Source organism: Kordiimonas aestuarii, from assembly GCF_025574465.1.
GTDB lineage: Bacteria > Pseudomonadota > Alphaproteobacteria > Sphingomonadales > Kordiimonadaceae > Kordiimonas > Kordiimonas aestuarii.
The window spans coordinates 1-115,343 of record NZ_JAOBPP010000014.1 but is presented as its reverse complement, the minus strand read 5'-3'; the positions used below and the strand labels follow the sequence as shown (position 1 = coordinate 115,343).

Here is a 115,343-nt window from a genome sequence, read left to right as displayed (position 1 = left end):
ACCTATGAACGGTGTCATCAGTGGCCTGAACCTGCTCATGAGTTCAAAAAGCGAGGAAGAGAAAAACGAGTTGATGGGTGCCTCCCTGTCGTCTGCCCATGCCCTTCTCAATATCATCAATGATATATTGGATTTTTCAAAGCTCGAGGCCGGCAAGTTGTCTGTGCATCCGGCGCCGTTTCTGCTGGCACGCATGCTGCGTGACATTCACATCCTTATGAGACCCGTCGCCGCCGAAAAGCGCAACACGCTGGCGCTTGAGCTGGCTGATGACTGTGATGCCTGCATTCTGGCCGATGAAGTGCGCCTGAGGCAGGTGATCAACAACCTTGTCAGCAACGCCCTCAAGTTTACCGAGGGGGGGACGATCACGGTATCGGTACAGCTTAAAAAAAACGAGCTAGAGCAACAGCTTGAAGTGCGCGTGACAGATACCGGCTCAGGTATTTCAGAGGAGGATCTGGAACGGTTGTTCCGCCGGTTCAGCCAGTTGAAGAACGCGATGGAACGGCGTGCTGGCGGCACGGGCCTTGGCCTCGCGATCAGCCAGCAACTGGTGCAGTTGATGGGTGGGCAAATCGGGGTTGAAAGCGCGCTTGGAGAAGGCAGCACCTTCTGGTTCCGTATTCCTGTCGAAATTCAGGATACATACGAGGTTCGAAATCCGGATCATGAGTTGCTGGAGGACCATGGCCGCAGCGTTAAGATACTGTTGGCTGAAGATGTGGTCATCAACCAGATGCTGATCACCAAGATGCTCAAAACACTGGGTCATGACGTCACCCTGGCGGAGGATGGCGAAAAGGCGCTGGCGCTGCTGGGCGGCGAAAAAGCGTTCGACCTTATCCTGATGGATAACCAGATGCCCAACCTGACCGGGATGGAAGCCACCAAGGCTATTCGTGAGCGGGGCGACGAGACCGCGAAAATCCCGATCATTGCGCTTACGGCAGATGCCATGATGGAACAGCGCGATGCCTTTTTCAGCGCAGGTGTCAACGGCTTCGTCAGCAAGCCAATCGAGATTGACAAACTGCGCTTTGAAATAGCCCGCGTGCTGCAGGAAACCAACTAGGCGCACACACAGGCCGCAGCGGTGCATTTATGAATAGAGGTGGTCCATTTTTGGGGCCTTTTAAACGCTGTTATCCCCCCGAGATATGAAGCCCAAGACTTCAATCAAAAGCGGAGGACTAATATGGCGATCACCTGTTATTTTGGTAGCGGTAGCCCGTTTTCGTGGCGTGTGATGCTGGCGATGGAGGTCAAGGGCCTTGAATACAAGGCCGTTGAGCTTCATTTCTCGAAAGGCGAAACCAAAACGCCCGAGCACATGGCCCGCAATCCGCGGGCAAAGGTGCCGGTGCTGGTGGACGGCGACCTTACGATTTACGAATCCACTGCCATCCTTGCTTATCTTGAACGCGCCTATCCCGACGTGCCGGTCTTTGGCCACGACAACCGCGAGGCTGCACAGATATGGCAGCGTATGGCAGAGGTTGAAAACTATCTCGGACAGGCGCTGACATCCGGTGTTGGTCCCATCTTCCGGGGTGAGATCAAGGGCCATGAAGCGGAAATCCAGAAGCACCTGTCCCGGCTGGAGAGCGAGATCGACCTTGTGGAAGGCTGGCTTGCGGAAAGTGATTTTGTCGCTGGCGACCGCATCAGTGCGGCAGACATGACACTGTACCCGCTTCTGGCGCTTATCGAACGCGTCAGCCCCCGGCTCAAGGAAGGTTTTGAAGTGGGCTTTTTTCCCTTGCGCAAACAATATCCCCATATCGCGGGCTTCATGAAGCGTATCGAGGCGCTGGACGGATACGACCGCACCTACCCGCCACACTGGCGCGAAGCCGCATAATAAAAAGCCCCGCGCGACACCCGGTGTAAGGCCGGTGTCGCGCGGTTCTCTCCCCGCGGAGCTAAGGCGGGGGGCTAGTGCACTGAAACGCCTTTCGGGACACTAGCTGAAGCCATGATTCCCCAGCCGCCAAAGGCCTCGCTGACCGCGATAACCACTTCGTTTTCGCCTGCCTCCAGCGGCAGGAAGACGCTGTCGAAAAGGCCAATAGTGCCAAGATAGCGATAATCACGGCTGGCATAGGTATTGTCGCCGTGCGCAATTGCCCTGCCGTTGAGGAAAACTGTCGCCCGGTCGCTGTAGCCATATGCCAGCTCAAGCGTTTGTGCCTTGTCGGCGGTTATCGCCATGCGGACAAGCTGGGTGTTCATCTCGCGCGTGCGGGAAGCAAGGCCGGCGAGGTCCGCGGCCCCGGTTTCCCCCACTTCAAGCCACTGCCATTCTTGTCCTTCGAGGAGGTCAGGATTTAACGCGGCCGTGCCTTCAACACCGGCGGATGACACCACACGGTTGCCAACGGCAAAACGTGTGATGAGGTTTTTCGGCAGGTTGGGCAAGGGCGCTGCACTGCCCACGAGCTTGACACCGTCATCAGGTGTCACATTGACGTTTGAATAATAATAGTCGGCCACCGCGCCGCGCAACCTGATGCCGCCCTCGCTTGTGCCGTGAAACAGGTTGTCCACATGCAGTACAGGGTCGTCGCTGTCGATATAGACATCCATTCGGTTGTCTTTCACCACCAGCTTCACATGGGTCCATGTGTCGAAACGATAGTCGGTGGGGGCGCTGTATCGGGGGCCATGCAAGAGCTGCCAGGCGTTGAGGCCATTGAAAACAGGGGTGTACTGGTTGGCATCCGGCATGCCGGACAAGTGCGAGCGCAGGTAAAACTCTTCCGCGTTCTGGCCCTCGCGTTCCCGGAAAAAGAGGCCTGCGAAACCGCGTGCTGCTGGCATGGCGATATCAAACTCGATAATGCCATTTTTGAAGCTCTGACCCATCAGCACGGCGTTGCCGCCGTTCAGTTTGATGGCGGTGCGGCCCATGTGTTGTTCGAAGCTCGCGCCTTGTTCGCTCAGGGTCCAGTTGTCGGGCGTCATGGCGATGGGTGCAGCCTGAACTGTCGTGGTCGCCACCAGAGACGCAGCGCAAACCCATAGCCACCGCAGTATGGTATTGCGCAGTATGGTATTTCTCATTCTGTTTTTCATTTTCATTTCCTCGCGTTTCGTTCTCAGGGCCGGCTCCATGTGCCAAGGCTAGGCACCGATCGGCGTTTAATGCACCTTAAGAAAAGCTTAAATCTGCGTATTGCCTGTGTAATGTGATGCTTTGCGCTGGTCGCACGCTGTGCTGGCTTGCTAGACTGCGCTGGTTAGTTAAATCGGCTTAACGGGTTAAGGATCATGGAAGACAGCACAGTCCAGTCCCGGAAAAATACCGACGCGCTGGTCAGCGTTGGCGGCTGGTGCTTTGAGGCGGCGGCGAACACCTTGACCTCGGCGGCAGGTGAGGTTGTGCGCCTTGAAGACAAGGTCGCCGCGCTGTTGGCCCTTTTATGCGACCGGCGGGGACAGGTTGTCTCGCGCGCGGATATTGTAAAAGTCGTTTGGGATGGCCGTGCCGTCAGCGAACAGACTGTGCCGGTGGCTATCAGTAAGCTGCGAAAGGCACTGTCGGAAGACGGTGCCGACACACCGCTGATCGAGACGGTGCCAAAACGCGGGTACCGCCTCCGGGATGAAGAAGCCGCAGTGGCTGCACCTGCGGAAGTCAGGCGACGGGGGCTGTGGCGGGTGCTTGGGGTGGCCGCCGTTATCTTGCTGGTGGTGGGTGGTTTCTGGCCGCGCGGTGACGGCGGCGTGGTGCCACCGGCAGCCGCGGAAAAGCCGTCGATTATCCTGACCCTCAAAGACATCCGCGCACCGGCTGGCACAGAAGAAGATCTGACGCGCGCGGTGGCACTGAGTGAACTGGCATCCTACTATTTGTCCCGTGTGCCCGAGGTGTTGGTGATCCGCCACTGGTGGAACTTTGATGCGCCGGATCCAACCGGTGGCATATACACGCGTTACGGCACCGACACGCCCGTTTACCTGATTACGGGGACCCTGATTGACGAAGGTGGGGTGTCCGTTGTTCTTCTCGCGCTCAGTGTGCCGATGACCGAAGAGGTGATCTGGTCCGGTATGTTTCGTGCGGAGGCCGGCGCGGAGCGTTATTTCGCCTTGCTGGGTGACATGGTTGAGCGCGTGGGTGCGCGGCCTCACGCGGTGGCGGATGCCGCCCGGCTGCCAGCAGATTTTGATTTCTGGCAAGGGCGTTACCTGTCGCATTTATCAAACCCCGGAGCGGCAAAGGGCGCGGCCCTGCATCTGCGCGCGGCCCTGGCAAAAAAACCGGACGACACCATGGCAGCCAACAGCCTTGCAGCCCTTGCCGCACGCTGGCCAGGTGTCGCGGATGATGCCCCCGTGACGGTCCAGCCCTTTGGGGCGGATCATATGGCTGCGGTGGATGCGGCTGTCGTTCTGATGTACCGGGGCGGTGACGCCGCGGGCGCCATCCCCTTTCTGGACGAGGCATTGGCCCTCGCACCCGGGGATCATTATGCGCTGTCGCTGCTTGCAGAAGCGCGGGTGCGTACCGGGGATATCGCAGGTGCGCTTGAGGCCTATGAAAAAGCTATCCGCCTCGCACCCTTCGCGCGGGCCTATGAGGCGCGCGTTGCGGCCATCCAATCGGGTGAGACTAATTGACGACGGCCTGAAGTTTGCCTGCAATCCATGCATAACGCGGCATAAGACGGGTGAAGGCGTCCAGACATTCGTCGGCGGGTTTTTTTATGGTTTTTCAAAGTCCTTTTTGTGGGCCGTGAACCATGCACGAGTGTTGGCGACGGCCAGCGTCCGTAGAAAACCTATGCCGACTGCAGGAAACAGCTCGCCGCTCAGACCCAGACCCCATCCTTTTCCTTGGGTGGCAGGCTGCGGGCGTTCCTCAGCGCCATGGCAATCCAGCCCTCAAGCGTGTCGTCGTCCTCAAGGTGGGGCAGGTCAACTTCCACAAGGCCGCCCATGCGGCGCCCGGTGCCGGTGAAGGGCCTGGCGCCGGGGCGGACAAGGGCGGCTTCTTCCTGCGCCTTGCCGACGCGCGCCATCATACCGGTTTTGCTGACACAGCACACCATGTTACCGTGGAGGTAAAAGCTGTTGCCGCCAAACATGCGTTTTTCGCTGAAGCCTTCGCGTGCGGCGATCAGGCGTACACGCACCAACAAGTCATCCGTTGCCATGTCCCGTTATTCCTTATGATATCGCTCAGCACAGTGGCGCAGCAATACCATGGCTTTCGTGTCATTTTCTGTCAGCATCATTGCGCAATTTCCAATTTTCACGCTAGTAATGCACGAGAAGGCGCCTATGTCATGCCCGTACCCCGGGTTTTCACCACTATCCCCGAAACCTTCGATTTAAGCAGGAGCGCGCGATGAAACCTTTCATGCCCCCCAAACGCACCCTGATGGGCCCCGGCCCCTCTGACGTCCACCAACGCATTCTGGATGCCATGGCGCGGCCAACACTGGGCCACCTGGACCCCGCGTTCCAGACCATGATGGAAGAAATCAAGGGAGGGCTGCGTGACCTGTTCGGGACAGAAAACGCGCTGACCTTCCCGGTGTCTGCCCCCGGTTCCGCCGGTATGGAAACCTGTTTTGTCAACCTGATCGAAGAAGGCGACACGGTCGTCGTTATCAAAAACGGCGTGTTCGGTGAACGCATGCGCGAAAATGTCGTGCGCGCGGGTGGCACACCGGTGATGATTGAATGTGAATGGGGTACAGCGCCCGACCTCGCCGAGGTTGACAGTGTGCTGGCTGCCCATCCCGAAGCGGGCACGCTGGCCTTTGTGCACGCGGAAACATCCACGGGTGTGCGGGCGGATGCCGAAGCCTTGTGCAAGATCGCAAAAAAACACGAATGCCTGACCATCATGGACGCGGTCACCAGCGTTGGTGGCATTCCGGTGGAGATCGACCGCTGGGGTGTTGACGCAGTATATACCGGCAGCCAGAAGTGCCTGTCGTGCACACCGGGCCTGTCGCCGGTTTCCTTCTCCGACGCCGCGCTTGAGCGGGTGCGCTCCCGCACCACGCCCGTGGCAAGCTGGTTCCTCGACCTGTCGCTGGTGATGGCGTATTGGGACGGCACCGGTGGACGGTCCTATCACCACACCGCACCGGTGAACCCGCTATATGGCCTGCATGAAGCGCTGGTGATGATCTTTGAGGAAGGGCTTGAGGCAAGCCACGCGCGCCACGCCAAAATGCACAAGGCGCTCGCCGCAGGCCTTGAAAGCATGGGCGTTGAATTTATTGTCGATGCCGACCACCGCCTGCCACAGCTCAATGCAGTGAAAGTGCCGGAAGGCGTTGACGAAGCCAGTGTGCGCAAGCACTTGCTTGAAGCATACGACCTTGAAATTGGCGCGGGGCTTGGCCCGCTTGCAGGCAAGATATGGCGCATCGGCCTGATGGGTACATCGGCGCGGCAGGAAAATGTTGAGCTGTGCCTGACCGCTCTTGCGGATGCCTTCAATCGCAACCAGCACAAGGTGGATGGCGACAAGGCACTTAAAGCCGCGCGGGACGTGCTGGCAGCCTGACCAGGCGAACAGCCAGGAAAAGAAAAGGCGGGATTTACCCCGCCTTTTTTTACAGTTGCCGCGTGACCGTCAGAACCGGTTGTTGATCCAGTCTGCGATCAGTGCCAGCGCTTTTGGCGCGAAGGTCTCCTCAATCACCATATATTCATCAAGCCCGCCGGTTTTGGCGGTCTGGAACATATGGTTGAGGCCATCAAGTTCCATCACCGTTGCGTCTTTGTGGCCATTGAACGCGCGGCGCATGCCGGTGAGGTTCTCCGCCGCATCAACCTGCTGGTCGAGGGTACCGTTCAGCGCCAGCACAGGCATCTCAAGTGCTTGCAGGTACGGCACCGGATCGTGGTTGAGGAAATATCTGAACCAGTTGCTTGTCAGTTGCCGGATGGCTGGTTCCTTGCGCTCGGGCGGCATGCCCATGGCGGTCATCACCTCTGGTGTCATCAGGGTATCAAGGCGCGTCCGGGCTTCTTCGGTCGAGGCTGCGCTTGCTACGGCGTCCAATACGCTTTCGGTCTGTTCTTCCACATGTTTGATGTCAGCCGCACTTGCGCCGTTTGACGTGCTGATTGTGCGGCGCTGGGTTACCAGAAGGTCCCGTGTTTTCACGGCGGGCCCGGCAAGGAAGACGATATAGGCAAGGTCAGGGTTTACTTCGGCCGCGACAGGCGCCACGAGGCCACCCTCGCTGTGCCCGATAAAGCCAATGGCGTCGGGCCTGATATCGCTGTGCGCTTTCAGGAAAGCAAAGGCGGCGTTGGCATCGGTGGCAAAGTCAGCGGAGGTGGACGCCCCATAGTCGCCAGTCGATTTACCAAAACCCCTGTCGTCATAACGCAAGACAGCAATGCCGTGGCGGGTCAGGTAATCCGCCAGCACGGCGAACGGCTTGTGGCCCAGCAGCGTTTCGTCCCGGTCCTGCGGGCCGGAGCCCGAGATCAGGATGGCGGCGGGGAACGGGCCTTGGCCTTCCGGCACGGTCAGGGTGCCGGCAAGAGTTACGTCGGTGGCGTGCGGGTTGGCAAAGCTGACATCTTCGTTTTTGTACGGAAACGGTGCCTGTGGCATTTGCGGGCGTTTTACTTCTGCTGCCTTATCTGCCGCGCGGGTGAAGCTGGTTTCAAGGGCTTCCTGCCCTTGTCGTTGCCACGACCCGGCAACAGGCTGGTCCGCGTCCTTGAACGCGCCGTCAAACGTGCCCGCGACAGCAGGCACGCCAAAGTGCAGGTGCCCGCCCTCTAGGCTCATGTCGACTACCGGCAGGCCGTAAGCCATCATGGCAGGCACGGCGAAGGTGGCGCTGGTGCCGCGCTCTGTGGTCTCTACCGTCAGTTCAAAGCCGATGGTCTGGCCGTTCCTGACAATCTCCGCCGTCCATTTGCCGTCCAGCCCTTCGATGGTTGGCTTTGCTGCCAGTTCACCGCGCCTGAAGGTTAGCGGCAAGGCCATGCCCTGGTTGAAGTCACCCTTCCAGGCCTCTCCGTCCCAGGTGCCCTTGTAGGTGGCGCCAATCGGGTGGGAGGTGAACTCAAGGACACTGCCAGTCGCGCCACCAGTCCCGCCACCAGTCACACCGATGCTGGTTACCGGGATTTTCTGCCCCGGCGCCTGATCGGGGCTTTCAAGCACCGCGCTCAATGCGCCTTCATCGTTTTGCTGGATGGTAAGGACAAGTGACAGCTTGCCTTGCGGGGTTTCAAGCGTGCCGATCCAGTCCCCGGTTACATCCGCGGGCGGTTCGTTGCTGGCGGCAGGCAAGGCGGGGGCGATCGCGGCGGCCAAAGCCGCCAGCGCGATGATCATACGTTTTAGCATTTGTTTTCTCCTGCTGTCGGGCTTTATGCGCGGATTATTCTGCGCGGCCCGCGCCGGTGACCTTGCGCCACAGGCAGCGCAACTCGTTCTGCGGTTTGCCTTGTGTGAGCAGGCTCGTGCTGGCAAGCACCAGCATCAGCAGGAAGATTTCCTCCGCCCTGTCGCTGCCGCGCATGATGATGGCGCTGCCGATCATGGCGGCGGCCCAGAGGATGGCGTGGATGATGGTTTTTTTGCTGTCGGTTTTCATGGTGTTTCCTTCATGTTTGTATCGTTGTCGCTGTTGTTGTCGTGACTCGGGTCAGTCTTCCCTGAGGCTGAAGATTTCCTCAACCGGCACCGCAAACTGCTTGGCAAGCTTGAGGGCGATCACGGTGGAGGGCACAAAACGGCCAACCTCGATTGTACTGATGGTTTTGCGGCTGACGCCGATAGCGTCGGCCAGATCACCCTGGCTCATGCGGTGTTCCGCCCGGAATACGCGGATGCGGTTTTCAAGCGCTTCACTCATCGCCCGCATCCTTGTCTTCCTGCTCCCAATCGTCCTCTTCCTCGTCATCGGCTGCCGTCAGCTTGAAAAAAGCGATGGAAAACGCGCTGAGGCTGATAAAGAGCGTCAGGTCGATGAAGAAGAGGGTTGGCAGGTCAGGCGCCAGCGCCTTGACGAGAAATTCAACCGCGATCAGGGCGATGAAGGTGGCTGAAAATGCGTGGTGTGCCGCCTCTTTGAACATCTGCGCCATGTAGCTGTCGGCGTCAGCGCCTTTGCAAACACCGCGTTTGCGGGCCAGCATGAATTTGGCGAAGGACGGGAAAACCAGCAGGATCACCAGGGCGGAAAGCGCAAAGCGCGCACCGTCGGCATAATCGGCATAGTCCCCCGGCAGGACAGCCTCAAGCGCGCCGGTGCCATACATGACAGCCACAACAGCAACACCCAGCCCGATACGACGCAGGAAGCTGTCGATCATCTGTGCAGGTGATATATTTTTGTCCTTGCTCACTATGGGTTCCTTTTGTGGTATTTTCGGTACCATATTGATACCTTGAGGTATCATTTAGGGTGTTTTGGGTAGCGAGTCAAGAGGTAATCGAAAAATGGCCGATTGTAGGATCGGGCATGATTTGCACAGGCTTGCACATTCAATGCGGGCGACAAGGAGCCCATATCGACTATTGCGAATGCCCGAGGCAGCGCAGCGAGATAGAAAGCACGATAGAAAAGCAAAGCGGTTTTGCCCTTTTGAGGACAAAGAGCCCGGTTAAAACCGCAGACAGCATTTGAAGACATTGCCAAAGCGACAAGAGGGAGCGCCGCTCATGAAGCCAATTCAGCTGTATTCTTTAGCAACACCAAACGGCCAGAAGGTCAGCATCGCGCTTGAGGAAATGGGCCTGCTCTATGAGGCACACCGGATCGAGATTGGCGAAGGTGACCAGTTCAAGCCGGACTTTGTCGCCATCAACCCCAATTCCAAAATCCCCGCAATTGTGGACCCGAACGGCCCCATCGGAGGCGAGGGCGCGGGCGACACCGAGCCACTGAACATCATGGAATCAGGTGCGATCCTGCTGCATCTGGCGGAACGGTCCGGCAAGTTTTTGCCCACGGACCCCCGTCTGCGGTCCGAGACGATCCAGTGGTTGTTTTTTCAGATGGCGGGTGTGGGGCCAATGTTTGGCCAGCTTGGCCACTTCTTCAAGTTTGCCAAGGCAAGCTGTGATCACCCCTACCCGGTGGAGCGTTACACCAAGGAAGCCAAACGCCTGCTGGGTGTGCTGGAAGCACACCTTGAGGGCCGGGACTATCTGGTGGGTGACTATACCATTGCAGACATGGCCACGGTGCCGTGGGTGAACTGTCTTGAAGAATTTTATGAAGCCACCGCCCAGGTCGGGCTGGATGATTTCCCGAATGTGCAGGCGTGGCGCGCACGTTTTAACGCGCGGCCCGCGGTCCAGAAGGGCCGCAAGGTCTGCGGCTGGGATGATGATGAAGAATAGTCGTTCGGCACCACAAGCTCCAGTTTAAGCGAACCCCCGGCAGGGGCATATGCTCCTGTCCTCGCTTGAAGCCCATGATGGCGTGCCTGTTTCCCTACCTCGCGTTTGGGGGCGTCATCAAACTTTGGAGAGCCCATCCCGTGACCCTACGGGGTGGGCTTTTTTTCGCCCGTGCCCGGTGACATGGCCTTGAGCGCGGCAAGGTGTTTGGTGCCAAGAAGGATAAGGGCTACGTTCAGCAGCAGCACAATCATCAGCGCGGGGAAGCCGCCAAGGTTGGACATCATGCGCACCCCGTCGATGCCTGAAAAGGCGGTCATGACCCACGCGCTGGCGGCAATCAGGATGCCCAGCACCAGTTTGATCCACACGCTGGAGGGGGCGTCATCCACACCTTCGGCGTTGCCGTGGTCGCCGGTCTTGAGGCAGACACCGGCAATGGCTTCGGTATTGCTGTCCGCCGCGGTGATATAGGAGACGAGCGACAACAGGACAAAGGCGGCCATCAAAAGGGTGCTGATGGGATAATGGCTTAGCACTTCATAAATCGCCGCTTCGGGGCCGGTGGCGTCCATCGCTGTCATCACCGGGTCACCGGGCAGGCCGTCGATAAACAGGGACGCCCCGCCAAAGACAGTCATCCAAACAATGGCGAACAGCGACGGCACCACCATATTCACCATGATAAAGGCGCGCACGGTATAGCCCTTGGCGATGCGGCCAAGGAACAGCGCGGTGATGGGCGCCCAGGCCAGCCAGTTGGCCCAGTAAAATACCGTCCAGGCCTGAGACCACACTTCGTCATGCCCGGCCCCAAGCCCAAGGGAGCGGGGCAGGAATGTGGACACATATTGCACCAGGCCATCCCAGCCAAGGCCCAGCATGAAGCGGGTGGGGCCGGCGACAAACACAAAGGCGCACAGCAAAAAGAAGAATTTGGTGTTGATGTCAGACAGCAGGCGAATGCCGCGCTGCAGCCCGGTGGCGGATGAAACCATGAAGGCGCAGACAATGGTGATCATGATCGTGCCCTGCAGCAGGGGGCCGGGTTCCAACCCGCTGAGCCGGGCCACCCCGCCCGAGACCGACATGGTGCCCACGCCGAGCGTTGCGGCAATGCCGGCGATGAGCGCAAAAAGCGCGACAGCATCAATGATCTGGCTGCCAAAACCCTGCACCCATTTACCAAGCACCAGCGACAGAGGCCCCGACAGCGAATAGGGCCGGTCAAGGTTATAATACACCAGTGCGAAAGTAAGGCCGGGCACGGTATAAATGGCATAGGGCGTGAACGACCAGTGCATATAAAGCGTCGACATGGCGAATTCGACCGCGTCCCGCGTGTCGGGCTGAAGCCCGGCGATGGCCGGTGGTGCGTGTTTGTGGAAAATCGGCTCAGCGGTTGCCCAGAACAGGATGCCAATGGCGATGGTGGTACACAACGTGACGGAAAACCAGCTCCATTTCGTCAGCAGCGGTTTGGCCCCTACGCCGCCGATGGTCACCCGCCCAAGCGGGGAGAAAAAGGCCCACACGCATGTCACCACAAAGGCAAAGCTGCCCCAACTGAATAACGCGGAGAAGTTGGCCAGTATCCAGCTGTTGAGCGCGGTGGCGCCGCCCAGAAGCGCCTCAAGGTTTGTGAGGCTTGCAACAACAGTGGACACCAGAATGATCATCGGGGCCCAGAAGACCACCGGTCTTATATCGCGAAACAAGAAACTCCCCCTTATTGCCAACCCGGCGCATGTTGATCCTACAGGCATCATAGCCGGATACAGGAGCGCTGCAATGGTGCGCACCTGCACCACCCGGTTGCAAACATTGACACAGTCATTCCGTTGCGCGTTCGTTATCATTACTGACAGAATTTGTCAGGGCGATCAGATACCGTGAAGCCCGGTCATAAAATGGACAGGAAACGGGACGCATAATGAGCTTTGCTGACAATGGCTGGCCTTATGTTATACTTCTTATGCGTGTCTTGAGTGGGCCTGAACGACAAGAAATTGTGCTGGGAAAACGATGCCGCTAGACACTGCACCATCTGATATTGCCGACTATTTCTCGCGCGTGCGTGCGCACAGCGAGGCACTTTGTGAACCGCTTGAGGTGGAGGACTATGGCCTGCAGTCCATGCCGGACACCAGCCCTGCCAAATGGCACCTGGCGCACACCACATGGTTCTACGAACAACTGGTGCTGTGGCCGTTTGCCAAAGGTTATAAGGTTTATCACCCCGAGTTCGCGGCGATCTTCAATTCTTATTATGAAAGTCTGGGCACGCTTTTCACCCGGGCTGAACGTGGTGTGCTGTCGCGCCCCACGGTCGCGGAGGTCTACAACTACCGCGCCTATGTGGATGGCGCCATGGCCGCCCTTCTGGCTGACGCGATGCACCCGGACCGCGCCGAGATTATCAGCCGCACCATCCTTGGCCTCAATCATGAGCAACAGCATCAGGAGCTGCTGCTGACCGATATCAAACACGCTTTCTATAAAAACCCGCTCAAGCCGGCTTACAAGGTGGCTGAGCCAGCCGCGCCCACCGGGACACCGGGCAAAGAAGGCTGGCTGGCCTTTACGGCAGGGGTGCAGCAGATTGGCTTTGAAGGGCCGGGCTTCGCCTATGATAACGAAACCCCGCGCCACAAGGTATATATGGATGCCTATGCGCTGGCAGACCGTTTGGTGACAAACGGCGAGTATCTGGAGTTTATCGAAGCGGGTGGTTACCGCGACCCGGACCTCTGGCTTTCGGACGCCTGGGCCTTACTGGGGCAGGAAGGCTGGCACGCCCCGCTTTATTGGCAAAAGACGGAGGACGGTTGGACGGCCATGACCTTATGCGGCATGCAGCCGTTGGATACAGCGGCACCTGTGTGCCATGTCAGCTTTTATGAGGCGGCGGCATATGCGCGCTGGCGCGGCAGGCGCCTGCCCACGGAAGCGGAATGGGAACACGCGGTCGCAACGGAGCTTGGGCGCGGCAATCTTTATAGCCCAGACAGCCTTGCGCCGCAGCCTGCCGCGGGGGGCAGCCGCCAGTTCTTCGGTGACGTGTGGGAATGGACGGCAAGCCCCTATACGGAATATCCCGGTTATCACCGGCAATCCGGCCCGTTTGGGGAATATAACGGCAAGTTCATGAGCAGCCAGATGGTGCTGCGTGGCGGCTCCTGCCTCACACCCGCAGACCATATCCGCCCCACCTACCGTAACTTTTTTTACCCCCACATCCGCTGGCAATACAGCGGCATACGCCTAGCAGAGGATAGAAAATGAGCCAGTTGAACCCGGCCTTCAAGTTTCAGGACAACCACCCGCCCGCCAGCGATTTCGAGCTGGAAGTGCTGGAAGGTTTGGCCAAAAGCCCCAAGGTTTTGCCGCCCAAGTTTTTCTATGATGAGGTTGGCTCCGGCCTGTTTGATGCCATTTGCCGCACGCCGGAATATTACCCGACGCGGACAGAATCAGCCATTATCCGCGACAATGTGGATGCCATTGCCCGCTGTCTGGGGCGCGGCTGCCTGCTGGTGGAACCCGGCAGCGGCAACAGCGCCAAGGTGCGTGACCTTCTGGCTGCGCTTGAGCCGCATTCCTATATGCCGATGGATATCTCCAAGGCATTTCTGCAAAAGGAAGCGCGCAAGCTGGCGGATGAATTCCCGTGGCTTGATGTTTATGCCGTGTGTTCCGACTTCACGGTGTCGATGGATATCCCCATCTACCCCGAGGGCGTGCACCGGGTGGCGTTTTTCCCCGGCTCCAGCATCGGGAATTTTGAACCGGGGGATGCTGCCGCTTTCATGCGCAATATCCGCGGCATGGTCGGCGACGATGGTGGGCTGCTGATCGGCGTGGACATGAAAAAAGACGTGGGTATCCTTAACGCGGCCTATAATGATGCCGCCGGTATCACGGCCGCCTTCAACCTCAACCTGCTGACGCGCATCAACAAGAAACTGGGCGCCGACTTTGACCTCTCTGCCTTTGCGCATCATGCCTTCTATAACGAAGGCCCTGGCCGTATCGAAATGCACCTGCGTAGCCTCGCGGACCAGACGGTGACTGTGGCGGGGCGGGCCATCCCGTTCCGCGATGGTGAGACAATCCACACCGAAAACTCCTATAAATACGCACGGGATGAATTCGCGGCGCTTGCGGGCGACGCCGGGTTCCGGCTGGATACCTGTTGGCAGGACGCGGGCGGCCTGTTCTCGCTGTTCTATTTTGCAGCCCGGTAGGGCACTTGCGGTTGACCGCAGGCCCTGCAAGGCTGTGTGCCCATAAGGCGCGGAGGGAATGATGGTAAAATATGTGGCGCTGATGCGCGGTATCAATGTGGGTGGGCACCGCAAGATCAAGATGGCGGACCTGAAGGTCGTGGTCCGGGATGCGGGTTTTGAGGCTGTGCAAACCTATGTGCAATCCGGCAATGTGGTGTTTGGCGGTGCGGAAAAGCCTGTAAAAGAGGTTGCCGCCACGCTTGAGGCGGCATGCAAAAAAGTTTTCGGTTTTCCGATCGAAATTATCGTTCGTGACAAGGATACCTTCCGCGCTGAAGCTGAGGCATGCCCTTATGCGAGCGACACGCTTGAGCCAACAGACGGCCGGGAACCCAGGTTCCTGCACGTCGCCTTCCTAAGCGCCACGCCGGACGCCACAAGGGTGCTGGCGGTGATTGACAGCTATGGTGGGCCGGAAGACACCACGCTCAAGGGTGATGCGCTTTATATCTATTACCGGGAAGGCTCAGGCCGGTCGGACTTTTCCAAATTGCTGACGGAAAAGAAGCTTGGCGTCAGCCCCACTTCGCGCAACTGGAACACAGTGCTGAAACTGCTGGATATGCTGGACGCCTAGCACGGCAACCTAAAGGCTTGGCCATGCGCGCCAGGTGCCGATGGTGTGCACTATCCCAAAACCGAGGCAGATGAGGCTGCTCCAGATCCAGAAGGCATTCATGATGTCTGGCCGGAAAAGCGCGATCGGCACAAGCGCCAGCCCGCGCAGCAGATAGGCGGCGCTGATGGTGGCAAGGCCATAGGGCAGGAGCGGCAGGCGGGGGATAAGCCCCACGCCCGAGAAGGCATATAGCCCCCAGATAAAAAGAACCGCGGCAATGCCCAAGGTGATCAGGGTGGGGTACAGCGCCCCGCGTCCGGCCATGGTGGCCATGCCTTCCCCCGCACCAAAAAAGCGGTACCAGGCGGGCCCGCTACAGATGATGGCAATATGCGTGAGGGAAGCGACGATGCTGAGGACCCCGCCGATGAGCAACAGAATGTTCGTGTTGTTACCCATCATGCGGCTCCTGGCCGATTAGCTCGTTTGCTTGGCGGCCTTGGCTTCGCGCCAAAGCTGCGCCATGGCGACCCACAGGTTTTTGCGCGTGGCGGCAAGATAGAGGCGGTTGTCAGGCAGGTCCGTCTTTAGGCGTTCATGCGCTTTTTCAAGGTTGTGATACGGCATGCCGGGGAACAGGTGGTGGGTGGCATGGAACCTGAGGCCCACAGGCGCCCACAAGGGCGTGATGTAACGGTTGCCCGGTACGTCCACACTGTCGAGGAATTCTTCCTGCTGGCTCATGCGTTCACGGCCACCATTGCGGTAGGCATGTGCCGCCAGCGTGCGCAGCGCATTGAGGAGGAATATGGCGACCGTCACCACGTACCAGATGCCAAGGAAGGCAAGGGGCAGAAGGTCGAAATACACCAGCGCCAGCGCGGCATAGACATAGGCAGCAGTAAAGACGTCTTCCAGCATCCAGTCACGGCCCTGTCCCGGTTTGGGAGCGGGGCGGAGGTAGCGGTAATCGATCACAAGCGAACTCAGGCGTTGCCACACAAACTCGCGAAACGCTTTGCTGACCAGCATGATGGGGACCAGCACAAGCGAGCGTAGAGCCAGCAGACCCGGCACAAATACCGCCTGAGCTACAAACGCAATGATTTTCCAAGGCTCGTCCACCGCGAATGGCAAATACTCGCCGTCTTCCTCGGTGCCGTATATTTTGGGCTTGTGATGATCGATATGCACGTCAGCATAGGAATAGGCTGGCACCTGCATCGGAAAGCCACAGGTGACATTCCAGTAGCGGCGAAACCATGTGAAGGTACCCCGGCGCAGGTGCGCGAGTTCATGAATGAAGATCACCGCGCGGTATAGCGCAAGGGTGGCCACAATAACCGCAATAATCTGGACGATGGAGCCAAGGGGGCTGAGCGTGGCAACGGCAATGGAACCCCAGCCCAGCACATTGGCAATGGTGAAATCGGTCCAGTACAGGCGCACGTTCGGCTGCCACAGGTCGCGTACAAGCTTGCGTGCCTCACGAAGGGGGAAATCCGCCGCCTCGGGGTGCGCACCGCTTTTGGTCGCTGCCTTGGGGGCGTCGCTGGCGCCCATTATGTCTTTTTCCATTACAGTCTGCATTACCGTATGCCTTGTTACGCCGGGCTTGCCCTGCGGTTCGTTCGTTATCCTGCCGGTTTTTCGCGCGCCTGTCTGCCACAAATCGGCGACGCGCGCTAGGGCCATAAGGCCGCAGGCGGTGCATGGCTGCCTTGATTTTGGTTAAGCATGCCTTGGTTTTGGCACCGTTTGATGCCATCTCCGTACGGCAGAAATGTGGTGGCTGGCGGCAAAATTACAAGTTTTTGAACGGCTTGTGTTCTTTAAATGCGGGGCCTAACCGTCTAGGTTTGAGTGCATGGAAGGAGACCGTATCGGTGGCGATGGACTATCAGGCAGTGCTGGATTATATCCGCGAGGCGGTGGAGCCGAAGTTCGGCAAAGGCAAGGTGGCGGACTATATCCCCGCGCTTGCCGGTGTGCCGGGTGGCAAGTTCGGCATGGCCGTGCAATTGGCTGACGGCCGCAATTTCAAGACCGGAGACGCGGACGAGGCCTTTTCCATCCAGTCGATCTCCAAGCTTTTTGTGCTGCAGATGGTGATGTCCCACTTTGGTGACATGGTCTGGACCCGTGTGGGCAAGGAGCCGTCTGGCGACCGGTTCAATTCCATGATCAAGCTTGAAATGGAACACGGTGTGCCGCGCAACCCGTTCATCAACCCCGGTGCACTGGCGACGCTGGACCTTTTGATGAGCCTGAAGGGCGACACCAAACAGCGCATCCGCAACTATCTGCGTTATCTGGCATTGAACGACAGCGTGGAGGTCGACCCGGTGGTCGCGAAATCGGAATACGAACATGCCAATCTCAACCGGGCGATGGCGCATTTAATGAAGGGTTACAACAACATACACATGGATGTTGATGATCTTCTGGATACTTATTGTTACCAATGTGCGATGGCGATGAGCTGCGTGGACCTCGCGCGGGCGGGGCTGCCGCTGGCGATGGGCGGTTATTCCGCGCTGCATGATGCGTCGATCATTTCCACCAGCCAGGCCAAGCGTATCAATGCCGTTATGCTGACCTGCGGCACCTATGACAGCGTGGGCAGTTTTGCCTACCGCGTTGGAATCCCGGCCAAAAGTGGCGTGGGCGGCGGCATTCTGGCGGTGGTGCCGGGCAAGATGGCAGTCTGTGTCTGGGCACCGGAGCTTGACACTTTCGGCAACTCCTATGTCGGTACGGCGGCGCTGGAGATGTTCACATCGCTGACACATACCAGCATTTTCTGAGCGGAAACTGAGCCGGATCTGTGCCGAAACCGTGCGAAACCTGCGTGGAATGTGGGCGGAATGTGCGCGATATCTGTGCGGGAAATGAGCGAAATATGCGCCAAAATGCACGGCTTTTGCGATAAGCCGACGCGCGGCAGGTGTCCCATAGTGTTATAGTATTGCATGATGATGGCTGTGGCTCGGTTCGGGCCGGTATCAAGGGGAGGGGATCATGGCATTTGATATGAACCGCAGGGACCTGTTTCGGTACACTGCGGCGCTTGGTGGGCTCGTGGTCGTGGGCCCCGCCTTGAAGATGGCGCGCGCGGCAGAGGTGGACAAAGAGGGCAGCCTCACCCCCATGGTGCAGGTGGCGCCAGATGGCGAAATTCGGATATATTGCCCAAGCCCGGAAATGGGCCAGGGCGTGCTGACCGCCATCCCCATGATGTTTGCCGAGGAGATGGATGCCGACTTCACCCGGGTGAGCGCGGTGACCATGCCGCTGTGGCTGAAAAAGACCGACGACGGCACCATGACATGGCGCGTGGTGCCGCAGTTCTCAGGCGGGTCCACCAGTATCCCGCGCAGTTGGGTTGGCACGCGGGAACTTGGCGCCATGACCCGCGCCCTGTTTCTTGAGGCCGCTGCCGGGCGCTGGCGTGTGAGCGCGGATGGGCTGACCGCCAAGGCATCCGTTGTCACCAACCCGGATACCGGCGAGACGCTGACCTATGGTGAGCTGGCGGGGGACGCAGCACGCGTGATGCTGCCCGAGGGCTTCAAACCCAGGCTCAAGCCGCGGGCGGACTGGTCGGTGATTGGCACGGCACAGAAACACCTGGGCAATGACGAGATTGTCACCGGCCGCGCGGTATATGGCATTGATGCCGACTATCCCGGCGCAAAAACCGTGGTTATCGCGCGGTCGCCCTATCTGGACGGCATGGTGACGTCGGTGGATGACAGCGCGGCCCGCAAGGTGCCCGGCGTGGTGGACGTGGTGGTGATGCCGCGCCCGGATACCGGCAAGTTTTACACCTATCTGGCCGCCGGGGTGGCGGTGATAGCAGACACGTTCTGGGCCGCGAAAAAGGGCCGTGACGCGCTGCGGATAGAATGGGATAAAGGCCCCCACACGACTGAGAGCACCGAAAGCTTTGACGCGCAGTGTGAGGCCCTGCTTGATGGCGGTCAGGGGCAGGTGGTGCGCGAGGACGGCGATGTGGCGGCCGCCAAGGCCAACGCCCGCGTTATCACACGCCGCTACCGCCAGCCTTTTGTTTCCCACTGCCAGCTTGAGGTGCAGAACTGCGTGGCGCATGTGACGCCAGAGGCGGTGACGATCATCGGCCCGCTGCAGAACCCATCTGGCGCGTCGCGCATAGCGAACACAATCAGTGGCGTGGACCGGGAGGCCATCAGCGTCGACGTGACCCGGCTGGGCGGCGGGTTTGGTCGTCGCCTGTCCAACGACCATGTGGCGGAAGCGGTGTATGTGTCCAAGGCGTCCGGCCTGCCGGTCAAGGTGATCTGGACCCGGGAAGACGACCTGAGCCATGATTTTTACCGCCCTGCCGGCCATCATGAACTGACAGCCGGGTTTGATGACCACGGCAATATGGTCAGTTGGCAGCATAGTGTGGCCAGTGCGTCAAAATATTATCGCCGGGACGACACGCCGCCTGAGGAAATGTGGACAGCGGAAATTTACCCGGATGACTTCCCGGCGGGCATTGTGCCCAACGTGCGGCATGAATATTTCTCTGCCACGTCAGGCATGCCGCGCGGCAGCTGGCGCGCCCCCGCCCATGTGGCCAATGCATTTGCGGTGCAGTCCTTCCTTGATGAAGCTGCGGCGGAGCTGGGGCAAGATCCCCTGGCGATGCGGCTGAAGCTCTTGGGCGACGCGCGGGAGCTGCCGTATGCCAACCACGGCGGGCCGGTGTTTGACACGGGCCGCATGGCGGGCGTGCTGAAGCGCGCGGCCAAAATGGCAAACTGGGGCAAGGCCATGCCCGCCGGTCATGCACAGGGCATTGCCGGGCACTTCACCTTTGGTGGGTACTGCGCGCAGGTGGCGGAAGTTGAAAAGCTTTCGGGCGGCGGTTTCAAGGTGCACCGGGTGTATTGCGCGGTGGACGTGGGCACAGTCATCAACCCTGAAGGTGTGATCAAGCAGGCGGAAGGCGGCATCAATGACGGCATCTCAACCGCCTTCTGGCAGGAAGTGCGTGTGACGGGCGGCGAAGTACAGACACAGAATTTCGACACCTACCCGATGCTGCGCATGGCAGACGCGCCTGCAGAGGTGCTGGTGGAGATTATCGACAGTGAAAAGGACCCCTCCGGCATGGGTGAAATGGCAATCCCGGTGATTGCCCCGGCCATACTGTCCGCGCTGGCGCGGGCCGGTGGGCCTCGCATCCGGCATTTGCCGGTTTATTCGGAAATAAACAGCCTGACAGCCTGAATGAAAGAAAACATTTACCAAATTTGTGCATAGTCGAGTCCCGGGGGTTTGAAAAGGCGGGGAAACTATGTTTTCTAATTTATGGCACCCTACGCTGCTGCTGTTTCTGGGGACGGCTAGTCTGCCCGTCCTTCTTTATCGCAGGCGCAAGACCTTTGCCTTCATTGATAGTGGTTACCGCGCCATTTTCTGGGGTGCTGCCACGGTCGCCTTTGCGGCCTTTATCGATTATGCTGAAGAACTGCCCTGGGGGCAGGCGTCGCTGGCTTTCCTCATGGGTCGCCCCCGGCTTGAGGGCGAATGGCTGCCGTTCATCTATTTTCCGGGTATTGTGCTGGCGGGGGCCGGGATTGTTCAGTGGTTGCCCGCGGTTCACACGGTGGCGCTTGAAGTCAGGCGCCGTGAGGCTGCCGAAGACGAACTGAAGGGGCTTGTCGCCGAGATGCGGAACCTTGCGGTCCGGGCGGAAGAAGCCAGCCGGTCAAAGGCTGAATTTCTGGCGACCATGGGGCACGAACTGAGGACTCCGCTGAACGCCGTGATCGGCTTTACCGAGATGCTGCAGCAGGACCCAAAGTGCACACCGGAGAAATATCAGGAATATCTGGATATTGTGGCCAACAGCGGCAGGCACCTGCTGAGTGTCATCAACGATATTCTTGATATGTCGCGGCTGGAAGCCGGTAAAATGCTGGCGGAACCGACCCTGTTTGACCTTGACGAAGTGGTGGATGAATGTATCGCCTTTCATCGCCGCACCATTGACAACAAGGAAATCAATATACGGCTGGCGTGCGAGGTGGGGGAGGTTTGCTCAGACAGGCGCATGACCAAGCAGGTGGTGCTGAATATCCTCTCGAACGCGATCAAATTCACGCCGCGGTGTGGCGAAGTTGGTATTTCCGCGTCCTTGAGGGGCGGCGGTTTTGCCCTGATGATCAGCGACAGTGGTGTCGGCATGACCGAAAAAGAACTGGCGCAGGCGATGAAGCCGTTTGTGCAGGTGGATACCCGCATGGCCCGGCTTTATGACGGCACAGGGCTTGGCTTACCAATTGTGGAGAAATTCTGCGCCCTGCTGGGCGGGCGGATGGAGATTGACTCCGTGAAATGGCAGGGCACCAAAGTCACCATTGAACTGCCGCGCCTGACAGGAAAGGAAAAAACCGCCCTGGCGGAGGCGGTTTGATCTTGTTTCCTGTTTTGTCTGCCGGGTCTGCCGGGCCTCTCGGGTTGGTCTAGCGCTCGACAATATCCTTTTTCATCGGTGCAAGCAGCGCCAGAAGCCGGTTCTGGGTGTGGAAGGGGATGTCCTCCTCATCCATGGCCTGTTGCAACTGTTCGACAAGCGCGTTGAACTCCCGTTCGGTAATGCCCAGTTTGATGTGGGACTTTTTCATGTTCACGCCCTTGTATGCGCACGGGCCGCCTGAAAGCTCGCAGAACTGGTCGACCAGCAGTTTTGTCAGCCGGTCTTTCTTGGTTTGCTTGAACTGGTGCGCGGTGCGCGGGTCGGTAAACGTCAGGTCCACAAGGCGCGCGGTGAAACGTTCGATCTTCTCAAGGCCGCCGAGGTCTTCATACAGGCTGTCGGCGAACGCCGGGGTCGTCAGTGTTGCCGTGGCCATCAAGGTCGCGGTGGTCATCAGCGTCAGGATCTTCAGCGATGTCAGCATAAGGGTTTTGAGGAATGTCATGGTTTAGAACCCCACTTGAAGGGAAAGATAAAGCCCTTGCTGGCGACCCTGCAGAGCGATGTCGCCAAGGTCGACAGCGGCGGCGGTCAACGTGACATGCTTGCCGGGCAGCCAGGCAACATAAGCCGCCATGGCGTCATCTTCTTCAGCGAAGGCCAGATTGTCGGGCTTGGTGCGATAGTCGAAGCCAAGGGCAAAAGCGCGCGACAGCAGATACACCGCCGAACCTTCAAACTGCACACTGTGATTGCCGCCATTGGGCCCGCCGAAACCAAGCAGGCCAAACTGGTTGGCGCGCGTCAGCCGCGCGGTGCCGGAAAGCACAAGGCTTTTGTCCAGAAGGATCTTGCTGGCGGCGAGGTAATAGTCAAAGTCGTCATCGTCGTCGGCACCCACGGCGCGCACGATGGCCCCTTCGCTGGCGTGCTTGTACTGCATGCCAACCGAAACCTGCGGCATCCAGCTGTCCTGCGCGTAGACCGCATCACCAAACAAGCGCACCTTGGCGCCCACAATGTCCTGGTTGAAGTTGAAACCCTGACCAAGGCCAAGGCGGGCGCCAGCGTCGCCGGTGTCAAACCATTGTTTGGTGAAGGAAAGTTCCACCCGGTCAAACAGGCCAACGGTCACGCCGGTTGCGTTGAGGGTGAAATCATCCAGTGTGACATAGGTGTGGTGGGCGCTGGCGCCAACTTGCCGGTTGGTGCCATAGCCCGAGATCATCGCCCATGTTGAAAGGCCGGCACCGCCCGCGCCCTCAACCTGCACAACGCCAGGCGTAGCAAGGATTTTGCCGCTGCCGAAAAGGTCTTCGTTCGCCTGGGCTGACGGTGTTGAGATACCAAAAAAAAGCAGCGCACTTATCAGCGCGCTGTGGGGAATTTGCGTCATGGAGGGGCCCCTTCAGTCCATTTGCATGTTGCGCGAAAAGCTTAAACAAGGGATAGTTAATATATTGTATACGTTGCGGATTTTGATCTGGGCCGGTTGGGTTTTCGTATGAGGGAACCGTCCGGTTTTGATTGGGGAAGTATATATATGTCGCTTATTGAGAACCTGTTTTCGAACGACTTCATGCCGCATGGGTACTGTTATATGTGGGCGCCTGAAGTCCTTTGGACCCATGTGCTTTCCGATGCGCTGATCGCCATCTCTTATTTCAGTATTCCATTGAGTTTGGTGGCGTTCATCAAGAAGCGCAACGACATCAAGTTTTCCAACGTCTTTTACCTGTTTTCGGCGTTCATCTTCCTGTGTGGCGTTACCCATATCTTCAACATTATCACCGTATGGCACGGGACATATGGCCTGTCGGGCATCGCCAAGCTGGCGACCGCGATCGTGTCGTTTTTTACAGCTGTTGCTGTATGGCGGCTTATCCCCGTGGCTGTTGCCATCCCGTCCCAGCGCCAGTTGGAACGCATTGTTGAAGAACGAACCCGCGAACTTGAGCAAAAAAGCAGCCGGCTTGAGCTGGTGCTTGGTAAAATATCCCCCGCCGTAATCGGGGTGGATGGCTTTGGGCGTATCAAGCTGGCCAACTCTGCCGCGACGGAGCTTTTTGGTTACTCCAGTGAGGAGCTTTTGGAAAAGCCGGTCGAGATACTGGTGCCGGAAGCCTCGCGCGAGCGACACCCAAGCCACCGTGCCATGTTTTATGCCGACATGAAATCACGCCCGATGGGGCAGGGGCGGGAGTTATATGGCCAGCGCAAGGACGGGCAGCTTTTCCCGGTCGAAATCGGGCTGACCACGGTTGACGACGACCCGGACCTTGTGGTGATTGCCACGGTGGTTGACGTGTCTGAGCGGATGCGCGTGGCAAGCGAACATCGCCGCATGATCGCAACCATCGAAGCGGTGGACGACGCCATCTTCAGCCTTGACATGATGGGCACCATCCAGAACTGGACACCGGGGGCTGAAAGCATGTTCGGGCATGGGGTGGAAAAGGCGGTGGGCTGGCCGGCCTCGCTGATTTTAGGCGAGGAAGAAGGCAAGAACGGGCTTTCGGATGTTCTGGAGAAAGTTGAAAGCGGGCGTTCGGTGCGGAATTTTGAAACACGCTATGCCCATGCCGACGGGCACGAAATTGATGTGTCCATGGCCTTCTCACCGATCAAGAATACCCGCGGTATCGTGACCGGGGCGGCTGTGGTGGCCCAGGACATTACCGCCGCCAAAAAACTGACGCAGGAGCAGCAGCAACTGAACGAGAAGCTTGCGCGGTCAAACGAGGCCCTGGACCAGTTTGTCTATATCGCGGCCCACGATCTCAAGGAACCGCTGCGCGGCATCCATAACCTCGCGTCGATCCTGATGGAGGATTGCCTTGATGTGCTGGATGAGGAGTATCAGGAAGACCTGAAGAACGTGGCAAGCCTGACGGTGAGGATGGAAAGCCTGATCGAGGACCTGCGGGAATATTCCCGGATCGAGCGGCGGCTTGAAAAGGCCGAGATGTCAACGCCCCGACAGGCCATTGATAATGTCCAGGCCGATTTGAAGACATTCCTTGGCGAACGGGGCGGCAAGGTGGTGGTGAGTGATAACCTGCCGTCGGTGCGCCTGTCGTCTGCCTGCCTGACGACCATCTTCAGTAATCTCATTACCAACGGGATCAAATATAACGAATCGGCAGATAAAATTGTGGAGATCACTGGAGAAACCCACGCCGATTTTGTAGAATTCCGGGTAAAGGACAATGGTATCGGGATCGAGCCTGAGTACAAGGAACGGGTGTTTGACATGTTCCGCCGTCTTCACGGTGCTGGCGATTATGGTGGCGGCACGGGGGCCGGTCTTGCTATTGTAAAACGGGTGATCGAACATCATGATGGATCGATCGTCTTCGAAAGTGTCAAGGGTGGCGGCACGGTGTTTCTCATTACACTGCCGACCCCACGGGAGGATTAAAGTGACAGAGCAGAATGACGGGCTGATCTTGCTTGTTGAGGATAGTCCGGCAGATGTCCGGGTTACCAGACGCGCGTTCAGGAAAGCGGGGGTTGATAACCCGGTGGAACACTGCGCCGATGGCCGGCGGGCAATCAACTATCTGCTTCTGAGCAAGCGGCCCGACGGCGCGACGCGGCCTTCTCTGGTGCTTCTGGACCTGAACCTGCCGGGAGTTGACGGGCGCGAGGTGTTGCGCACCATCAAGCATAGCGAAGCGTTTCGCACGATCCCGGTGGTGATCCTCAGCACATCCGACGATGAGCGGGACGTGCAGGACTGTTATGAGCTTGGTGCCAACAGCTACCTGAAAAAGCCGCATGACCTTGATGGCTTTGTCGCCGCGATGCAGTCCCTGTCGGAATTCTGGTTCAAGACAGCGGAACTGCCAGCATAACCGGCGGATTTTTATGCCGCGCCGGTGTTTTCCTCCTGGGTAAGGTTTTTGGGTAGCGAGAATTTGAACTCGCTGCCACCTTCCTCGCGGCTCTCGCACCAGATATCGCCGTGATGCAGGTCCATGATTTTGGTGCAAATCGCGAGGCCAAGCCCCGACCCTTCCACGTTTTCATTGAACAGCCGGTGCAGCGGGACAAAAATGTCCTCGCGGAACTTCTCCGGCACGCCAACGCCATTGTCGGCCACGGTGATGACCCAGTGGTCGTCATTTTCTTCGGCTGAAATTTCGATGCATGGCAGCGCGGCGCTACGGTATTTGAGGGCATTGCCGATCAGGTTCTGGAACAGTTGCACCAGCTCGGTTGGATATATTTCAAGCGTGGGCAGGGGGCCGACGGTGATTTTGGCGCCCGCCTCCCGGATGGCTTTGTCCAGCACATTGATGGCCGTGTCGACCGTGTCGTTCAGGTCGATATGCTCCGCGTTGTCAGCCGACGTGCCGGTGCGGGCATAATGTAGGAGATCCGTGACCAGTTGCTTCATATAAAGGGCGGAGGTCATGGCGTTTTCAATATAGGTCGGCAGGCGGTCCAGTTGTTTCTTCTCCAGCCCCTGCTGTGCAAGCGTCAGGAAGCCGATAACCCCCGAAAGCGGGTTTGCCAGGTCATGCGCCGCGCTTGAGGCGAAATTTTCCATCACCACACGCTGGTGTTCCAGGGTGCGTTTCGCCCGCGAGTGCTCAATCGCCCGGTCAAGCGCGGAGCTCAGGCGGCGTCCGTCTATCTGCTTTTTGGAGAGATACTCGAAGGCACCAAGCTTGATTGCCTGGGCCGCGATTTTTTCATTGCCTTCGCCGGTGATCATGACAATGCCGGTTGTGCCGTTGCCGGGTGTGTTGTTCATGCCCTCCATCAGGGAAAGGCCATCGGAATCCGGCAGGCTATAGTCCAGCAACACGCAGTCGTAATGCTTGCGCATAAGCATCTTCCGCGCACTTGCGACGGTGTCAGCGGTATCGACATGATAGGGGCTGCCACAACGCTTGAGCTCTCGCGTAATGAAACGACGATCCGCCCGGCTGTCATCGACCAGTAGGACATCCCTTAACCGTGTTGGCATAACATCTACCTCGGCTTTTGGTTGAGTGCTGCCAGTTCCGAGTTGGTTGGCGTGCACAAGTAATTAATAACTAAAAATCGTACGAAAATCCAGTTTATTTGACTGGGTATTAATATACTAAGTATTTAAATATAAAAATTTACATATATTTATTTAATTGTATGAATTCTTTGCGGGTTTTGGTTAAAAAAATGTTAATGGCAATATGTGTTTTGCTCAAGCTGTAGTTGTGGTTCGTCTTTTTTCTGGGTAGGTTGAGCATAATGCTGGCGATATGCAAAAGGGGCTGGCCGGGGCGGCATATGTATTGGGCTGGGCAACAATTGTCGCACCGCCTTGAAGCCCGGCATTGTCGGTCTACTTCTAGGCTTGAACAAGGCTAACAACAGTTGGATGGGTAAAATGCGTCTTGACTATACTGATGAGGACAAGGCCTTCCGTGAGGAAGTGCGGTCATTTCTGGCGGAAAAGCTGCCGTCTCATATTTCCAAAGCCGTAAAGGCGGGCCGCATGCCTGCGCGCGAGGATTATATCACCTGGCAGCGCATCCTTAATGAGAAGGGCTGGGCGGTACACAGCTGGCCAAAGGAACACGGCGGCTCCGGCTTTACGCCGTTCCAGAAGCATATCTTTGAAGAAGAATGCGTCAAAGCGGGCGCGCCCGAGTTGCCGCCCTTTGGCCTGAACATGCTGGGGCCCGTGCTGATCGCCTTTGGGTCAGAAGAACAGAAGGCGCATTACCTGCCGCGTATCCTCAATTGTGACGATTGGTGGTGTCAGGGCTATTCAGAGCCAGGCGCGGGCTCGGACCTTGCCAGCCTCAAGACCAAAGCGGTGCGCGACGGGGACCATTATATCGTCAACGGCCAGAAAACATGGACCACTATGGGCCAGTATGCCGACTGGATCTTCTGCCTTGTGCGCACTTCAAGCGCGGGCAAACCACAGGAAGGCATCAGCTTTCTGCTGATTGATATGGATACCCCCGGCGTTGAAATGCGCCCGATTATCACGATCGAGGGTGGCCATGAGGTCAATGAGGTCTTCTTCCAGGACGTCAAGGTGCCGGTGGAAAATCTGGTGGGTGAAGAGAACAAGGGCTGGACCTACGCCAAATATCTGCTGCAGCACGAACGGGTGGGCATCGCCGGGGTCGCGGCGGCCAAGGAAGGCCTCAAGAAGCTGAAGCGTATCGCGGCCGAGACCGACGCGGGTGACGGCAGCACGCTGATCGAAGACCCGGCGTTTGCCACGCGTATCGCCAATGTGGAACTGGACCTGATGGCCATGGAGCTGACAAACCTGCGGGTGCTGGCGCAGGCACAGGCGGGCGGTGCGCCGGGGGCGGAAAGCTCCATGCTCAAGATCAAGGGGTCGGTTATCCGTCAGGAAATCAGCGACCTGCTGCGCCGTGCGGTGGGGCCGTACGCCCTGCCGTTCATGCCAGAGCTTGAGTTGCCCGGCGCCAACGAGGAACCGATCGGCCCGGATGGTGCCAACGCCTTCGCCGGTCATTATTTCAACCGCCGGAAATATTCCATCTATGGCGGCTCGAACGAGATTCAGCGCAATATCATCTCCAAGATGATCCTCGGACTTTAAGGGAAGGGCGAAGAACATGGATTTTAACCTGAGCGAAGATCACAGCCTTCTCAAGGACATGGTTGCGCGCTTTGTGCGCCAGAAATACGACTTTGAAACCCGCGACAAGATCATCAAGTCCGACACCGGCTATTCGCCCGAGATATGGGGCGAGCTGGCGGAGCTGGGCCTTGTGGCGGCGGTATTGCCGGAACGTGTCGGCGGCCTTGGCGGCACCGGCATCGACATCATGGTGGTGATGGAAGAGCTTGGCCGTGGCATCGTGGTGGAGCCATTCCTCGCGACCGCCGTGCTGGGCGCTGGCCTTTTGGCGGAAGAGAGTGCCACAGGCCGGGGCCCCGCACTGCTGGATGATGTTGTGGCGGGCGGGCATTTGCTGGCGCTGGCGCACTATGAACCCGGCGCACGCTATAATGCCGATGTGGTGAACGCCGCGCTGACGGCAGACGGCGATGGCTATAGCCTTGCGGGCGCCAAGTCCGTTGTTATCAGCGGCGCGCAGGCCGACACGGTTATTGTCTCCGCCAAGGGGCCAAATGGCCTGGCGCTTGCGCTGGTGCCGAAAGGCGCGGGCGGCATGTCGGTAAGGGCCTTCAAGACCCATGACGGCTTCGCGGCGGCAGAACTGTCGTTTGACGGTGTCGCTGTTGCGAAGGACGATATCCTGCTGGAAGGCAAGGCGGCGGAGGATGCGCTGGGCCGGGCTATTGCCCGTGGTACCTTTGCGCTGTGTGCCGAAAGTCTTGGCGCGATGGAAAGCGCGCGGGATGCCACGCTTGAATACCTGCGCACCCGCACACAGTTTGGTGTGCCGATCGGCAAGTTCCAGGCGCTGCAACACCGCATGGTGGATATGTGCCTTGAGATAGAGCAGGCCCGGTCCATCGTATTGCTGGCGGCAAGCAAGCTTGAAAGCGACGAGCGGGAGAAACACCTGTCCGCCGCCAAGGCGCTGACAGGCCGCATTGGCCGCATGGTGGCCGAAGAGGCGGTGCAGATGCATGGTGGTATCGGGGTGACGTGGGAGCTGACGCTTGCGCATGTGGCCAAGCGACTGGTGATGATCGACCATTATTTTGGCGATACCGACCATCACCTCAAGCGCTTCCAGAAGCTGTCAAACGCCGCATAACGCATAACGCGGTATCAGAATCCAAAAGCCCGGCGGTTTCCCGTCGGGCTTTTCTCGTTTGTCGTGACCGGCCTTTATTGTGCCTTGCGGTCGTGCTTCGGGTATTATCCGCGCCGGTTATGGTCCAGGCGGTAGTTAAGCGGAATGGTCAGTGCAATGCTCTCCTTGCCCTCTGGCAGCGGTGGGAAGCTGATGCGCCGCATCAGGTCAATTGCCTCATCATCCAGAATATCGCTGCCGGAAGATTGCATGACCTGTTGCGCGGTTATTGTACCGTCGCCGGCAACATTGACACGCACCTTGACGGTGCCTTCAATGCCTTCGTCGATCAGTTGTGTCGGATAGCCCTGATTGCGCGCGAGGGTGCGCTGTACGGCACGCTGCCAGTCTTTCCAGTTATCGGTCGCGGCATCCACCTCAACGGCAGCGTCCATCGCTGTCATGGTTTCGTCCATCTGGAAGCGCAGCGGGATCTTGAAGATGTAGGTGTCCTTGCCGTCAGGCAGGGTGGGCAGCGGGTTGATACGCCCGAGAAGGCTCAAGACCTCTGCATCCAGTATTTCGTGGCCGGATGAACGGTTGATGGCAAAGCCGATGATCGAACCGGTTTTCGCAACAGTCACCTGCACCTTGACGGTGCCTTCCAGCTTCTGGTCTACCGCCTGGCGCGGGTAACGCTGTTTCGCGGCAAACTGGTCATAGACCTTTTCACCCCAGCTTTGGAAATCATCATCGGCGGCAAGCGTCGGTACGCTGGCCAGCACGGTCATCGCAGTCATGGCAATAAATGCTTTGGTGCGGCCAAGGATCATTCGCCCTCTCCTTCATGTAACAAAGCATAATCGGAACAAAGATGAACTAGATAGCTCGGGGCCCTTCCCCAACCGAGACCCTATAGAACAATCGTTTAAAACACATTAATACGACAGCGTGAAAGCGGGTAGCAAAAAAACATGCGCTTTCTGGATATTGCAACTTTGGCTATCCCCTTGTAGCGTGCTACCTGCACACAAGAATCTTGTGACGGGGAACAAGCGCGAAGATGAAGAATAACACTTTTTTTTCCGGCAAAAGAGCGCTGGTGGTTGACGATCAGGAACTGATCCGCAACATGCTGAACAAGCTTCTGACCCAGCTTGGTTTTGCTGAGGTGACGGAAGCGACGGATGGCTCAAACGCCTTGCGTGTGCTGGACCGAAGCGGTTTCGACATCATCATCTGCGACATCAATATGGAACCGATGGGCGGGATCGATTTTGTCGCGATGCTCCGCAAGGGTGCCAATATCCGTTTTGATGCCAAACGTGCCCGCACGCCTGTGCTTTTCCTCACTGGCAGCACCGATAAAGATCACATCCTCAGCGCCAAGGGGCTTGGTGTGAAAGACTATTTGCTCAAGCCGATCAACGCTGTGGCGCTGAAAGCCCGGCTGACAAAAATCCTCACGTCATAGCGGCTGGTCAAGCGAAGGCTTGCCGGAAGCCGGCAAGCCCCGAGGTTTGTGGTCACGCTTCACTGTATCAGGCAGCTTTGGCGCTTTTGTCTGACAGCAGCTTTTTTGCCTTGCCCAGTAGGCTGCCGGGTGCGCTTTCGCGAATCTCGATCCGGCGGGGTTTCTGGTCTTCCGGCACCTCGCGCAGCAGATCAATGGTCAGAAGCCCGTTCGAAAGATTGGCGCCGCTGACGCTGACATGGTCCGCCAGTTGGAACACGCGGCGGAAATCCCGCGTGGCAATGCCGCGATGCAGAAAGCTGGCTTCATTGTCACGGGTATTTTTTGAGCCGCTGACAACAAGTTCGCGGTCCTGTTGCTCAACCGTCAGTTCGTCTTCCGAAAAACCCGCAATGCTCAACGTGAGGCGGTACCTGTCGTCATCCGCCTGCATGATGTCATAGGGCGGGTAGCCGCTGTCGTGGTCTGCCGCTTTCATCGCGGTATCCAGCAGGCCGGCCATCCGGTCAAACCCGATGGTGGATCGGAAAAGGGGGGAAAAATCGTATCTGGTCATAGCTTACATCCTCCTTTGAGCAATGTTCACTTCAACGTTACTATGATATCGGCCCTTTCAGGCGCCGATATCGCATATTTAGGGAGCGATTTTCCTGCTTCAAGAGGGGTGCGGTTAAAAATTTAATCTTTTAAAAGCAGTGTGTTAGATTTATTTTCCTGTAAAAATCCAACTAATGCCTGCCCGGCGACCGATAGCGGCATGTCCTTGCGCCAGCAGGCGTTCAGGCTGAAGTGATAGCCCTTGTTTTCCGTGATCGGCAGCGCTTTGATATGGTCACCCGCAGGTTTCGCCGCCTCCATCAGAAGACCGACGGCGGTGCCGTCTTCTATGGCGGCGGTGAGGGGCCCCATGGCGTCGCTCTCCAGCACGATATTGGCGCTTTTGCTGTGGCGGCGGGCTTCCTTCAGCAGCCGGGCATGCAGCGTATAGCTGCGCGGCAGGGTGGCGACCGGAAGGTCGAGAAGGTCGCTCCAGCTGATGGTGTCACGCGCGGCGGCCGGGTGGTCCGCGCGCAGGCATACGGCAACCTGATTGCTAAACACCGGCACCTGTTCAAAGCCTGCGTCCAGTTCGTGCATGGCAAAGCCGATCTCCACCTCGCCCAGTTTCAGGGCGCTTTCAACCGCGGGTCCACCCATCTGCAACAGGGAGATTTTCACCCCTGGATGCTGGCCCAGGAAGCGGCTGATGGGACGGGCGAGCACATGGTTCGCGATCATGCCGGTGGCGGCCAGCGGCAGGTCCGCCACTTCGAGGGACGCCAGCGCGCGCATTTCACTTTTTGCCTTCTCGGCCTGTGCGAGAAGGGCGCGGGCATGGGCATAAAGCCGGTAGCCCTCGCGCGTGGGTTCAAGCGTGCGCCCGGTCCGGCTGAACAGGCTGACCCCCAGCGCTGCTTCAAGCTGTTTGACGGCGACGGTCAGTGCCGGCTGGCTGACATGCAGGCCGTCTGCGGCGCGGCGCATGCCGCCTTCATCAATAATCGCCGCAAAATAGCGCAGTTGTTTCAGGTCCATTCTGCCATTCCAAATGATAAATTTTATTCATCATACATATAAAAATACGATATTTGAATAATCAATCGTGCTGAGCAATCTTCTGCGCATGAAGGGGCCTCAAGGCCAGCGAAACAGAAGGATAAGCGAGATGAAGTTTAAACACCTGATCGGCATGGCGGGGGTCTTCACCCTGACTGGTCTGGCGGCGGTCACGTCCATCGGCAGTGCGGCGGACCATACCTGGGCAGTGGACACCAGTTGGCAGGCGAAAGCGCCGGGGCTTGAAATGCCGGAAGGCTGGTTCCTCGTCGAGGTGCCGGGTGTGTTGCAAAGCACGGGCAATGGCGGCAAGCCGGGCGCCATTTATGTGCTGAACCGGGGGGAGCATGCGCTGCTCAAATTCAAGCCGACCGGCAAGTTTGACCGCGAGATTGGCCACGGCCTGTTCAAAAGCCCGCACGGCCTGCGCGAGGACGCCGACGGCAATATCTGGACAACGGACGTGGGCAACCATCTGGTGCTGCAGTTCACGCCGGGCGGGGAATTGCTGCGCGTCTATGGCCGAAGGGACTACGCCAGCCCCGGCTGGTTCGACCGCGACTATAATTACACCTTTTTCGATAAGCCGAGCGACGTGGCGTTTGACGCGGGCGGCAATCTCTATGTGGCCGACGGCGGCAACTTTCGCATCGTGAAATTCGACCCTGACGGCAATATGATCAAGTCATTCGGCGAGAAAGGCGAGGGCGAGGGCCAGTTCAACTTCCCGCACTCTGTCGTCGTCAAGGGTGACACGCTCTATGTCGGGGACCGCGAAAATCAGCGTATCCAGCTTTTTGACCTTGATGGGAAGTTCAGGGAAGTCTGGTCAGGGGTCGGTTACCCCTACGGGCTTGAGGCGCTGCCGGATGGCGGCTTCCTGATGACGGACGCACGGGCGGAAAAACTGGTCCGGCTGGATGAGAACGGCAAGGTCTTGTCAAAAACCGGCGCGCCCGGCAAGGCACTTGGGCAATATGTTTCGTTGCACGGCGTTGCGGCCCGCCCGGATGGCGGGGTGCTGGTCAGCGATATCTTCAACTGGCGCGTCACCGCGCTTGCGCCCGCCGGGAAGCGCTAGGCATGACGGACACCCGCTTGCGCGCGGGGGGGAACAATAACTTTCGCGGGGTGGCCTACATGGCCACCTACGCTCTTTTCCAGTCCCTGATCTGGGTGGTGGTGCGTGTGCTTTCTGACCGCTACACGCCGGAACTTCTGGTATTTTACCGCAACGCCTTTGGTCTGCTGGTCATTCTGCCGCTTCTCGCCACACGGGGGCGGTCGCTTTTTCACACGGCGCGTCCGTGGCTACACGGTGTGCGGGGGCTGGTGGCTTGTGTGGGGGTCTACAGTCTTTTTTACGCGCTGGCGAATGCGCCGCTGGCCACGGTGGTGGCCATCACCTATCTGGCGCCGCTTTTCTCCAGCGTTATCGCAGTTGCCTTTATGGGGGAGCGAGCCAACGCCTTGCGACTGGCGGCGCTTGTCATAGGGTTTGCGGGCATGGTGATGGTTGCACAGCCGTCCTTGGCGGAGGGTGCTTTTTTTGGCGTGACGGCGGCGCTTTTGGGCGCGGTGATGACAGCGGCGGCCTTTGTTGCCGTCAAGGTGCTCTCGCGCACGGAGGACATGGCAACCATGGTGGCGTCACAATTTGTGCTGTTGGTGCCGGTCAGCCTCTGGCTCGCGCTGGACCACTGGGTCTGGCCAAGCCCGGCCGATTTTGCCCTCATGGCTTTCATGGGGCTTGGCTTCACCATTGCACAAAGCGCCATGGCGCGCGCATTCGCCAGTGCCGACGCGACCGTGGTGCTGCCGGTGGATTTCCTGCGGCTTCTGGTGGCAACAGTGGCGGGTGTGGTGCTGTTTGGCGAGGTGCCGGACATCCTTGTGTGGCTGGGTGGCGCGCTGATTTTGGCCGCGGCTGTGATGGCCGGTTTCCGGCTGCGCAGCGGCGTGCCGGTCAACAATCTGTGATGAAACGCCGCACCCCCTTAAAACCGCCACAGTCCATGCTTATCTCTTGATCATGCCGGGGTACCCATTCCTCCCCCTGAACACCCCGGTCATAGCCCGTGCGTCACCCCCTTGGCGCACGGGCTCTTCCTTTCAAGTGAGCCGCACACGGGCTTTCAAGTGAAATGTGTGGCTAGAACTGGCCGCTGACAACAAAACGCACGCCGGTGTCGCGGGTGCGCTCCGACAGTTCGGTGCCAATGCTGGCGCCGCCGCGGGTCGGGTCATACAGTTCTCGCAGCCGGTCAAAGTCGCCGCCAAACACATCATAAAGGATCAGGCTTGTTTTCACGCCGAAAAATTCGGTCGTTTCAATGAAGGCGCCATAGCGGTTGTTGCCGCGAAAATCTTCATGTTCATTGATATAATAGCCGTGCCAATGATAGGCGGAATTATATTCAAGGCCCCAGGCCCAGTTGGTGTCCGGGATGTCATGGCGGAAGTCGATATAAACCTCGGACGGTGTGAAGTCATGCAGGTACCGGGTCTGCCCGGTGAGCGGGTCTTCAAACGCTGAATCCTTCAAGTAAACGTCAATCTCCAGCAGGCCGCCTTCAAGCGCAAAATCAAGCGGCAGGTTGGCGTTGGCATTCATGCCCCAGCGCTTTGCACTGCCGGCGTTTGCCAGCCCCTGGCCACCGGACGGCAGGATGGTCTGTTCCAGCACGTCGTCCTTCCATTCGTAAAAAACGGTGGTGGAGATCGCGCCGCGCTCGCCAAAGGTATAGTCAAGCTTGGCTTGAAGGCGGTCTGTGCGGTCCGGTTTCAGGTTGGGGTTGCCGACAAACTGCCGGTCGTCCACTGCGTCCGCCGATGCCGCGAAGTCGGAAAAGTCAAGCTGCCCGACAGAACGTTCGGCCTTCACACTGACCTGCACATGATCGCTCACTGTATAATTGAGGCCCGCGGAAGGCTTGAGGAAAGTGAACGTCTGTTCCGTGCCGCCCCGGGTGGAGATGCGGGACACCTCAGCCTTGGCGCCCACGTCGGCGGTCAGCTTGGTGCTGGCCTGCCATACAAGGTTGCCAAAGGTTTCCGCGCGCAGTTCTGCCACGCGTACGGTGCTGGCGGGCATGTCCTCGGTGGTCATGCCGCTGCCGTCCACAATCAGGATCGCGAGCGTGCTGTCGAGACGGTTATAAGCCCCTTCCACGCCAAATTCGGGCCTGAGGGTGCCTTGGGTCAAGCCATAGGTCGTGCGCAGGATGGTCTCGGTGGATTTTTCCTTGCTGGTGATGTCACCTACTTCGGTCGCGTTGCGGAGCGGGGCTTCGCTGAGAAAATTGTCGGTGTTGGTCTCATCCTCGAAGGTGCCGAGCGCGATCAGACGCCATTTCCAGCCGGACGCATAGGTGCGTGACCAGTCAGCCCCCAGTTCGCCGCCATATTCTTCTTCGTCATGGTCGTTGAAGAAACGGTCCTGGGCCCGGGTGTCCAGCCCGCTGGTACCGTACCCCAAGCGGCTGGTGTCGCCGTGCCAGGCAAAATATTTCATCCGGCCGTTGAGTTGCAGGCGCCCACCAAAGGCGTCGCGGCCCGCGTCAAAGGACAGCGCGCCAAAGCGTTCTTCTTCCTGCCGGTCTTCGGTCATCTTGTTCAGAAGCGTGCCATCGGCATCCACGCGGCTGATCACCGCGTCCCGGTCGGTGGACTTGATGAAGGTATCCAGCTGGAATGAGGCGTCCCAGCCCATCAGCTTGGTGGCGAAGGTGGCGTCCAGCATGGGCAGGATCTTGTTGTTGCCCACCCGGCGGGTTTCCACGGTCCAGGTGCCGCTGCTTTTGTTCTTGTAGCGGATAACATTCGCAACCACCGTTTGCCCGGCGGCTTCGCCCGCGGCCATGGCACCGCGCTGCAGTTCAATGCGCATGACCTGCGCCGCGGGAATACGCCTCAGCGCTTCGGTCAGCCCGCCGGACTTCGACGTAGGGCGCGCGCTGTCTATCAGTACATTGCCCGCCGTGCCGCCAAAGCCCCGCGCCTCGGATCCCGTACTGTAGACAAAGCCGGGCAGGCGCTGGATCATGTCATAGGCGTTCTGGGGGGCATAGGGTTCGAAGAAGTCAGCGGTATAGCTTTCCTGTGCGGTCCCGACATCTGGCAGGGTGTCAATCACCGGTGCCGGCTCGGTGACTGCGCCGTCGTCGCCGTTTGCGCTGTTTGCGCTGTCCGCAATTGCCCCATTGCCGATCAGTGCAAGTGCACTGACAGCTGTCAGCAGGCCTTTCATTCCCATAAATCACCCCTTGGTACGCCCCGCCCGCCGGTACGGGCATTATTCACTGCATGGTTGGCGCAATCCGGCTTCACCTTCCCTGTAGGCTTTAAAGCCGGGACAACCATTTATCTACTACATGTGTAGTAAGGGTCTAAACCAAGGTCAACCCGTTTTTTGCGGTGAAGTGATGCTTCAGTGCGACGAACGGATATTTGGTGCCGCACGGGGCCGCTTTTGTAACATGCGGTTTTGAAAAAGACGGTTCTTTGCTAGAAAGAAACAAGCGGACAATATCTGTCTGGAGGTTTGGTGAAAAGTTGGCGATTTTTAACTCTGCTGGTGCTGCTGGGTATGATGGCAGTGCCGCCCCTTGCACAGCGTGCCGCTGCGGCAAGTGTTGAGGCGGCACGTGCTGCGTTCATGCAGCTTGATGTCGTGGCCGCGCGCGCCGCGATGGAGCAGATCGTGGCCGACGGTGGGACACGTTTGCCAGACCGGGCCGCTGCCGCCACCTTCCTTGCTGATATTGCCCTTCACATTGATAAAGACCCCGCCGCCGCACAGGGTTGGATTGAGAAGGCGGCCACCTATGGGGCCGCAAAGGCAGATGTCGGCACCCTTCAGGCGCGTCGGCTTATCCTCTCTGGCGAGCCAAGGAAGGCTGTGCCACTGGCATTGGCCGCGACCGAAAACGCGGTCGATGAAAAGACAAAACATCGGACCACGCTTCTGTATGCCGAAAGCATGATCAAGGCCTATGATGCGCCCACGGCCCGGTTGGCACGCCGGGCGCTGGCCATCAATGCCCAACTGCTGCGAGAGCATCTTGAAGAGAACCCCCGGTCACAGGAAACCGCAACCATGCTGCTGGATTTTTCGGTCCGGCTTGGGGACGGGGATATCATCCTTTACGCCATCAGGTCACTTGTCCCCGGCGTTGAAGACGGCACGGGCGACGTGCCGGCGGCCTATGCTGCGCTGGCGGCGGATATTTCAGGCTGGCTTGGCTCAACGATTGAAACAGACCGCAGGCGTCGCATTGTGCTGGCGTTGGCGCGGCTGCGCCTGGCCCGCGCCGGGGCCTATATCGCGCGCGTCCATCCTGGCCGTGGCAAAAAAGCCTTCCTTGCAGAACCTGATGTTAGCCGTGTGCTGGCCTATGCCGATTTCCTTGATGGGCTTGAAGATGTGCTGACGGCCGCTTACCGGGCCCGCGCCCGTGGGGTGGTTGCACCTTCCATTGCGGTGGGCTTTGATAGACTTGGCGCTGCCTTTGTTGCCACTGTTCCCGCCGCGGCAAAATCCGGCACTTATGACAGGGCCACCTTCGCGGACTATCTCAGACGTGAATTTGGCACCCGCCTTCACTGGACCAAAGACAACCGGGATCTTCTTCTCGGGCATGTGGTGGGACGCGAGGAAAACGAGGTCAGCGCTTACGGCATCACGGCGGCGGTGGAAACCGAGCATGTCAGTTTCATGGTGGCGAAAGGCTATGAGGCATTTGTGCTGGGCGACGCCATTGGCGCGTCTCAGGGCTGGGCGGATGGTGACACGGTGATTAAAACAGCGGGCACCAGTGAGGGCAGCTATACCGGCGAAGCACTTTGGCAGCGCTGCGGCGCCCCGGTGGATGAAGTGAAGCGGGCCTATGAACTGCGTGACATGTCGCAGGGTGACGTGGCGCTGGCCGAGGCCAACCCGATAACCTTTCTGCCCGCGCTGCGCGCCCGCCTGGAATGGCAGGCGTGCCGGGGGCTTATGCATATGCTCAGGCAATCCGGCCTTGAAGGCGACCAGCTTGAACGCAGTTTTATTGGCGAAGCGGACTATGCCATCACACAAGGCAATATTGAGGGGTATCAGACCCGCCGCGCGGTTGATCAGGCACGGCTTGGTGACGCCTGGAACCAGCGTCCGGCGGCAGAGCATGAGTTCCATGCGTTGCTTGCGCAGGTGATCACGTCACCGCGCCCGCGCTTTGCGCTGGCGGAAAGTATCGTAGTGCCGGGGCTGGGGGGCGAAACAGCCGCCGGGCAGGCGCGGGGGCGCCTGCTGAAAGGATTGACCGACTGGATGCGCGCGCACGCGGCTCAGGTGGTTGCCCTTGATACCGCCCGCCCGCTTCTGGTGCAGCTGGATCATCTGAGTGACCGGCAGATCCACGCCGCGTGCCGGGAGATGGACCCGCTTGCAAAAGCAGAAACCGCACAATAGCACGGTTTCAGGCCGGTCGAATTTGACAGCAAGAAACAGGGTGCCGGGCCTGGAAAGTCAAGCTATGGTAAGCGCTTATCGCGCCGGTAGCGGGCGCCCGGAATTTGATCAGGAAGACCATATGACCACCACCCCCGCATCCCCCGCCCAGATGGGTGTCAAACAATGGCTTATGCTTGCCGTGCTGTCGGTCGTGTGGGGGGCGTCCTTCTTCTCGATCGAGATTGCGGTGACCGAATTGCCGCCCATGACGATCGTCACCGTGCGCGTGGGGCTGGCCGCCCTTGTGCTTTTGACCTACATGAAAATGACGGGCATCAGCCTGCCTTTCACCGGCAGGGCCGACTGGCGTGTTGTGTTGCTGGCGCTTGTGTTGATGGGGTTCTTCAACAATATCGTGCCGTCCGTGCTGATTGTCTGGGGGCAGACGCATATCACCTCGAGCCTTGCATCGATCCTCAATGCCACCATGCCGCTTTTCACTGTGTTTATGGCGCATTTTTTCACCAGTGATGAAAAGCTGACGTCGGGGCGGCTTGTGGGGGTGCTGGTCGGTTTCACGGGCGTGGTGTTCATCGTTGGCCCCTATGCGCTTGAAGGCCTGTTGAGCGGTGTTGCAGGGCAGGCGGCCGTGCTTGGGGCCGCGTTTTCCTATGCCATCGCTGTGGTGATTGGCCGACGGTTTGTCCGCCTTGGCCTCAAGCCGGTACAAATGGCGTTTGGGCAGGCCGCCGCCGCCACGCTGATGATTGGGCCCGCCGCATTGATGATTGACCAGCCGTATCTGATGCCAGCGCCGTCATGGCAGGTTGTGGCCGCGTTGATATCATTGGCAACCATCTCAACCGCCTTTGCCTATCTGCTTTATTTTCGCCTGATCGCGGAGGCGGGTGCCACCAATGCGTCGCTTGTCACCCTGATGATACCAGTGGTGGCGTCGACGCTTGGGGTTGGTTTTCTGGGTGAGGTGTTTGAACCCACACATGGTGTTGGCCTTGCGCTCATCGGTGTTGGCTTGCTGCTGATTGACGGGCGGCTGACAAAGCGCCGCAAAGTGCGCGCGGCTGCGGTGCCGCCGCAGGGGAGGTGAAGCAAAGATGCACCCGGCCGAGTTTAAAACACTGACAGAAAGCGTTGGGCTGGACCTCAAGGATGTTTCGATGATGAGCCTTGTGCCGGAAGCCACGCTCAAAAGCTGGCTTCTGGGGCCGGAAGCCATCCCGGACGGGGTGGCCGGGCTGATGCGCGACATTGACCGGGAGGTGGAGAGGCGCCTGCACCGGGCGGCTGAAAAAGTGGCGGAACGTGAGACGGTGACCCTGGTCCGTTTCAAAAATCCCCTCGATTTCAAGAAGGCGGGCCCAGACATGGCACCGATCCCTGTCATGCTGGCGTATAAATGCCATGGCGCGTTGATTACGCGGCTCTATGGTTTGCTGAAAAGAGAAGGGAAAGCTGTGGCTGTCCGCTTCTGGCAACCGCCCGTATGACAGCGTCAGCTGTGCTCAATCCGGCGTTATATAGTCTTCGGGGATCAACTCCTGGTCACGCAGGAAGGTGGCGAGCCGGCCATTTTTTTTCAACGCCGTCAGCCGTTCTGTTACCCGGCTGAGGAAAAGCTCATTCTCAGGCGTATTGTGGCACACCACCCCGATGCCTGAGCCTGCGATCACAAGGTCCGGATCATAGGGCGCGGTTTCAACGCCAAGGCTGTCGAAGACAAATTTCACATCGGGCATGGCGGCGGTTATCAGGTCTACCCTGCCGGAGAGCAGCATCTCGGCCTTGTCCACCTCATCGGCGACAGCAATAAAAAGGGCCGTGGTGCCCTTTAGAGCATATGGAATGCGTGAGCCCATCGCATAGGCCACACGCTTGCCGTTGATGTCTTCAAAACGCGTAGGGGCGGGGCTGCCGTGCGGGGCAAAAATATGGATCTTGTTTGTCAGGATACTGGGGCTGCCGATAAAACTGCTGTTTGCCTGGATATCGCCGGTTGCGGTGAGATACTCGGTGGAGCTGGGGTAAAGGCAGGATTCCAGTTGCTCAAAAAAATGCCGTTTGGCCCGGCGATAGGGCAGGATCTCATAGTTGACCGCGCCAATCTCGGGCGCGAATATCAGTTGCGCCAGGTCATTGTAAAAGCCGGTGCCGTCTGACTTGAGCGTCAGCCCCCAGTCGGTCGCAAAAACATGGTATGGTGCTTTGGGGCCATCATTCGTTGGCTGGGGTTCTGCACCCGCTGCTTGCGCCAGCAACAGGGTTGTTGCGGTCACAAGGGCGGTTAATAGGTGGTGCGCCATAGGCGTCTCCGGCTGCTGCTTACCCTGATTATACACATTTTTAGCCGCAGCCACACCCGGAGTTCTGACGCGCCGGATGGAGAATAGTTTCATAATTAACTTTTTATTTCTCATGCGTGAAATAAAATTACCTATACAGGAATATTTCTTGTTGACAGTTGCGTGCCCCTCCCGTAATTGGTTGGTCATAACGCGGCCCATAGTGGGCCAACGCAGGATTATAGACCGATGTATACCCTTTGGAACATTACAGCAGCAGTGAAAGGCGCGAAGTTTATTTGCGTCCGTCAGATGCTTGCTATTCCAGAGGGAGGGAAACTCTAGCGCCCAGACAAGGCCAACAGAGATTAAAGGTTGAGAGAACCCCTCCGAAGCAACGCTCCGGAGGGGTTTTTCGTTTGGCGACCCGGTTGAAAGCCAAAGAGGGGCTGTAAGCCAAAAGACAAGAGTTCAGGTAACCCGAGTGCGACATGTTTTGAGTAACTGAAAATAGCGAGGACCAGTTGACCCCCAGAGCGGTTCCCCCGGGGGCAGGGAAGGCGAAAAGCCTCAACCCGGGGGAACAACAGGCCGGGGACCATAAAACCGAAAAAATTGTGCGCCATAATGGGCGCAACCCGGCCCGGGGTGATGGGCATGTGAAACCAGTAAGCAGGACGAGACGATGTCAGCAATAGTGAATTTACGGCCGGGAGAGACCGGCGAAGAGAGGTTCAGTAATTTCCGAGAGGCCTTGCCGCTGAAGGTGGCCCGCGCGCGGCGGGGCTTTGGCGGCTTTATCACGCTCGACCTCGGGCAACCCCGCGCGGCGGATGCGGTCACCGGTGAACCGCAGTGGGAATGGCACCTGTGGGTCTACAGCTGTGACTGGGACCTCTATCTTGATGACGCACGCCTGTTGTGGCGGCGCGAAAGCGACAATGCCCGTGCGAACCATATTCTGGACAAGCTGGAGGGCGAGACCCTCACGCATGTCGAACACGCAACAGTGGACGATTGTTTCCAACTGACCTTCACAGGCGGTTTCAAGCTGAACATCGACCCGGATTTTTACGGCTTCGACGGGGAGGCCGATCTCTTCATGCTGTTCAAGCATGGCGAGCGGGACGTGCTGTCCTATTCACCCAAACGGCGATTTTACAAAGCCGCATAAGGAGCGAGGAAAATGCAAAAGTTTCATGACGTTATGTTGCCACGCGACGAAATCCAGTTCGGCCTGAAGAAGGGCGCGACGGGTGCGATCATCGGCGTGAACAAGCTACGCAAGCGTGTCTATACCGTGGAGTTTCCGCAGGTTGGCGCAGGCGCGAGCACGTTGCTTGACCTTGATGCGGACATTTTTGACATGACCGGCGACACCGTTGTGGTGGCCGGTTGGCGGCAGGCGCAGGGCGCGCTGTCCCGCTAATGGTTGCTGCCATCTGATGCGGGGTTCGCTGACATCGACCCGCCTCGGTGACGTCCGACCAACGGTTTTGCCCTACCCTAAGCACCGTCTCTCCCCTTATACGGTGCGCCCCTCTGCCCCACGGTTTACCGTGGGGCTTTTTTTTTGCGCCAATTCAGGTATGATCCCGCGCCTGCGTGGAGAGAGCACATGACTGACCGTTTGTTTCAATGGCTGGACTGGAGCTGCGACGCTTTTCTGAAGCTTGTCGTTGCAACGCTTTTTGTTGCGTGCGGTATATATCTTGCCGTTACTGGCGGTACGCTTGGCCTGTGTCTTTTCCTTATGCTTGGCAGCTTTCTCAAATGGGCGTTTGCCGACTCGGGCGCTTCATCCCCCCTGGATGAAGAAGAAGTCTGACCCTTAAATAATGTTTATCTGTTCTACTGGCAGCGGCGCATCTGTATTGCGCTTCTTTGCATCTGTTTTTGCCTATATTTACTAAAGCTCGTTTTTGTTGTATTATTACAATCTATGCATAAACGCTGGGGGGCGAGTTATGGCTAATGATACCGACAGGAAGGTGCTTAGGCTCAGGGCGCCAACCATTTTATGGGCGCTTCTGGTCAGCCTGCTGTTTTCTGCGGCTTTTTACCTTCAGGGGCATTGAATGGGCGATTATGCGCGGGGGGACAAGCGCCGTAGCGCGGCTTAACCCCCTGCATGACAGCCGGGCGTCTTGTTGCCCGAAAACCACGCCTTTTTTGCTAATGATATTCTCTTTGCGAATTATAATAAGAACGACTTGCAATTACGCGGTCTCGCTCCTACGGTCCGCGCCGTCGCCTCTTGGGGCGAATGGGATAGGCGCAAAACCCACGGAGCAAAATAAATGAAACTAGGGTATCTTTCCTCGTTCGCCGTTTTGGCGACGGTGGTGTCATGCGGCGCGTCCGCTGACGAGAATTTTCTTGGTCATGTCAAAGGTGCGGAAGTGCTACCGAAAGGTGCAAGCGACCTTTACATGAAAGTCAACTGGCGGTCTGACAAGGGTCAGGGCAACTATGACGCTGTTGATATCTTTGCCGAGTATGAATATGGCGTGTCCGACCGTTTCCAGTTTGGCGTTGGGGTCAAGGGACGGTCTGTTGATACAGAGGGCCTGCTGATCGACGGTTATCTGCCGAAAGAGGGCAATTTTGGCCCCAAACTGGCGGGTCTTGAAGTTACCGGTAAATACATGTTCCTGAGTCCCGCACTGGATGACTTTGGCCTCGCGAGCTATGTAACGCTTGACTATGACTGGATGGACCCGCACTCAGGCCAGGATAAAAACACCCTCAGCCTGGAGCTTGAGCTGATCGGCCAGAAATATTTCCTCGAAGGCCAGTTGATCTGGATGGGCAACCTGTCTGTTGAAGGCACCTATTCTGACCGCGGTGCGCTTGAAGGCCTGCCGGCTGACTTTGAATGGCCGACGGACCCCGAGATGGAACTTGAAATCACCGCTGGTACCGGCGTCTCATACCGCTTCGCCCCCAACTGGTTCATCGGCGCCGAAATCGAATATCAGACAGAGTTCGAAACCGAGGTTGGTCAGGAGCGCTACAGTTGGTTTGCGGGCCCCAGCCTGCACTATGGTGGTCAGTCCATGTGGGCGACACTGACCTGGTTGCCGCAGATCTCCGGTGGCGGGGAAATGTATGAAGGCCAACTTGACACAGGCCTCCATCTCATTGAGAAGACAAAAAACGAAGTGATCTTCAAGATCGGCTTCAACTTCTAAAACAGGGAAGGTGACGCGATGAACAGGAACCTCGGGCTGCTTTTTGCCATGCCGCTATTGGGCATTACCCAGTCGGTTTACGCAAAAGACTATCTGAGCGTGGCCGAAGCACAGGCCGTTTTGTTCCCGACCGCTGACACCTTCCTTGAAAACGTGCTCACGCTGACGAAAGACCAGAAGAAAGCCATCAAAAGGCTTTCAGGTGTTCGTCAGCGCTGGGACGAACAGAAGGTGTGGCGTGCGGAGGCCGGAGGCCAGTTCCTTGGCTGGTTCATGGTTGACGAGGTGGTGGGCAAGCACGAGTTCATTACCTATGCCGCCGCTATATCGCCAGAGGGTCATGTGCTGGGGGTCGAGGTCATGAGCTACCGTGAAACCCACGGCTATCAGGTGATGGAAGCAGGCTGGCGCGCGCACTTTGTCGGAAAAGGCGTGGGTGATGCGTTCAAGTTGAACGACGATGTGCCCAATATTTCGGGCGCGACGTTGTCTTGCCGCAACATGACAGACGGTGTTCACCGGTTGCTGGCCCTTGCGGAAGTGATGCTGAAACCTTGACCTTGCACGCCAGACAAAAACCTCTTCTCGGGACATTTGTTGACATCGCGGCTGCGGGTGAACGGCTGACGGCGCTGCGCGCTATCGGGTTGGCGTTTGATGCAATTGAGACGGTGCACAATGCGCTGAGTTTCCAGTCCACGACCAGCGAACTGACGCGGCTTAACCGGGCGGGCGGCCAGTGGTGCGAGATGTCGGCAGTCGCGCGCCGGATTATCAGGCTCGCGCGCGGCATGACACACGCGTCCGGTGGGCTTTTTAACGCCACGCTTGGCGGTGAGCTGGTACGCCGCGGCCTATTGCCTGACCACGGCTTTGGCGACGTGTGCAATGCGGGCGCTGCGGTGGATATTGGAATTTCCGGCAGCTGTGTCCGGCTTTCCCCCGGTACGGTTTTAAGCCTGGATGGCATTGCCAAGGGTTTTGCCGTCGACAGCGCGGTGGCCGCGCTCATGCGGGCCGGTGTGCCGGCAGGCGTGATCAACGCAGGGGGTGATATGCGGGCCTTCGGGCATGTTGTAGTCCCGGTTGCCCGGCGGGAGCTGGACGGCAGCGTCACGCCGCTTGGTGGCCTGCAACGAGGGGCTTTGGCTTCTTCTGCCCGGTTACCTTCGCCGGATAGCCGGTATCCGGGGCACATTCTGGGCGCAGGTCCTTTTGCCTCCGGGGTTTGGACAGTTCAGGCAGCACAGTGCTGGCGTGCGGACGCGCTGACCAAGGTGGCAAGCCTTGCACCTGCACAGGATGCCTGCGCACTTGTTGAAAAGCTGGGCGGTAAGCTGGTGATGGCGCCGCAGCGAGAGGGGGAGGCCGCCGCGTGAGGGGCTACCCCAAATCATTCAAGCCCATGCTGTATGGTGTAGCGGTCATGGTGTTCACAAGCGGGCTGCTGTTGACACCCACCATGCTGGATATGCGGCTGGAGTGGGATGTTCCTTGGCGTCTGCCATTTGAGGCCCGCACCGGCGTGGTGATGGCCCATTTTGCTGCCGCCATGTGGCTTCTCATGATCTTTGGCGCGGCCTGGACCGTGCATATGCGTCTTGGCTGGCGCACCAAACGCAACCTCGTCTCCGGCCTAACCCTTGTTGCGGCGATGCTGGTCATGGCGCTGACAAGCGTGGGCATCTATTATTTTGGTGACGAGGACATGAGTTTGCTGGCCAGTGTCATCCATACTGTGCTTGGCCTTCTGGCGCCTGTTGTCCTGCTTTATCATATCTCTTTTGGTAAAATGCGGGCGGAGCGAGAGGCCATGCGTGCCCGCTTCGCCGTGCGCCGGAAACTGTAATTCACCAACTCAGCGCTGGACGCGCCCCCGGATCATTGTATCCTGCGCGAGCAGACACGCTTTTGGGGAGAAACCAGTGCTTTCGGTCGATACCATCATCGCATTCACCATTGCCGCAACCGTGCTGGCGTTCGCGCCGGGGCCTGACAATATCTTTGTGCTGACGCAAAGCGCGCTCAGGGGGCCAAAGGCCGGTGTGGCGGTCACCTTCGGGCTGGCGACGGGGCTTGTGGTGCACACCGCCGCCGTGGTGCTGGGGCTTGCGGCGTTGATTGCGGTCTCCGAGGTGGCGTTTACGGTGCTGAAGGTGGTGGGCGCAGCCTACCTTGTGTATCTGGCCGTTGGCGCATTTCGCGCCAGACCGGGCGCCATTGAAGCAACTGACGCCCGGGTGGGTGGCCTGTGGCAATATTACCGCCGTGGTATCATCATGAATGTTACGAACCCGAAAGTATCCATATTTTTCCTTGCTTTCCTGCCACAGTTTGTTGACGCCAGTGCGGGAAACACCACGGCGCAGATGCTGTCGCTGGCGCTGATTTTTTTCGTTGTCACCCTTGTGGTTTTCTCCGCCGTCGCGTTAATGGCGGGCCAAATTGGCAACCGGATCATGGGCTCACCAAGGGCCCAGGTCTTGATGAACCGCATTGCAGGCACCATATTTTTAGGGTTGGCGGTAAAACTGGCGATCTCGGAGCGCTAGGCATCCCGCCCAAAATATTGCAGCCGGAAGGCTGATAAAGATGGGGGTTTTTATGACAGCGATATATATCATTCTTGGCCTTCTTGTGCTGTTCGTGCTGTATGGCATTGGCATATACAACAAGCTGGTTGGCCTGCGCGTTCGCAAGAACGAAGCCTGGTCCGATATCAGCGTGCAGATGAAGCGCCGCTACGACCTCGTGCCCAATCTTGTGGAAACCGTGAAAGGCTATGCGTCGCACGAGAAGGAGACACTGTCCCGTGTGATTGAGGCGCGCGCCGCGGCCGTGGCGTCGACCGGCAGCCCCGGAGAACAGGCCGTCAGCGAAAATATGTTCAGCCAAGCGCTTGGCCGCCTGATGGCGGTCAGCGAAGCTTACCCGGACCTCAAGGCCGACAGCAATTTCAACAATCTCTCGCGTGAGCTTTCAGCACTTGAAGACCATATTCAGAAATCCCGCCGTTTCTACAACGGCAATGTGCGGGAACTGAACACAGCCGTGCAGGAGTTCCCCTCAAACGTCGTCGCGAACATGTTTGGCTTCACCCGTGCCGAGTTCTTTGAGCTTGATGAAGCAGAGGAAGCGGCAGTCAAGACCGCACCCAAGGTGCAGTTTTAAGGCCTGCTCGTGAACGGCGCGCAACCTGACGATACAGCAAACCGCTATTACCCGCCGAAGGGCATGACGCCGGCGCTGGCGCATGTGCTGGCCAGCGGGGATTATAACGCCCGCAGTTTTGGTGCTGCCCTTACCGCACTTGTTGCCAGGGACGTGGTAAGCCTCAGGCATGAAGGCGAGGGGTATACCTTGCGCAGAGGCGCCCAAAAACCGGCGGATCAAACACTTTCGAAGGGGGAAGCCGCGCTTGTGCGTTCCCTTTTTGTGGCGGGCGATGAAGTGCCGGTAACCCGGCATGGCTATCTCCGTCTTTCTGCTGCCATGAAGGCGCATTATCGTGGCCTCAAGCGTGAGAACAGGCTGTACCTGAACGGGCCCTTCCGGCTGGGTATCGTGGCGGTGGCGACGGGCTTTGGCATGATGGCCTATGCGGTTGCCCATGCCCGTACCCCTGTGCTGGGGTCGGGGCTGGCCGAGACGGGCGTCCCGGCCTGGAGCCTGATTGCGTGGCTGGTTGCTATCGCCGCGCTTCTTGACCTGTGGCGCCACCGGCGGGGGCGTAAGCCTGCCGCCACGCATGACCGGCTCGCGCGGTACCGTGAGTATTTGCGGGTTGCGATGGCGGACCGACTGGACCCGAAGTTCGGCCCCTCGGGGCACATGGGGGTGTTGACGGAAGAACACGCCTATATCGTGGCTTTCGGGCTTGAGAACACAGGGCTGGACGCCTTTGTTCACGCGCTGGAAAGTGTGTCCGGTCACGCGCCGGAGGGGACCAGTATTTATAGCGCGTTCCGGCGCGGGCGCGGCGGCAAAAAACGCGGCTGGCAATTCAAGGATGACTTTTGGGGAACACGGGGATGACCTATATGAAAAAATTGATGGCGATCATGACGCTGGCACTTTTGGCCCTGATGGCGGGGCATGCGGCATCGGCGGAAGAGACGATCCGCAATTTTGACAGCAGCATCCTTGTGCGACCTGACGGTGTTCTAGCGGTCCGGGAAGAGATCACGGTGGTTGCGGAAGGGCGGCAGATCAAACGCGGCATCTTCCGTGATTTCCCCACCACTTACAAAGACCCGCGTGGCAATACCGTCAGTTTTGGTTTCAGGGTGCTTGATGTCACGCTGGATGACCGCCCGGTGCCCTACATGGTATCGGACCACCAGAACGGCAAACGCGTGCGCATCGGTGACCCGGACCGCACAGTCAGCCGGGGCGAGCACAGCTACGCCATCACCTATGAGACCACCCATCAACTGACCTTCCTTGACGCAACGGATGAGCTTTATTTCAATGTTACCGGCAATGGCTGGGCTTTCCCCATAGAGGATGCCCGCGCTACCATCACCCTGCCGGAAGGCGCCATGATCGGCCGGGCGGAGGCCTACACCGGCGGCTATGGCTCAAAGGCGCAGGACGCCGATGTTATCCGTCGGGGTGCGGGTGAAATTGAAGTAAACCTGACAAAAACCCTTGGTGCGCAGTCCGGCATGACCGTGCTGCTGGAGTGGCAGGCCGGTGTTGTCACGCGGCCGACAGCGGCGGAAAAAGCCGAGCGGCTGATCAGCGACAACGGCTGGATGGCGATTGGCAGCCTCGCAGTACTGGTGACGTTCCTTTATGGCTACAAGGCTTGGCAGGCTGTAGGCAAGGACCCTGAAGGTGGCCCCGTGGTGGCGCAATATGGCCCACCCAGAGGCGCGGACGGGAAACCCATGTCGCCCGCGCTGTGCCGTTTTGTGCAGCGCATGAAGGCCGATGAAACGGTATTCACGGCAGCAGTGGTGTCCATGGCGGCGAAGGGCTATCTGACCATTGAGGATGACGGTGATGGAACTGTTACCTTTCGCCGCACAGGGCAGGATGTCGTACTGGCCCCGGGGGAGCAGGCGATCGCCGACAGCCTGTTTGGTGACGATGATGCTTTCACTGTTGGTGGTGCCTATAACAAATCTTTCGCACTGGGGCTTAAGCGCTTCTTCGCTAAAATAGAACGCGGCGAGGTTCATTATTTCCAGCGCAACAGCGCGATGGCAGTTTCAATTTTCGGGATAGGCTTCGCGGGCGTGGTTGCGATGGTGGCAAGCACCGGCAGCATCCTGCTGGGCGCGGTTGGGCTTGCCCTGACGGCGCTGGTCGGCTGGTGGGGTACCAAAACAATCTCGCGCGGGGACGGTGCTGAGCGGGCGGGTGTGGTCATTGCCAGTGGCTTCCTTCTTGGGCTTGCTGCCATTGCGGCGGGACTGGCGATGGGTATTAACGCCTATTTCGCGCCTTTCATGCTGGTGCCTATTATCCTGTCTGCCTTCGCGGCGATATTTTTTGCCGTGATCATGCCCGCGCGCACGCCGTTCGGGCAATCGGTGCATGATGAGATTGAAGGGTTGAAATTATACCTGAGCGTCGCGGAAAAAGACCGGCTGAATTTCCATAACCCACCCGAACGCACACCCGAGCATTTTGAAGCAATGCTGCCCTTTGCCATCGCGCTCGGGGTTGAGAACAAGTGGGGTGACCAGTTTGATGATGTGCTCAAGGCCGCAGCCGCCAAACGGGGGCAGGAAGAATATCAGCCCGGCTGGTATATCGGGCGCAGGCGTCACGGCTTTTTTGGGGCGGGTTATGCTTATGGCGCCATCGGCGGGGCCATCTCCAGCACGATCAATACCTCCATTTCGGCGGCGGCAACGCCGCCATCCTCCAGCGGGTCATCGGGCTTTTCCGGCGGTGGTGGTTTCTCCGGCGGCGGCGGCGGTGGCGGCGGTGGTGGCGGCTGGTAAGCCCGACTACTCGGGCGTTGGGGTATAGACCGCGCCATCAAGGCCATGATTTTCCATGAAGGTGGCCAGCGCGCCTGAACTGATAAGGCGATCGACACGCTTGTTCAGCTTGTCGATAAACAGGCGCGTCAAGGCAGTGTCATGGCATGTGATACGCACGGCGGTGTCGTTCAGCATATAGCCCGTGTCGTGGGGCGGCAGGGGCACGCCCAGTTTATCAAAGACAAATTTGGCGTCTGGCATGGCGGCGGACATCAGGTCCACGCGGCCCGTCACCAGCATCTGTGCCTTGGCTACTTCATCCGCCACAGCGATATAATCGGCCTTGGCGTCGCGCAGAAAATAGGGCACCCGGGACCCCATGGCATAGGCGATGGACTTATCGTCCACGTCCCCGAGGCTTTTGGGCGGCGCTGTCCCGGTTTTGGAAAACAGGAAAACCTTTACCCGCAAGAAGGCGTGCGAGTCGATCAGACCCGTGCCGTCGGCAACTTCACCGCCGTCGAGCAGAAGCTGGATATTGCTTGGGTAAAGGCAGGAAGTCTGCCCGCGATGAAACAGGGATTTTGCCCGCCGGTAGGGCAGGATTGTATAGGCCACATCGCCTTCCCTGCCGTCCAGTACAAACTGCGCGAGCTCGTTATAAAACCCGGTGCCGTCCCCCTTGAGCGTGAGGCCCCAGTCTGTCGCGTAAAGCGGAAACGGGGTGGGCGTGGCGGGTTCGCCAGCGCTGGTGCCGCGCGTGCAAAGGGCCAGGCCCACAAGCAATGTCAGAATGTGGTAGATACTCATAAAGCCCAGTTTTATCTCAATGCGTTAATGACCCCACAATAGGGGTAAATAGTTAACGGAAAGCCCTATATTTTCAGGGTTTGAGGCCGTAGCGCATGAACATGGGCCAGCGTATCGTGCGCGTCCGCGCGCCGCCCCATACTTCCTGCAGCTTGGCCGCGAAGGCATCCAGCGGGTTGAAGCCCAGCACCTTTTGCGCGCGACCAACAGCAGACCATGTGTTCAGGTAACCGCGCAGTTGCTCAAAGCTCCATTCGACGCTCATGGTGTAGGCGTCCACCGTGATTTCAGGGTAGGGGAAGTCAAAATCCGCATAGGCGTTATCCATATGCGCGCGTTCGGGCGGCCAGTATTTGCCGATGCCGCGGTCATAAAAATCATCGATCGCGGCATCAATCTCCGGGCTGATGCGGGTCAGGCCATAGCCGACAAGCGCCAATGCACCGCCGGGCTTCAGGGCCTTGTCAGCCACCTTGTAAAACGTGTCGCGGTCAAACCAATGGGCGGCCTGCACCACCGTGATGAGGTCGGCGCACTCAGGCTTAAGGTCCAGCGTTTCGGCGGTGGCGACGCGGTAGTCGATATTGGGCCGCGCTTCTGACTCGGCAATCTGGCTTGCGCTGCCGTCGGCGGCGATCACATGGTCGAAACGCCTGGCCAGTAAGCGGGAGAACTGACCGTTGCCGCAACCCACATCAACCGCAAGGTCGCGCCCTTTGACCGGGGCGGCCAGAATATCCACAAGATTGATGTCATAGCTGGGGCGGTTTTCGCGGTAGGCGGCGCTGTCGCGCGAGAAATGATCCTTGAAGGTCATAGAGCTTCCTCGTCTTCCTGTTGGGGTCATAGCATAGGCGCTAAACCGCCTGCCGCCAACCACCACCGACAGCCGCTTGCCCCCTTACATGGTGTGCATCAAACCTTTTTGTTATGGTGGTGTATCACAAATCCGTTTTATGCCTTGGCACAGTGGCCATTTCCGTCGCACAGTGTCGCGCGGATTTATCCAACATGACCAAAGGGGCGCGGACCAAAGGGGGCTTAGGTTCGTGCAGCAGACAGCAAGACTGTGAGGGAGCTATCTTAATGATAAACGTAAAAAATATATGCACAGGCGTCGCCTTGATTGCGCTGACGGCCACTGTGCCTGTGGCCGCGCAGGACGAGGAAGCCGACGCTTCTGCACCTGCGACCATGGCAGCATCCAGCCATTTTCAATCCTCCGATGTGTTCGAATTGGAATACGCCGCAAGCCCGGCGGTGTCGCCAGATGGTAAATGGGTGGTTTATACGCGCCGCTCCAACGATATCATGACAGACAGCACGCGCTCCAACCTCTGGGTCGTCTCGGCGGATGGCAGTGACCACCGGCCGCTTCTGTCTGGCACGCATGCCTATTATGCGCCCGCATGGTCGCCGGACGGCAAGCGCCTTGCCTATCTATCGAACGAGGAAGGCAAGACCCAGCTTTTTGTACGCTGGATGGACACCGGGCAAACCGCGCTGGTGACGAATCTGGAGTACGGGCCCTCAAGCATCACATGGTCCCCGGATGGGGAGACCATCGCCTTTACCATGAGCATCCCGGAGAAAGACAAGCCGCTCAAGGTGAAGATGCCGCACAAACCGAAGGGTGCCAAATGGTCGCCGTCTGTAAAATATATTACCAAGGCGCGCTATCAGGCGGATGGGCGCGGTATTCTTGAACCGTCCTACACCCATATTTTTGTAGTGCCGGCGCTCGGGGGCACCGCGCGGCAGATATCAGACGGCAACTATAACCACCGTGGACCCCTTTCCTTCACGCCGGACAGCAAGGAGATTATTGTCTCCGCCAACCGCAGTGACAACTGGGAATATGAGGGCCGCGAGGCGGACCTGTACGCCTTTACGCTGGATGGCGGCATGCGGCAGATTACCAGCGCGCCGGGTGCAGAGTTCCGCCCCACTGTATCGCCCGACGGCAAGCTGGTGGCCTACCTGAAGATGGACGACCAGAAGCTGGCATACCGCAATGACTATCTGCATGTCATGCAGCTGGACGGCTCTGAAGACAGGACCCTGTCGGCTGATATCGACAATTCGCTCGGCGCGCCCAAATGGGACGATAAGGGCAAGGGCCTTTATTACCAGATGACCGTGCGCGGCGTGGATCAGGTTGGTTATGTCAGCTTGTCCGGCAAGCATCAGACGGTGGCCACGGGCCTTGGGGGTACGACGCTTGGCCGTCCGTATTCCAGCGGGGACTATGACGCTGCCGGTGGTACCGTCGCCTTCACCAGGGGCACACCACAGCGCCCGGCAGACTTGTATGTGGCACGGGGCGGCAAGGCGATGCCGCGCCAGTTGACGGCGCTGAACGAAGACGCGCTTGGCCACAAGAACCTCGCCGAGTTGCATGAGATTATCTACAAATCTTCCATCGACGGGGAAGAAATCCAGGGCTGGTACCTGACTCCGCCTGGCTATGAGGCTGGTAAAAAATATCCAACCATCCTTGAGATCCACGGTGGCCCGCATGCGAGCTACGGCCCGCATTTCTCGGCTGAGATGCAACGCTTTGCCGCCGAGGGATATGTGGTGTTCTATGATAACCACCGGGGCAGCACGTCCTATGGTGAACGGTTCGCGCTGCTGCTGCAGAATAAATATTCCAGTGAATATGACTTTGCCGACCATATGTCCGGCGTTGATGCGTTGATCGAACAGGGCATTGCCGACGGTGAGCAGCTTTATATCACCGGGGGCAGCGCAGGCGGCATCGCCAGCGCCTATGCCATTGGCCTGACAGACCGTTTCCGTGCGGCTGCGGTGGCAAAGCCTGTTATCAACTGGATTTCCAAGGTGCTGACAGCAGACAGCTATCTGGGCCAGATCCCGTTCCAGTTCCCCGGCATGCCGTGGGACAATGTGGAGCATTACTGGAAGCGGTCACCTTTGAGCCTTGTGGGCAACGTGACCACGCCCACCATGCTGATTACAGGCGAGGCGGACCGCCGCACGCCGATCTCGGAAACCGAGCAATTCTACCAGGCGCTGAAACTGCGGAAGATCGACACCATCATGGTACGGGTGCCTGGCAGCCCGCACGGCATTGCGGGCAAACCGTCACGCCTTGTCGCCAAGGTGGAAAACATTCTCGCATGGTTTGATAAATACAAGTAAGACATAATATCCATGTGAGGGCATGGTGCGTCGTGCCCTCACAGCAACAACAATAATAAGACGGCCAACCACGACGACGCATCGCAGAGATGCGATTGGGGCTACATGACGATCACCATTTCAACGCGGGCCCTTGCGGCCCGCTGCGCGTGCATGATGGTGGGCTTTGCCTGCTTTGGGATGCCTGCGGCCATCGCGCATGCCGCAGCTTCTGACAGCAACCCGGGCAGCATTGAAGAAATTACGGTCAACGCGCAAAAACGCGATGCCCGCCTGACCGACACCCCGGTTGCCGTCAGCGTGGTTGGCGAAAGCTGGATCGCGCGCAGTAACCTGACCGCACTTGAAGACCTTGCGGACGTGGTGCCGAACCTGACGATTTTTTCCGACTTTCTTTATAACAGCACTGTCACCATGCGGGGTGTGGGGTCCTACAGCCGCAATGTGGGCTTTGATGAGCGTGTCGGCCTGTATCTGGATGGTATCTACCTGGGCCCGTCCTACGCCATCAACCAGAACCTTCTGGACATTGCACAGGTGGAAGTGCTGCGCGGGCCGCAGGGAACATTTTTTGGTCGCAACGCCATCGCGGGCGCCATCAACCTCAAAAGCCAGCGGCCGGGTGATGAACTGGTGGTGAAGGGCCGAGCGCGGCTCGGCACCCATGATGCGCTGACGCTGCAGGGCCTTGTCGCGGTGCCGGTGGATGACGTCTGGGCGATCAGCCTGTCGGCCGGTTTGCAGAAGCGCGACGGGCAGGTGGAAAACACGCTGACAGGCCACGGCCTCGGCGGTGAAGACCGAAAGGCCCTGCGTGCGCAGGTGCGGTTCTCGCCAAATGACCGCTTTGAAGCGTTCCTGAGCCTTGATCGTAACGAGCTGGACGAGCGCGCGCTGATCGGCGACCCGTTGTCGGACGCGTTTGGCGCGACACCGGACAGTTTTGCGCCCGCGTATGGGGAGGTAGCGTTTAACACCGACCCTGCGCAGTCGCTGACTGCGCAAGGGGCGGGGCTTGACCTCAGATGGACATTCGCAAGCGGGACCAGCCTGCAATCACTGACAGGTCTCAGGGAAACTAAAGCCGCGATGCGCAATGACACGGACTATTCGCCGGTGGATCTTTTTCTGGTCGACTACGCCGAGGACTATGACCACCTGTCGCAGGAAATTCGCTTTGCGTCTGCGACCGGTGAGCGGCTGACCTATGTTTTGGGGGTGACCTACCTTGACATCAGAGGCGCGACAGACCGGCATGGGGTTGCGGGTGCGGAAGGCTATCTGGTCGGCATGGCCGAGAGTGCGGACGTGACAAACACGGGCCGGGTGGACACCACGGCCTGGGGCCTGTTTGCGAATGCAGATTATGCTGTCAGCAGCCAGCTTTCCGTCAGTGCCGGGGTGCGGTGGTCCCGTGATAAAAAGCGGCTGGACTGGATGATTGATACTACTGGTGCCCCGGCATTTGCACTGGCGACCGGTCAGTTGCAGCAAAGTCGTGTGGATGAAGATATCTCCCCCACCGTCAGCCTGAGCTATGCGCTGGACGATGGGGTCACCGCCTTTGTGCGCTATGCCGAAGGCTATAAAAGCGGCGGTTATAACCTTGATTATGTCAGCGCGGCGGTATTCCCGAATGGGGTGGAGTTCGGCAAGGAAAGCGCGCGCAGCTATGAGGCAGGGGTCAAGGGGGTGGCGTTTGACGGCGAGGTGTGGTTCTCCCTCGCCGCCTTCTGGGTTGATTACAGCGACTTTCAGGTCAACCAGTTCCGTGACCTGGGGCAGGGGCAGACAGCGCTTGTGATAGCCAATGCGGCGAGTGTGCGCACCAGGGGGCTGGAGGCCGAGCTGCGAATCCAGCCTTTACCCGGCCTTGACGTGCGGCTGTGGGGCGCGATGCTGGATGCCAGGTACCGAGAATTTACCGATGGCGGTGTGGGCGGCAGCGATGTATCGGGCAACCGGATGGATGCACCAAGGTTCGAGGCAGGCTTCGCGGCCGATTATATGCGCCCGGTCAGCGGCAGGATGGACGTATTTGTGCACGTCAGCTTCAGCCATGCGGATGGCTATTATGTCACGCCAGATAATATCAAGGCGCAGCCGCTGCTGGCGGGCGGGACTGTGCCCTATGGTTACCTTGGCGCGCGGGATATGCTTTCCGCCAAGCTTGGACTGTCGCACGGTGATGGATGGCGGCTAGCGCTTTATGGTGAAAACCTGCTGGATGACAGGTCCGTCAGCTCAAGTCTGCGTGACTTCTTTGGCACCATTTCTGAAGTGCGGCGCGAAGGTCGGGCCTTTGGTGTTGAATTGACGGTTGATTTTAGATAGTGCCGCCAGATCGTCCCTGGCCGAAACCCTGTACAAAATACCTGACAATACATTCGTATGAATTTGATCATTTTGAAAATACAGAGATTTTATGCCCCTCTTTGACCAAAACCCCTATCGCGGCAGTCGTATACAGGCAGGGGACATTATCTCGCTGCTCGAGGAACTGAATGCGCAGCCGGGCAGCTATATGGTGCTGACGGACAGCTACACGGTACCGGCCTGCGCCGAGCATCCCTTCATCAATGTTGATGAAACACCGTTGGAACACGAACACCTCGCGGGGTGTGCGCATGTTATTTATGCGCTGGACTGCGACGAAACAGGCGCTGGTGTCGTGGCACAGCTCGAAGGCTGGGACGTTGCCTTTCATCCGGTGCGGTGTGGTGCCCTTAGCACCTATTACCATGTCAGGCGTGCGGTGCGTGAATGCCTTTGGCAGGAACATGAGGATGACCGGCGTGACGGCATAAGCCATTTTAATCAATGGGATTTTTGCAACATTGCCCAAGCCATAGACATGACAGCTGGTTTGCCTGGCAGTTATGTGGAGGTGGGCACCCTGAACGGTGCCAGTGCCCGTTTTGCCCTGCGCTACATGGCCATGCGCGGCATAAGCCGGCAGTGTTTTTTCCTCGATACATATGAAGGTTTCAATTATCAGGAGGCGACAGACTCGGTTGATGCCATGTGGGCAGGTAGCCACCGCTCGCACGGCTATGACCCGGTTGCGGCGCGCCTGAAAGTGTTTCAGTCCGGCTTGGTGTCGGTAAACCCCCAAAGATGCAATATCATCAAGGATGACGTGCCGGAAGAAGCTGGCGACATCTGTATCGCAAACCTCGACGTCGACATGCTGGAGGCAGTGAGGGCCGGGCTGGATAAACTGAGCCCCCGAATGGTGCCTGGTGGTATCCTGATCGTCGAAGACCCGGGACATGCGCCGACGCTGATCGGGGCGCGCCTTGCCCTCAACGAGTTTCTCGCCGCCGATTCCAATTTCATGCCCCTGGTATTGGAATCAGGTCAGACTTTCCTTATCCGGAAATAAACCCATGGGGCTGGAGGCCAGCGTCTGGCCAGTGCGCACCTTCGGGAGAACTGAAGCTAGTCCTGATCCGGCAAGGCTGGTGGGGCAAGGCCGATATTTTCGTGCTTGGCCCATTTGTTCCAATTGTCATTGAGAAGCGTGTCGACAAGCCCGGAGGCCCGCATTTTCTCAATCTCGCTTGAAATGACATGCACAAGGCCGCCGCAACCGGATTGTTTGGATATCGCCATATACATGGCTTCCTGCGTCAGCGGTGGCACCAGCGTGCGCATGCGCGGTGACATGCCCATCTTGTGCGCTGTAACCAGCACCGGATAAAGGCCATGAATGGCATACTGGATGCGTTTGTGGTCCAGAAGGTTCAGCAGGTGTTCCACCGTCGGCACCGTGTGCAGGTTAAGCGACGCTTTGGCGTAGGCGTCGAACTCCTCCCCAAACGAGTCGCCAATCACTACACCGCCCTGATATGGCTGAAGGTCCAGCCGGTCACGGTAGTGAAGGTCGGTATCCGTGAGGGTGACGACAACAACGGGCTCGCTGGTATAGGCGCTGGTGTAATCCAGCAGTGCTTCCCGTTCGCTGGTTTTATACAGGCTGAGCAGCAAGTCCACCTCGCCCGTAAAAACCGCGGCCTGCGCGCGCTTCCAACTGCCCGAATGCACCACGCGGACAGGGATGCCAAGCTTGTTGCCGATAAGCCGGATCAGGTCAACGGAGGCGCCTTCCAGGCTTTCGCCGCGCTGCCACGATACGGGCACATAATCGGCGTGTCCGGTGGCGACGATCTCGTCACACTGGGCTGACGCCGTTGTTGTTGCCACCATGACGGCACACGCCACAGCAGTGAAAAGGGAGAGATTTCTCACCCTACGACCAGTCATACAAATTCGCCTTGTTGCCGCATATAAACCTCTCGCAACAGCTTCCCTTATATTCCTTTTTAGTGACTTTCTCAAGAAACCCCCATTGTCTGATCAGACTAGGCGCTCCAAAACTGGCGTGAAGGTCGGGAATATGGGTAGGGCGATGACAGCGTGCCAAGCCAGGCAAAGCACGGAGAGCCGGCACGGGGCCTGCTCATTTTCCGGGAAAACACCAGAAGGTATTGCCAGCCTGTCACGCGGCGCGTCGCGACAGGTGTATCAGACGGTCAGGTCCTGGGTATAGAACTGGTCGTTCGAGAATATGGTGTTGAGAATGCGTTCCTCGGTTTGGGTGAGGATGTCGTGGATGACCTTTTTGATGCGGGTGGGTTCGTCTGATTTCATCACCTCAATGGTCATGCCCTGCTGGTCGCTTGAATAAGGGAAACGTTTCTGCGTCTTGAGGTACAGCCAGTAGATGCGCATGGCGGTGTCCTCAAGCTGACGAGCCCAGTCGATCATCAGGGGGTAACCGGCGTTTTCACAGAAAATCAGGTTCAGCTCTTTGTTCTTTTTCAACAGTTGCAGCGCGGCGTCATCATCCTTGATGGGCTGCATGTCCTGAATTTCCTTGTTGATGCGTTTCAGCTTCTCGAAATCCACGTTGGCGGCTGTAAGGGAAAAGATGGCTGGCAAAAGCACCTTCCGCAGTGTGAAGTTCTGCTTGATATCCAGAAGGGTCAGCGGTGCCACCACTGTTACGCGCGGCGAGACGGAGACAAGAAACTGCTTGGCGATCAACCGCTCGATCAGGTTCCTTGAAATGGTCCGGCTGATGCCGAACATCTCGCTGAAGATATTCTCCGAAACTTTCTGACTCGGCGCCAGTTTCTGCGTGACGATCGCGTCCATAATCAATTCAGACGCTTTGCGCGCGTCACTGTTTTGCAAGTCTTCTCTTGTCATTCTTTGCCCTTATCAACCTGACCCATGATTTCCGGCGCTTGCCCGGAATGGCCGCTTCATGCGGCTTCTGAGCCTATCTTTATACAGTTTAATTTAGTTTTTCAACGCGACATAACGGCCTAAGTGCGATTAAAGCTGGCAAAAATATAATTAAGGCTGCCATTTTAAGCTTGAAAAGATGATTAAGGCAGTTATAGGATCAGGGTACATCAGAAAAAACAGACCAGAATTGGGAACTATCGGCGCGGGGAGCGCATCGTGGGAAATTCAGGGAGGAAAGAATGCAAAAAAGCATTTTCCGAAAAACTTCGTTACTGAGTGCTGTCTCCACCATCGGCATTACAGCCAGCTTCATGGGCATGGGGGCAAGTGGCGCCATCGCACAGGACAGCGCCGCTCAAGACACCGAAATGGTGCTTGAAGAAATCATCGTGACCGCCGGTCGGCGGGAACAAAGCCTGCAGGATGTGCCAGCGGCGGTATCCGCCATTGATCCGGGTGACTTTACCGTCAAGGGCCTCAAGCAGGTTGGGGAAATCCTCAACTATACGCCGGGCGTGACCTATACGGATATCGGTACCAAGGGCTTTGGTAATATCTCCGCCCGTGGTGTGCCGCAGTCTTCGTCCATTCCGGTATTTGGTGTCTATCTCGACGATACGCCGATCTCGACCAACAGCACCTTCTCGGGCGGCAGCACGGTCATGTTCGATGCCATGCTGATGGATATCGAGCGCGTTGAGGTGATCAAGGGTCCGCAGGGTACGCTTTATGGCGCCACATCGGTGGGCGGCATGATGCGCTATATCTCCCGCGATCCGGCGATGGAGGAACTGCGTGTTACCGCGGGTGCCGATGTTGCCACCACCAAGGACGGCGAAATCAGCCAAGTTTATAACGGCCGTGTGAGCGTACCACTTGTCAAGGACAAGCTCGGCATCACCGTATCCGGCTTCTGGCAGGACATTGGCGGCTACGTGGATCAGGTGAACCCGGCAACGGGTGCATTGATCGCGGAGGACGTTGACGGTTCCGAGAACCTTGGCTACGCGGCTGACTTGCTGTTCACGCCAACGGAAGAGCTGAGCATCCGCCTCAAATATATGAAGCAGGAAACCGACTATGGTATCGACAGCGGCGTCCAGCTTCTCACCTACACGTCCGATGAATCGATGTTTGGTGGCTACACGACAATCGGCGCGCCCGGCGAGAACTATCTTGACTATGAGATCATGTCCGGCAGCATTAACTATGAGTTCGACAGCGTTACGCTGACCTCGACCTCCAGCCGCGTTGAGTACAAGTTCGGCGGTGTTAGTGATCTGACGGCGGCTTATGGGCCGGTAGTGGATTTCTATGACGGCCGTGATCCGGGTACGACCACCAGCGTATTGCTTGACCTTCTGGCAGGTTCGGAAAAGTTCGTGCAGGAAGTCCGCCTGACGTCTGAACGCATGGGCAACTTCGAGTGGATCGCCGGCCTCTACTACTCAGAGGAAGATACGATCAATAACCAGGATGTCATCTCGACACCTGCCTTTGACCTGCTGACGATTGCCTTCCCGTCCAACTATAAGGAATTCGCGGGCTTTGGGGATGTGACTTATTACTTCAACGAGAAGTTTGACGTCACGGCAGGTGTGCGCCTGAGCAAGAACAAGACCACGCTTTCCTATGTGTCAACCGGCCTGTTGCTCGGTGACGCGGTCTTTGAAAGCGATCCGATCAAGGACACGGTCGATACCTATCTCTTCTCCGCGCGGTACCGCCCCACCGACAATCTGTCGCTCTATACCCGGGTGGCAAGCGGTTACCGTCCGGCGTCTGCCAATATCCCGATCCTTGACCCGGCAACAGGGGACAACCTCGCGCCGCCGATGATCGACCCGGATAACGCATGGAGCTACGAGATCGGGGCCAAGGGCGCCACGAACGGCAATGTTTTCTCTTATGATGTTGCCCTGTGGATGATCGACTGGGCCAACTTCCAGGCCTTCACATCCTTCAGCGGCGTCAATACCGGCGGCAATGCGACTGGTGGGCTGAGTGCACACGGTTTCGAAGGCTCTTTCAACCTGCGGCCGACAGATGCGCTGACGCTGACGACGAACGTGACCTACTCGCGTAGCAAGTTGAACGAGGATGAGCCAGGCATTGGCGGCGTGGAAGGGGAACAACTTCCCGACCTGCCGAAATGGAAAGGGTCGTTCCGGGCGGACTATTTGTTCGATGTAACGGACAGCTGGAGCGGTAATGCAGGCTTTGGCGTGCGCTATAGCGGCAAGTTCATGTCGAGCTACAGTGCCTCAACCTCCACCTACCCGGTGGTAGTGGAAGCCCGTACCCTGGTGGATGCAAACCTGTCGTTCACGAATGATAACGTGACGATCGGGCTTTACGCCACGAACCTATTCAACAAGCGCGCGCTTCAGGGCCGGGTCGATACCATCCTTGGCGGTGGTTCGAGCAATAGCACCGGTGTGTTCGAGCGTCCTCGCACCATCGGTGCGAACCTGCGCGTAGACTTTTAAACTCTGCTCAGTGTGACTTCCGGGGTGTCGGTTTGAGTAGTGGCACCCCGGATTTTTCTGAGACAATGCGCGTGGGCTACGGCCCCCGCCGCCAAGAGTTAAAACCCGCGCACGCGGGACATAACATCCGGGGAGGACACTCATGAACTATCTTGGCCGTATTATCGCAGCCTGTACTGTCGCACTTGGCACGCTTGGCACCCTTGCGGGGCCCGCCGTTGCCGAAACCTATGACCTTGTTATCACCGGCGGCCGCGTGGTTGACCCGGAAACGGGCCTTGATGCGGTGCGCAATGTCGGCATCACCGGCGGCAAGATCATGGACGTGAGCGAAGAGGCGCTTGACGGCAAGCGGGTGATTGACGCCACAGGCCGCGTAGTCAGCCCCGGCTTTATTGACATGCACGCACACGGGCAGGATATCCTCTCCGCCCGCATGCAGGCGCTTGACGGCGTGACCACAGGCCTTGAGCTTGAGGCAGGTATGCTGCCGATCAGTGATTATTATGACCGCGCGGGCAAAGAGGGTCGCCCCATCAACTATGGCGCTTCCGTCAACTGGGCCAACGCGCGTATCGCCACCTTCCTTGATATTGAACCCAAGGACGACGTGGAGTGGTTTTTTGAAGCTTTCGCCAAGACCAACTGGCAGGAGGAAGTCGCCACACCCGAGCAACTCAGCGAAATCGAAGCTTATGTTGAGGAAGGCCTCAATCAGGGCGGCCTTGGTATCGGTATCCTGATCGGTTACGCGCCGGGTACGGGCCACAAAGAATTTTTCGCCATGAACAAGCTGGCGGCTGAACGCGGGGTGCCAACCTTCACCCACGCGCGGTACCTTTCGATGCTGGAGCCCAAAAGCTCCTTTGAAGGCATGGCAGAGGTAATTACAGCGGCGGCGGGCACGGGCGCGCACACCCACATCGTGCACCTCAATTCCATGAGTTTGAGAGACATTGAGCTGATCGCACCCATGATTAAAACCGCGCAGGCGCAGGGTCTGAAGGTCACTGCCGAGGCTTATCCTTACGGTGCGGGCTCAACGGGTATTGGCGCGGCCATGTTCCGCGGTGACCGCTGGCGCGAGCGCGTGGGCGGCGTGGACGCGTCCAACTTCGATGTGGGTGGCAAACGCCTGACGGAAGAAGAACTGAAATATTACCAGACTGAAAAGCCTGAAACCCAGACTGTGATCCACTTCCTTGAACTGGATGACCCCAAGGACCGGGCTTACCTTGATATGTCCGTGCTGTTCCCGGGCGGTGTGATTGCATCGGATGGCGGTAACTGGCTGGTGGACGACAAAATGGTTGAGCAGCATACCTGGCCAGTGCCTGAAAACGCCTGGAGCCACCCACGCTCGGCTGGCACCTTCTCGCGCTTCCTTGGCACTTATGTGCGGGAACGGCAGGAAGTGAGCCTGCTGGACGCCATCTACAAGCTCAGCTATGGCCCTGCGAAAATCATGCAGGACTCTGTACCGCAGATGAAGGCCAAGGGCCGCATCCAGACGGGCGCGGACGCTGACATCGTGGTCTTTGACCTTGCCACCGTGGCCGACAAGGCAACCTACGCCAAACCGGCGCAGGCGTCCGTGGGCTATGACTATGTCATCGTCAACGGCGTGGTGCTGGTTGATGGCGGCGAGATGCAAACCGATGTGTTGCCGGGCAAGCCCGTGCGCAACGCCGTCAAGTAACGCAGGGCGGGGTTTGAGACAGGCTATGGAATTTTTCCGTAAATATCTGCTGCCGGGCTTTGTGTTCCAGTCCGTCGTCATTGGCGGCGGGTACGCCACGGGCCGTGAACTGGTGGAGTTTTTCTTCGCTGCAGGCCCTCTTGGGGGTGTGCTGGGGCTTCTGGTCTCGGGCCTTGTGTTTGGCCTTGTGCTGGCAGCAGGCTTTGAGTTCGCGCGCGTTACCGGTGCTTATGACTATCGTCATTTTTGCCGGGAGCTGTTGGGCAAGGGATGGGTGGTTTTTGAAATTGCTTTTGTCATCCTTCTCTTGCTCATCCTCGCGGTGATCGGTTCCGCCGCGGGTGAGCTTGTGTCGGCCAGCTTCGGGCTGCCGCCGGTTCTGGGCACGCTGTCGCTGATGGCGCTGATCGCCGTGCTGACCTTCTTTGGCTCGGATGCAATCAAGAAGGTGCTGGCTGGTTGGTCGTTCCTGCTCTATGCGGTTTATGCGGCGCTTTTTGTGCTCGCGTTCACCCATTTTGGCGACACCATCGGCAATGTGTATTCCGCGACAGCGGTGGGGGAAGGCTGGCTTACGGGCGGTGTGCTCTATTCCGGCTATAACCTGGCCGTGTTGCCTGCGGTGCTGTTTGCGGTGCGGGGGCAGGCAAGCCGACGTGAAGCCGTGGGTTCCGGCCTGCTGGCGGGCGCGATTGCCGTGATCCCCGCCGTGTTGTTTTTTATTGCCATGATGGCGCTTTACCCGGATATCGGTGCGGCCCCGGTGCCTGCGGCGACGCTGATGAACGCGCTTCAAATCCCTGTGCTGGCGCTTTTGTTCCAGGTCGTGGTGTTTGGCACATTCGTTGAAACCGGCACGGCGCTTTTGCATGCTGTCAATGAACGGCTGGATGCCAGCTTCACCGAAGCGGGCCGCGCGATGCCGCAATTTGTGCGCCCGGTTGTTGCGGTGGCTATCCTCGCGGTCGCGATCATCGCCGGTACATGGTTTGGCATCATTGAACTGATCGCCAGCGGCTATGGTATGCTCACACTTGTGTTTATCGCGGTGCTGGTGCTGCCACTTTTGACCTACGGTGTGTGGCGGGCACACAAGGCGGAGGCATTGTCATGATCAAACACCTTGCAGTTGGGCTAATGGCGCTCGCATCCCTTGCCGTACAGGCTGATGATACAGCCTATGACGTGGTGATCCGCCACGGCCGGGTGCTGGACGGTGCGGGCAACCCCTGGGTACCGGCGGACGTTGCCATCAAAGGCGGTATCATCGTCAAGGTGGGCGAGGTGCCGGGCAAAGGCGCACGGGAAATTGATGCCGCGGGCAAATATGTCAGCCCCGGCTGGATCGATATGATGGATCAGTCTGGCGAAGTGCTTCTGAAAGTGGGCCTCGCACCCAACAAGATCAACATGGGTGTCACCACGCTTATCGGCGGGGAAGGTGGCACACCGGTTGAGGCAGATGCCATTGACGCTTATTTCAGCGACCTTGAGACCAAGGGAATTTCCGTCAACTTCGGCACCTATTATAGCGCGACACAGGCGCGGGTTGCCGTGCTGGGTGACAGCGATATTGACCCGACACCCGCCCAGTTGGAAGAGATGAAAAAGCGTGTGGGTACCGCAATGGACGCGGGAGCCATGGGCATCACGACGGCGCTGATCTACCCACCCTCCTCGTTCCATAAAACCGACAACCTGATTGAGCTGGCTCGTGTGGCTGGCGCAAAGGGCGGCCTTTATGCCAGCCATATAAGGGGTGAAAGCGCCGAGTTTCTGGACGCCGTCAGGGAAGCCATCCGTATTGGCGAAGAAGGCGGTGCGGGTGTTGAGATTTTCCACCTGAAGGCGGCTTATTACCCCAACTGGGGCAAGGATATGAAAACCGCGCTTGGGCTGATTGATGCGGCGCGTGCGCGTGGTGTGAATGTGGCGGCCGACCTCTATCCTTATGTGGCGGGTGGCACAGGGCTTGAGGTTACGGCCCCAAGCTGGGTGTATGCCGACGGCATCGAGAAAGCCGTTGAGCGGTTGAAAGACCCAGACGTGCGCGCCGGGCTCAAGAAAGAGATTGCAGCCGGCCCGCAAAAGGGCTGGACCAACCTTGTCTATGTCTCCGGCGGCTGGAAAAACGTGGTGCTGGCCAATTCTCACCTCGAAGAGTATGCCCGCTTCCATAACAGGAATTTTCAGGAAATTGGCGCGGCCCTTGGCCGTGATCCGGCTGACGTGGCGTGGGATATCATGCTGGAAGCCTATCCCAAGCGCCCGTTCGCCCTTTATTTCATGATGAGTGAAGATGATGTGCGTCTGGCGATGCAGGCTCCCTGGGTCAGCATCGGCAGCGACGCGGCTAGTGCGATGAAGGAAGGCGACTTTGATGCCCTTGGCCTGCCACACCCGCGTTCCTATGGCACCTTCCCGCGCATCATAGCCAAATATGTGCGCGACGAGGGTGTGTTGAGCCTTGAAAATGCTATCCGAAAACTGACCTCATGGCCTGCTGCGCGCATGGGTCTGATGGACCGCGGCCTGATCCGGGAAGGACTGAAGGCCGATATCACCGTCTTTGATCTCGGTGCGATCAACGACACGGCGACGTGGGAAAACCCCACCGCCAAACCAACAGGTATTGATTATGTGCTCGTGAACGGCAGCCTTGTGCTGGATGCCGGTCACCATACGGGTGCAACCCCAGGGAAGGTACTGCGTGGTCCCGGATATAAGCCGGGCCACGGGCAGACAACCGCTGTAAATAAGGACTAAGTTTATGAAAACGATCGAGTTAAGGGCGCCCTATCTCATATTTCTCGGCAGCGAACGCGGTTTGACCTACGCCAAAACCGGCGCAGGGCTTGTTGAGTGGCGGCGCGAGCTGTGTAAAGGGCAACTTAATCTGCCCGGCGGCACGATCGACCTTGGCTTGCCGCAAATGTCGGTGGCGGAAGCAAAGGCGGCGGGTATTCGCTCGCTGGTTATCGGCACAGCCACCGTGGGCGGCAGCATCCCGGATGAATGGCTGGATGTGCTTGAGGAAGCCGTGGCCCTTGGCCTTGATATCGTGGCTGGCGTGCACACGCGCCTCAGTGAGGTGGAACGACTGGCTAAAGCAGCCAGTCTGTCTGGCGCCCGGCTGGTGGACGTGCGTATACCGCCTGCCCGCCTGCCTGTGGGTACGGGTAAAAAACGCACCGGAAAGCGCCTGTTGATGGTGGGTACCGACTGTGCGGTTGGAAAAAAATACACCGCACTTCAAATGGAAAAAGACATGCAGCGTCTTGGCTGGAACGCGGATTTCCGTGCCTCAGGCCAGACAGGTATTATGATCGCGGGCGCAGGCATCCCCATCGATAGCGTGGTGTCTGACTTCGTATCCGGTGCGGCGGAGCTATTGTCGCCGGACAACACGGAAGACCACTGGGATGTGATCGAGGGGCAGGGCGGTATTTTTCATCCTGGTTTCTCGGCCGTCAGCATGGGGCTTCTTGTGGGGTCCCAGCCCGATGCCTTTGTGGTGTGCCACGAAGCAGGCCGCGAGAAAATCATGGGTTGGGAGGACTTCGACCTGCCGACCATCGAACAAGTTATTGAGCGCACCATCGCGATCGGGGAACTGACAAACCCGAGCATCACCTGCGTTGGTGTGAGTGTGAACACGTCCCGCCTGACGGCGGGCGAGCGCGAAGCCTATCTGACTGAACTATCCTCCCGGATCGGTCTCCCCTGTGTCGACCCCCTCCAAGGCGGCACGGACAGCATCATTGCCCAGTTGTCTGCTGTTGAGGCTTCGCGCAACCCCAGTGCCCGGAGTGCCTAACCGATGAGAATGCATTTCGAGAAAGTAAGCTTCCCGCTCAAGGCACCGTTTGTCATCACGGGCTATACCTTCAACACCACCGATACGGTGCGGGTAACCCTGGAGGCAGACGGTGTCCGCGGGCAGGGAGAAGGCGTTGGCGTTTATTACCTGAATGACACCGCCGATCTCATGCTGGAACAACTGGCGGAGATCGCCCCCAAGATTGAGGCGGGTCTGGCGCACGACAGGGTGCAGCATATGCTGCCGCCCGGCGGTGCCAGAAACGCGCTTGATTGCGCGCTGTGGGACCTTGAGGCCAAGCGCTCGGGCGTCAGTGTGTGGGAGCGGCTGAACATGACCCCCAAGACGCTGAAGACCGTTTGCACGGTGGGCATCGGCTCTGCCGGGCAGATGGCGGCCACGGCGGCAAGTTACGCCAAATATCCAAATCTCAAGATCAAGCTGGACGGGGACAATCCCGTAGGCAAATTGGAGGCGATCCGCGACGCAAGGCCTGATGCCACGCTCATTATTGACGTGAACCAGGGCTGGACGTTTGAGGAACTGAAGGAATATGCCCCGGCGTGCGAAAAGCTGGGTATCGCCATGATTGAACAGCCGCTCAAGCGCGGCGGTGACGCGGAGCTTGAGGGGTACACCTCACCGGTGCCGCTGGGGGGTGACGAAAGCTGCCTTGACGCCAGCGAATATGAAGTGGCCGCAAGCCGGTATGATGTCATCAACATCAAGCTGGATAAATGCGGTGGTCTTTCCGCTGGCTTGCTGCTGGCCAACATGGCGCTGCGTGACGGTAAGTCGTTGATGGTGGGTAACATGACCGGCTCTTCGCTTTCCATGGCACCGGCTTATGTCATCGGCCAGTTCTGCCATTTTGTCGATATCGACGGTCCGCTCCTGTTGGCGGGCGATGTGGACAATGGCCTGTTTTACGGCACGGGCGGGATTGTGGAAGTCCCGAACAGGACGCTTTGGGGATAACGGTACTTAAAGGGGAATGAGGCGGAAGCCTTATCAAAACAGTGGGAGTGAGGAAAATGATACGGAAACTGATGGCGCTTTTTGCAGCGCTTATGGTTAGCGTGAGCTACGCCGCCTACGCGCAGGACGACAGCCTGCCACAAGACGCGGCGGACGAGATGGCACAAAGTGTGGCTGAGGCAGCCGCAGCGCCTGCCACTGCATCCGGCGGCTATGAAGGCCTTGAAGCCTTTATCGACGGCATGGTGGAAAGCCACCGCAAGACGCTTGATATATCGGGCGTGACGGTCTCTGTCGTCAAGGATGGCAAGCTGATCTTCGCGCGTGGCTACGGCTATCAGGATATTGACAAGGATATCCCGGTGGACCCGGAGACATCGCTGTTTCGTATCGGCTCCACCTCCAAGCTCTTTACCTGGACATCGGTGATGCAAATGGTGGAACAGGGCAAGATCGACCTTGATGCGGACGTGAACACCTACCTCAAGACCTTCCAGATTCCAGATACATTTGATGAGCCGATTACGATGCGTCATATCCTCACCCATACATCGGGTTTTGAGGAAGGCGCACTCGGCTACCTGATCAATTATGATATCAACAATATCACCCAACTGAGGGACGCGATGGCAACCTATGTGCCGGCGCGCATCAACCCGCCGGGTAAATATTCGTCCTATTCGAACTATGCCACCGCGCTTGCGGGGCTGATTGTCGCCAATGTTTCCGGCGTGTCATTCAACGAATATGTCGAGCAGAATATTTACGCGCCACTTGGCATGACACATTCCACATTCCGTGAGCCGCTGCCGGAAAACCTCGCGGGCGGGCAGACCATGGGCTACCGCAACGAGGCGGGCAAGCCGGTTGCACAGCCCTATGAACTGATTACCGGTTTTGGCCCGGCGGGCGCGATGGCATCATCAGCGACCGACATGGCGAAATTCATGCTTGCGCACCTGAACAGCGGCACGCTTGACGGCAACAGCATCCTGTCGCCAGAGACTACCGCGCAGATGCATTCTGTCTTGTTCCAGGGCGACAAACGGCTTGGCGGCATGGCGCACGGCTTCTATGAGGAATATATCAATGGCCACCGTTTGATCGGCCACGGCGGGGATACCTTCCAGTTCCACACCAACCTGTTGCTCGACCAACAGGAACAGCTGGGCATCTTTATCTCCTATGCCACGTCAAGTGATACCAAGGGCCGCGATACCTTCGTGGAGACCTTCTACGATCATTATTATCCGGTTGAGCTGGAATCTGTCACTCCGCCCGCGGACTTTGACGAACGCGCTGGAAAATATGCCGGTACCTACCAGTTCTGGCGCCATAACGAGACCACAATCGAGAAAGCCATGGGGCTTATGGGCGGTGGGCTTGAAGTGGCACCATCGGGCGAAGGCACGCTCATTTTTGCCGGTTTTGGCGGACCGAAACAATATGTCGAGGTAGGTGAAAACCTGTTCCGTCAGGTTGACGGTGCGCACATGATCGCCTTTGGTGAAAACGAGAACGGCGAGATCATCGACCTTTACATAGAAGGCCTGCCGTTCATGAACGCGAGCCGTGCACCAGCGTTTGAAAGCGGCCTTTTCAAAATGCTGTTGCCGGTGGTGTGTTTCCTTCTTTTCATCACCGTTTTCCTTGGCTGGTGCTATCGCCGCAAGGAATACAAGCTGATGGAAACCGGCGAGCGGAACGCAATCCGCTTCTCCATGGGGATGGCGGGTGCGAACCTTCTGTTCGTTATCTTCCTGCTGCTTATCGTTTCGGTCTACCAGATGGAACTGTTCCAGAACATTCCGTTCATTTTTGACCTCAACCTCGTGCTGCCGATTGTGGCCAGCCTTCTGACCATCGGGGTGGTGTATCACGCGGTGATGGCATGGCGCGAAGGCTACTGGCGTCGTGGCCGGCGGGTTCACTATACGCTCGTGGCGCTCGCCGGGGTTTATATGACGGTGTTCTACTATTACTGGAACATTCTCGGCTTCCAGCACTACTAGGCGCAAATGAAAGGACGACAGACAATGACACAGTCAAAATATAATCGCCGGTCTTTCCTGCGTGGTGTGGCGGGTGCCGGGGCAGCCGCTGTAGCGATGCCAATGGTGAACTTCGGTTCGTTCAAGGTGTTCGCGGCTGATACGGCTTACAGTACGCGGGTGCTGGATGTGGTGAATTCGGTGCAGGTGTTCGACATGCTGTCGATCCTGTCCCCGTTCAAGCACATGATGACAGCGGCGTTCAGCAAGAACCCGAAGCTTTCTGACGCATTTGAGGTCAAGCGGGATGAGCTGGACGTGCTTCTGGCTTCGGGGGTGGATGTTTTCCACCCCGCCGTGGGCCTTGGCGGCGATGAGGCCGAAGGTTTCATCGCGCGCATGAATGCCTATGCGGCGGAATACCCTGAACACCTTCAGCGTATCGACAGCCTTGAGGACCTCAAGACCCTCAAGAAAGGGGAGCGCATTGGGTATATCGTCGGTATCCAGAACTCGGACCATTTTAAAAGCGTCGATGACGTCAACCAGTTCTACTATATGGGCCAGCGCGTCAGCCAGTTGACCTATAACAGCCAGAACCTTATTGGCTCCGGCTCCACCGACCGGGTGGACGGCGGCATCAGCGACTTTGGCGCGGCGGTGGTCGCCCGCATGAACGAACTGGGCATGGCGGTTGATGTGTCCCACTGTGGTGACCAGACGACCTTGGACGCGTTCGAACTTTCGAAAAAGCCTGTTCTGATCACGCATTCAAACGTGCGGGCACTGGCGGAAGGTCATGTGCGCTGCAAGTCGGACGATGCGATCAGGGCCATGGGCAAGGCGGGCAGCGTGATGGGTATCACGGGCGTCCGTAATTTCCTGTCGGCCAAGGAACCCACCACGATTGAGACGCTTGTCGACCATATCGACTATGTCGCCAAACTGGTGGGGATCGAGCATGTGGGTGTCGGCTCCGACATGGACATGAACGGCTATGACGACATCCCCGAGCCTGCCTATAGCGCGCTCAAGGCCGGCTATAAATCCAGCTACGGTTTCCGCGACAAGATCGATGCGGACGGCTTCGATCATCCAAAACGCATTTTCGACCTGGCGGACCGGATGATCGTGCGTGGCTACTCGGATGATCATATCCGCCTTGTGCTGGGCGAAAATTTCAAGCGCGTGCTGGGCGACATCTGGGTCGCATAACAGAAAAACCGGGGGCGACATGACAGGACTGAAAATCACAAGCCGGTTTGGCGTTCTTGCTGTCGCCCTTGGCATGACACTGAGTTTAGCGGCGGGCGCAGACGATGCGCCCTTCGCGCCACCCGCGCCCACCGGGCCATATGGCGTTGGTTATAGCCGGACCGTGTTGGTGGACGAAAGCCGGGCGGAGAGCGCGACCGGGGACGCGGATGACCACCGGGCACTTGCCGTGCAGGTCTGGTACCCCGCCACGGTGCCCTTGGGCGCGGAGGCGATGACGCTTGTTCCCGAACCCGCACAGGCCGCGCGCATGATGGCCATGAACCTTGACCTGCCGCTTGAGACATTCGATTACCTGAACGACATCAAGGGCCACAGCTTTGCGGCTGCGCCGGTCGCGGATGGCAGGCGCTTCCCGGTGCTTGTCTACAGCCACGCCTTTGGGCTGTTCAGCGCCGAGAACAGCCAGCTGATGGAACAGCTGGCAAGCCATGGCTACATCATCTTTGCGATCGACCATCCCTTCCAGGCGGCATGGGTAAATCTGGGCGAGGGCAAATCGGCGACCTTCAACCCGGCTGCCTTCCGCGACCCGGATATGACGCCGGAGAAAGGTGCCGCGCTGGAGGCCGCGCTTGTCGGCATGCACAAGGCGTCAGATTATGAGGGTTACCTCAGCCTCGCGCGGGAATTCATCCTCGGCCAGCAAAGCTACGTGAAAGGCATAAGCCTTTGGCTGGATGACACCGATTTTGTGATCGACCAGCTTGAGGCCAAGGCGGTGCCTGCCTTTGCGCAGCTCTATCATGCAATGAATATGGAGCGTCTCGGCGTGTTCGGCATGTCGTATGGCGGCGCTACGGCGGGTATGACCTGCCTCCATGACAGCCGCTGCAAGGCGGGCATCAATATCGTCGGGGTGCAGTTTGGCGAGCACGATATGAAGTTCCCCATCACTGCGCCCTTCATGATGCTGAATTCGGACCAGAATTATTACACTGGTGAGACCGGGCGCGGCGTGCCGGTAAACTTTGAAGCCAATGATTTTGTCTTCCATGAGGCCAGGGGCCCCGTCTACAGCCTGACGGTGGCGGACGCCAAACACATGAATTTCTGTGACCTCGCGCACCTGATGCCTGAGGGCAAGGGCGAGGCCTTTTTTGGCAGCGTGTCACCTGACGCCGTGAACAAGGTCGTGAACACCTATGTGCTCGCCTTCTTTGACCGCTACCTGAAGGGCAAAAGCACACCGGTGCTGGACGGCGGCGTGCCTGAAGACTTGCCCGTTCTTGAATTCATTCAACGCAACACAGATGAGTGACTGGGGCGGATATGACAGGACCATTTGAAATCATCACCTTCGGCATTCTTGTCATTGCGCTTCTCCTGAGCTTCCTACCCAAGGCCCGTTTCGCACGCGCGGCCTTCTATGCTTCGGGCCTCGCCTTCGCGGGCTTTGTGGCGGTGTCCACCTTTGGTACACCGCGCGGGCCGCTACTTCCGGGTGCCTTGCTCGCGCTTATCCTTCTTGCTGTAACCTTCTTTCGGCTTGAATATCCGATGCCGAATAACTGGCGGCGCAAGACTGTGTTTGGTGCCTATATGGTGCTGGGCTCCCTTCTGGCGGCGCTTGCCGTCATCCTGCCACTTGGCTTCCCTGTGTTTGATCCGCCCGCGCCCTCCGGGCCCCATGGTGTCGGATATGCACACACCATACTGACGGACGACAGCCGCACAGATATTGTGACGCACAGCGCGCGCGAGTTGCCGGTGCAGGTCTGGTATCCGGCCAGCGTGCCTGCGGACGCGGAGCCGCTGCCTTTCATCCCCGATGTGGAGCAGGCAGGGCACCTGATGGGTGACAATCTTGGCCTGCCGCTTGAGTTTTTTGATTATCTCGGCGACATCAAGGGCCATAGCTATGACGGTGCGCCCGTCGCGCGAGCGGGCGGCTTTCCCGTGCTGGTGTTCAGCCACGGCTTCGGCTCCATCGGGGCGCAAAATGTGCTGCTGATGGAACATCTGGCAAGCCACGGATATGTGGTCTTTTCGCTTGAACATCCGCACCAGAATGCATGGGTGCGGCTGAAGGGCGGCAAAACCGCGTCCTTCAAGCCGGAAGGTTTCGGGTTTCAGGAACTGACGCCAGAGAAAACGGCCGAACTTGAGGCGATGATCGTCCGCCTTGTGAATGCGCCGGACTATGAGAGTTACGCAAACGAAGTATCGGCCTTCATGAACGAACAGTCGGGCTTCATCAGCGGCCTCAAGCTCTGGCTTGACGATACGGACTATCTGCTCGACGAGTTGCAGGCGGAAACAGTTGGGGCGTTTGGCCCCCTTTATAACCACATGGACATCACCCGGCTTGGTGTTTTCGGTATGTCTTACGGCGGGGCGGCGGCGGGCATGCTGTGTCTTGAAGATGCACGCTGCAAGGCGGGCATCAACATGGACGGCCTGCAGTTTGGCGAACACAACATGCGCTTTGCCATCAACCGCCCGTTCATGCTGATGAACTCGGACGGTAACCTGTTCATGGAGCCCGCAAACCGCAAGGGCCCAACCCGTTTCAAGGTGAATGAGTTTGTCTACAGGCAGGCGACGGGGCCGATGTATAGCCTCACCGTCGCGAACGCCAAGCACATGAACTACAGCGACTTCGCCTTTCTGATGCCGGTGGCGGAAAAGCTGGGCCTGTTCGGCCCGGTATCCGCGGACGCCATGAACCGCATCATGAACGACTATGTGCAGGGCTTTTTTGACCGTTACCTCAAGGGGGTGGGCACACCGGTCCTCGACCGGACGGGAAAAGAAGATCCTGCTATACTGGAATTCATCCACCGCAATGTGGATGAGGGGACATTTGCTGCCGGGCAGCAATTGAAGGAGGGAGAATAAAAATGTTTAAATGGGGACAACGTACCTGGGGCAAGTGGGCGATAACGCTCGGCCTTGCCACCGTGATGGCGACGGGCGCCGCCCATGCTGGCACGCCGGATTTAAAGGACGCGGGCGAGGTTGAGGCCTTTGCCGACGGCGTTATCAAGCCGCTGATGCAGAAGGAGCACAGCCCATCAGGCGTTGTGGCCGTGATGCAGGGCGGGGAGATTATCTTCCAGAAGGGTTACGGCTATATCGACGTTGAAAAACGCATCCCGGTGGACGCTGAAACCAGCATGTTTCGCCCGGGCTCCATTTCCAAACTGTTTACCTGGGTGTCTGTCATGCAGCTTGCCGAACAGGGAAAGCTGGATATCGACACCGACGTGAACGAATATGTTACCCAGTTCAAGGTGGAGGACACTTTCCCCGGCAAGCCGATCACGCTTCGCCACATCATGACCCACACACCGGGTTTTGAGGACGGTGCGCTTGGTTACCTGATCATCAATGACCCGGACCGCATCGAGCCGCTTGCGAAATCCCTTGAGGAACACCAGCCAGAGCGTGTGGTGCCGCCCGGAACCCGTGTGTCATACTCCAACTGGGCGACCGCGCTTGCAGGCCTGATTGTGGCCAACGTGTCGGGTGAGGACTTCAACACTTATGTCCAGAACCATATCTTTGGCCCCCTCGGCATGACCCATTCCACTTTTGTGGAGCCGCTGCCAGCCGAGCTTGAGCCCTTCATGGCCAAGGCCTACACGTACGGCGCCGGTAAGTACAAAGAAACACCGTACGAGATTGTCACCAATTTCGGCCCGGCCGGTGCGTCCGCGGTCTCTGCGCCAGACATGGCGAAGTTCGCGCGTGCGCTTCTGAACGGTGGCGAGTATGACGGCGTGCGTATTCTGAAGGAAGAAACGCTCAACCAGATGCTCAATGAAGGCTTCTCGCATGATCCGCGGGCGCGCGGTACGGGGCTTGGGTTCCTCAAGCGTGACTTTGGCGGGCCCGAGTTCGAGAACTTCGGCCATGACGGGGGCACCACCATCTTCATTTCACACTTCGGGCTTTCCATTCCGAATGACTTCATGCTGTTCTCAAGCTTTTCGGGCCCCGGTGCCGGGCCGGTGCATCAGGCGTTTGTGGAAAACTTCTATGACGAGTTTTTCCCGCAGGAATTGCCTTATGTCGAACCGCCTGCCGACTTTAAAGAGCGCGGCCAGAAATACGCAGGGTCCTATGTTTCCTCGCGCTCCAGCTATACCAAGGTGGAAAGCATCCTGCGCGGCCTCGGCAGTGTTGATGTGGCTGTGATGCCCGATAACACGCTGATGATCGGCGAAGTGCGGTACGTCGAGGTGGGCGAGAATGTCTTCCGTCAGGTGGGTGACAATGATCAGGTCATCTTCCAGGTCAATGACGAAGGCGATGTCACCGGTTATGTGCTGGACGGCATGGGGGTGATGCAGTTCTACCCGGCGAAGTTCTATGAGACGAGCAGCTACATCATGACACTTCTCGCGGTATGCCTGCTTGTATTTGTGTTTGTGTTCATCCGCCTTGCGCTTCAGTGGGCGCGCTACCGCAATCAGGTTGGCGAAGCGAAGAACGCATACCGCGCAACGCTTCTTGTGTCGGCGGCTAATATCCTCTTTTTCGTCTTTATCGGCATCGTGCTGGCCGGTGGTATGCTGCCGTTGTTCTACAGCGTTCCCGGAACCTTGAAGTTCGCCTTTGTCTTCCCTATCATTGCGCTTTTTGGCACCCTGTACCACCTGTACACAACGTTCCTTGTGTGGCGTGATGGATTGTTCGAAGGGGTATGGCCGCGCATCCGGCATACCATCGTGGCGCTTGCCGCCATCTGGGTCCTGACGTTCTACTACACCTGGAACCTGATCGGCTTTAACTATTTCGCCTGATGCTTGAGAGGTATGGGCGAGATGAGAACCCGGTGCTTCGGCGCCGGGTTTTTATTGTCTACTGAGCCTGTCCTTTGCCGGGGGCAGATGCCATATCCCCGGTTTTGCACCCGTCTACGGCTATCTGGAAGCGGTCAATAAACCCGGGATCACGCGCTGCAAACGGGCGGGATACCTGATAGGCAACGGGGAAAGCCTTGTAAAGACGAGTGTCCATGTGCTTGGCTACAATGGCCTTGGTTGCCTTTGGCAACTTCCAGCGGAAGTCAACCGCCAGCACGGCATCCACCCCGCCGGAGATAACAAGGTGCACAAGGCGCATGTGGTCTGCGCTGCCGGGCGCAAGTGTATACCCTTCGGCCTTGAGCATGCTTTCGGTGCGTGAGCCGGTGTAGGCAGTGACTTTTGCGTTTTCGCGAAAGCCGTCCTCCCCCGGTTTGATTGGCGCACTTTTGAGGGAATACCACATCAGGTCAACGCTGCCGACGGGGCCGACAAGCCTGTTCAGCCGTTCCTCCTCACCCGCTAATACGCTCGGGAACCACAGCGCATTATCATGCTCCGCCATCAATTCGGTCGCGCGTGAAAGCGGTGCCAGCTCAAATTGTACATTCATATCAAGGCTGGAGAAGGCACATGTCGCGATATCGATTGCGATGCCGGAGATGCCGTTTTCCTCGCTCCACTGTGCGGGGTAGGTGTCACCATGGGTGTATAGAAGGATGGTTCCCTCGTCGGCATGGCTGGGCGCGGCGATGCCAGCCGTCAGCGCCAGAATAGCAGATAGGGCAAGGACAGATGTCCGTTTTTTCAGGCTGTCGCCACGGCGGGCGGCACATGTGTGCGCCGACGCGTCATAAACTGCAAACATCAAAAGTGCGTGCCTCCGGCGCGTGTTTAATACGATAATCCCATGAATGCCCGCCGCGAGACTAGCCCCATGTGGCATACCAATCAATGATTCTCATTACCGCCACCATGCGGCTTCATCACTTTTCCGGGATGGCAGGTGTCGCATTTTGGGACTATAGCCAGGAAAATACTTTCCGCAGAAAGGCTTGTCCATCGGTGCGTTGCCACGTGCCATGCGCCATGATGACCTGTTTTGTGGGCCAGCCGAGGATTGTATCGCGGGTTTTGCGCGCTTTGTCGCGCCGCCAGAAGGTGAAACGCCAGTCAAGCGGGGTTTTTGCCTTGCCTTCCACCACCCCGGCGAGGCGGGCCAGTCTGCGTTGCCAGGGTTTCCAGTTGGCGCGCAGGAAGTCCTCGCTGAAATTCTCCGACAGGTCGGCAAGGATGGTGGTACGGCTGGCCTTGTGGAAAAAAACCAGTTCATCCATGACAAAGGAGCCACGCATGTGGGCCATGGCGAGGTCGGTGTGCCAGGCATCTGGCATGCCGTCATCCAGCGTGCCGGTGAAGCCAAGGTCATCACGCTTTTTGGTGGTGGACGCCGGCCCCCACAGTTCGGCGCCCGCGAACGCCTTTTGCCAGTCGCCCATAAACAGGTGATGGATCTTGTTGGGGCTGACAAGATATCTGACGGTGCCAAGGGTGCGGACGGCTTCTTGAAGCTCTGCTGTCAGTTCGGTGGGCGACCACACCCATATATCGCCGTCTGCCAGCCGGACAATCACACAGCGTGTGGGGAAGGGCAGGCTGTGGAAATTAACGCACCTGCCTTCCGCGACCCAGATACCGTCGCCGATCTTCTCGATACTCATCATCCCTCTCCCGGTATCGCTGTGTTCGGCGGCGTCAGCTTTGTCGCTTTTAGCGCTGGCAGCATCAGTTTCGGCAGTTCGGGCTCTGGTAGCTCCTGTTTTACGGGCTGTATTTTTTCCGGGCATGGCGTGTCGTGACCCCGGCTTGTTTCGTAACAAATTAGACCGCTGGTCTAATTATGTGAATCCGGGAATGGGCCGGATGGCAGCAAGGTGTGTGCACCCTGCTGCCGTCCGCCGGTCAAACTGCTTTGCAGCGGCGCTTTTGAGGGCCGTGGCCCGGGTGCATGGCTGGCTGGGCCGCGCAGTCGTCGCTCGCCGGTTTTGCGGCGCTGGTGTCAAGGCACATGCGCTTGTTGCGTTTATACGGCGGGCGGCCAACAAGGCGCAGCTTGCACTGGCTGGCATCTTCTTTTCCGGCCACAGAGGCAGAGGCAGAGGCAGAGGCAGGGGCGTCGGCATTGGCAAAAGCAGCTTGCGGCGTTGCGGTAAGCATCCATAATCCTGCGGCCAAGGCGCACGGGACCCGCAAATGCATAAGCATCTGTTTCATTGTCCTTCTCTCCAGACTTTATTGTCATTTTTTATTGCGCCATAGCCTGTTCTAATGGCTATGGCCGGGGTGTCAAGGAAAGTCAGCCAAGGTGTTGCCGGGGGTGCATTGGCTCTGTACAGCATACCCCCGATCCGCCTATGCTGGCTGGTAAGAAACAGCGGCATAAAAGGGGGAGAGATAATGCTGAATTCCTACATGAACCAGTTTAAGGGCGCGGCGCTTGTGGCACTGATGGCGGGCGCGCTTGTCGCATGCGACAAGGCAGAGGAAACACCCGCACCCCATGACCTGATCATCCGTGGTGGCACCATTGTGGACGGCAGTGGCGAAGCCCGCTTTGTGGGGGACGTGGTGGTGGATGATGACAGGATTGTTACTATCAGCAAAGGCACCAGCCCCGAAACGGGCGAGAAGGAGATCGACGCCAGCGGGCTGATCGTTGCGCCCGGTTTCATCAACATGCTGTCGTGGGCACCGCATACCCTGATCGTGGACGGGCGCGGCATGTCGGATGTGCTGCAGGGTGTCACGCTTGAGGTGATGGGCGAGGGCTCGTCCATGGGCCCCCTGAACGCCGAGATGAAACAAACCAAGCTGGACCAGCAGGGCGACCTGCGGTTCGATATCGAATGGACCAGTCTGGGCGAGTATTTCGACTATATGGAAGCGCGCGGCATCTCCCCCAATATTGCGTCCTTTGTCGGTGCGGAAACTGTGCGGGTGCATGAACTGGGTGAAGACGATGTTGACCCGAGCGCGGAGCAGCTTGACGCCATGCGTGGCCTTGTGCGTACCGCGATGCAAGAAGGCGCGCTGGGGGTGGGCTCCTCGCTTATCTATGCGCCCGGCACGTTCGCGGAAACCGATGAACTGACCGCGCTGGTCAGCGAGGCGGCCAAGTGTGACGGCATGTATATCAGTCATATGCGCTCGGAAGGCGGGAACCTTCTGGAAGCTATCGATGAACTGATTACCATCAGCCGTGACAGCGGGGCGCCAGCGGAGATTTATCATTTCAAACAGGCAGGCCAGCGCAACTGGGACAAGCTGGATGACGCCATCGCCCGCGTGGAAGCCGCGCGAGCGGAAGGCCTGCGCATCACGGCGGACATGTATAATTATACTGCGGGCGCCACAGGGCTTGACGCTGCCATGCCCACATGGGTGCAGGCAGGGGGTTATGAGAAATGGCGTGAGCGCCTGCGCGACCCTGAAACCCGCGCCCGTGTGGCGGAGGAGATGAAAACACCGGGTGACGATTGGGAAAATCTCTACGCCGAAGCAGGCGGGGCCGAGCATGTGCTGTTGATGGGCTTCAAGAACCCGGATTTGAAGAAATATACCGGCATGACGTTGGCCGCCGTTGCGGCGGAGCGCGGCACCAGCGCGGAAGAAACCGCGATGGACCTTGTGATCGAGGACGGCACCCGCGTCGGTGTCGCCTATTTCCTGATGAGCGAAGACAACATCAAGCGCGCGGTGGCGCTGCCGTGGATGTCCTTCGGCTCGGACGCCGGGGCACCGGCGGCGGAAGGCGCGTTTCTTAAATCAAGCACCCACCCGCGGGCCTATGGCAACTTCGCCCGCCTCCTTGGTCGTTACGTACGCGAAATGAAGGCGACCACGCTAGAAAGCGCCATCCACCGCATGACCGCTTTCCCCGCAGGCAACCTTGGCCTGAAGGACCGGGGCATGCTTGCCCCCGGCTATTTTGGCGACATTGTCATCTTCGATGCCGACACCATCACAGACCACGCCACTTATGAACAACCACAGCAATATGCCACCGGTGTGCGCGACGTGTTTATCAACGGGGTACAGGTCGTGAAAGAAGGGGAGCACACCGGCGCAACCCCCGGCCGGGCGCTGAGGGGGGCGGGCTGGACCGGCTGGCCGGACGGCGGGGCCTGCACGGACTGACGAACACGATTGAACAAACAAAAAGGTGCGGCCGGGATATCCCTGGCCGCGCCTTTGTTTCATGAATGCCCTATGGTTCAGGCGCCGTTTGTCACCGGCACGGAAGCGCCGTTGATGGCGCGGGCCTTGTCAGAGGCGAGGAAGGCGATGGTGTCTGCGATTGCCTCCGCGCTTGTCCATTCGCTATAGTTGGCGTCCGGCATGTCCTTGCGGTTGGCGGGCGTGTCGATGATGCGCGGCAACACGGCGTTGGCGCGTACCCGCCGGCCTTTCAGCTCATCAGCCACGCTTTCCATCAAAGCGCGCACCGCGGATTTTGACGCGGCGTATGACCCCATGCCGTGCCCGGCAGGCTGTGCCGCCGCCGCGCCGATATAGACGATAGACCCACCATCCGCGAAGGCGGGCAACAGCGCCTGCGTGGTGTTGAAGGCGGTCATCACATTGATGTTGAACATGCGCTGCCATGTGTCGGGTGAGCCGGTCGCCACCTCTTCCCAGGCAAAGGTGCCGGCGATGTTGATCAGCGCGTGCACATCCTTGAAAATGTCCCCGACTGCCTTGGCGGCATCCTTTGCGGTGTCTGCATTCGTGAGGTCATATCCGCCAAGATAGTGCACATCCTCGGGCAGGTGTGCGGGGCGTTTTGCCGCCGCGTCCAGCGCAATGACGGTATTTTTGGGTGTATTGAGCGCCGCGACAACGGCAGCTCCAAGCGCGCCCGCCGCGCCGGTGATAACGATATTTTTCATCATGACACTCCCTTGAACAAAAGCTGTTTACCGGTGACTTTCCGGTGCGCCCTAGCATGCTTGGGGCCTGTTCAGCCAGTTTTTCTTGCTGGCAGGAGAGTATGGCCCCCAAGCCGCTTTCGCAAGGGGGTGGCTATAGCCGCTTTTGGAGGGTGAGCTGGCAACGCTGTCTGCTGTGTTTGGTGCGGCCTGCTCTGGCATCACAGGGCCGACCGACAGTGCGGCGGCCATATAGTCGCGGCTGCCGCACTGTGGGAGATATGGTGGGCAAGCGCCCTTATGGTTTTGCTGCACACCCGGGAACAGGCGCGGGCAGCGGCGGGGCGATGAAGCCGGTGCGCCAGTTCCAGGACTGGGCACCGGTCGCCCGGCGGCGACACATGATCTCTTCATGCAGTTCATACATGCCGGGAGAGAACTGCCGACCCGCGACCGGCACATCCGCGAAGTTCATATAGGCCTGTTCAAGCGCGAAGGCGTTCCAATCAGGGCCGTTGGCCGCAGTTGGCTGACCGTCGCGGGCGAAGCTTGTCCAGTAATCAAGCATGGCCCCCGCGAACTGCCGCTCGGCAGCCGTGTCCGGCATTGCGGGCCAGTTGGCAGGGGTGCGCCCGAAGGCCCCAAACACATAAGGCACCTCACTGGCATGAAATGCGCCAAGCTTGGCCTCAACAGCCGCAGGATAGGCATGGCTGAAGAAGTAGAGATAGGACGGCTGGCCGATGGCAGCCTGCTTTCTGACAAGGCGTTCCGAAGCCCAGCCGAAAACCGCGTCGCGAGTGGCATCGAACTTTGACTTGTCAAGCGCCTGCGGTGGGTAAAGCCCAAGGTAGGCGTCCGCCATGTCATCGTAGCGCACCCTGATGTCATACGCATAAGCGTCGGGCGTCAGCGGATAGGGCGGCGCAAGGAAGCTAAGGGTGCGTATTTCGTCGCTTGTGAACCCGGCCATCAGGGGGACTTGCGCCTGCTCCCCGTGGTCAAATGTATCGACAAGCTGACGCGGTAATATCTTGCCGTCGATGGTGCCGTAAGGCGCATAGCGCACGGCGCCTGCCTTATCAACGAGCGCACGGGCATCCATTTGGCGTAAATCGGAAATGCCTGTCACCCCAAGGGTGGTGGTGAGCGCGGTGCCAATCTCTTCCGCTGAGCGTTCCTCGTATTTTGTCTGCCGCAGTTCAGGCATGGTGAACAGATAGCCGCTCTGGACAATTGCCTTGTCGAACAGGCCGTGGGCGGCGGGTGAGGCAAGCAGATATTCGGTGCTGAGTGCCCCGGCGGATTCGCCAAAGATCGTCACGTTGCTGGCGTCACCGCCAAAAGCGGCGATATTTTCCCGCACCCATTTGAGCGCCGCGACCTGGTCCAGAAGGCCATAGTTACCTGAGATGCTTTCGGGGCTTTCGGCGCTCAGTTCCGGGTGTGCAAGATAACCAAGCACCCCGAGGCGGTAGTTGATGGATACAAGGATGATACCTCGTTTCGCGAATTCCGCACCATTATACATGGGGGACTGCGAGGAGCCCCAGATCAGCGTGCCGCCATGAATCCAGACCATCACGGGAGCGTTTTTTGCGCCTTCAGGCACCGTTACGTCGAGGATGAGGCAGTCTTCATCCATCTTCACCTCGCCGCGATTATAGGGGCCTGCGGCCATCGGGGGCTGCATGCAGGCAGGGCCGGCTTGCTGTGCGTCCCGCACGCCGTCCCAGCGCGGCATGGGGGCGGGTGGCTGCCAGCGGCGCTCACCGGTGGGGGGCAGGGCGTAAGGAATGGCGCGGAAAACAGACGCGTTCCCTTCCTTTATGCCGCGCAACTGGCCTGCCGGTGCGTCGATCACCGGTGCGGCGTCATTTGCCGCGCTCGCAGGCGGGGTTGAGGTGGCATACATCAGTGCACAAAAACCGAGAAAAGCGGTGCGGAATTGAGCCCGGATTTTCATTATGCAGATCCTTCTGTGATGGCTTTTGACCGGTTAATGAGCCGCGCGACATAGAGATACATCAGTGCGGCGATGAGATACATGGGTGCAAGGGCGAAGAATGCCGCCTGCAGCGAGTGGTTGCCATAGCTTTCGCGGAAGAAATCGCTGGCCATGCCGACATAGGTAGGCCCAAGGCCGAGGCCGATGAAATTCATCACCAGCAGCAGCAATGCGCCTGAGATGACCCTTTGGTCCGGGCGTACTTCCCCTTGCACAAAGGTCACCGTGGCTGTGAGGAAAAACGAATTCAAAAACATGGGGACCACCAGAAACAGCAGCGCGATTTCCCAGGTGGGGGACCAGACGAAGCCAAGGAAGAACGGTACCGCAAGCAGAAGCGAGATCGCCGGGATGGTGGCATAGGCTGACCGTGACCGCGCGCCGAACCTGTCCGTCAGCCGTCCGGACACGAATATACCCGCGCTCATGCCGATGCCGACAACCAGCGCATACCAGACTGCCACATCACCCAGTTCCATGCCCTTCTCGCGCATGAGGAAGAGGGTGGCGAAGTTCGCCGTCCCATAGGTGATGAAGTTTGCTGCCCCACTTGCCGCCGCTGCCAGAAGCAGGACCGGATTGGCAAAAAAAAGCGCGATTGTCTTCAAAAAGCCGGGCGGGACAATGTCTGTAGCCGGGCCAGTAGCCAAATCTGCTGCCGCGTTATCGCGCGCGGCGTCCTGTCCGCCGCGCCTGGGTTCCGCGATGACGCGGTAAACGATAAGGGCCGTGATGACGCCGATTGCGCCGATGACATAAAACGGCACCCGCCAGCTGAAAGTGGCGGCAAGGGATGCGCCAAAGGCCACCCCAAGTGCCGAGCCAAGCGGTGGGCCAAGGTTGAAGATGGACAGGGCGGTACCGCGTCGCTCCCGCGGGAAATAATCAGAAATAATGGCATAGGATGGCGGCACGCCGCCGGCTTCACCCACCCCAACCATCATGCGGGCCGCGACAAGCTGGCCATAGTTGTTGGCCATGCCGCAGGCGGCTGTTGCAATGCTCCAGACCGCGCATGAGGCCGACAGCACCTTCACGCGGTTTGTGCGGTCGGCCAGCCAGCCGATGGGTATGGCGATGAAGCAATAAAACAGCGCGAAATAGAAACCGGTAATCAGACCGAGCTGGCCATCGGTGATGTTTAACCCGTCCTGTATCGGCTTTGCCAGAATGGAGAGGAGTTGCCGGTCGAGAAAATTGAGAACATAAACAAAGCACAGCATGCCAAGCACAAGGCCCGTTCGCACGCGGGGCTGAGCGGGGCCCCTTCCTGTCTGGCCCGCTGGGGCATCATGGCGCATTTCTTGTTTCCCTTCGTTCATTGTTCATTTTTTCCGGCTGCCTTTTGGGTCCAGCCCGTGTGGCCTCTCCCGCCGACAAGGCCTGCAGCAACGCGCTGCTTGAGGAGCGCTGGCGGGCGGAACCGTTCGCCATAGGCTTCGTGAAGAATGTCCTGAACTTGCAGGCAAAGGCTGGAGGTTACCGCGTCCATCAGCGCGAACGGCCCGATGGGGTGACCAAGGCCAAGCCGGCAGGCGGTGTCGAGGTCTTCAGGTGTTGCGACACCTTCTTCCACCAGTTTCACGGCCTCGATCAGCATGGCATGCAACAGGCGGTTCACCGCGAAACCGGCCACATCCTTGACCCTGACCGGCGCCTTGCCAATGGTTTCGAGCAGGCGGGTGACGTGCCCGGTTGTCTCAGGGGCGGTATCAAAACCAGGTATCACTTCCACGAGTTTCATGCGTGACACCGGCGAGAAATAGTGCGTGCCCAGAAATCTGCCGCGCCGCGCCGGAGCGAGGGCCGCCGCAAGCGTTGAGATGGGCAGGGTTGACGTGTTTGAGGCGAGGATGCACTCAGGCTTGCATATATTGTCCAACGAACGCAGGACCGTTTCCTTCGCCTCCAGCGCCTCGAATACCGCTTCGGTGACAAGGTCACAATTGGCCATGTGGCTCAGTTCAGGCGTGGGGCTGATATGCTCAAGGGCCTGATCGCGCTGCCGGGGTGAATAAAAGCCACGGTCGACGCCTTTATCAAGCAGGTTGGCAAGCCGGAGCATGCCGCGTTCCAGCGCCGCTTCATCAAGGTCATTCAGCATCACCGGCATGCCGCCCAGCGCGAATACCAGTGCGATCTCTGCGCCCATCAGACCAGCGCCGACTACCCCGACCTTCATCGTTGCTCTCCTGTGCGTGGTTGCGCCTCAACTGTGTCATGGGCGGTCGTTTCACGAAGCCACGCCTGCGCGCGTTCCAAATACCAGGGGATCACGTCCGGGTTGGCGATGGTGTCCGGGTTGACGACCTTGCGCGCTGGCCAGCCCTGAAACAGGCGCTTGACGGGAAGCTCCTGCTTTTTCCCCGACAAGGTTCGGGGAATGCCGGGGGCACAGATGAAATGGTCCGGGACAAAACGCGGGGACAAGCTGTTCCTGATCGCCAGCGCCATCGCAGATGTAAGACCGGATTTCAACTGGCGGCCCTCGGCCGGGACGACAAACATGAGAAGCTGGCTGCCGCCATGGTGGTCCTCAATGTCGATGACGAGGCTGTCGGCAACGTCGGCAAGGCCTTCCACGGCAGCGTAGATGTCTGCAGTTCCCATGCGCAGCCCGTGGCGGTTGATGGTTGCGTCGCTCCGGCCGGTGATGGAGCAACTGCCGTCGCTGTCGATGCGCAGCCAGTCCCCATGACGCCAGATGCCTGGCCACTCGCTGAAATAGGAGGACCGGTAACGGCTGCCGTCCTCATCGCCCCAGAAATAGAGCGGCATGCTGGGGATGGGGCGTGTGCAGACAAGCTCGCCCACGGCGCCGACAACGGGTTTCCCTGTCTCGTCCCATGCCGCGACGGCAGCGCCAAGGTGGCGGCACTGAAGCTTGCCGGGCGTGGCCGGTAGCTCGGGATTTCCTGCCATGAAACCGGAGAAAAGATCAGTCCCGCCGCTGATGTTGCACCACCAGATATCGGGTCTGCCGGTGGCGGAAAATTGCTCGTTACCCCAGAGCTGGACATCCGGGGGCAGGGGGGAGCCAGTACTGCCAAGCGCGCGGATTTTGCTTAGGTCTCCGCACTCGGCAAGGGTGAGGTCCGCTTTCCGGCAGGCGATGTAAAAAGCGGCGCCCGCTCCAAACCATGTGATCTGGTGCCGGGCAGCGAAAGCCCACATTGTGCGCCAATCGGGGTGGGCCTTTGTACCGCTGGGGGAGCCATCATAAAGGCAGATGGTAGCGCCCGAGAGCAGGCCGCTTACCTGCTGGTTCCACATCACCCAGCCGGTGGCGCTGTACCAGTGGAAGCGCTCGCCAAAAGTATTGGATGCATAGCTTGGCCCGACATCGAGATGCAGATGCCCCGCATATGACGACAAAAGAATTCCGCCATGCCCGTGAACGATCGCCTTCGGCAGCCCGGTGGTGCCGCTTGAATAGAGAATCCACAGCGGATGGTCGAAGGGTACCCATTCCGGTCTAAATGCCGCTACCTCTTCATCCGGCTTTGAAAGCGCTGCGGCAAAATCGGTTGAAGTAGACACCGGGCCGTCGCCATATCCGCTCTGGATGACCAGCAGCGCCGACACACTGGGCAGTGCAGCGCGCATTTCATTCACGGTGGCGCTGCGGTCCATTGCCTTGCCACCATAATAAACGCCATCTGTGGCGATCAGGGCTTTTGGGGAAATTTGCTTGAACCGGTCCAGCACGGCAGGTGTGCCCATGTCGGGTGAGCACAACGACCAGACGGCACCAAGGCTCGCGCATGCGAGAAAGGCAATTACCGCTTCGGGGATGTTCGGCAGGTATGCGGCAACCCGGTCGCCGCGGCCAACACCCTGCTGGCGCAACTCCAGCGCCAGTGAGGCGCTTTGCCGTTTAAGCTCTCTCCAGCCCAGTTCGCGGACATCGCCATTTTCGGTATCGGCAATGATGGCGGGCTGTTCGGCTGCTTCAGCTCGGTCCGCGTGGTGGAAAACCTGATACGCATAATTGACCTGGGCGCCTTCGAACCAGGAAACATCAGGCATAATTTGATCACGAAGGACCGAGGTAACCGGCGTTGGCGATGTTATTTTGTTGTAATCCCACACGCTACGCCAGAAGGCCTCAAGGTCGGTGGTCGACCATTGCCACAGTTCTGTATAATCCTCAAACCGGAGGCCGCGTTCGCGTGCCAGCCAATCCTGATAAAGCCGTATCTGGGGTACGGGGGCATCGCAATTGTAACGTGTCACTTTAAATTCCTTGATCTTCATACTCGGCATCGGCCATGAACCCGCGGGTCGCATGAGAAGCCCGGGCAGTGTGCTCAGACTTCTCATGCGTTGTTTGGGGAGGGGGGTCCCGGTGGTTCGGTCGTTTAGAAGCGGTGCTGCAACGCAAGGCCATACATGCGCGGCGTCCCCAATTGACCGACGCGTGACGGTGTGGTGTCACTTGCCGCGGTGAGGGACTGACCCACATAGCGCTTGTCAAAGGCGTTGCGCACGAAGGCCGTCAGCGACCAGCTGGTGTCATGGGTGCCCAAGGTGAGGGCGGCATTCAGCAAGCCATATGCATCCTGTGTGTTGAGCTCATTATTGAAGAGGTCAAAATACACATCGTCCTGCCATTTGTAGTCAGCGCGCGCGGTGATCTCCAGGTCGTTCGATACGTCGAAGCTGTATTCGACAGAGGTGCTGAACTGCCATTCAGGCGCTTGCGGCAAGCGGTTGCCGGTCAGGTCCTTGATGCCAAGTTCCGGATAGATCGGATCGATGCTGGAGAAAGAACCAAACTCGGCGAACAGGCGCGTGCCTGAGGCCATGATCCGAAGCCCGCTGAAAGGAATGGCCTCGAGTTCAAGTTCGATCCCCTTGATGTTGGCTGTCGCCGCATTCTCCACGCGGGGATAACGCACACCGGTTTGAGGGTTGATGCGGAACAGGGTCTGCTGAAGGTTGGAGTAGTCAGACATAAAGCCCGTGACACCCATCCGCAGTTTTTTCTCGAAGAACATGCCCTTGAAGCCGACCTCATAGTTCCAGACAAATTCCGGGTCGAATATATTGACCGGTTGCGACACGTCGCCAAAGGTATTGAAGCCACCTGACTTGAAACCGCGCGAGGCGCTGGCATAAAGCAGGATCTGGTCGGTCGGGATATAGTCGATCGCGAAACGCGGTGTGAAGGCACCCCACGCCCCTGCCGCCTCATTGTAGGCTGGCGTGCCAATGATGGAGGCATCCATGACAAAATCCTTGCTGTCATGGGTATAGCGGCCGCCAGCGGTGACACGCAGGTTTTCGGTCAACTTGTAGCGCATCTGGCCATAAACGGCATATGAATCAAGGTCTTCAGATGGATCATAATTGAAGGCGTTGTTCAGAGTTGGCGGCACACTGAGGATAAGCGGCTGCGTCGATTCTCCATTCATGTAAAAACCGCCGACGATAATGTCAGCCCGATCGCTCAGGTCTGCGGTGAGGGTCAACTCCTGTGTGAACTGTTTCACATGGATCGCGACGAGCGGAAAGTCGGAGAAATCGCCGCTGGTGCCATCGTTATCGATGTCGGTCATCACAAGATCATGTTTGATGAAACCGGTGGTGGATGTGATGGCTACATTCTCGCTTACGTCCCAGCGTGCGATGCCAATTGCCTTGAGGCTTTCGGTATCCCGCTGGTCGGTGTGGTTCATGTAGACGATATTGTTTTCAAGGTCGTTTACCGGAAGCCCCAGCACCTCAATGGCTGTCGGCTTATCGGGGCGGGCACGGCCAAGCACGGTGGCGAACGCGGGGTTTGACCGGTCTTTCATATATTCAAATACCGTGCGGATGGAGAATGTGTCGCTAGGCTGGCCGAGAAGTGATGCACGCACCTGGGTCAGGTTGGTGTCATTCTTGTCGGTGTCGAGGGTGGCGTTGTGCATCCAGCCGTCCGCGCGATCAACTTGGAAGGCAATCCGGCCCATCAGTTTGTCGGAAACAAGCGGGCCGTTCAGGTGGCCCTTGATGCCGTAGCGCGAATAGTTGCCTGCCGTCAGGGTGACGGAGCCTTCGGGGGTGTCCGTCGGAACGGCACTGTGCACATTGATGGCACCGCCGGTTGCGTTCCGGCCCTCGATGGTCCCTTGTGGGCCGCGAAGAACCTCCACGCGTGATACATCAAGGAAGGTGCTATCCATCATGAAGTGATTGAGGAAGGGCACCCCGTCCTGCGACACGGTAATCCCCGCCTGACTGCCGATATCCTGACCAGCTTGCCCGATGCCGCGAAGCGCGATGAAGATGTTGCCGAAACGCTCCCCGAACTGAAGGCTGGGCGTAACCTGCACGAGATCGCCCACGCTTTTGAGGCCAGCCTTTTCAAGCGTATCCCCGGAAAGGGCGGTGATGGCAATGGGCGTGTTCTGCAGGCCTTCGCGGCGCTTTTGCGCCGTGACGATGATGTCCTCAATTTCAATGATATCTGACGTGTTATCCTTTGCCACACTTTCGGAAGTGTCGTCCTGTGGCTGGCTTTGAGCAAATGCTTCAGCAGTTGTCAGTCCGCTGCATAGAAGCGTCGAAGCGCCAAGCATTAGCAGGCGCGTACGGAAAAATTGTGTGTTGCGGTTCAGTTTCATCCGCTTTTCCTTCCCCATTATCTTGATCATGCCTGATGAGTTCTTCCCCAACTCTCAGGTGTGAGGAAACGGTACCACCCGCCACCGGAGAGGCCATGACGGGACTGACAGAAAGATTTGGCAAAAGTGACCAGCCGGTTACGGCGTGGGCTCAGGGAATGCGGCGCTCGTTCAGCAGCGCGGTGGCGGCTGCCACCTTGGCGGCATCGGTAATATAGGTTGACCGGTATGCGGACGGCGCCATGCCTGCCCAGGAGATAAACTGGCGGGAGAAGCTGCCTGGTTCGCTGAAGCCAAGTTCAAAACCGATCGCGGTGACAGACAGGTCGCTTGCCAGCAGGTAAGCGCTTGCAAGCTCGCCGCGCAGACGTGTGCGGATATCCTGAAAACTCTCCCCTTCGGCGGCAAGGTCATGGCGCAGTCTTCTGGGGCGGGTTCTGAGGCGGGCAGCCACAACTTCAATGGGGGCAGACCATAGCCCGGCTTTTTGAAGCTCAACCAGCACTTGCTGCGTGCGTTCGCGCCAGCTTTGGCGCTGCTCAAGTGCGGCGAACCAGTCTGGCTCGCTGGCGTAATACTCATCATATTCTGTGATGGACCGGGGCACCAGCCTGACAGCCAGATCGTTCCGGTCATAACTGAGCGCATCGACCGGGGCATTGTATCTAACCGGGCAACGGAACAGGGCAAAGCGGTCAAATCCGTTCAGTTGCACCGGGCGCGGCCCCCGGACGGAAACCTCACGCAGCGCAAGCGGACGACCGATCATCCAGCTGAAAAGATGGTAGATCCAGACAAACCTGATCCAGACCAGAATGTCACGGTCGACGCCCGGGATTGTCATGTATTTGCAGATATGCTGAAGCCCGGGTCCATGTTCTTCGGAAATCCATGGCCCGACATCGGTCGACATGGCGTCAGTGAAGCGAATACTAACCCGCAGCGCCTCGCCAAAGCTGCTGCAGTGCAGGAACGAAAGCAGCCGCTCCGTCTCAAGTGCCAACCGGCAATTGTGGGCGAAGAAACCAAGATAGACATCGTCCAGGGTGAACTGAATTTGCCTTACAAGCCTGACAAGGGCCGAGCCGTCTATCGTGGCCCGGGGATTGCCATAAACGTCGGGGTTGATGGCAACGGTACGCAGGATTTCATGCGGATCATGCCCCTTGAGGACAGCACCTTGAAGCAAGCCCCGCACCGCCATGCCGTCCAGGCCGTCTACTGTCCGATCCTTTACATCCATCGGCGCGCCGCTCCCTAAATCATTGTTACTTTTTCAATGCGATAGCGCAAACCGCAGACAAAGCCAATACCGGGGATGTGCCGCACCCGTGCGGATATGATCCGCAAGGCGCGCGCGGTGGTTGGCGGATCGTGCCGTGTTGGCGGCGGCATTTCCCCTTGGCCGTCCTTAGGGATACCCTGACTATCCGAGGGAATTAATTTGCGTCGCTATAGAATAAAATATTCCATATAAAATCATTATTTTGCCTCATTTTTTTCCCATTTCTTGTGCTGCGCGGGGTTGATTTTCAGAGTTTTATAATATTTTATTCCTTCTCTGAACCGCCGCCATGGGATGCAGCGCGGCACGTATAAGCATGAAGGGTAATGACAATGGTTCAACGGCGGGATTTTTTGAAGGGGGCAGGTGTGGCGGCGGTGGCCGCGCTGGCTGCCAGTGCGGGGCGTGCAGGAGGTGTGCTGGCGGCGCAAACCGGTGCGAAGCCATCCGTTCTGAAACCGAAACGCCTGAAGCGCGGGGACACGGTTGCCATTGTCGCGCCTTCCGGCGTGACGTGGGAGAAGTTCACGCTACAGCTTTCCATTGAATCGCTCGCTGTGCTGGGCCTCAAGGCCAAGGTGTTCCCGCACGCGATGCACCGGCATGGCTATCTGGCGGGCACAGACGCTGACCGCGCCGCGGATTTGATGGCAGCATTCAAAGACCCGGAAGTGGACGGTATCTTTTGCCTGCGCGGGGGGTGGGGCGCGGCGCGGCTGTTGCCGATGCTGGACTATGACATCATCCGCGCAAACCCGAAGGTGCTGATTGGCTATAGCGATATCACCGCACTTCACACCGCCTTCGCGGCCAAAGTGGGCATGGTCAGCTATCTGGGGCCTAACGCCGGCTCATCATGGTATGAGTTCGAGGCCGAGATGATGACCAAGCTGCTGTTTGACGGCAAAAAGCTGGAGTACCGCACGGAGCCGAAAAACGACGGCACGCTTGTGGCGCGCAAGAACCGTAGCCAGACTATTGTAAGCGGCACGGCGGAGGGCTGGCTTGCAGGCGGTAACCTCACCGTGTTTGGCTCCCTCATGGGATCACCCTATTTCCCGACTCTTGACGGCGCGATCCTGTGTATTGAAGACATCGGCGAGAAGATCTACCGCGTGGACCGCATGATCACACAGCTTGCTCTGGGCGGGTACTTGCCCGGCCTCAAAGGCATCGTGCTTGGCGGCTTTACCGACTGCGGGCCGGATGAGAGCGAACCCTATGGTGGCTTCACCCTTGGCGAAGTGTTCGAACAGCATTTTGGCGGTCTCGGCATTCCGGTCTGGTCTGGCGCGCAGTTCGGCCATATCAGGGACAATGCCACCTTGCCGCTTGGTGCACGCGCGCGCATTGACGGCGGCAATCGCACGCTTACCTTGCTTGAAAGCGCTGTCGCCTGAGCGGCAGCGCCTTTGTTTGAAGGGGCCTAGTAGCCGATGGCAGCGCCGTCCTTGCGCATTTCGCTCGCACCCCAATAGACGCCGGTTTCGGGGTCACGGTAGATGGCCTGATAGCCACCAAACGGGCCGGAGGTGATGCGAATTTTATGGCCCTTGGCCTGAAGCGCTGTCACCACGTCTGGCCGCATGCCGCTTTCAAGTTCAAGCGTGCCGCCGTCTTTCATACGCGCTTCCCATGTGGGCTCGGTGGACCCGTCATGGTGGAAGCGGGCAGCGTCACCGGCGTCCTGTACCGTCAGGCCAAAGTCCACCATGTTGACCACAATCTGCGTATGCCCTTGCGGCTGCATGGCACCGCCCATCAGGCCAAAGCTCATGAGCGGCACGCCGTCCTTGGTCATGAAGGCCGGGATGATGGTGTGGAACGGGCGTTTGCCGGGCGCGTAGACGTTGGCGTGGCCTTCCGTCAGCGCAAACTGTGCGCCGCGGTCCTGGAAGATGAAACCAAGCCCGTCGGGCGACAGGCCGGAACCCATGCCGCGGTAGTTGCTTTGGATGAGGGAGACCATCATGCCGTTCTCATCCGCCACGGTCATATAGATGGTGTCACCTTTCCTCAGTTTCGGGTCGCCGTGGTCAACCTCCGCCATCGCTTTGTCGGGGTTGATCAGCTTGCGGCGCTCCGCGGCATAGTCTTTCGACAAGAGGCCATCAAGCGGAATGTCGGTGAAGTCGGGGTCGGCATAGAATTTGGCGCGGTCCTCGAACGCCAGTTTCTTGGCTTCGACCATCAGGTGCAGGGCTTCAGCCGAGTTCTGGCCGAGGGAGGCGAGGTCATAGCCTTCAAGGATATTCAGCATCTGAAGGGCGGCGATGCCTTGCCCGTTTGGCGGCAGTTCCCAGATGTCATAGCCGCGGTAGTTCACCGACACCGGTTCAATCCAGTCGCTATGATGGGCTTCAAAATCCGCTTTACGGAGCGGCCCGCCAATGCGCTTGAAATAGGCGTCCATCACATCTGCGATCTCGCCCTTATAGAAGGCGTTACGCCCGCCCTTGGCGAGCTTCTCGTATGTGTTCGCAAGCGCCGGGTTCTTGAAGACGTCGCCTTCCGCCGGGGCTTCACCATCCACAAGGTAAACCTTGCGGTAGTTGTCGATCTCCTCAATCACGCCGTCGGCATGCAGTTTCTCAAACGCCATTTGGCTGCGGCCCATATAATAGGCAATCACCTGCGTGACCGGGAAACCCTCGCGCGCATAAGCAATCGCGGGCGCGAGGTTCTCTGCCATATCAAGCTTGCCGAACTTCTCATGCAGGCTGAACCAGCCGTCCACCGCACCCGGCACGGTCACGGAAAGGCTGCCCCAGTTGGGGATGATGTCGGCGTCCGCGCCAATGCGGGCCTTAAGGGCCGCGAGGTCCTGCCCCATGGGTGCGCGGCCTGAGGCGTTGAGGCCGTACAGCTTTTGGGTCTTGGGGTCCCACACGATCGCGAACAGGTCGCCACCGATGCCGGAGCCTGTGGGCTCCATCAATCCAATGGCGGCGTTGGCGGCAATGGCGGCATCCACAGCCGTGCCGCCTTTCTTGAGGATATCAATCGCCACCTGGCTCGCCAGTGGGTGCGAGGTTGCGGCCATGCCGTGCCGGCCCAGCACCGCGCTTCGTGTTGCCCACGGGTTACCGGTCACGCGGTCACCGCGGTTGTCACCCCTCAGTTCAGGCATTGCCGTTTCCTCCGCCGTAACAGTGCTCACGCCTGCCAGCAGCAGGCCGGCGCCTACAAGCGCCTTCATATATTTTATCATGGTGTACTCCCCTGTTTTATAGGCCCCAAGCCTTTGGGCTTGATCATAAACCGGGCAGCGTATTCTTCAAGTCGCGTGCGACAGGGCGCAGGGCTCACGAGGCAGAGCGAAGGCGCGGGCGTTGGTCTTGACAAAAGCTTCACATCGGCTGTGGCAGGGTGGGCTGAGAACAAAAAAAGGAGCCAACAATGGCGAGGATACCCTCATTTTTCATACTGGTTGCAGCATGCCTCACAAATGCATGTTCGGAACCACATCTCGATATTTTCCCACCGCTTGAAGACCCTGCGCTGATGAGCACAAAGCTGCCGGCCGAGAAGCTGCGCGAAGACGTGGACGCCTTCTATTTTGGTGCGCTTGAACGCCACCCCAGCCTTGGCGAGTATGCTGATCATGCGGCGCTCAAGGCGGCGGTGGCCGAGATCAAGGCCGGCCTTGATGAACCGCTGACCCGACTTGAGTTTTTCCGCCATGTGGGCAAGCTGACGCACAAGTTTGGCGATGGTCATTCCATGCTGTTGTGGCCCTACCCCGAATATGAGGCGATGAAGGATGCGGGCACGAAGCCCTTCCCCTTTGATGTATATATTGACCGTCAGGACCAACTGCTGATCAGGGAAGCCTACAGCAATAAGGAGGGCGGCCGGATTGCGGCAGGTAGCCGGATTGTATCAATCGGCGGTATCCCGGCAACTGAGCTGACCGCCAACCTGCAACGCTATGTGGGCGGCGAGACGGAATACCTGCGCAAACAGTTCCTGGCGGACCGGTTCTTCATATACGCTTGGGCGGTTTATGGCATCGTCGGTGATGTCGAGATGGAACTTGAGACCGAAGCAGGTACGGTGACCGTTGCGGTCTCAAACACCGAGGACTGGCAGGCTGCCGGGGCGGACGCTGACGCGGATAAGGATTTTTATTATCGCACGCTGCCGGACGGCACGGCGTTCCTGCATGTGGGTCATTTTGATGTCGATCCCGGCTGGTTCGAAGACTTTGCAGATGAGGCCTTTGCGGCCTTCCGCGACGCTGGCGCGACTTCGCTGGTGATCGACGTGCGCGAAAACACCGGCGGCAACACCGATACAGCCCTGTATCTGGCGCGATATGTAGCCGACAAGCCGTTCCGCATGGTGTCAAAAATGCGGGAGAAGCTTAACCGCGACAACCGGGGCATCATGGATCACAAGGGTGCGGTCGGTGCGATCATCAACACCGAATGGGACGACTGGATCGACCCCATGAGCGATGACAAACGTTTAAAGGGGGACACCTATTTGCTGATCAGCCCGATCACCTATTCCTCGGGCATTGTATTTGCGTCCGTGCTGAAGGACTTTGGCTTTGCAACGCTTATCGGGCAGGAAACCGGCGGCAACGCGAACCAGACCGCGCAGGGTAATCTCTTTAACCTGCCGCATTCTGAGTTGCGGGCCTATATCGCAACGCGCATGCTGGTACGCCCCAGTGGATCGGTCGCGCCGGGCGGTGTAAAACCGGACCATAATGTAGAGCCGACGCAGGAAAGCTTGCGCGCCGGGCGGGATGTGGAAATGGAAAAAGCGCTCGCGCTGATCGCAAAAAAAAGCTGATATAAGGGGGCTTCGGCCCCCGGTTACCAAAAGGAAAAGCATGAGCCATACCCGCATCCTGATTGTTGAGGATAATCACGCCATAGCGGAACAACTGCACGACTATCTGAGCGCGCGGCAGTTCGTGGTGGATTATGCCGACACGGGATGCCGTGCCCTTGCACTTGCGGCAACGCACGATTTTGACGTGATCGTGCTTGACCTCATGCTGCCGGACGCCGACGGCATGGACCTGTGCGCACAGTTGAAAGCCAAGGGGAGTATCAATATGCCGGTCCTTATGCTGACCGCGCGGGACAGCCTTGCCGACAAAGGCGAAGGGTTTGCCGCCGGGGCTGATGACTATCTCACCAAACCGTTTGAGCTGGCGGAAGTTGCCATGCGCTGCAGCGCGCTTGCGCGCCGGCATCTGCTCCACCGGTCCGCCACCATTACCATTGGCGAACTGGTGATCGACCCCGGCAAACGGCTTGTGAAACGCGCGGGGCAGGCCATTGACCTGAGCGCGACCGACTATAGCATCCTGATGTTGCTGGCGGACGCTTACCCGAACGCCGTCAGTCGGAATGAGCTGGTAAACAAAGTCTGGGGTGACGATTTCCCCGATAGTGATGCCCTGCGCACGCATATCTATACGCTCAGGAAAGCTGTCGATAAGGCGTTCAGTAGCGCCATGATCAAAACCATTCACGGGATGGGGTTCAAGCTGGACGCGGGTCATGGGTGACAAGCACAGCATCAGGGGGCGCATTTACCGGCTGTTTGCTGTTTTCACCCTGGTTACCTGCGCGAGCTACAGCCTGCTCCTGCTCGCTTATTCATGGGTGGTGGAAGACAATGTGTTCAACAAAATTGTCTCGACCGAAGCGAATTATATTGCAGAGCATTTTAACGCGACAGGTGAGCTTGCGGAACCTCGCGCGCCGTTCCTGACCCTCTATGAAAGCTGGGATGCGCTGCCGGGGGGCATTTACCAGTTGCACCTGCAGGAGCCGGAGCGCATTGAGTTCACTGGCCCTCATGGTGGCACGTTGCACCTGCGCTCCATTAGGCTTGCGGAAAGCACGCGCGTGCTGGTCGCGGACGTGAGCGCATTTGAGGTAGGCGGCGAATATCTGCCTTATGTGGGGTTGACGCTTGCCTTGATACTGGTGTTTTTCTCCGCCGCTGCGCTTCTTATCGCGTGGCCGGTGGCGCGCGCGGCCTCCGCCCCGCTAGTGGAGTTGAAGGAGAAGGTGGAGGCGATCGATCTTGATACGCTGGAGCCCGGTTTCGCCGCTTCTTTCCCTGAAAATGAAATCGGCTATCTCGCGCGGGAGATAGAGCGCAGCCTGTTGCACATCAAGGCCATGCTCAAGCGTGAATCTGATTTCACCCGCGACGTGAGCCACGAGCTGAGGACGCCCACCACCATTCTCAAGAACCTTGCGCAGCACTTGACGGCGGGTGGCACCCTCACAGCGCGGCAAAGCGTCCAACTGACAGTCGCAGTACAGGAACTTGAACACACCACCGATACACTTCTCGCGCTTGCCCGCGAAGAAAGCCAGGCTATGGAGCCGCTTGTGTTCCTACATGCGCTTGAAGACTGTGTCGTGCGTCATGTGGACCTCGTCGCGCGCGAGGATTTTGACATGCGTATTGATGTACCTGCCACGCTTAAGGTAAGCGCGAACCGGCACTTGCTGACGCTGCTGATCAATAACCTGCTGACGAACGCGGTGGCCCACAGCGCCGCGCCTGCCCTTGCAATCTCTGCCCGTGACGGGACGGTCATTTTTGAGAACCCTGCAGGCGAACCGCTCACGGGTGACCCACTCTCAAGCCAGAGCAAAGGCCCGCGCAGCAGTGGGCTGGGGCAGGGGCTTTATCTCGTGCGCCGGATTGCAGATGCCCTCGGCTGGCGTGTGGAAGCCGGGGTCACGGGCGGGGTATTTACTGTAACGCTTCGCTACAGGCGCCCCGATGGGGAAGCGACGGCATCCAAATCACGCTCAATATAAGTTTGTTATATTATCACAGTTCGTCCATGGGCTGGAACGCTTCGCCGTAAAGGCCTTGCGTGCTTTCGCGGGCGACTTGCAGGGTGGCGTTCATTCAGCAGCCACCGATTATGAGGGGGAATAAATCATGCAATATTCTGGCGCGACACTTGTGCTACTGGTAGCGTCCGCCACGCCTGGTGCCTATGCCAAGGGGGAGTCTCTGCTCCCTGCGGGGCCTTACCTTGGCCAAACCCCACCTGGGATGACCGCGCAGGTGTTTGCGCCGGGTGCCGTCTCCACCCCGGATGGGGGCGACGCTGGCCGTTTCTCCCCGGATATGAATACGTTTTACGTGCAGCGCTGGCGGTCAAACGACGGCAAGACGGAGCGGTCAGCCCTGAAGTTCGAGCGCACGGATACCGGCTGGCGCGAGGTTGCCACGCCGGAGGTGACACGCATGCCCTTCTTTGCGCCGGACGGTAAGACGCTGCATTATGGCAACCGCCATAAGGTGCGCACCAGGGACGGCTGGTCGGAAATGAAAAACCTGGGTGCCCCGTATGACGATATTCGCATCATGAGCCTGTCGGTCTCGTTGCGCGGCACCTATGTGTTCGATGAAGTGGGCACAAACGGCAACGGTATCCTGCGATATTCCGAGGTGGTGGACGGCAAGCGCGAGGCGCCCAGACCTTTTGGCCCGGAGATCAACACAGGCATCTGGAATGCCCATCCCTTCATCGCGCCCGACGAGAGCTACATCATGTGGGACGGTGAGCGCGAGAGCGGTTTCGGCTCCTCGGACCTTTATATCAGCTTCCGCCAGCCGGATGGTTCATGGGGTGAGGCCATCAACCTCGGTGACCGGGTCAATACCGACGCGGAGGAGGGCGGCCCGCAAATCACCCCTGACGGCAAATACCTCTTCTTCAACCGGATGGTCGCTCCCGCAAGCGGCAACGGTGAAGCCCAATCCGACCTGTTCTGGATCGACGCGGGCTTCATTGACGGTTTGAAGCCGGAGAACTGATCCGACGCGTCCAAATAAGGGTAGCCCCTAAATATAAAGGACCACCGGGCGCGCCCGGTGGTCCTTTATTTTGCTATTTTGCGCTGCCGTGTTTCAGTTTGCGTCGGGCAGGGTTGCCGCGCCGCGTACCCAAGGGGCACCAGCGTCCATGAGCGCTTTTTCAAACGCCGGGACCGTGGTGTCCAGCAAGGTCTCAAGCCGTGCTTTCACGCCCGTGAACGCCTCAAGCGCGTAGCCCAGTTGCTCCCGGCTTTGGGGTGTCGGCCCATAGCTCGTGGAGCTGCTGAATTTGGCGAAACCGACCCGGCTACTGATGGTGGCAGGTGCTGCTCCCATCTGGTTGCGGGCCTGTTGGCCGTCAAGCGCTTCCTCAAGGCTGAAAACCTCCGCGCGGAGGGCAGCATATTGCGTCTCTAGCGCGGAACGGTCGGCCGTGCGGTCAAGTGCCGTGCGGTAACCTTCCAGCTTTTTCTGCAGGTCAGCAATAGTGATGTTGGCAGCCTTCACGGCGGTTTCCGCCTTGATCACCCTTTGCTGGAACGCCTGCGCGTCGGCGGGGGTAGCGCCATCGAGTGTGGGTTCGGTATGCTCGGCCACATTGAAGGTGACCGGGCCCACCAGTTCCCGGATGGCACCGTTCTGACGAACGTTGAGCGTGGCACTATACTGGCCCGGCAACGCCTTCACGCCCTTCGGTTCGCCCATCCACTCGGGCCTGGGCTCGTTGGTGACGGCTTCCTTCATCGCGTGGTGAAGGTCCCATGTTACCCGGTGAACGCCCTTCTTGTTCGCGGCCGCCACATGGCGGATGACATTACCCGCCCCGTCGCGGATGGTGACGAAGACAGCCGGTTCTTCTTCCCGGCGTTCGGCTTCAAGCACATCCCAGGCGGGGAACAACACGCCCTTGCCGTCTTCCACGGCTTTCTTGTCAGCCTCGACCCGCTTTTCCTTCGCGGATTTGATGTTGTCTTTCAGGTAGTAGGTGAGGGTTGTGCCATATGGCGGGTTTTCTGCGACCCACTGGTCGTCGCCCTGGCTGTCGCTATGCAGTTCGTCTTCTACATACAGCAGGGTTTCAGGGTCCGCGAACAACAGGGCTTCCTTCTCAAGCGCTGCGGCGTTGAGGCCGCGAAGCGGGGTATAGTCATCAAGGATGAAGATACCGCGACCGAAGCTGCCGGCCACAAGGTCGTTCTCGCGCCGCTGGATACGCACATCGCGGAAGGAGATGGTGGGCACACCGCCCGTCAACTCAATCCACTGTTTGCCGCCATCAACGGTGAAATAGAGGCCAAACTCGGTGCCAAGGAACATCAGGTCCTTGTTCACATGGTCCTGCGTGATGCGCCAGACCAGGTTTTTCTCCCCAAGGCCGCCGGTTATCAGTTGCCATGACTTGCCGCGGTTGGTGCTCTTGATCAGGTAAGGCTTATAGTCGCCTTCCTTGTGGTTATCGAGCGCGGCATAAACCGTGTCAGCGTCGAAACGGTCAGCGCGGATGTCGTTCACATAGGCATTTGCAGGCACGCCCTTGATCTTGCTGACCTCATAGCGTGTCCAGTTCTTGCCGCCGTCTGACGTTACCTGAATGAGGCCATCATCCGTGCCGACATAAAGGATATCCTCGTCAACCGGGCTTTCCGCCACGTTGGCGATGGTGTGATAGTCAGACATGGCATAGAGGTCCCAGCCCGCTTCGCGGCTCCAGGTGCGGCCCATCATCGGCATGTGCAGGCGGTTGCCGTCCCGTGTCAGGTCACCTGATATCGCGGTCCAGCTGTCACCACGGTCGTCCGACCGCCACAGGCGCTGTGATGCGTGATACAGCCGTTTCGGGTCATGGTGCGATACGTTGATCGGCGCATCCCAGTTGAAACGTTCGGCCGGGTCGCCCGGTTTGCCCTGCGGCTGGATGAAGGTGCTTTCGCGCAGCCTGCGGTCATGCCGGGAAAGGCTGCCTTTTTGCCACTGGCCATAGACGATATCCGGGTTGCCGGGCTCTGTCGCTGGCTGGTGACCGTCTGCGCCCAAAATCAGGAACCAGTCTGAGTTCTTGATGCCGTCGGCGCGCATGGTGCGGCTTGGGCCACCCTGGGTGGAGTTGTCCTGTGTGCCGCCATAAACGTTATAGAAGGGCAGGTCGTCATCCACGGCGATCTTGTAGAACTGGGTGACAGAAATGCCTTGCATGAAACGCCATGTCGCCATGTCGTCCCGGCTTTCATAAAGCCCGCCATCGGAGCCCACGAGGATGAAATCAGGGTCGGTGGGGTGGAAGGCGAAGGCGTGGTCGTCCACATGGCGGTTTTTCAGGTTCATGGTTTCCCATGTCTTGCCGCCATCCTTGGACACCGCGCTTGCGTTATTGGACATATAGATCAGGTCGAACGTGTCGGGGTCCGCGAAAATCTCCTGATAGTAGTGCGGCCCGGTGCCGCCCGCGACCTTGTCAGACATTTTCACCCAGCTTGCGCCCCTGTCGGACGAGCGCCAGAAACCGCCTTTGCGCTCGTCAAGCTCGATCGCGGCATAAACCACATTCGGGTCGATCGGCGACACAGCGATGCTGGATTTACCCATGTTTTCCTTGGGCAGGCCATTTGTCATCTTCACCCATGTTTCGCCGCCGTCATCTGACGTATAAAGCGCGGACCCAGGCCCGGTGTTCACAAGCGCCGCGACCGTGCGCTGGCGCTGCCATGTGGCGGCATAAAGCTTGTCCGGGTTCTTGGGGTCGATGGCGACAGAGCCAACGCCGGTCCACTCATCGCCTTCAAGCACATTGCGCCATGTCTTGCCGCCGTCTGTGGTCTTATAGAGGCCGCGTTCACCACCCCCTGACCAAAGCGGCCCCTGCGCCGATACCCACACGGTGTTGGAATCGGTCGGGTGCACGATGATGTCGCCAATATGCTCAGATTTGGCGAGGCCCATATTCTTCCATGTCTTGCCACCATCGAGCGACTTGTAGACCCCGTCGCCAAAAGCGATATGGCGGCCAGCGTTGTTTTCGCCCGTGCCAACCCAGATGATATTCGGGTTGCTGGGGTCGATCGTGACATCGCCGATGGAATAAACGGCTTCCTTGTCAAAAATTGGTGTCCATGTGGTGCCGGCGTTTACCGTTTTCCACACACCGCCAGAGCCAATGCCCACATACCATGTGTTAGGGTTGGTCTGGTCCACCGCAATATCAGCCACGCGGCCGGACATATAGGCCGGGCCGATATTCCGGACCTTGAGGCCCTCGAATGTCTTGGCCGACATTGGCTTTTCTTTTTCGTCAGCGCTCAGCGCCGGTGTGGTGGCAAGCATTATTGCCAGTGCAATATTTATCCCGAGCTTCATAGGTGTCCCCCCTTTTGTGTCGGTTGTTCTGCAACTTTTTACCTGGGAAATGGCTTCCCAACGCATAGGAACTGTTACTTCAGACAAAGTTTTGGTGTTATACAGTAATAAAATAAACGTAAGTAAATCGGGTGTCATGGTGGCAGTTTTTGGCCCCGCTGCACTTCACATATTCGCGAGGTGCGTCTGCCTTCAGTCACTGGCCAGGCGAATACCCAGCTTGAACGTGCGCCCGGCGTCCGGCAGGCCAAGCTGCGGTAGGACCACTGTGTCAGTGATATTGTTCAAGGCGCCGTAGATTTGCCAGACACCATAATCTGTCTGTTTTACTGGCATATAGAATTTGACATTGAACTCGGTAGAGGTGCCGAGGCGTGCCACAGTGCCGTCTTCATTTTCATCGAACGCATGGCCCAGGTGGTTCATCTCTGCCCTCACGTTACCGCCGCTTGCGAACATATAGTTCGCGGCCAGCAGCAGTTGGCTTTTTGGCCGCTGGTAAAGGGTCGGGCGGGTGCCGTCTGCCGCGCGGTCGGCCTTCAGGTCCTGCCAGAAGGCGTTGGCTTCAAGGGTCAGGGCGTTTGTTGCCTGCCAGATCGCCCCCGCCTCAATGCCGTATCCGTTTGAGCCGTCCAGATTGTAGCGTTGCCTGCGTGAGACACCGTCCACCGTCACGTTGCGCTGGGAAAGCGTGTCGTCAATCCGAGTAAACCAGGGTGTGAGGGATAGTTCAAGCGGCAGAGTGGCGGGTGTCCACGCGAATGTCACGTCGCCTACAAGCGCGGTTTCCGGCTTCAGGTCAGGGTTCAGGAGGAAACGGCCGAGTGCGTTTCCGTACAGCTCCCGCATGGTTGGGAAGCGCGTGCGCAGGCCCAGCGTGGCGGTGACGGTCAGTTCCTGTGATGCCTGCCACTCAGTCGCGCCGCCTGCCGCCCAGTTGGCGATGGCAGGCTGCACAGGCCGCCCACCGGTGAGCGGGGTGGACGCGCGGTCATGCGCCAGCGACAGCGAGCTTTTGACCGTACCGCTGAGGGGGATATCCACTTCACCACCGACGCTGACCAGCCGCTGGCGGAACTGCTCCGGCTCGCTGGTGGTGTCTGCCATAAGGTCAGTCTCGGTCTGTGTGTGCGTGCTTTCCTGTATTGAGGTGATAAGGCGCGTGGTCAGGTGCTGCCAGTCGTGCGACAGCACCAGCCGTCCGCCATAGGTGCGGTCGCGGTCGTCCTGCTGTTCCTCGGGTTGGCTGTAAGTAACATCGCCATAGGAGACGATCTGCTGCTCAAACCGCTGGTGCCATGCATTGACACGCAGGCCGGTTTCCTCACCCAGCGCAATATCACCGGCAAGGCTGATCTGGGTCATGTGCCAGTCTGGGTAGCGCCAGAAGCGGGGGTCGCCCTCGGCGGGGTCGATGTGGGCGGCGGCGGCAATGCCTTTGTCAGCGTCGATATCCATCGCGGAAAGACGGAAGGTACCCCACTCGCGCTCAAGGGCGGCGGCGGCGAAAAAGCTGGTGCTCTCAAGGTCGGTATTGGTCCGGCCATCGCCCGCCTGCGGGTCAAAGGGGATCGGGTCACTGCTTGCAATGCTGATGGCATCCCGGCTGAAACGGTTGGCACCCAGTTGCAGGCCCAGCCCGCCTACGGGTACAAAAACCTCGCCCTCCAGCAGGTAGGAATCGTGGCTGCCAACCTCGCTCCGGGCGTTCATCTTGAAATGCTCGCTGGTCTCGAAGGTGGAGATATCCACCACCCCCAGCACGGCATTAGCGCCATATTCAATGGGCGCGGCGCTTTTGATGATGCTGACGTTCCTGATGAAACTGGCCGGGAACAGCGACAGGTCGGCGCGGCCGTCCCACGGCACGCTGATGGGCGCCCCGTCAATGAATATCTGCGACTGGCGTTCCTCCGAACCACGAAGCCTGAGCACAGCTTCCCCGCGGGAGTTTGTGCGGATGCCCACACCCATAACCGCGCGGAAGACCTCGGTGAAATCGGTGGGCAGCTTGCGTTCGATATCCTGTTCACTCAGGGAATAGGCAGGCTGAAGCGCCCGGTCTTCACTTCGGGCGGCAGTAATGCTGATTTCATCGAGACCGTCCCGCGCACTGTCTGCCGCGGTGGCGGCCCCCGCAACAGCGCTGGCCAGCATGCCCGCGCCAACCCCGCCAGCGCGCACTGTCATGCGCATGGCGCGTTGATGGTCGCGCGCGGTGCGCGGTCTATTGTGCGGTGGTGTTGTCATACAGGCCCCAATGTATGTTGACGTTCTTCCCCGGCTGCTGAATGCGGAGACTCAGCACTTTAAGCAAGGCCTTGTCGCAGACAAAGTCAACTTTTGTCCATGCCGGTGCGATAACCCGAAGGGTTGGGGCGCTGATCTGAGTGCGCGATCATCCGTGTACGCCGCCAAAGGCACAGGCCGCTTCGCCCGCGTCAAAAAGGAACCGCGCCGCCGAACGCGCCAGCGGGCGGGTAGGAGGCGGCGTCGCAAGGCGGACGCCAAGGATGTCCTGACGATGAAACCACCGATACCGGCGCCCAACAAGGACGTAAAGGCCATATGCCGTCGCTTCGATATCAGCCGCGCAAGTTTGTACCGGCCGGTGGGCTCGGCTTCAAAATGGGGCCGACCTTTCCAAAAATTTCAGCTGACCAGAATACCCGGAAACTGTGACGCGGAATCCGGTGGTTTGTGGCATGCGACATCTGATTTGCGCGCGAAAAATGCAGGCCAATCCTGCTGTCGCGTTTCAGAAAACGCCGGATTCCGGGTTTATAACAAACAATAACTTAGCTCCCGCAAGAGGTCATGAAAATCTTACTTTGGGCAAAAATGCGTCACAGAAAGCCGGACAAAATTCTGTCCGATGTTCTGTGAAACGTAACGGAGTATGGCCATTTTTGCCTATAAATATCAGCCTTGCCGCTATTCCCCCTCATCAAAGCAACCTGAGAGCGGGTGTCGCTTTGCGGGCATATGTTTCTCCGATAGTCCAGACCTCTTTTCGACCTACGCGCCAAAGTCGTGTCGCAGCCGCATCTTGTCTATTTTGCCGGTTGCGGCGAGAGGAATCTTTGGCAGTCTGACGACCTCATCGGGAACCCACCAGTTGGGGAGCTTGCGGCGCAGGAATTCCAATAGCTTCTGATCCTGCAACGTATGACCTTCGCGCTCCTCCACGATAAGGATGGGCCGCTCGCCCCAGCGGGGGTGAACCCTGCCGATTACCGCGGCCAGCGCGATCTCTGACATACCACCCAGCATGGCTTCTATCTCCACGGGATTGATCCATTCGCCACCAGACTTGATGAGGTCCTTTGCGCGCCCGGTGATTGAAAGGTTGCCGGCATCATCAATGACAGCCAGATCGCCGGTATCAAACCAGCCTTCATCGTTGACTGCCGGTTTGCTCTCTCCGAAATAGCGACTTAAAACACTGGCTCCCTTCACGTACAGGTGCCCTTCCGTGTTACGCTGTTCCGGTAACGGAGTTCCGTTTGCATCAGCAATCAGAAGATCAACACCCACCGTGACGCGCCCCGATTTTTCAGCGACACAGCCTCCTGAAAAGGGCGTGGCAATTGTCCCCAGCGGTGACAGTTCGGTCATGCCCCAACTTGTTTGAACGCTAACGCCCAAATGCGTTTCGATGCGTTCCATCAACGCCTGCGGTATCGGAGAGCCTCCAACAAGAATTCGTTTCAAAGTGGGCACGCTGCCTCCAACTTTTTCCAGGTAATCAACCAACCCCAGCCACACGGTCGGGACCCCTGCGGCAAAGCTCACTTCTTCTTCCTGAATCAGGGCAGCCAGTTCTTTGCCTCCGGTTATCCTGCCGGGCAACACAAGTTTGGCGCCGACAGCAGACGCAGCAAAGGGGAGCCCCCAGCCGTTGGCATGGAACATCGGGACCACGGGCATGACGACGTCCGACGAGGTAATCCCGATGCCATTTGCTTGAAGTAGGTGAAGGGTATGAAGATAGTTGGACCTGTGAGTGTAAAGGACCCCTTTGGGTGAGCCTGTCGTGCCGGAGGTGAAGCACAGGCCCGCCGGTGCCGTTTCCTGGATCTCTCCCCACGCGACCATGCTGCCGTGAGCTGCAATCAGGTTGTCATAGTTCCAAATTTTAACCGACGTACCTTTTGTTGTGGGGGTGGCATCGGCCTTGTCCAGCAGAATGATATGCTCAAGAGCCGGATATGCCTCCAGTATTTCAAGGGCCAACGGCAAAAGCCCCGCACCTGCCGCCAAAACACGACTGCCGGATTTGCTGAGCATCTCTGCAAGATGCGCGACGGTCAGGCGTGGGTTGAGGGTGTGACAGGCAATGCCTGCCCCCATGGCCCCATACCAGCATTCCAGATGGTCCTGAGAGTTCCAGGCAAGTGTCGCCAGAAAATCACCCGCTTTCAGCCCAAGGTGGTGTAGTGCACCCGAGAGCAGCTTGCTCCGCTTGCTAATGTCACTATAGCCCACGCGCAACGGCTCTGTGCCTTCGCATCCGGTCACGACCTCGGTATCAGGGTGCCATTTGGCAGCATGCTCGATAAATTTGTCCAGGGTTAGGGAAAACGGCTGCATCGGTGAAAGCGTATGGTTGTTCATCATACTGGTGAACCTTTGTGTTTTGCTTCGGAGAGTTGTTCGCGCCGTAACGCCCTGGCCAAGAGCACGTGCAGGCCTATCGCGAGGATGTAGAACGGGATAAGGCTATAGAAGGCCAACTGAAGGGAATGACCCGGGTAGGAGGTTCTGAAAAAGTCACTCATTGCGCCGAGATAGGTGGGCCCAAACCCGAGCCCGATCAAATTCATCACGAGCAGAAGAAGAGCGCCCGAGAGCGCCCGCTGGGCTGAGCTTACTGCATTTTGAACAACAGCTATCGCCGGGGATAAAAAGAAACTGTTGAGAAACAGCGGCATCGCCAGGAAGGCCATTGCCACGGGCCATGTCTCGGCGTGTACAAAGCCGAAGAAAAAGGGAATCGCACAGGCGAGGGTAACCGCAGGGATCAGGGCGTAGGCCTGTCGTGATTTCTGGCCATATCTATCGATCAGCCAACCGGACAGATAGATACCTGCGCCAAGCGCAACGGCAACAAGCGGCGCGTAATAGAGGCCAACATCTTGTAACGTCATACCTTTTTCACGCATCAAAAACAGGATGGCGAAATTCATGATCGCGTAACTGATGAAATTGGCCGCGCCCGACGCCAGCCCTGCCAGATACAGAACCCTCCTGCGAAAAAACATCTTCAGCGTTTCAGAAAACTTTACTTCTTCAAGCGCTGCGGTGCCTCGGTGAGGCGTCGCCATTGGCACATCCATTGCTCCGCGGCGAGGTTCCCGTACCGTCACCACCACAAGCGCGGCAACAAGAATTCCTGCGCTCCCGATAGCAATGAATGCGCTTCGCCAATCGTATGTCGCAGCGATGGTGGCGCCGACAGCCACGCCCAGGGATTGCCCGATTGGGGGACCTAGGTTGAGTATGGAAAGCGCGGTGCCCCGGCGCTCCGCAGGAAAATAATCCGAAATAATGGAGTAGGAGGGGGGGAGACCGCCAGCTTCGCCAATGCCTACCGCCATCCGGCTTGCTATCAGTTCGCTGTATGATCGCGACAAGCCGCAGGCAACCGTGGCTGCGCTCCATATCGCGCAGGCGAGTGCGACAATTCTGGCGCGGTTGGCGCGGTCAGCAAACCAAGCGATGGGAATGGAGATTGCGCAATAGAAAAGGGCAAAATATAAACCGCCAAGCCTGCCCAGTTCACTGTCTGTTATGGACAATTCGTCCTGAATTGGCTTGGACAAGATACCCAGCAATTGCCGGTCCAGAAAATTGAAGGCATATACGAGGCACAGCATGGCCAGTACAAACCAGCGATAATAACTGTTATGGTGATCAGGTTTGTAAACCGTCATGAGTTTGGCTCCTCTCGTGCCGTGCATGGTGCGGGTGATATCGGGCAGAAGCGGTGTTCGTGCTAAAAGATGGCAAGCGCATTAACCGGGCTACCTGTGCCGCCCGGTACGGCAAGCGGGGTAATGACCATCATGAACTCCCAGCGGTTTTTATCTGCCGCGACCTGCGATAGGCGGGATAGATCCAGGTTATCGAGAATGGGCATCCCGAGGGCGTGCAGGACCAGCATATGAACGGGATGATCGAGACCTTCCACACCTGAAGGAATGGCATCGCTATTGGCATCGCAACCAAGTACAGCGACGTCGCGCTCCTTCAGCCATTTTACGGCTGACACATGAAGGCCCGCCCGGCGTGGGTTGGCGACATCGCCCGTTGCTTCGTGGTAGGCTGGCAAGCCGACGCGCAGCAGCAAAATATCTCCCGCCCCTATGGTGAGGCCGGCTTTTTTCTCCCAGCTTTCGAGATCCTGTGCGGTGACCGCAGTTCCCGGTGCCAGATAATCCGCTCCTTTTAATCCCGGCATGTCGACCAATATTGCCCGGCTGACAATGCCATCGGCCATCACTTGCACACCAAGCTTGCGGGCACCGGCTTCCACTGACGGGTTTTCGGGGTTCGTCGCCACGACGGTTGCGGCGTCAAAGCCGTTGTAGAGACGGCCCTTCCAGGCCATGTGGGCCAGTGAGTCGATATGTGAATGGTTCCAGCCGTGATACTCAATTGTATAACGGTCTCCGGCGAAGTCGCCGCCGCCATGGGCCACCTTTGCCAAAGTATGGTGGAAGGTAACCTGTCCGCTGATGGGATCAGGTTTCTTTGACAGAAGACGCGAGGCGGAAACCGGGACGCCGTCCCTGACGAGGGACACGGCCTGAAGCCGTTTCTCCGGTGTTATCAGATTGAGGGTCCCCAGTTCATCGTCTTTGCCCCAGCGACCCCAATTTGACAATTCATTGACCCATGTTTCAAGCGTTTCGATAGAGACGGCGGGCGCATCAACCGATTGCGGTTCGGTGGCGTGTGCTGTTCCAGCGAAAAGCACCGCCAGTGCTGCGCAGGGTAGAGACAGTGCCGCGCAGAGTAGAGAAATAATCCTGCGTGTCTGCAGTTGGGCACGGCGACTTGAGGTTAAGAGGTAAGTCAAAGTGAGGTTCCCTTGCTTGGGGCGTAACGCCTGACCCGGCGTGCGGGGTCAGTTCGTTCTGGTCAGGTGAGGCAGGATGGAAAACGCTTCCGTCCTGCCCCCGGTTGGCTTTGGAAACGGCGGCTCAGAAACGGTGTGACACGCGGAAGCCGAACATGCGTGGCTGCGTGTAAACAACGAAATTGAGGCCGGCATTATGGAATGTCGGCGTTCGGTTCACGAGATCTGCCGAGTTGGCAAGGTTTTGCACATACAGCTCCGCCTGCCATGTGGCGCCCGGGTTTGTCCAGGTAAGCCGCGCGTTTATATTGTCGCGGGCGGGCACGTCGTCTGCATAGGGTGGGGTTGTCGCAAGGGACCTGTTGAAATAGCCGGTGTAATATTCGCCGATCCAGTTGTAGTCGACCCGCAGCGCAAGCGACCCCAGGTCGTCGCCAAGGGGCAGTTTGTACTGCGCACCCACGTTGTACTTCCAATCAGACGCGAAAGGCAGTTTATTGCCCTTGAGGTCGAACTCTCCAAGTCCCGGCCTGTCACCGTCTACCGCGAAAAGTGCGCCGTATGTTGCGTCCAGATAGCCCGCCGATGCATCGATCGAGAAGTTTTCGGTTACGAGTGCCAGAAACTCGAGCTCAATGCCTTTGACTGTCGCGGTGGAAGAGTTCTGTATGCTCGTAACAAAATCGACAGCTTCACCCGCTTCGTTCAGGATCACCTTGGCCACGGTTTCTTGCTTGTCCGAATAGGCATTACGGAAAGCCGAGATATTGAGTTCCACTCTATTGTCGATCCAGCGGCTTTTGAAACCAACCTCGACGGCTTTGATGCTTTCGGGCTCGTAGGAGAGCTCCTGAAAGGCGAAGGCATTGAAGCCACCGGCCCGGTATCCGACGGAATAGGACGCAAACATCATGACATTGTCGCTTGCATGATAGTTGAGGCCGGCCCGATAGGTGAATTTGCTCCAGTCCTGCGACAGGTCGGTAAAGCCGGAAGTGTCTCCCAGAACAATATCGCCATAGGTTCGGATCAGGCCGCGCAGCATGCTTTTCTTGTCGTAGCTGAAGCGACCACCAAGGACCAGTTCAAGCTTTTCTGATAATTGGTAATTGCCGTTCAGGTAGAGGCCTACTGCCGTGCTGTCCAGTGTGGGCAGGGGGTCATTGATCTCTGTAAAATGAGCCGCAAAAATGGCTGGGTCGGCATCAAAGAAAGCTTCGGTGGTGGAGGTTTCTGTATAGTAAAACAGCCCGGCCACCCACTGCAGGGCTGCGGTATCGCGCGACAATAGCTGTAATTCGCTACTGTAGGTTTTATAGTCTACGAAGTTGCTCCATTCGACTTTGGGCGCGGTATCCGTCATGTCCAGATCAATCTGGATCTCCGACCTGGATTCATTGTACGCATTCAGTGACTTCACAGTGACCCCGGCAATATCCCATGTCAGATCAAGCGCAATACCCTGTCCGAATTCGTAGTTTTCGTGAGGGCTGTCAGCCCGCGCCTTGTAGGGGTCTGTCTGGGTCGGGTTTACATAGTCCAGCGGGAGGGACACATAATAGGGCGTCGTGCGGTCGAACTCTCCCGTGACCGTATAAACAGTCGCATTGCCTGTGTCCTCGTATCGGTAGGCGCTGACAAATATGTCGAAATTGTCGGCGAGGTCATATTCTGCCGAGGCCCGTATGCTGGTGCTGTTGTCATACATAAGGTCCTTCCGCGGCGCATTCGGAGAGATGTTTTCGATATAGCCGTCACTGGCCTCATCAGAGAAAGCCACGCGAAGCCGCAGCCGGTCGCTTAGAGGTCCACTCAGCATGCCGCGGATCTCACGCCGGTCATAACTACCCACATCGACAGAAAAGCCACCTTCAAATTCTTTCGTCGGCCGCTTTGTGATCAACTCGATACTGCCACCGCTTGCGTTGCGGCCTTTCAGGACACCCTGAGGCCCGCGCAACACCTCCACCCGCTGGACATCGAGCATATCGCGCATGGCGAAACTGCTGGCCTGAATATAGTGGCCATCCACATATACCGGCACACCAGGATCGCCGCCTGGCGTACTGTTTGGCGTGGAGACGCCCCGTATCGCCATATTGCCGCCCACACCGTTTCCGGAGCTGCTGCCGGAGTTGGACACAACCAAACCAGGCACGACGCGCTGCAGGTCATCGGCGTTTTCAATGCCTCGCACCCGCAGTGCCTCGCTTGTCAGCGCGGTGATCGACAGTGGGATATCCTGGACCGATCTGGAAATTTTTGTCGCTGTTACAATCACCTCTTCCAGCATCAGGTTGTTGTCGTCCTGGTCCTCGGCTTCCTGCGCGGCTGCGGCGGTTTGGTAGTTCAAGGCCGTAAGAATAGCGGTGCCGGTCAAAAGCGCGGCGCGCGTGCTTTTGGCCAGTCTGCCGGTGGCATCTTCCCGGGCTGCTCCATCAGGCCTTGCGATTTCAATTTTTGTCATAGAGAGGCTCCCCATTTTCTCACTTTCCCCATCAACGCTTTACGCTCGCCTTCCCTGCGAGGTCATAAATTTGAATATTGTGTAAACTATTTAAAAACGAGAGTGATGTCAATTTTGATTATTTAGTTAACAAATTTGGAGGGAAATTAGCCAATTTTGGTAAATTTATGATAATATTTGAATATTGAGTCTATATTTTTCCGCTCCTTCGATGCAGGGATGCGGACTGATTGATTTTAATTTTAATTCTTTGTACAGTTTTGGGATGAGGGAAGTGAGTCAGCAGAAAAACGGGCAGTCACAGAAGATAATTGAAGTCGCGACCAGGCTTTATGCGCGCTACAGCTATGCCAAAGTGACGTTGGAAGAAATTGCGTCGGAACTGGGTTCGGTGCCCGGCGCCATCTACCATTATTTCGAGGACAAGGAAGACCTGATCTTCCACTGCTACATGAACGGCCTTGAAATCTATGACCGGGAACTGGATGACTGTAGCGAGGCAGGGCTTGATGCGCTTGAAACTGTGCGCAGATTTGTTCGGCAGCGGTTCAGCCCAGCCAAGGCCCGGATGGTTTTGTTCACCGATATTGATGCGCTCGCGCCGGCCAAGTCGGAAGCGGTCCATTTAAAACGTCAGGAAAATGCTGAAAAGCTGGCGGGCATTATAAAGCGTGGTGTGGATGAGGGGTCTATCCGGTCGGATAATCCGCTTTTAACTGCCATTGCCATTTTTTCTGTACTGGACTGGGCACCCTTCTGGATGACCGCCAAGGGTCACTACAATTATCAGGATGCGGTGGACGCGCTGGACGACATTCTCGCCCACGGCGTTTACCGGCGAGACATCCCTCCGCCGGACATTCCTGAAATTCCGGATTTGAATTCTATTTTGGAAAAACGCTCCAACATGACAAAGCGGCTGGCGCGGGTTGATCATATTCTGAAAGTGGCGGCGGATAATTTCAACAGGAAGGGCGCGCTGGGCGTTTCGATAAATGAGATCGCGGCCGACGCTGGCGTCACGCGTGCGGGCATTTATTACCACTTCAAGGACAAGGAGAGCCTTCTGTACCATTGCCTGCTTCGGGGCATGCAGATGGAAATAGATGTCCGGCAAAATATCAGTGATGACCATATGTTTGAAATTCAGAACACGCGCTCGATTTTCATGCTTCATGCGACAGAGTGTGGGCCTTGCCTTACCTACCACAATGTCAGCTTTCTAAGCGACGAGGATCGGGGCAAGTTTCTTGAAAAGATCGACGATGACAGAAAGCGGCTTCAGGAACGCCACCAAGCTTACATAGACAAGGGTCTTTACCGCAACATCGACACCTATTTCGCCTACCGGGTGACATCGGGGCTGCACCACTGGTATTCCGTCTGGTTCAGAGACCAGTCAACCTTGTCACCGGTGATCGTTGCGGACCATTTTACCAGCCTTTTCCTCTTTGGCTTGAAGCCCAACCCGCTTTTCAAGCTGTGAGGGCCTGACTGCAAGCGAATAGGCATTTCTTTCGTCGGCCCTGGGCAGCAGGTCACGCTGTGTCGGCGCGTGTCTGGAGGCTTAGCGATAGTGGACTGCTTCATGCTTATTGGGCATTTGCCTCTGTAGATGCACTCTTGGCAAAACCAAACGTCTCTGGCCCCAGTTGGGAGGGCTTTGTTATTGAGACGCTAATGGGGATGGCGCCTCCAGGTGTGAAGGCTTTTTTTATCGGAATGATGACAAGCATGAGGGAGACTTGGTTCTCCGCTTCAATGCAGGTGGATTGTGGTTGGTTGAGATAAAGTTAGGCACCACGCAAGCAGTTTCGTCTGGATTTTATCGTGCTCAAGAGGTGCTTCAAGCAGAGGCAGCTTTTGTTATTCAAGGTGGACCTGAAACCATAAAGCTCGGCAAGGGCGGGAAAATCGACGGTTATTGCTTGATTGACGCAGCCCGGCTGGTTGCAGAACAGAATTTAGAGTAGCCAAACATGCGATGATGGGCGGTCTCCGATTCTGAATGATTTTATTGGTTTTGGGGAGGGTGCCCTCGGGGCACTGATCAGTGTCGCGGCTAATAAAATTATCAAATAGCGACATATTCATAAAGAAGTGCCCCAATTTGATGCGCTTTAAAAATGGGGCCGGCCTTTCCAAAAATTTCAGCTGACCAGAATATCCGGAAACTGTGACGCAGAATCCGGTGATTTGTGACGCGCGACATCTGTTTTGCGCGCGAAAAATGCAGGCCAATTGTCGCGTGCCAGAAAACGCCGGATTCCGGATTCATGAAAAACAATAACTTAGCTGCCATCTGGTGTCAGGGAAATCTGCCTTTTCAGAAATTTGTGTCACAGAATGCCGGATAAAATTCCGTCCGGTGTTCTGTGAAATTTAACGCTGAACAAACTGCCTGAAAAGGGTGTCAGCTTCGGGCACTAGGTCGTAGACTCATAATTTTTCAACCAGATACAGACTGAAGCCAGTTTTACAGCGGCGAGGAAATTCTCCGGGTTTTTGTCATAGCGCGTTGCAATGCCCCGATAGTGCTTGAGCTTATTGAAGAAACGCTCGACGAGATTACGGTGTCGGTACAGCCATTTACTGAAGGTAAAGGACTGCTTGCGGTTGGCTTTTGGCGGAATATTGGCCCAAGCTCTGCGCGCTGTGGTGAAGGCACGAAGCGCGTCGGTATCATAGGCTTTGTCAGCGAGCAAGATCGCTTCCTCCTTGATGTCCTCAATCAGATCAAGGGCCGGTTTGCTGTCGTGGGTCTGTCCAGCAGTCAGCGAAAGCCTGATCGGCAGACCATCCGCATCGACGAGGGCGTGGATTTTGGTGGTCAGTCCACCCCGGGAACGGCCCATGCAGCCATCGTCCTGATCCCCCTTTTTGCCGTGGCCCCTTGTTGATGCACACGGACACAGCTGCTGTCGATCATAATGATGTCACCGTCATGGGCTTTGCTCACCGCCTCGAACAGTCGGTCCCACACCCCGGCCTTGCGCCAGCGGACAAACCGGTTGTAGCAGGTGGTGTAGGGACCATATCTTTCGGGAATGTCTGCCCACGGCGTTCCCGCCCGAAAGCGCCACAAGATGCCGTTGATCACCCGGCGGTCATCCACCCTAGGCACCCCGCGCGGCTTGTTCGGCAGCAAAGGCTCTATGATCGACCATTCATAATCTGTCAGTTCATACCGGCGGCGGCGCATCAAAACCTCCTCAATGATTTGAGAAGCGTTGAATCATATCTTCGCCTGTTTGGGAATCCCTTTTATGAGTTT

General features: G+C 58.2%; 93 protein-coding genes (1 of these 93 running past the window's edge). 54 read left to right on the top strand and 39 right to left on the bottom strand.

Annotated elements, in window-relative coordinates; genetic code table 11:
* Positions 1-1,075: the 3' portion of an ATP-binding protein gene (locus OEU85_RS03920; RefSeq protein WP_262690140.1), read on the top strand. The gene continues 857 nt to the left of window position 1, outside the view; 1,075 of the gene's 1,932 nt are visible here — the last part of the coding sequence; its start codon lies off the left edge, out of view; the stop codon is at positions 1,073-1,075.
* A gap of 123 nt (positions 1,076-1,198) precedes the next feature.
* Positions 1,199-1,864: a glutathione S-transferase family protein gene (locus OEU85_RS03915; RefSeq protein WP_262690139.1), complete on the top strand. Its 666-nt coding sequence runs from the start codon at positions 1,199-1,201 to the stop codon at positions 1,862-1,864.
* 74 nt (positions 1,865-1,938) lie between these two features.
* On the opposite strand, the gene OEU85_RS03910 is transcribed toward OEU85_RS03915, so the two are convergent.
* A complete protein-coding gene (locus OEU85_RS03910; RefSeq protein ID WP_262690138.1) occupies positions 1,939-3,078 on the bottom strand; it encodes a family 16 glycoside hydrolase in 1,140 nt (379 codons plus the stop codon).
* Between the two features lie 195 nt (positions 3,079-3,273).
* Between OEU85_RS03910 and OEU85_RS03905 the strand changes: the two genes are divergently transcribed.
* Positions 3,274-4,626, top strand: coding sequence for a winged helix-turn-helix domain-containing protein (locus OEU85_RS03905; RefSeq protein ID WP_262690137.1), 1,353 nt, complete (start codon positions 3,274-3,276; stop codon positions 4,624-4,626).
* A 191-nt stretch (positions 4,627-4,817) separates the two neighbouring features.
* On the opposite strand, the gene OEU85_RS03900 is transcribed toward OEU85_RS03905, so the two are convergent.
* Positions 4,818-5,162 (bottom strand): TfoX/Sxy family protein, encoded by a 345-nt coding sequence (locus OEU85_RS03900; protein ID WP_262690136.1) that lies wholly within the window; start codon positions 5,160-5,162, stop codon positions 4,818-4,820.
* A 194-nt stretch (positions 5,163-5,356) separates the two neighbouring features.
* Between OEU85_RS03900 and OEU85_RS03895 the strand changes: the two genes are divergently transcribed.
* Positions 5,357-6,532, top strand: a complete 1,176-nt coding sequence (locus OEU85_RS03895) for a pyridoxal-phosphate-dependent aminotransferase family protein (RefSeq protein ID WP_262690135.1) — start codon at positions 5,357-5,359, stop codon at positions 6,530-6,532.
* Positions 6,533-6,601: 69 nt separating this feature from the next.
* Here the strand turns inward: OEU85_RS03895 and OEU85_RS03890 are convergent, their stop codons facing one another.
* Genes OEU85_RS03890 through OEU85_RS03875 form a run of 4 tightly spaced genes read right to left on the bottom strand, consistent with a single transcriptional unit; the run spans position 6,602 to position 9,348 of the window.
* On the bottom strand, positions 6,602-8,344 hold the full coding sequence (locus OEU85_RS03890; protein WP_262690134.1) for an alpha/beta hydrolase family protein: 1,743 nt from the start codon (positions 8,342-8,344) through the stop codon (positions 6,602-6,604).
* 34 nt (positions 8,345-8,378) lie between these two features.
* Complete coding sequence (locus OEU85_RS03885; RefSeq protein WP_262690133.1) at positions 8,379-8,594, bottom strand: hypothetical protein; 216 nt, start codon at positions 8,592-8,594, stop codon at positions 8,379-8,381.
* A 51-nt stretch (positions 8,595-8,645) separates the two neighbouring features.
* Complete coding sequence (locus tag OEU85_RS03880; protein ID WP_262690132.1) at positions 8,646-8,855, bottom strand: helix-turn-helix transcriptional regulator; 210 nt, start codon at positions 8,853-8,855, stop codon at positions 8,646-8,648.
* Positions 8,848-9,348 carry a hypothetical protein gene (locus OEU85_RS03875; protein ID WP_262690131.1) on the bottom strand — a complete coding sequence of 167 codons (501 nt, stop codon included), beginning with the start codon at positions 9,346-9,348 and terminating at the stop codon, positions 8,848-8,850. The genes OEU85_RS03880 and OEU85_RS03875 overlap by 8 nt, the downstream gene beginning before the upstream one ends.
* 316 nt (positions 9,349-9,664) lie before the next feature.
* Here OEU85_RS03875 and OEU85_RS03870 point away from each other — a divergent pair, with 316 nt between their 5' ends.
* Positions 9,665-10,348, top strand: coding sequence for a glutathione binding-like protein (locus OEU85_RS03870; RefSeq protein WP_262690130.1), 684 nt, complete (start codon positions 9,665-9,667; stop codon positions 10,346-10,348).
* A 146-nt stretch (positions 10,349-10,494) separates the two neighbouring features.
* Here OEU85_RS03870 and OEU85_RS03865 read toward each other — a convergent pair whose 3' ends face one another.
* Positions 10,495-12,066, bottom strand: coding sequence for a BCCT family transporter (locus OEU85_RS03865; protein ID WP_262690129.1), 1,572 nt, complete (start codon positions 12,064-12,066; stop codon positions 10,495-10,497).
* Positions 12,067-12,373: 307 nt separating this feature from the next.
* On the opposite strand from OEU85_RS03865, the gene egtB reads away from it, so the two are divergent.
* Genes egtB through OEU85_RS03850 form a run of 3 tightly spaced genes read left to right on the top strand, consistent with a single transcriptional unit; the run spans position 12,374 to position 15,214 of the window.
* Positions 12,374-13,633 (top strand): ergothioneine biosynthesis protein EgtB, encoded by a 1,260-nt coding sequence (egtB, locus tag OEU85_RS03860; protein ID WP_262690128.1) that lies wholly within the window; start codon positions 12,374-12,376, stop codon positions 13,631-13,633.
* The gene (egtD, locus tag OEU85_RS03855) at positions 13,630-14,595 is read left to right on the top strand and encodes an L-histidine N(alpha)-methyltransferase (RefSeq protein WP_262690127.1); all 966 of its coding nucleotides are present in this window, start codon (positions 13,630-13,632) and stop codon (positions 14,593-14,595) included. Before egtB ends, egtD begins: the two co-directional genes overlap by 4 nt.
* 58 nt (positions 14,596-14,653) lie before the next feature.
* Entirely contained in the window at positions 14,654-15,214 is a 561-nt protein-coding gene (locus OEU85_RS03850) for a DUF1697 domain-containing protein (RefSeq protein WP_262690126.1), read from the top strand.
* A 9-nt stretch (positions 15,215-15,223) separates the two neighbouring features.
* Here the strand turns inward: OEU85_RS03850 and OEU85_RS03845 are convergent, their stop codons facing one another.
* Both OEU85_RS03845 and OEU85_RS03840 read right to left on the bottom strand, forming a co-directional pair.
* Positions 15,224-15,658 carry a hypothetical protein gene (locus tag OEU85_RS03845; protein WP_262690124.1) on the bottom strand — a complete coding sequence of 145 codons (435 nt, stop codon included), beginning with the start codon at positions 15,656-15,658 and terminating at the stop codon, positions 15,224-15,226.
* Between the two features lie 15 nt (positions 15,659-15,673).
* Entirely contained in the window at positions 15,674-16,774 is a 1,101-nt protein-coding gene (locus tag OEU85_RS03840) for a fatty acid desaturase family protein (RefSeq protein WP_262690122.1), read from the bottom strand.
* 314 nt (positions 16,775-17,088) lie between these two features.
* On the opposite strand from OEU85_RS03840, the gene OEU85_RS03835 reads away from it, so the two are divergent.
* The 3 genes from OEU85_RS03835 (at position 17,089) to OEU85_RS03825 (ending at position 21,647) form a co-directional block, all read left to right on the top strand.
* Positions 17,089-18,003, top strand: coding sequence for a glutaminase (locus OEU85_RS03835; protein WP_262690165.1), 915 nt, complete (start codon positions 17,089-17,091; stop codon positions 18,001-18,003).
* Positions 18,004-18,217: 214 nt separating this feature from the next.
* The gene (locus OEU85_RS03830) at positions 18,218-20,458 is read left to right on the top strand and encodes a xanthine dehydrogenase family protein molybdopterin-binding subunit (RefSeq protein ID WP_262690121.1); all 2,241 of its coding nucleotides are present in this window, start codon (positions 18,218-18,220) and stop codon (positions 20,456-20,458) included.
* 67 nt (positions 20,459-20,525) lie between these two features.
* Positions 20,526-21,647, top strand: coding sequence for a sensor histidine kinase (locus OEU85_RS03825; protein WP_262690120.1), 1,122 nt, complete (start codon positions 20,526-20,528; stop codon positions 21,645-21,647).
* Between the two features lie 49 nt (positions 21,648-21,696).
* Here the strand turns inward: OEU85_RS03825 and OEU85_RS03820 are convergent, their stop codons facing one another.
* Both OEU85_RS03820 and OEU85_RS03815 read right to left on the bottom strand, forming a co-directional pair.
* Positions 21,697-22,155 carry a group I truncated hemoglobin gene (locus OEU85_RS03820; RefSeq protein WP_262690119.1) on the bottom strand — a complete coding sequence of 153 codons (459 nt, stop codon included), beginning with the start codon at positions 22,153-22,155 and terminating at the stop codon, positions 21,697-21,699.
* A gap of 3 nt (positions 22,156-22,158) precedes the next feature.
* Positions 22,159-23,046, bottom strand: coding sequence for a DUF3034 family protein (locus OEU85_RS03815; protein ID WP_262690118.1), 888 nt, complete (start codon positions 23,044-23,046; stop codon positions 22,159-22,161).
* 147 nt (positions 23,047-23,193) lie between these two features.
* Between OEU85_RS03815 and OEU85_RS03810 the strand changes: the two genes are divergently transcribed.
* Positions 23,194-25,071, top strand: coding sequence for a PAS domain S-box protein (locus OEU85_RS03810; protein ID WP_262690117.1), 1,878 nt, complete (start codon positions 23,194-23,196; stop codon positions 25,069-25,071).
* A 1-nt stretch (position 25,072) separates the two neighbouring features.
* The gene (locus tag OEU85_RS03805) at positions 25,073-25,507 is read left to right on the top strand and encodes a response regulator (RefSeq protein ID WP_262690116.1); all 435 of its coding nucleotides are present in this window, start codon (positions 25,073-25,075) and stop codon (positions 25,505-25,507) included.
* Between the two features lie 11 nt (positions 25,508-25,518).
* Here the strand turns inward: OEU85_RS03805 and OEU85_RS03800 are convergent, their stop codons facing one another.
* The gene (locus tag OEU85_RS03800; RefSeq protein WP_262690115.1) at positions 25,519-26,628 is read right to left on the bottom strand and encodes a hybrid sensor histidine kinase/response regulator; all 1,110 of its coding nucleotides are present in this window, start codon (positions 26,626-26,628) and stop codon (positions 25,519-25,521) included.
* Between the two features lie 402 nt (positions 26,629-27,030).
* On the opposite strand from OEU85_RS03800, the gene OEU85_RS03795 reads away from it, so the two are divergent.
* A complete protein-coding gene (locus tag OEU85_RS03795) occupies positions 27,031-28,230 on the top strand; it encodes an acyl-CoA dehydrogenase family protein (RefSeq protein WP_262690114.1) in 1,200 nt (399 codons plus the stop codon).
* A 16-nt stretch (positions 28,231-28,246) separates the two neighbouring features.
* Complete coding sequence (locus OEU85_RS03790; protein ID WP_262690113.1) at positions 28,247-29,362, top strand: acyl-CoA dehydrogenase family protein; 1,116 nt, start codon at positions 28,247-28,249, stop codon at positions 29,360-29,362.
* A gap of 104 nt (positions 29,363-29,466) precedes the next feature.
* On the opposite strand, the gene OEU85_RS03785 is transcribed toward OEU85_RS03790, so the two are convergent.
* Positions 29,467-30,174 (bottom strand): energy transducer TonB, encoded by a 708-nt coding sequence (locus OEU85_RS03785; RefSeq protein ID WP_262690112.1) that lies wholly within the window; start codon positions 30,172-30,174, stop codon positions 29,467-29,469.
* 230 nt (positions 30,175-30,404) lie between these two features.
* On the opposite strand from OEU85_RS03785, the gene OEU85_RS03780 reads away from it, so the two are divergent.
* Entirely contained in the window at positions 30,405-30,815 is a 411-nt protein-coding gene (locus tag OEU85_RS03780) for a response regulator (protein WP_262690111.1), read from the top strand.
* 67 nt (positions 30,816-30,882) lie between these two features.
* Here the strand turns inward: OEU85_RS03780 and OEU85_RS03775 are convergent, their stop codons facing one another.
* Positions 30,883-31,371 carry an Hsp20 family protein gene (locus tag OEU85_RS03775; RefSeq protein ID WP_262690110.1) on the bottom strand — a complete coding sequence of 163 codons (489 nt, stop codon included), beginning with the start codon at positions 31,369-31,371 and terminating at the stop codon, positions 30,883-30,885.
* Between the two features lie 122 nt (positions 31,372-31,493).
* On the bottom strand, positions 31,494-32,390 hold the full coding sequence (locus tag OEU85_RS03770) for a LysR family transcriptional regulator (RefSeq protein ID WP_262690109.1): 897 nt from the start codon (positions 32,388-32,390) through the stop codon (positions 31,494-31,496).
* A gap of 130 nt (positions 32,391-32,520) precedes the next feature.
* Here OEU85_RS03770 and OEU85_RS03765 point away from each other — a divergent pair, with 130 nt between their 5' ends.
* Together OEU85_RS03765 and OEU85_RS03760 are read left to right on the top strand one after the other, a co-directional pair.
* Positions 32,521-33,492 carry a peptidyl-alpha-hydroxyglycine alpha-amidating lyase family protein gene (locus tag OEU85_RS03765; protein WP_262690108.1) on the top strand — a complete coding sequence of 324 codons (972 nt, stop codon included), beginning with the start codon at positions 32,521-32,523 and terminating at the stop codon, positions 33,490-33,492.
* Between the two features lie 2 nt (positions 33,493-33,494).
* Entirely contained in the window at positions 33,495-34,391 is an 897-nt protein-coding gene (locus OEU85_RS03760; RefSeq protein WP_262690107.1) for a DMT family transporter, read from the top strand.
* A 172-nt stretch (positions 34,392-34,563) separates the two neighbouring features.
* Here OEU85_RS03760 and OEU85_RS03755 read toward each other — a convergent pair whose 3' ends face one another.
* Complete coding sequence (locus tag OEU85_RS03755; RefSeq protein WP_262690106.1) at positions 34,564-36,666, bottom strand: TonB-dependent receptor domain-containing protein; 2,103 nt, start codon at positions 36,664-36,666, stop codon at positions 34,564-34,566.
* Between the two features lie 291 nt (positions 36,667-36,957).
* Here OEU85_RS03755 and OEU85_RS03750 point away from each other — a divergent pair, with 291 nt between their 5' ends.
* From OEU85_RS03750 to OEU85_RS03740, 3 genes are all read left to right on the top strand, one after another.
* Positions 36,958-38,865, top strand: a complete 1,908-nt coding sequence (locus tag OEU85_RS03750) for a hypothetical protein (RefSeq protein ID WP_262690105.1) — start codon at positions 36,958-36,960, stop codon at positions 38,863-38,865.
* A 64-nt stretch (positions 38,866-38,929) separates the two neighbouring features.
* Positions 38,930-39,955 (top strand): DMT family transporter, encoded by a 1,026-nt coding sequence (locus tag OEU85_RS03745; RefSeq protein ID WP_262690104.1) that lies wholly within the window; start codon positions 38,930-38,932, stop codon positions 39,953-39,955.
* A gap of 7 nt (positions 39,956-39,962) precedes the next feature.
* The gene (locus OEU85_RS03740; RefSeq protein WP_262690103.1) at positions 39,963-40,355 is read left to right on the top strand and encodes a YdiL family protein; all 393 of its coding nucleotides are present in this window, start codon (positions 39,963-39,965) and stop codon (positions 40,353-40,355) included.
* Positions 40,356-40,370: 15 nt separating this feature from the next.
* Here the strand turns inward: OEU85_RS03740 and OEU85_RS03735 are convergent, their stop codons facing one another.
* A complete protein-coding gene (locus tag OEU85_RS03735; RefSeq protein ID WP_262690102.1) occupies positions 40,371-41,168 on the bottom strand; it encodes a hypothetical protein in 798 nt (265 codons plus the stop codon).
* Between the two features lie 664 nt (positions 41,169-41,832).
* On the opposite strand from OEU85_RS03735, the gene OEU85_RS03730 reads away from it, so the two are divergent.
* From OEU85_RS03730 to OEU85_RS03680, 11 genes are all read left to right on the top strand, one after another.
* Positions 41,833-42,321, top strand: coding sequence for a hypothetical protein (locus tag OEU85_RS03730; RefSeq protein WP_262690101.1), 489 nt, complete (start codon positions 41,833-41,835; stop codon positions 42,319-42,321).
* Between the two features lie 12 nt (positions 42,322-42,333).
* Positions 42,334-42,576, top strand: a complete 243-nt coding sequence (locus OEU85_RS03725) for a hypothetical protein (protein ID WP_262690100.1) — start codon at positions 42,334-42,336, stop codon at positions 42,574-42,576.
* A gap of 189 nt (positions 42,577-42,765) precedes the next feature.
* The gene (locus OEU85_RS03720) at positions 42,766-42,975 is read left to right on the top strand and encodes a hypothetical protein (RefSeq protein WP_262690099.1); all 210 of its coding nucleotides are present in this window, start codon (positions 42,766-42,768) and stop codon (positions 42,973-42,975) included.
* A gap of 472 nt (positions 42,976-43,447) precedes the next feature.
* Positions 43,448-44,341 carry a DUF6662 family protein gene (locus OEU85_RS03715; RefSeq protein ID WP_262690098.1) on the top strand — a complete coding sequence of 298 codons (894 nt, stop codon included), beginning with the start codon at positions 43,448-43,450 and terminating at the stop codon, positions 44,339-44,341.
* Between the two features lie 18 nt (positions 44,342-44,359).
* A complete protein-coding gene (locus OEU85_RS03710; protein ID WP_262690097.1) occupies positions 44,360-44,899 on the top strand; it encodes an FMN-binding protein in 540 nt (179 codons plus the stop codon).
* Between the two features lie 2 nt (positions 44,900-44,901).
* The gene (locus tag OEU85_RS03705; protein WP_262690096.1) at positions 44,902-45,720 is read left to right on the top strand and encodes an FAD:protein FMN transferase; all 819 of its coding nucleotides are present in this window, start codon (positions 44,902-44,904) and stop codon (positions 45,718-45,720) included.
* Complete coding sequence (locus OEU85_RS03700) at positions 45,717-46,190, top strand: hypothetical protein (RefSeq protein WP_262690095.1); 474 nt, start codon at positions 45,717-45,719, stop codon at positions 46,188-46,190. Before OEU85_RS03705 ends, OEU85_RS03700 begins: the two co-directional genes overlap by 4 nt.
* 76 nt (positions 46,191-46,266) lie before the next feature.
* A complete protein-coding gene (locus OEU85_RS03695) occupies positions 46,267-46,893 on the top strand; it encodes a LysE family translocator (protein WP_262690093.1) in 627 nt (208 codons plus the stop codon).
* A 52-nt stretch (positions 46,894-46,945) separates the two neighbouring features.
* Positions 46,946-47,512 carry a LemA family protein gene (locus OEU85_RS03690; protein WP_262690092.1) on the top strand — a complete coding sequence of 189 codons (567 nt, stop codon included), beginning with the start codon at positions 46,946-46,948 and terminating at the stop codon, positions 47,510-47,512.
* A gap of 9 nt (positions 47,513-47,521) precedes the next feature.
* Positions 47,522-48,376, top strand: a complete 855-nt coding sequence (locus OEU85_RS03685; RefSeq protein WP_262690091.1) for a DUF2207 family protein — start codon at positions 47,522-47,524, stop codon at positions 48,374-48,376.
* A gap of 5 nt (positions 48,377-48,381) precedes the next feature.
* Positions 48,382-50,298, top strand: coding sequence for a DUF2207 domain-containing protein (locus OEU85_RS03680; RefSeq protein ID WP_262690090.1), 1,917 nt, complete (start codon positions 48,382-48,384; stop codon positions 50,296-50,298).
* A 6-nt stretch (positions 50,299-50,304) separates the two neighbouring features.
* Here the strand turns inward: OEU85_RS03680 and OEU85_RS03675 are convergent, their stop codons facing one another.
* Together OEU85_RS03675 and OEU85_RS03670 are read right to left on the bottom strand one after the other, a co-directional pair.
* Entirely contained in the window at positions 50,305-51,090 is a 786-nt protein-coding gene (locus tag OEU85_RS03675; RefSeq protein ID WP_262690089.1) for a hypothetical protein, read from the bottom strand.
* Positions 51,091-51,163: 73 nt separating this feature from the next.
* Complete coding sequence (locus tag OEU85_RS03670; RefSeq protein WP_262690088.1) at positions 51,164-51,907, bottom strand: class I SAM-dependent methyltransferase; 744 nt, start codon at positions 51,905-51,907, stop codon at positions 51,164-51,166.
* 269 nt (positions 51,908-52,176) lie between these two features.
* On the opposite strand from OEU85_RS03670, the gene OEU85_RS03665 reads away from it, so the two are divergent.
* The 3 genes from OEU85_RS03665 to OEU85_RS03655 all read left to right on the top strand — a co-directional run bounded on the left by OEU85_RS03665 (position 52,177) and on the right by OEU85_RS03655 (position 57,640).
* Positions 52,177-54,255: a S9 family peptidase gene (locus tag OEU85_RS03665; RefSeq protein ID WP_262690087.1), complete on the top strand. Its 2,079-nt coding sequence runs from the start codon at positions 52,177-52,179 to the stop codon at positions 54,253-54,255.
* Positions 54,256-54,360: 105 nt separating this feature from the next.
* Positions 54,361-56,589 carry a TonB-dependent receptor gene (locus OEU85_RS03660; RefSeq protein WP_262690086.1) on the top strand — a complete coding sequence of 743 codons (2,229 nt, stop codon included), beginning with the start codon at positions 54,361-54,363 and terminating at the stop codon, positions 56,587-56,589.
* Between the two features lie 91 nt (positions 56,590-56,680).
* The gene (locus OEU85_RS03655) at positions 56,681-57,640 is read left to right on the top strand and encodes a TylF/MycF/NovP-related O-methyltransferase (protein ID WP_262690085.1); all 960 of its coding nucleotides are present in this window, start codon (positions 56,681-56,683) and stop codon (positions 57,638-57,640) included.
* A gap of 56 nt (positions 57,641-57,696) precedes the next feature.
* On the opposite strand, the gene OEU85_RS03650 is transcribed toward OEU85_RS03655, so the two are convergent.
* The gene (locus OEU85_RS03650; RefSeq protein ID WP_262690084.1) at positions 57,697-58,521 is read right to left on the bottom strand and encodes a substrate-binding periplasmic protein; all 825 of its coding nucleotides are present in this window, start codon (positions 58,519-58,521) and stop codon (positions 57,697-57,699) included.
* Positions 58,522-58,782: 261 nt separating this feature from the next.
* Positions 58,783-59,469, bottom strand: a complete 687-nt coding sequence (locus tag OEU85_RS03645; RefSeq protein WP_262690083.1) for a GntR family transcriptional regulator — start codon at positions 59,467-59,469, stop codon at positions 58,783-58,785.
* A gap of 281 nt (positions 59,470-59,750) precedes the next feature.
* On the opposite strand from OEU85_RS03645, the gene OEU85_RS03640 reads away from it, so the two are divergent.
* From OEU85_RS03640 to OEU85_RS03590, 11 genes are all read left to right on the top strand, one after another.
* Positions 59,751-62,000 (top strand): TonB-dependent receptor, encoded by a 2,250-nt coding sequence (locus OEU85_RS03640; protein WP_262690082.1) that lies wholly within the window; start codon positions 59,751-59,753, stop codon positions 61,998-62,000.
* 142 nt (positions 62,001-62,142) lie between these two features.
* Complete coding sequence (locus OEU85_RS03635; RefSeq protein ID WP_262690081.1) at positions 62,143-63,699, top strand: amidohydrolase family protein; 1,557 nt, start codon at positions 62,143-62,145, stop codon at positions 63,697-63,699.
* A gap of 25 nt (positions 63,700-63,724) precedes the next feature.
* The gene (locus OEU85_RS03630) at positions 63,725-64,813 is read left to right on the top strand and encodes a YkvI family membrane protein (RefSeq protein WP_262690080.1); all 1,089 of its coding nucleotides are present in this window, start codon (positions 63,725-63,727) and stop codon (positions 64,811-64,813) included.
* A complete protein-coding gene (locus tag OEU85_RS03625; RefSeq protein WP_262690079.1) occupies positions 64,810-66,465 on the top strand; it encodes an N-acyl-D-amino-acid deacylase family protein in 1,656 nt (551 codons plus the stop codon). Before OEU85_RS03630 ends, OEU85_RS03625 begins: the two co-directional genes overlap by 4 nt.
* 4 nt (positions 66,466-66,469) lie before the next feature.
* Positions 66,470-67,516, top strand: a complete 1,047-nt coding sequence (locus tag OEU85_RS03620; protein ID WP_262690078.1) for a DUF1611 domain-containing protein — start codon at positions 66,470-66,472, stop codon at positions 67,514-67,516.
* 3 nt (positions 67,517-67,519) lie between these two features.
* Positions 67,520-68,497: a dipeptide epimerase gene (locus tag OEU85_RS03615; RefSeq protein WP_262690077.1), complete on the top strand. Its 978-nt coding sequence runs from the start codon at positions 67,520-67,522 to the stop codon at positions 68,495-68,497.
* A gap of 56 nt (positions 68,498-68,553) precedes the next feature.
* A complete protein-coding gene (locus OEU85_RS03610) occupies positions 68,554-70,509 on the top strand; it encodes a serine hydrolase domain-containing protein (protein ID WP_262690076.1) in 1,956 nt (651 codons plus the stop codon).
* Between the two features lie 24 nt (positions 70,510-70,533).
* Positions 70,534-71,703 (top strand): dipeptidase, encoded by a 1,170-nt coding sequence (locus tag OEU85_RS03605; RefSeq protein WP_262690075.1) that lies wholly within the window; start codon positions 70,534-70,536, stop codon positions 71,701-71,703.
* A gap of 19 nt (positions 71,704-71,722) precedes the next feature.
* Positions 71,723-73,024: an alpha/beta hydrolase family protein gene (locus OEU85_RS03600; protein WP_262690074.1), complete on the top strand. Its 1,302-nt coding sequence runs from the start codon at positions 71,723-71,725 to the stop codon at positions 73,022-73,024.
* 11 nt (positions 73,025-73,035) lie between these two features.
* Positions 73,036-74,604, top strand: a complete 1,569-nt coding sequence (locus OEU85_RS03595; protein ID WP_262690073.1) for an alpha/beta hydrolase family protein — start codon at positions 73,036-73,038, stop codon at positions 74,602-74,604.
* Positions 74,605-74,606: 2 nt separating this feature from the next.
* The gene (locus OEU85_RS03590) at positions 74,607-76,514 is read left to right on the top strand and encodes a serine hydrolase domain-containing protein (RefSeq protein ID WP_262690072.1); all 1,908 of its coding nucleotides are present in this window, start codon (positions 74,607-74,609) and stop codon (positions 76,512-76,514) included.
* A 58-nt stretch (positions 76,515-76,572) separates the two neighbouring features.
* Here the strand turns inward: OEU85_RS03590 and OEU85_RS03585 are convergent, their stop codons facing one another.
* The 3 genes from OEU85_RS03585 to OEU85_RS03575 form a co-directional block, all read right to left on the bottom strand.
* Complete coding sequence (locus OEU85_RS03585; RefSeq protein WP_262690071.1) at positions 76,573-77,385, bottom strand: hypothetical protein; 813 nt, start codon at positions 77,383-77,385, stop codon at positions 76,573-76,575.
* Positions 77,386-77,539: 154 nt separating this feature from the next.
* Positions 77,540-78,238, bottom strand: coding sequence for a DUF4336 domain-containing protein (locus OEU85_RS03580; RefSeq protein ID WP_262690070.1), 699 nt, complete (start codon positions 78,236-78,238; stop codon positions 77,540-77,542).
* Positions 78,239-78,479: 241 nt separating this feature from the next.
* The gene (locus tag OEU85_RS03575) at positions 78,480-78,791 is read right to left on the bottom strand and encodes a hypothetical protein (RefSeq protein WP_262690069.1); all 312 of its coding nucleotides are present in this window, start codon (positions 78,789-78,791) and stop codon (positions 78,480-78,482) included.
* Positions 78,792-78,974: 183 nt separating this feature from the next.
* Here OEU85_RS03575 and OEU85_RS03570 point away from each other — a divergent pair, with 183 nt between their 5' ends.
* On the top strand, positions 78,975-80,714 hold the full coding sequence (locus OEU85_RS03570; RefSeq protein WP_262690068.1) for an N-acyl-D-amino-acid deacylase family protein: 1,740 nt from the start codon (positions 78,975-78,977) through the stop codon (positions 80,712-80,714).
* A gap of 77 nt (positions 80,715-80,791) precedes the next feature.
* Here OEU85_RS03570 and OEU85_RS03565 read toward each other — a convergent pair whose 3' ends face one another.
* From OEU85_RS03565 to OEU85_RS03535, 7 genes are all read right to left on the bottom strand, one after another.
* The gene (locus OEU85_RS03565; protein WP_262690067.1) at positions 80,792-81,469 is read right to left on the bottom strand and encodes an SDR family NAD(P)-dependent oxidoreductase; all 678 of its coding nucleotides are present in this window, start codon (positions 81,467-81,469) and stop codon (positions 80,792-80,794) included.
* Between the two features lie 274 nt (positions 81,470-81,743).
* Entirely contained in the window at positions 81,744-83,411 is a 1,668-nt protein-coding gene (locus OEU85_RS03560) for a carboxylesterase/lipase family protein (protein WP_262690066.1), read from the bottom strand.
* A complete protein-coding gene (locus OEU85_RS03555; RefSeq protein WP_262690065.1) occupies positions 83,411-84,754 on the bottom strand; it encodes a spinster family MFS transporter in 1,344 nt (447 codons plus the stop codon). Before OEU85_RS03555 ends, OEU85_RS03560 begins: the two co-directional genes overlap by 1 nt.
* Before the next feature lie 17 nt (positions 84,755-84,771).
* The gene (locus OEU85_RS03550) at positions 84,772-85,635 is read right to left on the bottom strand and encodes a 3-hydroxyacyl-CoA dehydrogenase family protein (protein WP_262690064.1); all 864 of its coding nucleotides are present in this window, start codon (positions 85,633-85,635) and stop codon (positions 84,772-84,774) included.
* Positions 85,632-87,689, bottom strand: coding sequence for an acetoacetate--CoA ligase (locus OEU85_RS03545; RefSeq protein ID WP_262690063.1), 2,058 nt, complete (start codon positions 87,687-87,689; stop codon positions 85,632-85,634). Before OEU85_RS03545 ends, OEU85_RS03550 begins: the two co-directional genes overlap by 4 nt.
* A gap of 125 nt (positions 87,690-87,814) precedes the next feature.
* A complete protein-coding gene (locus tag OEU85_RS03540) occupies positions 87,815-90,064 on the bottom strand; it encodes a TonB-dependent receptor (protein WP_262690062.1) in 2,250 nt (749 codons plus the stop codon).
* A gap of 151 nt (positions 90,065-90,215) precedes the next feature.
* Complete coding sequence (locus OEU85_RS03535; RefSeq protein WP_262690061.1) at positions 90,216-91,307, bottom strand: AraC family transcriptional regulator; 1,092 nt, start codon at positions 91,305-91,307, stop codon at positions 90,216-90,218.
* 374 nt (positions 91,308-91,681) lie between these two features.
* Here OEU85_RS03535 and OEU85_RS03530 point away from each other — a divergent pair, with 374 nt between their 5' ends.
* The gene (locus tag OEU85_RS03530) at positions 91,682-92,749 is read left to right on the top strand and encodes a S66 peptidase family protein (protein WP_262690060.1); all 1,068 of its coding nucleotides are present in this window, start codon (positions 91,682-91,684) and stop codon (positions 92,747-92,749) included.
* Between the two features lie 26 nt (positions 92,750-92,775).
* Here OEU85_RS03530 and ggt read toward each other — a convergent pair whose 3' ends face one another.
* Positions 92,776-94,560 (bottom strand): gamma-glutamyltransferase, encoded by a 1,785-nt coding sequence (gene ggt, locus OEU85_RS03525; RefSeq protein ID WP_262690059.1) that lies wholly within the window; start codon positions 94,558-94,560, stop codon positions 92,776-92,778.
* A 188-nt stretch (positions 94,561-94,748) separates the two neighbouring features.
* Between ggt and OEU85_RS03520 the strand changes: the two genes are divergently transcribed.
* The 4 genes from OEU85_RS03520 (at position 94,749) to OEU85_RS03505 (ending at position 99,167) form a co-directional block, all read left to right on the top strand.
* Entirely contained in the window at positions 94,749-96,152 is a 1,404-nt protein-coding gene (locus OEU85_RS03520) for a S41 family peptidase (protein ID WP_262690058.1), read from the top strand.
* 40 nt (positions 96,153-96,192) lie between these two features.
* Positions 96,193-96,879 carry a response regulator transcription factor gene (locus OEU85_RS03515; protein WP_262690057.1) on the top strand — a complete coding sequence of 229 codons (687 nt, stop codon included), beginning with the start codon at positions 96,193-96,195 and terminating at the stop codon, positions 96,877-96,879.
* Complete coding sequence (locus OEU85_RS03510) at positions 96,872-98,155, top strand: sensor histidine kinase (protein ID WP_262690056.1); 1,284 nt, start codon at positions 96,872-96,874, stop codon at positions 98,153-98,155. Before OEU85_RS03515 ends, OEU85_RS03510 begins: the two co-directional genes overlap by 8 nt.
* A gap of 127 nt (positions 98,156-98,282) precedes the next feature.
* Positions 98,283-99,167 carry a TolB-like translocation protein gene (locus tag OEU85_RS03505; protein ID WP_262690055.1) on the top strand — a complete coding sequence of 295 codons (885 nt, stop codon included), beginning with the start codon at positions 98,283-98,285 and terminating at the stop codon, positions 99,165-99,167.
* Positions 99,168-99,260: 93 nt separating this feature from the next.
* Here OEU85_RS03505 and OEU85_RS03500 read toward each other — a convergent pair whose 3' ends face one another.
* The 6 genes from OEU85_RS03500 to OEU85_RS03475 form a co-directional block, all read right to left on the bottom strand.
* The gene (locus OEU85_RS03500) at positions 99,261-102,518 is read right to left on the bottom strand and encodes a VPS10 domain-containing protein (RefSeq protein WP_262690054.1); all 3,258 of its coding nucleotides are present in this window, start codon (positions 102,516-102,518) and stop codon (positions 99,261-99,263) included.
* Between the two features lie 192 nt (positions 102,519-102,710).
* On the bottom strand, positions 102,711-104,768 hold the full coding sequence (locus OEU85_RS03495) for a TonB-dependent receptor plug domain-containing protein (protein ID WP_262690053.1): 2,058 nt from the start codon (positions 104,766-104,768) through the stop codon (positions 102,711-102,713).
* A 768-nt stretch (positions 104,769-105,536) separates the two neighbouring features.
* Complete coding sequence (locus OEU85_RS03490) at positions 105,537-107,138, bottom strand: AMP-binding protein (RefSeq protein WP_262690052.1); 1,602 nt, start codon at positions 107,136-107,138, stop codon at positions 105,537-105,539.
* Entirely contained in the window at positions 107,135-108,454 is a 1,320-nt protein-coding gene (locus OEU85_RS03485; RefSeq protein ID WP_262690051.1) for a spinster family MFS transporter, read from the bottom strand. The genes OEU85_RS03490 and OEU85_RS03485 overlap by 4 nt, the downstream gene beginning before the upstream one ends.
* 62 nt (positions 108,455-108,516) lie before the next feature.
* Positions 108,517-109,500 carry a cyclase family protein gene (locus tag OEU85_RS03480; protein ID WP_262690050.1) on the bottom strand — a complete coding sequence of 328 codons (984 nt, stop codon included), beginning with the start codon at positions 109,498-109,500 and terminating at the stop codon, positions 108,517-108,519.
* 226 nt (positions 109,501-109,726) lie between these two features.
* Positions 109,727-112,069: a TonB-dependent receptor gene (locus OEU85_RS03475; RefSeq protein ID WP_262690049.1), complete on the bottom strand. Its 2,343-nt coding sequence runs from the start codon at positions 112,067-112,069 to the stop codon at positions 109,727-109,729.
* A gap of 274 nt (positions 112,070-112,343) precedes the next feature.
* Here OEU85_RS03475 and OEU85_RS03470 point away from each other — a divergent pair, with 274 nt between their 5' ends.
* Both OEU85_RS03470 and OEU85_RS03465 read left to right on the top strand, forming a co-directional pair.
* Complete coding sequence (locus tag OEU85_RS03470; protein ID WP_262690048.1) at positions 112,344-113,555, top strand: TetR/AcrR family transcriptional regulator; 1,212 nt, start codon at positions 112,344-112,346, stop codon at positions 113,553-113,555.
* 259 nt (positions 113,556-113,814) lie between these two features.
* On the top strand, positions 113,815-114,042 hold the full coding sequence (locus OEU85_RS03465) for a hypothetical protein (RefSeq protein ID WP_262690047.1): 228 nt from the start codon (positions 113,815-113,817) through the stop codon (positions 114,040-114,042).
* A gap of 453 nt (positions 114,043-114,495) precedes the next feature.
* Here OEU85_RS03465 and OEU85_RS03460 read toward each other — a convergent pair.
* Positions 114,496-115,271 (bottom strand): IS5 family transposase gene (locus OEU85_RS03460; RefSeq protein WP_262689381.1). Its coding sequence is split into 2 segments (ribosomal slippage): positions 114,496-114,956 and positions 114,956-115,271, totalling 777 coding nucleotides; the frame shifts between segments, so codons are not numbered across the junction.
* Between the last annotated feature and the right edge of the window lie 72 nt (positions 115,272-115,343).

Coding starts and splice junctions, on each gene's coding strand:
- OEU85_RS03915 (WP_262690139.1), top strand. CDS start 1,199: ATGGCGATCACCTGTTATTTTGGTAGCGGTAGCCCGTTTTCGTGGCGT.
- OEU85_RS03910 (WP_262690138.1), bottom strand. CDS start 3,078: ATGAAAAACAGAATGAGAAATACCATACTGCGCAATACCATACTGCGG.
- OEU85_RS03905 (WP_262690137.1), top strand. CDS start 3,274: ATGGAAGACAGCACAGTCCAGTCCCGGAAAAATACCGACGCGCTGGTC.
- OEU85_RS03900 (WP_262690136.1), bottom strand. CDS start 5,162: ATGGCAACGGATGACTTGTTGGTGCGTGTACGCCTGATCGCCGCACGC.
- OEU85_RS03895 (WP_262690135.1), top strand. CDS start 5,357: ATGAAACCTTTCATGCCCCCCAAACGCACCCTGATGGGCCCCGGCCCC.
- OEU85_RS03890 (WP_262690134.1), bottom strand. CDS start 8,344: ATGCTAAAACGTATGATCATCGCGCTGGCGGCTTTGGCCGCCGCGATC.
- OEU85_RS03885 (WP_262690133.1), bottom strand. CDS start 8,594: ATGAAAACCGACAGCAAAAAAACCATCATCCACGCCATCCTCTGGGCC.
- OEU85_RS03880 (WP_262690132.1), bottom strand. CDS start 8,855: ATGAGTGAAGCGCTTGAAAACCGCATCCGCGTATTCCGGGCGGAACAC.
- OEU85_RS03870 (WP_262690130.1), top strand. CDS start 9,665: ATGAAGCCAATTCAGCTGTATTCTTTAGCAACACCAAACGGCCAGAAG.
- egtB (WP_262690128.1), top strand. CDS start 12,374: ATGCCGCTAGACACTGCACCATCTGATATTGCCGACTATTTCTCGCGC.
- egtD (WP_262690127.1), top strand. CDS start 13,630: ATGAGCCAGTTGAACCCGGCCTTCAAGTTTCAGGACAACCACCCGCCC.
- OEU85_RS03850 (WP_262690126.1), top strand. CDS start 14,654: ATGATGGTAAAATATGTGGCGCTGATGCGCGGTATCAATGTGGGTGGG.
- OEU85_RS03845 (WP_262690124.1), bottom strand. CDS start 15,658: ATGATGGGTAACAACACGAACATTCTGTTGCTCATCGGCGGGGTCCTC.
- OEU85_RS03840 (WP_262690122.1), bottom strand. CDS start 16,774: ATGGAAAAAGACATAATGGGCGCCAGCGACGCCCCCAAGGCAGCGACC.
- OEU85_RS03835 (WP_262690165.1), top strand. CDS start 17,089: ATGGACTATCAGGCAGTGCTGGATTATATCCGCGAGGCGGTGGAGCCG.
- OEU85_RS03830 (WP_262690121.1), top strand. CDS start 18,218: ATGGCATTTGATATGAACCGCAGGGACCTGTTTCGGTACACTGCGGCG.
- OEU85_RS03825 (WP_262690120.1), top strand. CDS start 20,526: ATGTTTTCTAATTTATGGCACCCTACGCTGCTGCTGTTTCTGGGGACG.
- OEU85_RS03820 (WP_262690119.1), bottom strand. CDS start 22,155: ATGACATTCCTCAAAACCCTTATGCTGACATCGCTGAAGATCCTGACG.
- OEU85_RS03815 (WP_262690118.1), bottom strand. CDS start 23,046: ATGACGCAAATTCCCCACAGCGCGCTGATAAGTGCGCTGCTTTTTTTT.
- OEU85_RS03810 (WP_262690117.1), top strand. CDS start 23,194: ATGTCGCTTATTGAGAACCTGTTTTCGAACGACTTCATGCCGCATGGG.
- OEU85_RS03800 (WP_262690115.1), bottom strand. CDS start 26,628: ATGCCAACACGGTTAAGGGATGTCCTACTGGTCGATGACAGCCGGGCG.
- OEU85_RS03795 (WP_262690114.1), top strand. CDS start 27,031: ATGCGTCTTGACTATACTGATGAGGACAAGGCCTTCCGTGAGGAAGTG.
- OEU85_RS03790 (WP_262690113.1), top strand. CDS start 28,247: ATGGATTTTAACCTGAGCGAAGATCACAGCCTTCTCAAGGACATGGTT.
- OEU85_RS03785 (WP_262690112.1), bottom strand. CDS start 30,174: ATGATCCTTGGCCGCACCAAAGCATTTATTGCCATGACTGCGATGACC.
- OEU85_RS03780 (WP_262690111.1), top strand. CDS start 30,405: ATGAAGAATAACACTTTTTTTTCCGGCAAAAGAGCGCTGGTGGTTGAC.
- OEU85_RS03775 (WP_262690110.1), bottom strand. CDS start 31,371: ATGACCAGATACGATTTTTCCCCCCTTTTCCGATCCACCATCGGGTTT.
- OEU85_RS03770 (WP_262690109.1), bottom strand. CDS start 32,390: ATGGACCTGAAACAACTGCGCTATTTTGCGGCGATTATTGATGAAGGC.
- OEU85_RS03765 (WP_262690108.1), top strand. CDS start 32,521: ATGAAGTTTAAACACCTGATCGGCATGGCGGGGGTCTTCACCCTGACT.
- OEU85_RS03760 (WP_262690107.1), top strand. CDS start 33,495: ATGACGGACACCCGCTTGCGCGCGGGGGGGAACAATAACTTTCGCGGG.
- OEU85_RS03755 (WP_262690106.1), bottom strand. CDS start 36,666: ATGGGAATGAAAGGCCTGCTGACAGCTGTCAGTGCACTTGCACTGATC.
- OEU85_RS03745 (WP_262690104.1), top strand. CDS start 38,930: ATGGTAAGCGCTTATCGCGCCGGTAGCGGGCGCCCGGAATTTGATCAG.
- OEU85_RS03740 (WP_262690103.1), top strand. CDS start 39,963: ATGCACCCGGCCGAGTTTAAAACACTGACAGAAAGCGTTGGGCTGGAC.
- OEU85_RS03735 (WP_262690102.1), bottom strand. CDS start 41,168: ATGGCGCACCACCTATTAACCGCCCTTGTGACCGCAACAACCCTGTTG.
- OEU85_RS03730 (WP_262690101.1), top strand. CDS start 41,833: ATGTCAGCAATAGTGAATTTACGGCCGGGAGAGACCGGCGAAGAGAGG.
- OEU85_RS03725 (WP_262690100.1), top strand. CDS start 42,334: ATGCAAAAGTTTCATGACGTTATGTTGCCACGCGACGAAATCCAGTTC.
- OEU85_RS03720 (WP_262690099.1), top strand. CDS start 42,766: ATGACTGACCGTTTGTTTCAATGGCTGGACTGGAGCTGCGACGCTTTT.
- OEU85_RS03715 (WP_262690098.1), top strand. CDS start 43,448: ATGAAACTAGGGTATCTTTCCTCGTTCGCCGTTTTGGCGACGGTGGTG.
- OEU85_RS03710 (WP_262690097.1), top strand. CDS start 44,360: ATGAACAGGAACCTCGGGCTGCTTTTTGCCATGCCGCTATTGGGCATT.
- OEU85_RS03690 (WP_262690092.1), top strand. CDS start 46,946: ATGACAGCGATATATATCATTCTTGGCCTTCTTGTGCTGTTCGTGCTG.
- OEU85_RS03680 (WP_262690090.1), top strand. CDS start 48,382: ATGAAAAAATTGATGGCGATCATGACGCTGGCACTTTTGGCCCTGATG.
- OEU85_RS03675 (WP_262690089.1), bottom strand. CDS start 51,090: ATGAGTATCTACCACATTCTGACATTGCTTGTGGGCCTGGCCCTTTGC.
- OEU85_RS03670 (WP_262690088.1), bottom strand. CDS start 51,907: ATGACCTTCAAGGATCATTTCTCGCGCGACAGCGCCGCCTACCGCGAA.
- OEU85_RS03665 (WP_262690087.1), top strand. CDS start 52,177: ATGATAAACGTAAAAAATATATGCACAGGCGTCGCCTTGATTGCGCTG.
- OEU85_RS03660 (WP_262690086.1), top strand. CDS start 54,361: ATGACGATCACCATTTCAACGCGGGCCCTTGCGGCCCGCTGCGCGTGC.
- OEU85_RS03655 (WP_262690085.1), top strand. CDS start 56,681: ATGCCCCTCTTTGACCAAAACCCCTATCGCGGCAGTCGTATACAGGCA.
- OEU85_RS03650 (WP_262690084.1), bottom strand. CDS start 58,521: ATGACTGGTCGTAGGGTGAGAAATCTCTCCCTTTTCACTGCTGTGGCG.
- OEU85_RS03645 (WP_262690083.1), bottom strand. CDS start 59,469: ATGACAAGAGAAGACTTGCAAAACAGTGACGCGCGCAAAGCGTCTGAA.
- OEU85_RS03640 (WP_262690082.1), top strand. CDS start 59,751: ATGCAAAAAAGCATTTTCCGAAAAACTTCGTTACTGAGTGCTGTCTCC.
- OEU85_RS03635 (WP_262690081.1), top strand. CDS start 62,143: ATGAACTATCTTGGCCGTATTATCGCAGCCTGTACTGTCGCACTTGGC.
- OEU85_RS03630 (WP_262690080.1), top strand. CDS start 63,725: ATGGAATTTTTCCGTAAATATCTGCTGCCGGGCTTTGTGTTCCAGTCC.
- OEU85_RS03625 (WP_262690079.1), top strand. CDS start 64,810: ATGATCAAACACCTTGCAGTTGGGCTAATGGCGCTCGCATCCCTTGCC.
- OEU85_RS03620 (WP_262690078.1), top strand. CDS start 66,470: ATGAAAACGATCGAGTTAAGGGCGCCCTATCTCATATTTCTCGGCAGC.
- OEU85_RS03615 (WP_262690077.1), top strand. CDS start 67,520: ATGAGAATGCATTTCGAGAAAGTAAGCTTCCCGCTCAAGGCACCGTTT.
- OEU85_RS03610 (WP_262690076.1), top strand. CDS start 68,554: ATGATACGGAAACTGATGGCGCTTTTTGCAGCGCTTATGGTTAGCGTG.
- OEU85_RS03605 (WP_262690075.1), top strand. CDS start 70,534: ATGACACAGTCAAAATATAATCGCCGGTCTTTCCTGCGTGGTGTGGCG.
- OEU85_RS03600 (WP_262690074.1), top strand. CDS start 71,723: ATGACAGGACTGAAAATCACAAGCCGGTTTGGCGTTCTTGCTGTCGCC.
- OEU85_RS03595 (WP_262690073.1), top strand. CDS start 73,036: ATGACAGGACCATTTGAAATCATCACCTTCGGCATTCTTGTCATTGCG.
- OEU85_RS03590 (WP_262690072.1), top strand. CDS start 74,607: ATGTTTAAATGGGGACAACGTACCTGGGGCAAGTGGGCGATAACGCTC.
- OEU85_RS03585 (WP_262690071.1), bottom strand. CDS start 77,385: ATGTTTGCAGTTTATGACGCGTCGGCGCACACATGTGCCGCCCGCCGT.
- OEU85_RS03580 (WP_262690070.1), bottom strand. CDS start 78,238: ATGAGTATCGAGAAGATCGGCGACGGTATCTGGGTCGCGGAAGGCAGG.
- OEU85_RS03575 (WP_262690069.1), bottom strand. CDS start 78,791: ATGAAACAGATGCTTATGCATTTGCGGGTCCCGTGCGCCTTGGCCGCA.
- OEU85_RS03570 (WP_262690068.1), top strand. CDS start 78,975: ATGCTGAATTCCTACATGAACCAGTTTAAGGGCGCGGCGCTTGTGGCA.
- OEU85_RS03565 (WP_262690067.1), bottom strand. CDS start 81,469: ATGATGAAAAATATCGTTATCACCGGCGCGGCGGGCGCGCTTGGAGCT.
- OEU85_RS03560 (WP_262690066.1), bottom strand. CDS start 83,411: ATGAAAATCCGGGCTCAATTCCGCACCGCTTTTCTCGGTTTTTGTGCA.
- OEU85_RS03555 (WP_262690065.1), bottom strand. CDS start 84,754: ATGCGCCATGATGCCCCAGCGGGCCAGACAGGAAGGGGCCCCGCTCAG.
- OEU85_RS03550 (WP_262690064.1), bottom strand. CDS start 85,635: ATGAAGGTCGGGGTAGTCGGCGCTGGTCTGATGGGCGCAGAGATCGCA.
- OEU85_RS03540 (WP_262690062.1), bottom strand. CDS start 90,064: ATGAAACTGAACCGCAACACACAATTTTTCCGTACGCGCCTGCTAATG.
- OEU85_RS03535 (WP_262690061.1), bottom strand. CDS start 91,307: ATGGATGTAAAGGATCGGACAGTAGACGGCCTGGACGGCATGGCGGTG.
- OEU85_RS03530 (WP_262690060.1), top strand. CDS start 91,682: ATGGTTCAACGGCGGGATTTTTTGAAGGGGGCAGGTGTGGCGGCGGTG.
- ggt (WP_262690059.1), bottom strand. CDS start 94,560: ATGATAAAATATATGAAGGCGCTTGTAGGCGCCGGCCTGCTGCTGGCA.
- OEU85_RS03520 (WP_262690058.1), top strand. CDS start 94,749: ATGGCGAGGATACCCTCATTTTTCATACTGGTTGCAGCATGCCTCACA.
- OEU85_RS03515 (WP_262690057.1), top strand. CDS start 96,193: ATGAGCCATACCCGCATCCTGATTGTTGAGGATAATCACGCCATAGCG.
- OEU85_RS03510 (WP_262690056.1), top strand. CDS start 96,872: ATGGGTGACAAGCACAGCATCAGGGGGCGCATTTACCGGCTGTTTGCT.
- OEU85_RS03505 (WP_262690055.1), top strand. CDS start 98,283: ATGCAATATTCTGGCGCGACACTTGTGCTACTGGTAGCGTCCGCCACG.
- OEU85_RS03500 (WP_262690054.1), bottom strand. CDS start 102,518: ATGAAGCTCGGGATAAATATTGCACTGGCAATAATGCTTGCCACCACA.
- OEU85_RS03495 (WP_262690053.1), bottom strand. CDS start 104,768: ATGACAACACCACCGCACAATAGACCGCGCACCGCGCGCGACCATCAA.
- OEU85_RS03490 (WP_262690052.1), bottom strand. CDS start 107,138: ATGATGAACAACCATACGCTTTCACCGATGCAGCCGTTTTCCCTAACC.
- OEU85_RS03485 (WP_262690051.1), bottom strand. CDS start 108,454: ATGACGGTTTACAAACCTGATCACCATAACAGTTATTATCGCTGGTTT.
- OEU85_RS03475 (WP_262690049.1), bottom strand. CDS start 112,069: ATGACAAAAATTGAAATCGCAAGGCCTGATGGAGCAGCCCGGGAAGAT.